General features: G+C 62.5%; 93 protein-coding genes, 4 tRNA genes and 1 riboswitch (1 of these 98 cut by a window edge). Of the genes, 37 read left to right on the top strand and 60 right to left on the bottom strand.

Features of this window, described 5'->3' with window-relative positions; all coding sequences use genetic code 11:
• Window positions 1–193: 193 nt before the first annotated feature.
• The 9 genes from sucD to sdhC all read right to left on the bottom strand — a co-directional run bounded on the left by sucD (window position 194) and on the right by sdhC (window position 11617).
• A complete protein-coding gene (sucD, locus tag ACL9RJ_RS28720) occupies window positions 194–1075 on the bottom strand; it encodes a succinate--CoA ligase subunit alpha (RefSeq protein ID WP_017127973.1) in 882 nt (293 codons plus the stop codon).
• Window positions 1075–2241 (bottom strand): ADP-forming succinate--CoA ligase subunit beta, encoded by a 1167-nt coding sequence (gene sucC, locus ACL9RJ_RS28715; protein ID WP_017127972.1) that lies wholly within the window; start codon window positions 2239–2241, stop codon window positions 1075–1077. The genes sucD and sucC overlap by 1 nt, the downstream gene beginning before the upstream one ends.
• Window positions 2242–2438: 197 nt before the next feature.
• Window positions 2439–3875: a dihydrolipoyl dehydrogenase gene (lpdA, locus tag ACL9RJ_RS28710; protein WP_177085265.1), complete on the bottom strand. Its 1437-nt coding sequence runs from the start codon at window positions 3873–3875 to the stop codon at window positions 2439–2441.
• Between the two features lie 113 nt (window positions 3876–3988).
• Complete coding sequence (odhB, locus tag ACL9RJ_RS28705; RefSeq protein WP_017127970.1) at window positions 3989–5212, bottom strand: 2-oxoglutarate dehydrogenase complex dihydrolipoyllysine-residue succinyltransferase; 1224 nt, start codon at window positions 5210–5212, stop codon at window positions 3989–3991.
• A gap of 41 nt (window positions 5213–5253) precedes the next feature.
• A complete protein-coding gene (locus tag ACL9RJ_RS28700; protein WP_042936142.1) occupies window positions 5254–8085 on the bottom strand; it encodes a 2-oxoglutarate dehydrogenase E1 component in 2832 nt (943 codons plus the stop codon).
• Between the two features lie 291 nt (window positions 8086–8376).
• Entirely contained in the window at window positions 8377–9081 is a 705-nt protein-coding gene (locus tag ACL9RJ_RS28695; protein ID WP_177057648.1) for a succinate dehydrogenase iron-sulfur subunit, read from the bottom strand.
• An 11-nt stretch (window positions 9082–9092) separates the two neighbouring features.
• On the bottom strand, window positions 9093–10865 hold the full coding sequence (gene sdhA, locus ACL9RJ_RS28690) for a succinate dehydrogenase flavoprotein subunit (protein ID WP_017127967.1): 1773 nt from the start codon (window positions 10863–10865) through the stop codon (window positions 9093–9095).
• Window positions 10866–10868: 3 nt separating this feature from the next.
• Window positions 10869–11237 carry a succinate dehydrogenase, hydrophobic membrane anchor protein gene (gene sdhD / locus ACL9RJ_RS28685; protein WP_017127966.1) on the bottom strand — a complete coding sequence of 123 codons (369 nt, stop codon included), beginning with the start codon at window positions 11235–11237 and terminating at the stop codon, window positions 10869–10871.
• Complete coding sequence (sdhC, locus tag ACL9RJ_RS28680; protein ID WP_177057650.1) at window positions 11231–11617, bottom strand: succinate dehydrogenase, cytochrome b556 subunit; 387 nt, start codon at window positions 11615–11617, stop codon at window positions 11231–11233. Before sdhC ends, sdhD begins: the two co-directional genes overlap by 7 nt.
• Before the next feature lie 353 nt (window positions 11618–11970).
• Between sdhC and gltA the strand changes: the two genes are divergently transcribed.
• The gene (gene gltA, locus ACL9RJ_RS28675) at window positions 11971–13260 is read left to right on the top strand and encodes a citrate synthase (protein WP_017127964.1); all 1290 of its coding nucleotides are present in this window, start codon (window positions 11971–11973) and stop codon (window positions 13258–13260) included.
• A 414-nt stretch (window positions 13261–13674) separates the two neighbouring features.
• Here gltA and ACL9RJ_RS28670 read toward each other — a convergent pair whose 3' ends face one another.
• The 3 genes from ACL9RJ_RS28670 to ACL9RJ_RS28660 all read right to left on the bottom strand — a co-directional run bounded on the left by ACL9RJ_RS28670 (window position 13675) and on the right by ACL9RJ_RS28660 (window position 16707).
• The gene (locus ACL9RJ_RS28670) at window positions 13675–15333 is read right to left on the bottom strand and encodes a cation acetate symporter (RefSeq protein WP_042936106.1); all 1659 of its coding nucleotides are present in this window, start codon (window positions 15331–15333) and stop codon (window positions 13675–13677) included.
• A complete protein-coding gene (locus tag ACL9RJ_RS28665) occupies window positions 15330–15641 on the bottom strand; it encodes a DUF485 domain-containing protein (RefSeq protein WP_017127829.1) in 312 nt (103 codons plus the stop codon). The genes ACL9RJ_RS28670 and ACL9RJ_RS28665 overlap by 4 nt, the downstream gene beginning before the upstream one ends.
• Before the next feature lie 214 nt (window positions 15642–15855).
• Window positions 15856–16707, bottom strand: a complete 852-nt coding sequence (locus ACL9RJ_RS28660; protein ID WP_042936103.1) for a glycine betaine ABC transporter substrate-binding protein — start codon at window positions 16705–16707, stop codon at window positions 15856–15858.
• A 331-nt stretch (window positions 16708–17038) separates the two neighbouring features.
• Between ACL9RJ_RS28660 and ACL9RJ_RS28655 the strand changes: the two genes are divergently transcribed.
• Window positions 17039–18589, top strand: a complete 1551-nt coding sequence (locus tag ACL9RJ_RS28655; RefSeq protein ID WP_177085271.1) for a glycosyl hydrolase family 17 protein — start codon at window positions 17039–17041, stop codon at window positions 18587–18589.
• Window positions 18590–18711: 122 nt separating this feature from the next.
• On the opposite strand, the gene ACL9RJ_RS28650 is transcribed toward ACL9RJ_RS28655, so the two are convergent.
• On the bottom strand, window positions 18712–19071 hold the full coding sequence (locus ACL9RJ_RS28650) for a hypothetical protein (protein ID WP_017127826.1): 360 nt from the start codon (window positions 19069–19071) through the stop codon (window positions 18712–18714).
• A 237-nt stretch (window positions 19072–19308) separates the two neighbouring features.
• Here ACL9RJ_RS28650 and ACL9RJ_RS28645 point away from each other — a divergent pair, with 237 nt between their 5' ends.
• From ACL9RJ_RS28645 to ACL9RJ_RS28635, 3 genes are all read left to right on the top strand, one after another.
• On the top strand, window positions 19309–20607 hold the full coding sequence (locus ACL9RJ_RS28645) for a serine protein kinase PrkA (protein WP_017127825.1): 1299 nt from the start codon (window positions 19309–19311) through the stop codon (window positions 20605–20607).
• Window positions 20600–21388, top strand: coding sequence for an MlaA family lipoprotein (locus tag ACL9RJ_RS28640; RefSeq protein WP_177085273.1), 789 nt, complete (start codon window positions 20600–20602; stop codon window positions 21386–21388). The genes ACL9RJ_RS28645 and ACL9RJ_RS28640 overlap by 8 nt, the downstream gene beginning before the upstream one ends.
• A 124-nt stretch (window positions 21389–21512) precedes the next feature.
• Window positions 21513–22316 (top strand): Cof-type HAD-IIB family hydrolase, encoded by an 804-nt coding sequence (locus ACL9RJ_RS28635; protein WP_017127823.1) that lies wholly within the window; start codon window positions 21513–21515, stop codon window positions 22314–22316.
• A 67-nt stretch (window positions 22317–22383) separates the two neighbouring features.
• Here the strand turns inward: ACL9RJ_RS28635 and ACL9RJ_RS28630 are convergent, their stop codons facing one another.
• Together ACL9RJ_RS28630 and ACL9RJ_RS28625 are read right to left on the bottom strand one after the other, a co-directional pair.
• Window positions 22384–23568: a patatin-like phospholipase family protein gene (locus ACL9RJ_RS28630; RefSeq protein WP_042936100.1), complete on the bottom strand. Its 1185-nt coding sequence runs from the start codon at window positions 23566–23568 to the stop codon at window positions 22384–22386.
• An 86-nt stretch (window positions 23569–23654) separates the two neighbouring features.
• Window positions 23655–24590 (bottom strand): lipid A biosynthesis lauroyl acyltransferase, encoded by a 936-nt coding sequence (locus tag ACL9RJ_RS28625; RefSeq protein ID WP_177085275.1) that lies wholly within the window; start codon window positions 24588–24590, stop codon window positions 23655–23657.
• Between the two features lie 120 nt (window positions 24591–24710).
• Here ACL9RJ_RS28625 and minC point away from each other — a divergent pair, with 120 nt between their 5' ends.
• The 7 genes from minC (at window position 24711) to ACL9RJ_RS28590 (ending at window position 31677) form a co-directional block, all read left to right on the top strand.
• Window positions 24711–25448, top strand: coding sequence for a septum site-determining protein MinC (gene minC / locus ACL9RJ_RS28620; RefSeq protein WP_042936251.1), 738 nt, complete (start codon window positions 24711–24713; stop codon window positions 25446–25448).
• Window positions 25449–25651: 203 nt separating this feature from the next.
• Window positions 25652–26464: a septum site-determining protein MinD gene (gene minD / locus ACL9RJ_RS28615; RefSeq protein WP_017127819.1), complete on the top strand. Its 813-nt coding sequence runs from the start codon at window positions 25652–25654 to the stop codon at window positions 26462–26464.
• A 3-nt stretch (window positions 26465–26467) separates the two neighbouring features.
• Window positions 26468–26722, top strand: a complete 255-nt coding sequence (gene minE, locus ACL9RJ_RS28610; RefSeq protein WP_007898843.1) for a cell division topological specificity factor MinE — start codon at window positions 26468–26470, stop codon at window positions 26720–26722.
• A gap of 188 nt (window positions 26723–26910) precedes the next feature.
• Window positions 26911–27546 (top strand): RluA family pseudouridine synthase, encoded by a 636-nt coding sequence (locus tag ACL9RJ_RS28605; protein WP_017127818.1) that lies wholly within the window; start codon window positions 26911–26913, stop codon window positions 27544–27546.
• Between the two features lie 181 nt (window positions 27547–27727).
• On the top strand, window positions 27728–29017 hold the full coding sequence (locus tag ACL9RJ_RS28600) for a M18 family aminopeptidase (RefSeq protein ID WP_017127817.1): 1290 nt from the start codon (window positions 27728–27730) through the stop codon (window positions 29015–29017).
• A gap of 242 nt (window positions 29018–29259) precedes the next feature.
• Complete coding sequence (locus ACL9RJ_RS28595; RefSeq protein ID WP_017127816.1) at window positions 29260–29442, top strand: hypothetical protein; 183 nt, start codon at window positions 29260–29262, stop codon at window positions 29440–29442.
• Window positions 29443–29505: 63 nt separating this feature from the next.
• The gene (locus ACL9RJ_RS28590) at window positions 29506–31677 is read left to right on the top strand and encodes a mechanosensitive ion channel family protein (RefSeq protein WP_042936097.1); all 2172 of its coding nucleotides are present in this window, start codon (window positions 29506–29508) and stop codon (window positions 31675–31677) included.
• 136 nt (window positions 31678–31813) lie between these two features.
• Here the strand turns inward: ACL9RJ_RS28590 and ACL9RJ_RS28585 are convergent, their stop codons facing one another.
• Window positions 31814–32527: a UTRA domain-containing protein gene (locus tag ACL9RJ_RS28585; protein WP_017127814.1), complete on the bottom strand. Its 714-nt coding sequence runs from the start codon at window positions 32525–32527 to the stop codon at window positions 31814–31816.
• Between the two features lie 391 nt (window positions 32528–32918).
• On the opposite strand from ACL9RJ_RS28585, the gene ACL9RJ_RS28580 reads away from it, so the two are divergent.
• The 6 genes from ACL9RJ_RS28580 to ACL9RJ_RS28555 all read left to right on the top strand — a co-directional run bounded on the left by ACL9RJ_RS28580 (window position 32919) and on the right by ACL9RJ_RS28555 (window position 38294).
• Entirely contained in the window at window positions 32919–33986 is a 1068-nt protein-coding gene (locus ACL9RJ_RS28580) for an ABC transporter substrate-binding protein (protein ID WP_017127813.1), read from the top strand.
• 168 nt (window positions 33987–34154) lie between these two features.
• Window positions 34155–34961 (top strand): alkaline phosphatase family protein, encoded by an 807-nt coding sequence (locus tag ACL9RJ_RS28575; protein WP_212810667.1) that lies wholly within the window; start codon window positions 34155–34157, stop codon window positions 34959–34961.
• Window positions 34958–35803, top strand: a complete 846-nt coding sequence (locus ACL9RJ_RS28570) for an ABC transporter permease (RefSeq protein ID WP_017127811.1) — start codon at window positions 34958–34960, stop codon at window positions 35801–35803. Before ACL9RJ_RS28575 ends, ACL9RJ_RS28570 begins: the two co-directional genes overlap by 4 nt.
• Window positions 35790–36605, top strand: a complete 816-nt coding sequence (locus tag ACL9RJ_RS28565) for an ABC transporter permease (protein WP_177085280.1) — start codon at window positions 35790–35792, stop codon at window positions 36603–36605. Before ACL9RJ_RS28570 ends, ACL9RJ_RS28565 begins: the two co-directional genes overlap by 14 nt.
• Entirely contained in the window at window positions 36602–37591 is a 990-nt protein-coding gene (locus ACL9RJ_RS28560) for an ABC transporter ATP-binding protein (RefSeq protein ID WP_017127809.1), read from the top strand. The genes ACL9RJ_RS28565 and ACL9RJ_RS28560 overlap by 4 nt, the downstream gene beginning before the upstream one ends.
• 49 nt (window positions 37592–37640) lie before the next feature.
• The gene (locus ACL9RJ_RS28555) at window positions 37641–38294 is read left to right on the top strand and encodes an HAD family hydrolase (RefSeq protein WP_017127808.1); all 654 of its coding nucleotides are present in this window, start codon (window positions 37641–37643) and stop codon (window positions 38292–38294) included.
• Window positions 38295–38472: 178 nt separating this feature from the next.
• On the opposite strand, the gene ACL9RJ_RS28550 is transcribed toward ACL9RJ_RS28555, so the two are convergent.
• Window positions 38473–39435: a zinc-binding dehydrogenase gene (locus ACL9RJ_RS28550; protein ID WP_177085282.1), complete on the bottom strand. Its 963-nt coding sequence runs from the start codon at window positions 39433–39435 to the stop codon at window positions 38473–38475.
• A 182-nt stretch (window positions 39436–39617) separates the two neighbouring features.
• Here ACL9RJ_RS28550 and ACL9RJ_RS28545 point away from each other — a divergent pair, with 182 nt between their 5' ends.
• On the top strand, window positions 39618–41702 hold the full coding sequence (locus tag ACL9RJ_RS28545; protein ID WP_177064220.1) for a carboxy terminal-processing peptidase: 2085 nt from the start codon (window positions 39618–39620) through the stop codon (window positions 41700–41702).
• A 134-nt stretch (window positions 41703–41836) separates the two neighbouring features.
• On the top strand, window positions 41837–43669 hold the full coding sequence (locus tag ACL9RJ_RS28540) for a bifunctional diguanylate cyclase/phosphodiesterase (RefSeq protein WP_422765875.1): 1833 nt from the start codon (window positions 41837–41839) through the stop codon (window positions 43667–43669).
• An 18-nt stretch (window positions 43670–43687) separates the two neighbouring features.
• On the opposite strand, the gene ACL9RJ_RS28535 is transcribed toward ACL9RJ_RS28540, so the two are convergent.
• From ACL9RJ_RS28535 to ACL9RJ_RS28520, 4 genes are all read right to left on the bottom strand, one after another.
• Window positions 43688–44059: a hypothetical protein gene (locus tag ACL9RJ_RS28535; RefSeq protein WP_040065236.1), complete on the bottom strand. Its 372-nt coding sequence runs from the start codon at window positions 44057–44059 to the stop codon at window positions 43688–43690.
• Window positions 44056–44397: a helix-turn-helix domain-containing protein gene (locus ACL9RJ_RS28530; RefSeq protein WP_178990566.1), complete on the bottom strand. Its 342-nt coding sequence runs from the start codon at window positions 44395–44397 to the stop codon at window positions 44056–44058. Before ACL9RJ_RS28530 ends, ACL9RJ_RS28535 begins: the two co-directional genes overlap by 4 nt.
• A gap of 113 nt (window positions 44398–44510) precedes the next feature.
• Window positions 44511–44966 carry a YkvA family protein gene (locus tag ACL9RJ_RS28525; RefSeq protein WP_017127803.1) on the bottom strand — a complete coding sequence of 152 codons (456 nt, stop codon included), beginning with the start codon at window positions 44964–44966 and terminating at the stop codon, window positions 44511–44513.
• Window positions 44967–45263: 297 nt separating this feature from the next.
• Window positions 45264–45980, bottom strand: coding sequence for an FKBP-type peptidyl-prolyl cis-trans isomerase (locus ACL9RJ_RS28520; protein WP_017127802.1), 717 nt, complete (start codon window positions 45978–45980; stop codon window positions 45264–45266).
• Between the two features lie 268 nt (window positions 45981–46248).
• On the opposite strand from ACL9RJ_RS28520, the gene ACL9RJ_RS28515 reads away from it, so the two are divergent.
• Window positions 46249–48057: a di-heme-cytochrome C peroxidase gene (locus ACL9RJ_RS28515; protein WP_212810666.1), complete on the top strand. Its 1809-nt coding sequence runs from the start codon at window positions 46249–46251 to the stop codon at window positions 48055–48057.
• A 37-nt stretch (window positions 48058–48094) separates the two neighbouring features.
• The gene (locus tag ACL9RJ_RS28510) at window positions 48095–49231 is read left to right on the top strand and encodes a catalase family protein (protein WP_422765874.1); all 1137 of its coding nucleotides are present in this window, start codon (window positions 48095–48097) and stop codon (window positions 49229–49231) included.
• Between the two features lie 248 nt (window positions 49232–49479).
• Here the strand turns inward: ACL9RJ_RS28510 and ACL9RJ_RS28505 are convergent.
• From ACL9RJ_RS28505 to ACL9RJ_RS28490, 4 genes are all read right to left on the bottom strand, one after another.
• Window positions 49480–49556, bottom strand: a tRNA-Asp gene (locus tag ACL9RJ_RS28505).
• A gap of 19 nt (window positions 49557–49575) precedes the next feature.
• Window positions 49576–49651, bottom strand: a tRNA-Val gene (locus tag ACL9RJ_RS28500).
• Window positions 49652–49817: 166 nt separating this feature from the next.
• Window positions 49818–49894 (bottom strand) — tRNA-Asp (locus ACL9RJ_RS28495).
• 19 nt (window positions 49895–49913) lie between these two features.
• Window positions 49914–49989: transfer RNA gene (locus ACL9RJ_RS28490), tRNA-Val, on the bottom strand.
• A gap of 160 nt (window positions 49990–50149) precedes the next feature.
• Here ACL9RJ_RS28490 and rdgC point away from each other — a divergent pair.
• From rdgC to sugE, 3 genes are all read left to right on the top strand, one after another.
• Window positions 50150–51070: a recombination-associated protein RdgC gene (rdgC, locus tag ACL9RJ_RS28485; protein ID WP_017127797.1), complete on the top strand. Its 921-nt coding sequence runs from the start codon at window positions 50150–50152 to the stop codon at window positions 51068–51070.
• 261 nt (window positions 51071–51331) lie between these two features.
• Window positions 51332–52297, top strand: a complete 966-nt coding sequence (locus tag ACL9RJ_RS28480) for a bile acid:sodium symporter family protein (protein WP_017127796.1) — start codon at window positions 51332–51334, stop codon at window positions 52295–52297.
• A gap of 117 nt (window positions 52298–52414) precedes the next feature.
• A complete protein-coding gene (gene sugE / locus ACL9RJ_RS28475; protein ID WP_017127795.1) occupies window positions 52415–52732 on the top strand; it encodes a quaternary ammonium compound efflux SMR transporter SugE in 318 nt (105 codons plus the stop codon).
• A 152-nt stretch (window positions 52733–52884) separates the two neighbouring features.
• On the opposite strand, the gene ACL9RJ_RS28470 is transcribed toward sugE, so the two are convergent.
• The 4 genes from ACL9RJ_RS28470 to ACL9RJ_RS28455 all read right to left on the bottom strand — a co-directional run bounded on the left by ACL9RJ_RS28470 (window position 52885) and on the right by ACL9RJ_RS28455 (window position 57047).
• Window positions 52885–54762: an MFS transporter gene (locus tag ACL9RJ_RS28470; RefSeq protein WP_103032790.1), complete on the bottom strand. Its 1878-nt coding sequence runs from the start codon at window positions 54760–54762 to the stop codon at window positions 52885–52887.
• Window positions 54763–54852: 90 nt separating this feature from the next.
• Window positions 54853–56007, bottom strand: coding sequence for a TDT family transporter (locus ACL9RJ_RS28465; protein ID WP_017127794.1), 1155 nt, complete (start codon window positions 56005–56007; stop codon window positions 54853–54855).
• 105 nt (window positions 56008–56112) lie between these two features.
• Window positions 56113–56424: a cupin gene (locus ACL9RJ_RS28460; RefSeq protein WP_017127793.1), complete on the bottom strand. Its 312-nt coding sequence runs from the start codon at window positions 56422–56424 to the stop codon at window positions 56113–56115.
• A complete protein-coding gene (locus ACL9RJ_RS28455; protein ID WP_422765873.1) occupies window positions 56421–57047 on the bottom strand; it encodes a cysteine hydrolase family protein in 627 nt (208 codons plus the stop codon). Before ACL9RJ_RS28455 ends, ACL9RJ_RS28460 begins: the two co-directional genes overlap by 4 nt.
• 125 nt (window positions 57048–57172) lie before the next feature.
• Here ACL9RJ_RS28455 and ACL9RJ_RS28450 point away from each other — a divergent pair, with 125 nt between their 5' ends.
• The gene (locus ACL9RJ_RS28450) at window positions 57173–58129 is read left to right on the top strand and encodes a GlxA family transcriptional regulator (protein WP_017127791.1); all 957 of its coding nucleotides are present in this window, start codon (window positions 57173–57175) and stop codon (window positions 58127–58129) included.
• On the opposite strand, the gene ACL9RJ_RS28445 is transcribed toward ACL9RJ_RS28450, so the two are convergent.
• Together ACL9RJ_RS28445 and ACL9RJ_RS28440 are read right to left on the bottom strand one after the other, a co-directional pair.
• Window positions 58102–58857, bottom strand: coding sequence for a hypothetical protein (locus ACL9RJ_RS28445; protein ID WP_017127790.1), 756 nt, complete (start codon window positions 58855–58857; stop codon window positions 58102–58104). The genes ACL9RJ_RS28450 and ACL9RJ_RS28445 overlap by 28 nt on opposite strands.
• A 107-nt stretch (window positions 58858–58964) precedes the next feature.
• Window positions 58965–60161, bottom strand: a complete 1197-nt coding sequence (locus ACL9RJ_RS28440) for an MFS transporter (RefSeq protein ID WP_103032789.1) — start codon at window positions 60159–60161, stop codon at window positions 58965–58967.
• Between the two features lie 91 nt (window positions 60162–60252).
• On the opposite strand from ACL9RJ_RS28440, the gene ACL9RJ_RS28435 reads away from it, so the two are divergent.
• Both ACL9RJ_RS28435 and ACL9RJ_RS28430 read left to right on the top strand, forming a co-directional pair.
• On the top strand, window positions 60253–60801 hold the full coding sequence (locus tag ACL9RJ_RS28435) for a TetR/AcrR family transcriptional regulator (RefSeq protein WP_017127789.1): 549 nt from the start codon (window positions 60253–60255) through the stop codon (window positions 60799–60801).
• 122 nt (window positions 60802–60923) lie between these two features.
• Window positions 60924–64394, top strand: coding sequence for a hybrid sensor histidine kinase/response regulator (locus tag ACL9RJ_RS28430; protein WP_017127788.1), 3471 nt, complete (start codon window positions 60924–60926; stop codon window positions 64392–64394).
• A 400-nt stretch (window positions 64395–64794) separates the two neighbouring features.
• On the opposite strand, the gene rmuC is transcribed toward ACL9RJ_RS28430, so the two are convergent.
• Both rmuC and ACL9RJ_RS28420 read right to left on the bottom strand, forming a co-directional pair.
• Window positions 64795–66159 (bottom strand): DNA recombination protein RmuC, encoded by a 1365-nt coding sequence (gene rmuC, locus ACL9RJ_RS28425; RefSeq protein WP_167331655.1) that lies wholly within the window; start codon window positions 66157–66159, stop codon window positions 64795–64797.
• 192 nt (window positions 66160–66351) lie between these two features.
• Entirely contained in the window at window positions 66352–66675 is a 324-nt protein-coding gene (locus ACL9RJ_RS28420) for a hypothetical protein (RefSeq protein ID WP_042936079.1), read from the bottom strand.
• Window positions 66676–67603: 928 nt separating this feature from the next.
• On the opposite strand from ACL9RJ_RS28420, the gene ACL9RJ_RS28415 reads away from it, so the two are divergent.
• From ACL9RJ_RS28415 to ACL9RJ_RS28405, 3 genes are all read left to right on the top strand, one after another.
• Complete coding sequence (locus tag ACL9RJ_RS28415; RefSeq protein WP_003204606.1) at window positions 67604–67828, top strand: hypothetical protein; 225 nt, start codon at window positions 67604–67606, stop codon at window positions 67826–67828.
• A gap of 267 nt (window positions 67829–68095) precedes the next feature.
• Window positions 68096–68578, top strand: a complete 483-nt coding sequence (locus ACL9RJ_RS28410; RefSeq protein ID WP_017127784.1) for a hypothetical protein — start codon at window positions 68096–68098, stop codon at window positions 68576–68578.
• Between the two features lie 145 nt (window positions 68579–68723).
• Window positions 68724–70004 (top strand): OmpP1/FadL family transporter, encoded by a 1281-nt coding sequence (locus ACL9RJ_RS28405; protein WP_042936076.1) that lies wholly within the window; start codon window positions 68724–68726, stop codon window positions 70002–70004.
• Window positions 70005–70082: 78 nt separating this feature from the next.
• Here the strand turns inward: ACL9RJ_RS28405 and ACL9RJ_RS28400 are convergent, their stop codons facing one another.
• The 14 genes from ACL9RJ_RS28400 to cobO are packed head-to-tail and all read right to left on the bottom strand — an operon-like array spanning window position 70083 to window position 81415.
• Complete coding sequence (locus ACL9RJ_RS28400; protein WP_017127782.1) at window positions 70083–70634, bottom strand: glutathione peroxidase; 552 nt, start codon at window positions 70632–70634, stop codon at window positions 70083–70085.
• Window positions 70635–70688: 54 nt separating this feature from the next.
• Window positions 70689–70811, bottom strand: coding sequence for a hypothetical protein (locus ACL9RJ_RS28395; RefSeq protein WP_017127781.1), 123 nt, complete (start codon window positions 70809–70811; stop codon window positions 70689–70691).
• The gene (locus tag ACL9RJ_RS28390; protein WP_042936075.1) at window positions 70808–72016 is read right to left on the bottom strand and encodes an MFS transporter; all 1209 of its coding nucleotides are present in this window, start codon (window positions 72014–72016) and stop codon (window positions 70808–70810) included. Before ACL9RJ_RS28390 ends, ACL9RJ_RS28395 begins: the two co-directional genes overlap by 4 nt.
• Window positions 72017–72068: 52 nt before the next feature.
• Window positions 72069–72482 carry a MarR family winged helix-turn-helix transcriptional regulator gene (locus tag ACL9RJ_RS28385; protein ID WP_017127779.1) on the bottom strand — a complete coding sequence of 138 codons (414 nt, stop codon included), beginning with the start codon at window positions 72480–72482 and terminating at the stop codon, window positions 72069–72071.
• A 59-nt stretch (window positions 72483–72541) separates the two neighbouring features.
• Window positions 72542–73273 carry an adenosylcobinamide-GDP ribazoletransferase gene (locus ACL9RJ_RS28380; protein WP_042936248.1) on the bottom strand — a complete coding sequence of 244 codons (732 nt, stop codon included), beginning with the start codon at window positions 73271–73273 and terminating at the stop codon, window positions 72542–72544.
• 2 nt (window positions 73274–73275) lie between these two features.
• Complete coding sequence (cobC, locus tag ACL9RJ_RS28375; protein WP_017127777.1) at window positions 73276–73854, bottom strand: alpha-ribazole phosphatase family protein; 579 nt, start codon at window positions 73852–73854, stop codon at window positions 73276–73278.
• Window positions 73851–74906 carry a nicotinate-nucleotide--dimethylbenzimidazole phosphoribosyltransferase gene (cobT, locus tag ACL9RJ_RS28370; protein WP_017127776.1) on the bottom strand — a complete coding sequence of 352 codons (1056 nt, stop codon included), beginning with the start codon at window positions 74904–74906 and terminating at the stop codon, window positions 73851–73853. Before cobT ends, cobC begins: the two co-directional genes overlap by 4 nt.
• Entirely contained in the window at window positions 74903–75424 is a 522-nt protein-coding gene (gene cobU / locus ACL9RJ_RS28365; RefSeq protein WP_017127775.1) for a bifunctional adenosylcobinamide kinase/adenosylcobinamide-phosphate guanylyltransferase, read from the bottom strand. Before cobU ends, cobT begins: the two co-directional genes overlap by 4 nt.
• Before the next feature lie 15 nt (window positions 75425–75439).
• Window positions 75440–76894: a cobyric acid synthase gene (locus tag ACL9RJ_RS28360; protein WP_017127774.1), complete on the bottom strand. Its 1455-nt coding sequence runs from the start codon at window positions 76892–76894 to the stop codon at window positions 75440–75442.
• The gene (gene cobD / locus ACL9RJ_RS28355; RefSeq protein ID WP_042936072.1) at window positions 76891–77883 is read right to left on the bottom strand and encodes a threonine-phosphate decarboxylase CobD; all 993 of its coding nucleotides are present in this window, start codon (window positions 77881–77883) and stop codon (window positions 76891–76893) included. The genes ACL9RJ_RS28360 and cobD overlap by 4 nt, the downstream gene beginning before the upstream one ends.
• Entirely contained in the window at window positions 77876–78784 is a 909-nt protein-coding gene (gene cbiB / locus ACL9RJ_RS28350; protein ID WP_017127772.1) for an adenosylcobinamide-phosphate synthase CbiB, read from the bottom strand. Before cbiB ends, cobD begins: the two co-directional genes overlap by 8 nt.
• Window positions 78781–79431 carry a 5,6-dimethylbenzimidazole synthase gene (gene bluB / locus ACL9RJ_RS28345; protein ID WP_042936071.1) on the bottom strand — a complete coding sequence of 217 codons (651 nt, stop codon included), beginning with the start codon at window positions 79429–79431 and terminating at the stop codon, window positions 78781–78783. Before bluB ends, cbiB begins: the two co-directional genes overlap by 4 nt.
• Window positions 79428–80807 (bottom strand): cobyrinate a,c-diamide synthase, encoded by a 1380-nt coding sequence (locus tag ACL9RJ_RS28340; RefSeq protein WP_017127770.1) that lies wholly within the window; start codon window positions 80805–80807, stop codon window positions 79428–79430. The genes bluB and ACL9RJ_RS28340 overlap by 4 nt, the downstream gene beginning before the upstream one ends.
• Window positions 80804–81415, bottom strand: coding sequence for a cob(I)yrinic acid a,c-diamide adenosyltransferase (gene cobO / locus ACL9RJ_RS28335; protein ID WP_017127769.1), 612 nt, complete (start codon window positions 81413–81415; stop codon window positions 80804–80806). The genes ACL9RJ_RS28340 and cobO overlap by 4 nt, the downstream gene beginning before the upstream one ends.
• A gap of 83 nt (window positions 81416–81498) precedes the next feature.
• A riboswitch (cobalamin riboswitch) is annotated at window positions 81499–81718 on the bottom strand.
• 157 nt (window positions 81719–81875) lie between these two features.
• Between cobO and ACL9RJ_RS28330 the strand changes: the two genes are divergently transcribed.
• Complete coding sequence (locus ACL9RJ_RS28330; RefSeq protein ID WP_017127768.1) at window positions 81876–82454, top strand: hypothetical protein; 579 nt, start codon at window positions 81876–81878, stop codon at window positions 82452–82454.
• Window positions 82455–82527: 73 nt separating this feature from the next.
• Entirely contained in the window at window positions 82528–83841 is a 1314-nt protein-coding gene (locus tag ACL9RJ_RS28325; RefSeq protein ID WP_017127767.1) for a PQQ-dependent sugar dehydrogenase, read from the top strand.
• A 67-nt stretch (window positions 83842–83908) separates the two neighbouring features.
• On the opposite strand, the gene ACL9RJ_RS28320 is transcribed toward ACL9RJ_RS28325, so the two are convergent.
• From ACL9RJ_RS28320 to ACL9RJ_RS28290, 7 genes are all read right to left on the bottom strand, one after another.
• Complete coding sequence (locus ACL9RJ_RS28320; protein WP_017127766.1) at window positions 83909–84559, bottom strand: hypothetical protein; 651 nt, start codon at window positions 84557–84559, stop codon at window positions 83909–83911.
• A 69-nt stretch (window positions 84560–84628) separates the two neighbouring features.
• Window positions 84629–85291, bottom strand: coding sequence for a class I SAM-dependent methyltransferase (locus ACL9RJ_RS28315; RefSeq protein ID WP_017127765.1), 663 nt, complete (start codon window positions 85289–85291; stop codon window positions 84629–84631).
• A 182-nt stretch (window positions 85292–85473) separates the two neighbouring features.
• Window positions 85474–86010: a C40 family peptidase gene (locus ACL9RJ_RS28310; protein WP_017127764.1), complete on the bottom strand. Its 537-nt coding sequence runs from the start codon at window positions 86008–86010 to the stop codon at window positions 85474–85476.
• A gap of 231 nt (window positions 86011–86241) precedes the next feature.
• Window positions 86242–86877 carry a C40 family peptidase gene (locus tag ACL9RJ_RS28305; RefSeq protein WP_017127763.1) on the bottom strand — a complete coding sequence of 212 codons (636 nt, stop codon included), beginning with the start codon at window positions 86875–86877 and terminating at the stop codon, window positions 86242–86244.
• Window positions 86878–87108: 231 nt separating this feature from the next.
• The gene (gene hda, locus ACL9RJ_RS28300; RefSeq protein WP_017127762.1) at window positions 87109–87813 is read right to left on the bottom strand and encodes a DnaA regulatory inactivator Hda; all 705 of its coding nucleotides are present in this window, start codon (window positions 87811–87813) and stop codon (window positions 87109–87111) included.
• Window positions 87814–88066: 253 nt separating this feature from the next.
• A complete protein-coding gene (locus tag ACL9RJ_RS28295; RefSeq protein WP_017127761.1) occupies window positions 88067–89140 on the bottom strand; it encodes an AI-2E family transporter in 1074 nt (357 codons plus the stop codon).
• Between the two features lie 37 nt (window positions 89141–89177).
• On the bottom strand, window positions 89178–90230 hold the full coding sequence (locus ACL9RJ_RS28290; RefSeq protein WP_103032633.1) for a DUF2066 domain-containing protein: 1053 nt from the start codon (window positions 90228–90230) through the stop codon (window positions 89178–89180).
• Between the two features lie 375 nt (window positions 90231–90605).
• On the opposite strand from ACL9RJ_RS28290, the gene purM reads away from it, so the two are divergent.
• The 3 genes from purM to ACL9RJ_RS28275 are packed head-to-tail and all read left to right on the top strand — an operon-like array spanning window position 90606 to window position 93048.
• Window positions 90606–91664: a phosphoribosylformylglycinamidine cyclo-ligase gene (gene purM, locus ACL9RJ_RS28285; RefSeq protein WP_017127759.1), complete on the top strand. Its 1059-nt coding sequence runs from the start codon at window positions 90606–90608 to the stop codon at window positions 91662–91664.
• Between the two features lie 11 nt (window positions 91665–91675).
• Window positions 91676–92326, top strand: a complete 651-nt coding sequence (purN, locus tag ACL9RJ_RS28280) for a phosphoribosylglycinamide formyltransferase (protein WP_167331654.1) — start codon at window positions 91676–91678, stop codon at window positions 92324–92326.
• 8 nt (window positions 92327–92334) lie between these two features.
• Window positions 92335–93048, top strand: a complete 714-nt coding sequence (locus ACL9RJ_RS28275; protein ID WP_017127757.1) for a DUF3108 domain-containing protein — start codon at window positions 92335–92337, stop codon at window positions 93046–93048.
• 67 nt (window positions 93049–93115) lie between these two features.
• On the opposite strand, the gene ACL9RJ_RS28270 is transcribed toward ACL9RJ_RS28275, so the two are convergent.
• The gene (locus ACL9RJ_RS28270; protein ID WP_245223054.1) at window positions 93116–93919 is read right to left on the bottom strand and encodes a hypothetical protein; all 804 of its coding nucleotides are present in this window, start codon (window positions 93917–93919) and stop codon (window positions 93116–93118) included.
• 119 nt (window positions 93920–94038) lie between these two features.
• Complete coding sequence (locus tag ACL9RJ_RS28265; RefSeq protein ID WP_017127754.1) at window positions 94039–94485, bottom strand: hypothetical protein; 447 nt, start codon at window positions 94483–94485, stop codon at window positions 94039–94041.
• Window positions 94486–95099: 614 nt separating this feature from the next.
• Between ACL9RJ_RS28265 and ACL9RJ_RS28260 the strand changes: the two genes are divergently transcribed.
• Entirely contained in the window at window positions 95100–95288 is a 189-nt protein-coding gene (locus tag ACL9RJ_RS28260) for a hypothetical protein (RefSeq protein WP_017127753.1), read from the top strand.
• Between the two features lie 108 nt (window positions 95289–95396).
• Here ACL9RJ_RS28260 and ACL9RJ_RS28255 read toward each other — a convergent pair whose 3' ends face one another.
• The 4 genes from ACL9RJ_RS28255 to rlmD form a co-directional block, all read right to left on the bottom strand.
• Window positions 95397–95942, bottom strand: coding sequence for a DUF2058 domain-containing protein (locus ACL9RJ_RS28255; protein ID WP_017127752.1), 546 nt, complete (start codon window positions 95940–95942; stop codon window positions 95397–95399).
• Window positions 95943–95968: 26 nt separating this feature from the next.
• Window positions 95969–96802 (bottom strand): nucleoside triphosphate pyrophosphohydrolase, encoded by an 834-nt coding sequence (gene mazG / locus ACL9RJ_RS28250; protein WP_177118247.1) that lies wholly within the window; start codon window positions 96800–96802, stop codon window positions 95969–95971.
• Between the two features lie 225 nt (window positions 96803–97027).
• Window positions 97028–99271 (bottom strand): GTP diphosphokinase, encoded by a 2244-nt coding sequence (gene relA, locus ACL9RJ_RS28245; RefSeq protein ID WP_017127750.1) that lies wholly within the window; start codon window positions 99269–99271, stop codon window positions 97028–97030.
• Between the two features lie 119 nt (window positions 99272–99390).
• On the bottom strand, window positions 99391–100293 hold the 3' portion of the coding sequence (gene rlmD, locus ACL9RJ_RS28240) for a 23S rRNA (uracil(1939)-C(5))-methyltransferase RlmD (protein WP_177118248.1). Its footprint extends 450 nt past the window's final position; the window shows 903 of its 1353 coding nt (coding positions 451–1353); its start codon lies beyond the right edge, outside the window; it ends in the stop codon at window positions 99391–99393.

Here is a 100293-nt window from a genome sequence, read left to right as displayed (position 1 = left end):
CTGACTGTGGGATCTGACTGTGGGATCTGACTGTGGGATCTGACTGTGGGATCTGACTGTGGGATCTGACTGTGGGAGCGGGCTTGCCCGCGAAGAGGCCAGCACAAACGACACAGGCCTTTCCCCTACCCACAAAGCACAAAGGCCACCCGAAGGTGGCCTTTGCTGGTGGAGCGTCAGCTAAGCGCGAGGCTTACTTGACAGCCCAACCGGTCAGCTCGGCCAGGGCCTTGCCGATGTCTGCCAGCGAACGCACGGTTTTCACGCCTGCGTCTTGCAGAGCAGCGAACTTCTCGTCTGCAGTGCCTTTGCCGCCAGAGATGATTGCGCCAGCATGGCCCATGCGCTTGCCCGGAGGAGCAGTCACACCAGCGATGTAGGAAACAACCGGCTTGGTCACGTGAGCCTTGATGTAGGCAGCCGCTTCTTCTTCAGCCGAACCGCCGATCTCGCCGATCATGACGATCGCTTCGGTCTTCGGGTCTTCCTGGAACAGCTTCAGGATGTCGATGAAGTTCGAACCCGGGATCGGGTCACCGCCGATGCCGACGCAGGTCGACTGACCGAAACCGGCGTCAGTGGTCTGCTTCACAGCTTCGTAGGTCAGGGTGCCGGAACGGGAAACGATACCGACCTTGCCTGGCAAGTGAATGTGACCTGGCATGATGCCGATCTTGCATTCGCCTGGAGTGATCACGCCTGGGCAGTTAGGGCCGATCAGGATCACGCCCAGTTCGTCGCACTTGACCTTGGCGTCCAGCATGTCCAGGGTAGGAATGCCTTCGGTGATGCAGACGATCAGCTTGATGCCGCCGAATGCCGCTTCCAGGATCGAGTCCTTGCAGAAAGGAGCCGGAACGTAGATCACGCTGGCGGTGGCGCCAGTGGCTGCTACAGCGTCTTTCACGGTGTTGAACACTGGCAGACCCAGGTGCTCGGTGCCGCCTTTGCCCGGTGTTACGCCACCGACCATCTTGGTGCCGTATTCGATGGCTTGCTGGGTGTGGAAACTACCTTGCGAACCGGTAATACCCTGGCAGATAACTTTGGTGTCTTTATTGATCAGGACGCTCATTATTTGCCCTCCGCAGCTTTGACAACTTGTTGAGCAGCGTCGGTCAGGCTGGTAGCAGCGATGATGTTCAAGCCGCTTTCTGCCAGTACTTTAGCGCCCAGTTCAGCGTTGTTGCCTTCAAGGCGCACAACAACCGGGATTTTCACGCCGACTTCTTTCACTGCACCGATGATGCCTTCGGCAATCATGTCGCAACGAACGATGCCGCCGAAGATGTTGACCAGTACTGCAGCGACGTTGGTGTCGGACAGGATGATCTTGAACGCTTCGGTTACGCGTTCCTTGGTAGCACCACCGCCCACGTCGAGGAAGTTGGCTGGTTTGCCGCCATGCAGGTTGACGATGTCCATGGTACCCATGGCCAGGCCGGCACCGTTGACCATGCAGCCGATGTTGCCTTCCAGGGCCACGTAGTTCAGTTCGAACTTGGCAGCGTGCGCTTCGCGCGGATCGTCCTGGGACGGATCGTGGAAGGTTTTCAGCTTAGGCTGACGGTACATGGCGTTGGCGTCGATGTTGATCTTGGCATCGAGGCAATGCAGATCGCCGTCGGCCTTGATCACCAGCGGGTTCACTTCCAGCAGTGCCAGGTCGTGATCCTTGAACAGCTTGGCCAGGCCAACGAAGATCTTGGCGAACTGGGCAACCTGCTTGCCTTCCAGACCCAGCTGGAATGCCAGCTCGCGACCCTGGAATGGCTGAGCGCCAACCAGTGGATCGATAGTGGCCTTGAGGATTTTCTCAGGGGTGTCGTGAGCGATTTTCTCGATGTCCACGCCACCTTCGGTGGAAGCCATGAACACGATGCGACGGCTCGAACGGTCAACGACAGCGCCCAGGTACAGCTCTTTAGCGATATCAGTGCACGATTCAACCAGGATCTTGGTGACAGGCTGGCCATTGGCGTCAGTCTGATAGGTCACCAGACGCTTGCCCAGCCACTGCTGTGCGAAGGCCTTAGCGTCTTCTTTGCTGCGAACCAGCTTGACGCCGCCCGCTTTACCGCGACCACCGGCGTGAACCTGGGCTTTTACAACCCACTCGGAACCACCGATCTTGTCGCAAGCTTCTGCTGCTTCTTCCGGGGTGTCTACCGCGTAGCCTTTGGATACTGGCAGGCCGTATTCAGCGAACAGCTGCTTACCCTGATACTCGTGAAGATTCATGCTTTTTACCGTCTTCGTTAGGTACTGCGCGTTCGGTGCTGCACTGATTGCAGTGCCGCACCACCTGTGACTGCTGCTTGCGTCGTTATCCGGTCGCCCGGCGAAACAACGCAAGACTGCGTCCAGCGGATGTTCCGCGGTGAGTCTTGCGCGCAAGGCTCACGACGGGCGATCCGCCGTGGTTTCTTATTATTCGCTTAGCGTTTTTTCTTGTTGGCAATGTGGATGGCGCCGCCATTCACTGCCAATGCCGCTTCGTGCAACGCTTCGGACAGGGTCGGATGGGAGAAGACCATCATGCCCAGGTCTTCGGCGCTGGTGCCGAATTCCATACCGATTGCGCCTTGCTGTACCAGCTCGGCCGCGCTTGGGCCAATCACGTGGACGCCCAGGACGCGGTCGGTCTTGGCATCAGCGATGACCTTGACGAAACCACCGGTATCGTTGGCTGCCATGGCACGGCCACTGGCGGCAAACGGGAAGGTGCCGACGTTAACTTCAACGCCTTCAGCTTTCAAGGCCTGTTCGGTTTTACCGACCCACGCGATTTCCGGGTGGGTGTAGATAACCGACGGGATCAGGTCGTAGTTCATCTGGGCCTTGTGGCCCTTGATGCGCTCGACAACCATGATGCCTTCTTCCGAAGCCTTGTGAGCCAGCATCATGCCGCGAACCACGTCACCGATGGCGTAGACGCCTGGAACGGTGGTCGCGCAGTGATCGTCGACGTGGATGAAGCCACGCTCGTCGAGGGTCACGCCGCTGTCGGCAGCCAGCAGGTCGGTGGTCACCGGACGACGACCAACGGCTACGATCAGCTTGTCGAAAGTGATGGTCTGTTCGCCATCCTTGTCGGTATAGGTCACGACCACTTCTTCGCCGTTGACCTTGGAGCCGGTCACGCGAGCGCCCAGCTTGATGTCCAGACCTTGTTTGGTCAGGGTTTTCAGCGCTTCCTTGGACACCGCGGTGTCAGCGGCCAGCAGGAACGTGTCCAGGGCTTCCAGGACAGTCACCTGAGCGCCCAGGCGGGACCAGACGGAACCCAGTTCCAGGCCGATCACGCCGGCACCGATCACGCCAAGGCGCTTCGGTACGGCTTGGAATTCCAGGGCGCCGGTCGAATCGACGATCACCTTCTGGTCAACCGGAGCAGGCGGGATGTCGATCGGACGCGAACCTGGAGCCAGGATCACGTTCTCGGCTTCGATGACCTGGACAACGCCATCCGGACCGGTCACTTCGACTTTCTTGCCGGCCAGCAGCTTGCCGTGGCCTTCGATCGAAGTCACGCCGTTGGCCTTGAACAGGGTGGCAACACCGCTGGTCAGACCCTTGACGATGTTGGCCTTGCGACCGACCATCGCCGGGACGTCCATCTTCACGTCACCGGTGGTGATACCGTGGATGGCGAAGGCATCCTTGGCTTCATGGTACTTCCAGGAGCTGTCCAGCAGCGCCTTGGAGGGAATGCAGCCCACGTTCAGGCAAGTACCGCCGAGAGCCAGCTTGCCCTCTTTGTCCTGGTACTTCTCGATGCAGGCAGTCTTGAGGCCAAGTTGCGCGGCCTTGATGGCGGCTACATAGCCGCCAGGACCCGCGCCGATCACTACCACGTCGAATTTCTGAGTCATGTGTCATTCCTTATCGAATCAAACCGGACGGCCGCTTTTGGCGACCGTCGTGGGACGAAGCTGGTCATTTACACGGCGGGCAAGGCGCCAGGCGCCCTGCCCTTTGGGCAAAATCAGATATCCAGCAGCAAACGAGCCGGGTCTTCCAGCAGGTTCTTGATGGTAACCAGGAAGGTCACAGCTTCTTTACCGTCGATCAAACGGTGATCGTAGGACAGAGCCAGGTACATCATCGGACGGATCACGACCTGACCGTTGATTGCCATCGGACGCTGGATGATGTTGTGCATACCCAGGATCGCCGCTTGTGGCGGGTTGACGATCGGGGTCGACATCATCGAGCCGAATGTACCACCGTTGGTGATGGTGAACGTACCGCCGGTCATTTCGTCGATGGACAGCTTGCCGTCACGGGCCTTCTTGCCGAAGGTGGCGATGCCGCCTTCGATTTCGGCCAGGCTCATCAGTTCGGCGTTACGCAGTACCGGTACCACCAGGCCACGGTCGCTGGAAACGGCGACACCGACGTCGGCGTAGCCGTGGTAGACGATGTCCGCGCCGTCGATCGAGGCGTTGACAGCCGGGAAGCGCTTCAGCGCCTCGGTGGCCGCTTTCACGAAGAACGACATGAAGCCCAGGCGTACGCCGTTGTGGGACTTCTCGAACAGGTCCTTGTACTTCGAACGCAGGGCCATGACTTCGGTCATGTCGACTTCGTTGAAGGTGGTCAGCATCGCCATGTTCGACTGGGCTTCGACCAGACGCTTGGCCACGGTGGCACGTACGCGGGTCATCGGTACACGCTTCTCGGTGCGGTCGCCGGCGGCGAACACAGGAGCAGCGGCAGCCGGGGCGGCAGCCTTGGCCGGAGCAGCAGCCGGAGCGGCTTTCTTCGCGGCGACGGCAGCGACCACGTCTTCCTTGGTCACACGACCACCCTTGCCGGTGCCGGCAACGGAAGCGATGTTGATGCCGTTTTCTTCAGCCAGCTTGCGCGCGGCCGGAGCAGCAACCGGATCGTCTTCACCACCGGCGGCAGCCGGGGCAGCAGCTTGGGCGGCGGCGGCAGGCGCGGCAGCAGGAGCAGCGGCGGCAGCACCGCCCTCTTCGATGGAGCCCAGTACCTGTGCGGAAAGAACGGTGTCGCCTTCGTTGGCAACGATAGCGCCCAGAACGCCGTCGGCTTCAGCCAGGACTTCCAGTACCACCTTGTCGGTCTCGATGTCGACGATCAGGTCGTCGCGCTTGACCGCATCGCCCGGCTGCTTGTGCCAGGTGGCAACGGTGCCATCGGCAACCGATTCCGGAAATTGGGGGGCTTTGATCTCGATAGCCATTATCTGTGGTTCCTTAAATTCGGTTTCAGGTGCGCGAGGCGTTAAACAGTAAAGGCATCTTGCAACAGTTTTTCCTGCTGCTCGGCGTGCATCGATGCATAACCACAAGCAGGAGCAGCAGAAGCGTCACGACCGGCGTACTCGAGTGCGAGCGACTTGTCGTGGCCGCTGATGATGCGACGCATGTGATGCTGGCTGCTGTACCAGGCACCCTGGTTCATCGGCTCTTCCTGACACCAAACGATATGTTTGAGGTTCTTGTACGGAGCCAGGACTTCGATCAGGTCGTCCTCAGGGAATGGGTACAACTGCTCGATACGCACGATGGCGATATCGTCACGCTCTTCGGCACGGCGTTTTTCCAGCAGGTCGTAGTAGACCTTGCCGCTGCACAGAACCAGGCGCTGGACCTTTTTCGGATCCTGGGCGTCGATTTCCGGGATAACGGTCTGGAACGAGCCTTCGGCCAGATCTTCCAGCGTGGAGATCGCCAGCTTGTGACGCAGCAGCGACTTCGGTGTCAGCACGATCAGCGGCTTGCGCAGCGGACGGATGACCTGACGACGCAGCAGGTGGTAGATCTGAGCCGGGGTGGTCGGCACGCAAACCTGGACGTTGTGCTCGGCGCACAGTTGCAGGTAGCGCTCCAGACGGGCCGAGGAGTGCTCCGGACCCTGACCTTCATAACCGTGCGGCAGCAGCATGGTCAGGCCGCACAGACGACCCCACTTGTGCTCGCCACTGGTGATGAACTGGTCGACAACCACCTGGGCACCGTTGGCGAAGTCGCCGAACTGGGCTTCCCAGATAACCAGGGCATTCGGCGTGGTGGTCGAGTAACCGTACTCGAACGCCAGGACCGCTTCTTCCGACAGGAACGAGTCGTACAGGTCGAAGCGTGGCTGACCCTCGTACAGGTTCTGCAGCGGAATGTAGGTGCCCGCGTCCTTCTGGTTGTGCAGCACGGCATGACGGTGCGAGAACGTACCACGGCCGATGTCCTGGCCGGTCATGCGGATCGGGTGACCTTCGAACGCCAGGGTCGCGTACGCCATGGTTTCGGCGTAACCCCAGTTGATCGGCAAGCCGCCGGCCTGCATTTTCTGACGATCTTCGTAGATCTTCGCGACCTGGCGCTGGACCACGAAGCCTTCCGGAATTTCCAGCAGCTTGGCGGACAGTTCCTGCAGGGTCTTCAGATCGAAGCGGGTATCGTGACGTGCAGTCCACGCGTGACCCAGGTAAGGGCGCCAGTCGACGAACAACTCCTTGTTCGGTTCCTTGACCAGGCTCTTGACCACGTGCAGACCGTTGTCCAGGGCGTTGCGGTATTCGTCGACCTTCGCCTGCACGCGCGCGTCATCCAGCACCTTGGCCTGAACCAGGCGCTCGGCGTACAGCTCACGGGTGGTGCGCTGCTTGGTGATCTGCTGGTACATCAGCGGCTGGGTGCCACTTGGCTCGTCAGCCTCGTTGTGACCACGACGACGGTAGCAGACCAGGTCGATCACCACGTCGCGCTTGTACTGCATGCGGTAGTCGACAGCCAGCTGGGTCACGAACAGCACGGCTTCCGGATCATCGCCATTCACATGGAGGATCGGCGCCTGGATCATCTTCGCGACGTCGGTGGCGTACTCGGTGGAACGCGAGTCCAGCGGGTTGCTGATGGTGAAACCGACCTGGTTGTTGATCACGATGTGGATCGTGCCGCCCGTCTTGAAGCCGCGGGTCTGCGACATCTGGAAGGTTTCCATGACCACGCCCTGACCTGCGAACGCAGCGTCACCGTGGAGGGAAATCGGCAGAACCTTGTCACCGGTCGCATCGTTGCGACGGTCCTGGCGGGCACGAACCGAACCCTCGACCACCGGGGAAACGATTTCCAGGTGGGACGGGTTGAACGCCATGGCCAGGTGAACTTCGCCACCGGTGGTCATCACGTTGGACGAGAAGCCCTGGTGGTACTTGACGTCACCGGAACCCAGCTCGACCTTCTTCTTGCCTTCGAACTCGTCGAACAACTCGCGCGGGTTCTTGCCGAAGGTGTTGACCAGCACGTTGAGACGGCCGCGGTGGGCCATGCCGATAACGATTTCCTTGGTGCCGTAGGAGCCGGAACGCTGGATCATCTCGTCCAGCATCGGAATCAGGCTCTCGCCACCTTCCAGGCCGAAACGCTTGGTGCCCGGGTATTTGGTACCCAGGTATTTTTCCAGGCCTTCCGCGGCGGTGACGCGCTCGAGCAGGTGGCTCTTGATATCGGCGGAGAAGGTTGGACGGCCGCGCACGCTTTCCAGGCGCTGCTGGAACCAGTGGCGCTGCTCGGAATCGACGATGTGCGTGAACTCGGCGCCGATGGTGCGGCAATATGTCTGCTGCAACGCTTCGTGAATTTCGCGTAGGCTCGCTTCCTCTTTGCCGATGAACAGGTCGCCGGCACGGAAGGTCGTATCAAGATCGGCATTGGTCAAGCCGTAATGATTGATCGACAGGTCTGCAGGTGCAGGACGCTGCCACAGTCCCAGCGGGTCAAGCTGGGCTGCCTGGTGGCCACGCATCCGATAGGCCTGGATCAATCGCAGCACTTCAACCTGCTTCTTCTCGTGCTCACTGCTCACGCTGCCGGCAGATACCGGTTGGGCGCGGCGCTGGTTCTTTGCCAGCAACACGAAATGCTCGCGGATTGTCGAGTGCGATACATCGGTGGCAGCGTTGCCGTCAGCGGGCAACGTCTGAAATTTGGTGCGCCATTCTTCTGGCACAGCGTTAGGGTCGTGCAGGTAGAGCTCATAAAGCTCTTCCACATAGGCAGCGTTACCACCTGAAAGATAGCCGCTGTTCCACATGCGCTGCATCACGCTTTCTTGCATGCTTGGTCACCCTCGGTTAGGGGACACCACCGGCGAAAACACCGAGCAAGCTTGCAAAAGTCCGAATGCCGCGACCTGAACAAGCCACCTAGGATCACGCTGATAGTCCGGGTACCAGCCCGGATGCCCCTGCTGGTCTCATTTCTTCAAAATAAGAGCCACAGCTTTGTGAGCCGTCGCTCAGGTTAAAACCACGGCGCGGGTTGAAGCCTGCGCCGCAGCTCTCTACGGGTACAGCGATGCCACTCTTTACAACACCGGTTCTACAACAGCCGGGTTACAGCAGCTGAGTCACACGCCGCTCTGCAGCAGCATGTTACGGATGTGACCGATGGCCTTAGTCGGGTTCAGGCCTTTCGGACATACGTTGACGCAGTTCATGATCCCGCGGCAGCGGAAGACGCTGAACGGGTCATCCAGCGAAGCCAGGCGCTCGGTCGTCTTGGTGTCGCGGCTGTCTGCCAGGAAGCGGTAGGCTTGCAGCAGGGCGGCCGGGCCCAGGAACTTGTCCGGGTTCCACCAGAAGGACGGGCAGGACGTCGAGCAGCAAGCGCACAGGATGCACTCGTACAGGCCGTCGAGCTTTTCACGCTCTTCAGGGGACTGCAGACGCTCGATGGCCGGAGCCGGCGTGTCGTTCTGCAGGAATGGCTTAACCTTCTCGTATTGCTTGTAGAAGATGCTCATATCGACGACCAGGTCACGGATAACCGGCAAACCAGGCAGAGGACGAACAACCAGCTTGTTACCCTTGACCACGGCGGACAGCGGCGTGATGCACGCCAGGCCGTTCTTGCCGTTGATGTTCATGCCGTCGGAACCGCAAACGCCTTCACGGCAGGAGCGACGATAGGAGAACCCTTCGTCCTGCTCCTTGATCAGCGCCAGCACGTCCAGCACCATCAGGTCCTTGCCACCGGTATCGACCTGGAAAACCTGGGTTTTCGGGGCTGAGTCGGTGTCAGGGTTGTAACGATAAACTTCGACTTGCAACATGGCGGTCACCCTTAATAAGTCCGGACTTTAGGTTCGAAAGTCGGAACGGTCTTCGGCGAGAAGTTCACGGCTCGCTTGGTGACGCGCTTGTCACCCGGGAAGTACAGGGTGTGGCACAGCCAGTTTTCGTCGTCACGATCTTCGAAGTCTTCACGGGCATGGGCGCCGCGGGACTCTTTGCGCACTTCGGCGGCGATAGCGGTTGCTTCGGCCACTTCCAGCAGGTTTTGCAGTTCCAGCGCTTCGATACGGGCAGTGTTGAACGCCTGCGACTTATCGTTGATCTTCACGTTGGCGATACGCTTGCGCAGATCGGCCAGTTGCGCGATACCCTTCTGCATGTATTCGCCAGTACGGAATACACCGAAGTAGTTCTGCATGCAGCTTTGCAGCTCGCGACGCAGGGTTGCCACGTCTTCGCCATCGGTACGCTCGTTCAGGGCGGACAGACGCGCCAGGGCAGCTTCGATGTCAGCGTCGGTGGCGTCATCGTATTCGATGCCGTCGGTCAGGGCTTTTTCCAGGTGCAGGCCGGCCGCACGGCCGAAGACCACCAGGTCGAGCAGCGAGTTGCCGCCCAGGCGGTTGGCGCCGTGAACCGATACGCAAGCCACTTCACCTACCGCGAACAGGCCAGGAATGATCTGGTCCACGCCTTCGGCGTTCTGGGTGATGGCCTGGCCATGAATGTTGGTGGCAACGCCGCCCATCATATAGTGGCAGGTCGGTACGACCGGAACCGGGGCAACAACCGGGTCGACGTGCGCGAAAGTCTTCGACAGTTCGCAGATGCCTGGCAGACGGCTGTGCAGCACTTCCTCGCCCAGGTGGTCGAGCTTGAGCATCACGTGGTCGCCATTCGGACCGCAACCGTTGCCAGCGATGATTTCCTTCACCATCGAACGGGCAACCACGTCGCGACCAGCCAGGTCCTTCGCGTTCGGAGCATAACGCTCCATGAAACGCTCGCCGTGCTTGTTGATCAGGTAACCACCTTCACCACGGCAACCTTCGGTCACCAAGACGCCGGCGCCGGCGATGCCGGTCGGGTGGAACTGCCACATTTCGATGTCTTGTACCGGTACGCCGGCACGCAGGGCCATGCCGACGCCATCACCGGTGTTGATCAGGGCGTTGGTGGTCGAAGCGTAGATGCGCCCCGCACCGCCGGTGGCCAATACGGTGGCTTTCGAGCGGATGTAGGAGGTTTCACCGGTTTCGATGCAGATGGCGATCACACCGACGAACGCACCGTCCTGATTCTTCACCAGGTCAACGGCGTAGTACTCGTTCAGGAAGGTGGTGCCGGCTTTCAGGTTGCCCTGGTAGAGGGTGTGCAGCAGCGCGTGACCGGTACGGTCAGAGGCTGCGCAGGTACGTGCCGCCTGGCCGCCCTTGCCGAAGTCCTTGGACTGGCCGCCGAACGGACGCTGGTAGATGCGGCCGGATTCGGTACGGGAGAACGGCAGGCCCATGTGGTCCAGTTCGAACACCGCAGCCGGGCCTTCCTGACACATGTACTCGATAGCGTCCTGGTCACCGATGTAGTCGGAACCCTTGACGGTATCGTACATGTGCCAGCGCCAGTCGTCGTTCGGGTCGGCCGAAGCGATGGCGCAGGTGATGCCACCCTGGGCGGACACGGTGTGCGAACGGGTCGGGAACACCTTGGTGATCACGGCCGTCTTGTGACCGCCCTGAGCCAGCTGCAGGGCGGCACGCATACCCGCGCCGCCGCCGCCGATGATGATGGCGTCGAAAGAAATCGTTGGAATGTTAGCCATGAATCAGATACCCCAGAGAATCTGCACACCCCAGACGAAGTACGCGAACATCGCAACGCCGCATACCACCTGGAAAAGGAAACGCACTACAGTCGCGGACTTGCCGAACGCCATCGGCGTCAGGTAGTCGGTCGCGATGGTCCACATGCCGACCCAGGCGTGAGCGCCCAGGGCCACCAGGGCCAGCAGACTGAAGATGCGCATCCAGCCGTGAGAGAACAGCTCATGCCACTGGGCATAGCCCAGGCCTGGGTTCGCAATGATGTATCCGATCAGGAACAGGAAGTAAGCCGCGAGAACGACCGCCGACACGCGCTGTGCCATCCAGTCATAGAGGCCCGAACGCGAGAGGTTCGTGACGTTAGTTACCATATCCAGACTCCTGCCAGAACGATTACCACCACGGAAACGGCGATAACGATTTTCGAGCCCAGCTTGCCGCCTTCCAGCGTCTCACCGATGCCCATGTCCATGATCAGATGGCGCACGCCGGCAACCAGGTGATACAGCAAGGCGGACAGGATGCCCCAAATCACTAGCTTGGCTAGCGGACTGGTCAGACACGCTTTCACCTGACCGAAGCCTTCCTCGGAGCTCAGCGACTTGTCCAATGCGTAGAGCATGATGGCCAGGCTGACAAAGAGGATGACACCGGAGATACGGTGAAGAATGGACGTGTAAGCAGTGACTGGGAGTTTGATGGTCCTTAGGTCTAGGTTTACAGGTCGTTGGCTTTTCACGGCTTTTTTCACACTGAAGAGCCCCTAACAATCAGGGCAAAGTTGTTGGGCAAGTGCACTGGTCAGGTACCCACCACCCAGGGAGTGACGACCCCCAATGAAAACAGGCCCAAAAGCCCCTGGCGGTCGGACGCCGAGTATAGACAGTTAGGCTACTAATGACAACGCAAAGGACTACCCCTAATGGTGCATTGCGTTAGTGGGATAAAAGGCGTAAATAGCCGTCAATTTCGAGGAAAAATGGCGCTCAAAGCCCTCTGGCGCATGACTTTTGGCAAATTGACTTTCGAATTTATCTCACTATAGTGGTGCGGGCCCTGCGTGGGGGGCCTGTCTGATGATTTCAAGCATAAATAGGAGGCCACATGGCTGACAAAAAAGCGCAGTTGATCATCGAGGGCGCAGCCCCCGTCGAGCTGCCCATTTTAACCGGCACCGTTGGTCCCGATGTAATCGACGTGCGGGGCCTGACGGCCACGGGCCGGTTCACGTTCGACCCTGGCTTCATGTCGACTGCATCCTGCGAGTCGAAAATCACCTATATCGACGGCGATAACGGCATTTTGCTGCATCGCGGCTACCCGATCGAGCAACTTGCCGAGAAATCGGACTACCTGGAAACCTGCTACCTGCTGCTCAACGGCGAACTGCCGACCGCAGAGCAGAAAGCCAAGTTCGTCAGCACCGTGAAGAACCACACCATGGTGCACGAGCAGTTGAAGACCTTCTTCAACGGCTTCCGTCGCGACGCCCACCCGATGGCCGTCATGTGCGGCGTGGTCGGCGCCCTGTCGGCCTTCTACCACGACTCCCTGGACATCAATAACCCCCAGCACCGCGAAATTTCCGCGGTCCGCCTGGTGGCCAAGATGCCGACCCTGGCAGCGATGGTTTACAAGTACTCCATGGGTCAACCCATGATGTACCCGCGCAACGACCTGTCGTACGCGGAAAACTTCCTGCACATGATGTTCAACACCCCGTGCGAGATCAAACCGATCAGCCCGGTGCTTGCCAAGGCCATGGACCGGATCTTCATCCTCCATGCCGACCACGAGCAGAACGCATCGACCTCCACCGTTCGTCTGGCGGGCTCCTCGGGTGCCAACCCGTTCGCCTGTATCGCCGCCGGTATCGCCGCACTGTGGGGCCCTGCCCACGGCGGTGCGAACGAAGCGGTACTGACCATGCTCGATGAAATCGGCGATGTCTCGAACATCGACAAGTTCATCGCCAAGGCCAAGGACAAGAACGATCCGTTCAAGCTGATGGGCTTCGGTCACCGGGTCTACAAGAACCGCGACCCACGCGCCACCGTGATGAAGCAGACCTGCGACGAAGTCCTCAAGGAACTGGGCATCAACAACGATCCTCAGCTGGAACTGGCCATGCGCCTCGAAGAGATCGCCCTGACCGATCCGTACTTCATCGAGCGCTCGCTGTACCCGAACGTCGACTTCTACTCGGGGATCATCCTCAAGGCGATCGGCATTCCAACCAGCATGTTCACCGTGATCTTCGCCCTGGCGCGGACCGTCGGCTGGATCTCCCACTGGAAGGAAATGCTCTCCAGCCCGTACAAGATCGGCCGTCCACGCCAGCTGTACACCGGCTACGAGTCGCGTGACATCACCAAGCTGGAAGACCGCAAGTAAGGTCTGCCTCACGGTAGCTCCTTGACTGCACCCGACAGGGCCTCCATCTGGAGGCCCTGTTCGTTTCTGCCCGCGGACACTCCTGGCGCCCGCACTGCCGCCTTCGCGGACAAGCCCGCTCCCACAAGGTGTGCCACCGCCCCGTGGGAGCAGGGCTTGCCCGCGATGAACGGTAACGCGGCCTACCTGATCCACCACGGCGCTCCCATCGCCAGCAAGCCGGCTCCTACAGGCTCGTGTCGTACGCCGGCTTGTGGTCGACACCCAACCGTGGGAGCGGGCTTGCCCGCGAAGAGGCCCTGACAGGCAGCACGAGACTCAAGGCCGCCACCTGCGCCCCCCATAAAAAAGCCCCGGTCTCTCGACCAGGGCTTTTCGTTTCGGCACAACTTATATAGGGAAGCCGGTACTCCCTCAGTGGGAAACCGCCCCACTCGCCCCCAGACCGGTCTGCGAACGCACGAACTGCGGGAAGAACAGCGCCCGCTCGTTCTCGGCTGCAGCCGACTTGTCGGTGATGGAGAAGAACCAGATCCCGACAAACGCAATGATCATCGAGAACAGCGCCGGGTACTCATACGGGAAGATAGCCTTCTCGTGATGCATGATCTGCACCCATATGGTCGGGCCGAGGATCATCAGGCCCACCGCGCTGACCAGGCCCATCCAGCCGCCGATCATGGCGCCACGGGTGGTCAGCTTCTTCCAGTACATGGAGAGCAGCAGCACCGGGAAGTTGCAACTGGCGGCAATGGAGAACGCCAGGCCGACCATGAACGCGATGTTCTGGCTTTCGAAGAGAATGCCCAGGCCGATCGCCAGCACGCCAAGGGCAATGGTGGTGATCTTCGACACCCGGATCTCATCCTTCTCGTTGGCCTTGCCCTTCTTGATCACGCTGGCATACAGGTCATGGGACACCGCCGAAGCGCCGGCCAGGGTCAGACCCGCCACTACCGCGAGGATGGTCGCGAACGCCACCGCCGAGATGAAGCCGAGGAAGACGCTGCCACCCACCGCGTTGGCCAGGTGTACCGCCGCCATGTTGTTACCACCCAGCAAGGCACCCGCGGCATCCTTGAACGCCGGATTGGTGCTGACCAGCAGGATCGCGCCAAAGCCGATGATAAAGGTCAGGATGTAGAAGTAGCCGATGAAACCGGTGGCATACAGCACGCTCTTGCGCGCTTCCTTGGCGTCGCTCACGGTGAAGAAGCGCATCAGGATATGCGGCAGGCCGGCGGTGCCGAACATCAGCGCCAGGCCGAGGGAGAACGCCGAGATCGGATCTTTCACCAGGCCGCCCGGGCTCATGATCGCCTCACCCTTGGGGTGAACCTTGATCGCTTCGGAGAACAGCGTGTTGAAGTCGAAGTTGACGTGCTTCATCACCATCAGCGCCATGAACGAGGCACCCGACAGCAGCAGCACCGCCTTGATGATCTGTACCCAGGTGGTGGCCAGCATGCCGCCGAACAACACATAGAGGCACATCAGGATGCCTACCAGGATCACCGCCACATAGTAGTCGAGGCCGAACAGCAGCTGGATCAGCTTGCCGGCACCGACCATCTGCGCGATCAGGTAGAACGCCACCACCACCAGCGAACCGCAGGCCGACAGCGAACGGATCTGGGTTTGCCCGAGGCGGTAGGACGCCACGTCGGCAAAGGTGTACTTGCCCAGGTTGCGCAGGCGCTCGGCGATCAGGAACAGGATGATCGGCCAGCCCACCAGGAAGCCGATGGAGTAGATCAGGCCATCGTAGCCGGAGGTGAACACCAGCGCGGAAATCCCCAGGAAGGACGCCGCCGACATGTAGTCGCCGGCAATCGCCAGGCCGTTCTGGAAACCGGTGATCTTGCCGCCCGCCGCATAATAGTCGGCAGCCGACTTGTTGCGCTTGGAGGCCCAGTAGGTGATGCACAGGGTGGCACCGACAAACGCGATGAACATCACGATCGCCGAGACGTTGAGGGGTTGCTTGTGCACTTCGCCGGCCAACGCATCGGCGGCCCACAGGGTGGGAGCGAAGGCCATGACGCCCAAGGCTGCTAGAAGACGCCGGATCATTGCTGAGCCTCCTTGAGAATCGCATTGTTCAGGTCGTCGAATTCGCCATTGGCGCGACGCACGTAGATTGCCGTGAGAATAAAGGCCGAAACAATCAGCCCGACACCAATCGGTATCCCCCAGGTAACGGAAGACGTGGGACTGAGCTTGGCACCCAACACCTGTGGCCCGTACGCAATCAGAAGAATGAAGCCCGAATACAACCCAAGCATGATCGCCGAAAGAATCCAGGCGAATCGTTCCCTTTTTCTGACCAGCTCCTTGAAACGCGGGCTGTTCTGAATCGAGAGGTAAATGCTGTCGTTCATTGTTTTTATCCTCGCAGCACAGATGAGATGAAACATTTTTCACTTTAGGCGGCTGTGGAAGCGAAACCAGACGACCTTAGTATTAGAACGACACTAGTCCAGATTCGGGGCGACGGCAGGCTGCGAGGCAAATCTTCAACAAACGGAAACACGAAGGCCGCCGGGCAGGACTGCCGGGCGGCCTTCGATACAGCGGTCTAGAGCCTTCGGGGTATTATTTGGTCCACTCGGCGACGCGGTCGGGGTGCTTGGCAACCCAGTCCTTGGCCGCCACTTCAGGCTTGGCACCGTCCTGGATCGCCAGCATGACTTCGCCGATTTCGTCTTTCGAGGCCCACTGGAATTTTTTCAGGAAAGCCGCCACTTCCGGCGCTTTCTTGTCCAGGCCCTTGCTGCCGATGCTGTTCACGGTTTCAGCCGCGCCGTACACGCCCTTCGGATCGTCGAGGAAACGCAGTTTCCACTTGGCGAACATCCAGTGCGGTACCCAGCCGGTCACGGCGATGGATTCGTTCTTCTCTTCGGCACGGGTCAGTTCGGCGATCATCGCCGCGCCCGAGCTGGCTTGCAGCTTGTAGGCGTCGAGGCCGTAGTCCTTGATGGCCTGGTCGGTCTTGAGCATCACACCCGAGCCGGCATCGATACCGACGATCTTGTTCTTGAAGGTCGTATCGTCCTTGAGGTCGGCGATGGATTTGGCCTTGACGTACTCCGGCACGATCAGCCCGATCTTGGCGTCCTTGAAGTTGGGGCCGTAGTCGACCACCTTGTCCTTGTTCTTGGCCCAGTACTCGCCATGGGTGACCGGCAGCCAGGCAGACAGCATCGCATCGAGCTTGCCGGTGGCGACGCCCTGCCACATGATCCCGGTGGCGACAGCCTGCAACTTCACGTCGTAACCCAACTTCTGCTTGATCACTTCAGCCGCCACGTTGGTGGTGGCAACGCTATCGGACCAGCCATCGACGTAACCAATGGTCACGGTCTTGGCATCGGCACTGGCCAGGTTGGAGCTGACCGCAAGCACCAGAGCGGCACCTGCGCCTAAGAGTCGTCGCATCTTCATCGTTACTTCCCCGAAAGTGCTGCGCCCGACGGCTGTCGAGCGGCATCAACGTATAGTTATGGTGCACGGCGCCCCCTTCACGCCTCACGGCCAAACCCGTTCGATCATCAGCGGAGTACTGACGCCCTGATCATCAACCCGACCCGTCAATCGACCTGCTCTGGCAGCGACCTCAAGGCAGCGAGAAACGACATCAGAACGCCAGCAATCAACGCTTCGGAAAAGTCCCACATTTATTGCGCCCGAACTTTGCATGACAAAATACTGCACAGGCCCAAGGCCCGGGTAATTCCGGGTAATATGCGCGGCTTTGTTCCCAGACGGCCTGACCATGCCCGCCACCGCCCGCTTCCCGCTCCTGCCCTATCTGTTCGCCTGCCTGCTGGGCATTTTCGCCCTCTGTGGTTTCTGGTACGGCCTCGGCCAGCCGGTGATCCTGCCGGATGCCGCGACCCCGACGCACAAGCTGCAATGCGCGTCCTACACACCGTTCGACAAGGATCAATCGCCCTTCGACCAGCCGTTCAAGCCGCGCCCGGAGCGCATGGATGCCGACCTGGCCCTGCTGGCGACCCGCTTCGAGTGCATTCGCACCTACTCCATGACCGGCCTGGAGGCCCTGCCGGAGCTGGCGCGCAAGCACGGCCTGAAGCTGATGATCGGCGCCTGGGTCAACAGCAACCCGGTGGACACGGAAAAGGAAGTCGATGCCCTGATCGCCTCGGCCAACGCCAACGCCGACGTGGTCACCGCGGTGATCGTCGGCAACGAAGCCCTGCTGCGCAAGGAAGTCACGGCGCCACAGCTGGTCAGGCTGATCCACAAGGTCAAGGCGCATGTGAAACAGCCGGTGACCTATGCCGACGTCTGGGAATTCTGGCTCAGCCACCCGGACGTCGCGCCGGCGGTGGACTTCCTGACCATTCACCTGCTGCCCTACTGGGAAGACGATCCGGCGGGAATCGACGCGGCCATCGATCATGTGGCGCAGATTCGCCAGACCTTCGGCAACCGCTTCGCGCCCAAGGATATCCTGATCGGTGAAACCGGCTGGCCGAGCGAAGGGCGCCAGCGCGAAACCGCGCTGCCGAGCCGGGTCAACGAAGCCCGTTTCATTCGCGGCTTTGTCACCCTGGCCGAACAGAACGGTTGGCACTACAACCTGATCGAAGCCTTCGACCAGCCCTGGAAGCGCGGCAGCGAAGGTGCGGTCGGCGGCTACTGGGGACTGTTCGACGCCGACCGCCAGGACAAGGGCATCCTCGCCGGGCCGGTATCGAACCTGCCGTACTGGCCGCAGTGGCTGGTGTTTGGTGGCCTGGTCCTGCTCGGCACCCTGCTCATCGGTGGGCGCGTGCGCAGTACCCGGGCCGCCCTGGTCCTGCCGCTGCTCGGCGCACTGGCCGCCTGTTCCATCGGCGCCTGGGGTGAATTGGTGCGGGTGACCAGCCGCTTTGCCAGCGAATGGATCTGGGCAGCCTTGCTGCTGGGCCTGAACCTGCTGGTGCTGAGCCACGCCACCCTGGCCCTGGGCAGCCGGGCCGGCTGGCGCGCGGGCGCCTTCGAATGGCTGGAGCGACGTGCCGGCTGGCTGCTGGCGAGCGCCGGGTTCGCCGGCGCGGTAATGATGCTGGAACTGGTCCTGGACCCGCGCTATCGCAGCTTCCCGAGTGCGGCGCTGCTGTTGCCGGCGCTGGCCTTCCTGGTTCGCCCGGTCCGCGCCCCGCGCGGGGAAACCGCCCTACTGGCCTTTATCATCGGCGCCGGGATCGCCCCGCAACTGTATCGCGAAGGCCTGGAAAACCCGCAGGCCTGGGGCTGGGCGGCGGTCAGCGTACTGATGGTCGCCGCGCTATGGCGCAGCCTGCGCGTACGCCCCTGATCCGCGGGAGCCTGGTCCGTGGGAGCCGGCTTACTGGCGATTGCGATGTCGCAGTCAACTACCTTGTTGCCTGACACACCACAATCGCCAGCAGGCCGCCCCCTACAGGTCGAGACCTGCGCTCAGGCCGACCTGACCAGGCGCAACCCGCCAATCACCACCGCAAATACCGCCAGGCTGGTGTTGTACAACGCCAGCGCCGGAAAACCGACCAGCAGTGCCAGCACCGCCAGCACCCGACCGGCACGCCCCGGCACCAGGAACGCCAGCACCGCCGCGCCCAGGGCAGCCCAGCCCAGCACCTTGAAATGAATCAGCCAGCCCAGGTTCGAACGCGCCTGGCACTCCCAGCGCAGCGCCTCATCGACGCAGATACCGACCCACTGCCCGTCCTCCATCAACCCGTAGCGCACGCCGTAACTGGCAGCCAGCCACAGGGGCAGGACGATAAACAGCAGGATCAGCGGCAGACGGCGGGACATGAACAACTCCGATAGGCGAAAACGGCGCCCAGCATAATCGCCAAGACGGCGCATGCAAGCGTAAACAACGCCTGGCTGGTCAGCAAAATGAGGCAAAGTGTATCGTCTGTAGGCTATGGTCTGAATGAATACACGCCGATTGCATTATTTATGCAATGGGACATGGCACTTCGGCACTAGCGTAGTGGTCATAGCCTGCGACCCCCATTCAGCATTCTCCTTTAAAGGGATGTAGTCATGCTCCGTTCTCTGCGCCTCGCTGCTTTCATCGGCGGCCTCATTTTGAGTGCGTCCGCGCTGGCGGTCGATGTCGACGCCGCCAGCTATGGCTATCCGTTGACCAACCCGTTCGAAGCGACCATCGCCACGACCCCGCCGGAACTGCGCCCGCAACTGCCCAGCAACGAGGACATCGACCAGTCCGACTACCAGTTGAAACTGCGACCGGAACGCGAGTTCACCCTCCCGGACAACTTCTGGGCGGTCAAGAAGCTCACCTACCGCATCGCCCGGCAGGACCACGCCGCGCCGCTGATCTTCCTGATCGCCGGCACCGGCGCACGCTATGACAGCAGCATCAACGAGTACCTGAAAAAGCTCTATTACAAGGCCGGCTACCACGTCGTCCAGCTGTCGTCGCCCACCAGCTTCGACTTCATGAGCGCCGCCTCGCGCTTCGCCACGCCCGGGGTGAGCAAGGAAGACGCCGAAGACATGTACCGGGTGATGCAGGCGGTACGGGCGCAGAACCCGAAACTGCCGGTGACCGACTTCTACCTCACCGGCTACAGCCTCGGCGCCCTGGATGCGGCCTTTGTCAGCAAGCTGGACGAGACCCGCCGCAGCTTCAACTTCAAGAAAGTCCTGCTGCTCAATCCGCCGGTCAACCTCTATACCTCGATCACCAACCTCGACAAGCTGGTCCAGACCGAGGTCAAGGGCATCAACAACACCACGACTTTCTATGAACTGGTCCTGGCCAAGCTGACCCGCTACTTCCAGCAGAAAGGCTATATCGACCTCAACGACGCCCTGCTCTACGACTTCCAGCAGTCCAGGCAGCACCTGACCAACGAACAGATGGCCATGCTGATCGGCACGTCCTTCCGGTTCTCGGCCGCGGACATCGCCTTTACCTCGGACCTGATCAACCGCCGCGGCCTGATCACCCCGCCCAAGTACCCGATCACCGAGGGCACCAGCCTGACGCCCATGCTCAAGCGTGCCCTGCAATGCGACTTCGACTGCTACCTGACCGAACAGGTGATTCCGATGTGGCGCGCCCGTACCGACGGCGGCAGCTTGCTGCAACTGGTGGACCAGGTCAGCCTCTATGCCCTCAAGGACTACCTGCATGACAGCCCGAAAATCGCCGTCATGCACAACGCCGACGACGTCATCCTCGGTCCGGGCGACCTGGGCTTCCTGCGCAGCACCTTTGGCGACCGCCTGACCGTCTACCCTCACGGCGGCCACTGCGGCAACCTCAATTACCGCGTCAACGCAGACGCCATGCTGGAGTTTTTCCGTGGCTAAACATCTGATGCTTATCGCTGCCCTGCTCTGCGCAGGCTACGCCCAGGCGGACAACAGCAAGGCCCACGACACCGTGGCACCCGACCCGGATGGCTTCACCGAGCCGTTGAAGAAACTCAAGTTCAACCCGGGCCTGGACCAGCGCGAATTCGAACGCTCGACGCTCAACGCGCTGAACGTCTACGACCCGCTGGAGTCCTGGAACCGCCGCGTCTACCACTTCAACTACCGCTTCGACGAGTGGGTGTTCCTGCCGGTGGTCGACGGTTACCGCTATGTCACGCCGACCTTCCTGCGCGAAGGGGTGAGCAATTTCTTCGGCAACCTGGGGGATATTTCCAACCTGCTCAACAGCCTGTTCCAGCTCAAGGGCAAGCGCTCGCTGGAAACCACCGGGCGGCTGCTGCTCAACACCACCATCGGCGTCGCCGGCCTGTGGGATCCGGCGACGAAGATGGGCCTGCCGCGCCAGAGCGAAGACTTCGGCCAGACCCTGGGCTTCTATGGCGTGCCGGGCGGTGCCTACCTGGTGCTGCCGTTCTTCGGCCCGTCGAACCTGCGTGATACCGGCGGCCTGGTCTTCGACTTCACCGCCGAATCCCAGATCAACTTCCTCAACGTCGCCGAGGTCAGCGAAAACCATCCGGAAATCTACGCCCTGCGGGCCATCGACAAGCGCTACACCACCAGTTTCCGCTACGGCCAGCTGAACTCGCCGTTCGAATACGAGAAGGTGCGCTACGTGTATACCGAGGCGCGCAAGCTGCAGATCGCCGAGTAATCGCCCCGCCCCGGACAGCGGCCCGCTCCGTCCGGGGCGGGTCGCTGTCAACCGAACGACACAATTGATCTCTACCGTCCTGCCGGGCAGACTCCTGCTACTCCCCACGGTCAAGGACACCACCATGTACAGCCTCATCGCCTCCGATCTGGACGGAACCCTGCTGCTTGCGGACGACCGCATCGGCGAGTTTTCCCGGTCGGTCCTGACCCGGCTCGTCGAATCCGGCAGGCACGTGGTGATCGCCACCGGTCGCAGCCAACCCGACGTCGAGTCGATCCTGCGCGACTACTCGCTGCCGGTGCACCTGATCACTTCCAACGGCGCCCGCATCACCAGCGCCTGCAAGAACCTGACGGCCAGCGAGCACCTGGCGGAACCCGTGGTCCGGGCATTGCTCGACGCGACCAGGGCCGACCCGGACCTGGTGATCAACGCCTACTGCGACTCGCGCTGGATCACCAACGCCGACAGCCAGTTGCTCGAGGACTTCAACCATAACGATGACTTCCAGCCCACGGTCCTGGCTGTCGATGCGTTTCCGGTCGAGGCGATCGAGAAAGTGTTTTTTATCCACAGGAACAAGGACCACGACGCGCTGGTGCTGCTCGACGGACGACTCAAGGCCCTGGTGGGCGACGCGGTGCACAGCACCTTTTCGGCGCCCTGGTGCCTGGAAATGATGGCCAGCACCGTGTCCAAGGGCAACGCCCTGAAAAAGCTCGCCGAATTCCTCGATGTGCCCATGAGCCAATGCATCGCCTTCGGCGACGGCATGAACGATGTCGAGATGCTCACGATGGCCGGCAAGGGCCTGATCATGGGCACCGCCCATCACAAGGTGATGCAGGCCCTGCCGGAACACGAAACCATCGGTGCCTGCACCGAGGAGTCGGTCGCCCGCTACCTGTCGGAGCACCTGCTGTAGAAGCCGGCTTGCCGGCGATGAGGCCCTTGCAGTGATCTTGTGGACGCTATCGCCGGCAAGCCAGCGCCTACAGTGCGGAAGCTGTCTGTAACATCACCGAAGCCTGGGGCAGGCCGAGGAAGCGACACAGCTCGTCCCGCTTGGCCATCGCATCGCGGCGGCCGAGTTCGATCAACTCGCTGCAGTAACCGGCCTCGAACAACAGGTAGCTGAGCACGCCGGCACCACTGGTCTTGGTGGCGCCCGGCCCGCGCAGGAACAGGCGCAACGCCGGCGGCAGCTCATGGCGATGGCGCGCGGCGATCTCATCGATCGGCTGGCTCGGCGCGATCACCAGCACGTCCACCGGTGCCAGGCCCAGGCTGCGCGGTTGCGGCGGCAGCAACTGACTGAACTGGTTCAGTCGCTGCAACAACTCGATGTCGCTTTCCAGGCTGTCAATAAAGGTGCTGTTGAGCATATGCCCGCCGATCTGCGCCAGGCTCGGCTGCTGCCCGCCATAGATGCGTTCGGTGGTGGCCTGGGTATCGACCCCGCGCGGGTTGCCGCTGACCCCGACCACCAGCACACGGCTGGCCCCCAGGTGCAGTGCCGGACTGATCGGCGCCGACTGCCGCACGGCGCCGTCGCCGAAATACTCCTGGTCGAGCTTGACCGGTGCGAACAGCAATGGAATGGCCGAGCTGGCCAGCAGATGATCGACGGTCAACTGGGTCGGCAGGCCGATGCGGCGATGGCGCAACCAGGAGTCGATGGTGCCCTTGCCCTGGTAGAAGGTCACCGCCTGGCCCGACTCATAACCAAAGGCGGTCACCGCGACGGCACGCAATTGCTGGTGCTCGATGGCCTGCTCGATGCCCGGCAGATGGATCTTTTCGTTGAGCAGATCGCGCAGTGGCGAGCTGTTGAGCAGGGCCACCGGCACTTGCGCACCGAGGCCGAGCAGGCTGTGGCCGACAAAACGGGTCGCCTGGTGGATCACCCCTGGCCAGTCGCTGCGCAATACCCGGTGACTGCGAAAGTTCTGCCAGAAGGCGGTCAGGCGCTCGATGGCGGCAGTGAAGTTCATCGCCCCGCTGGCGAGGCTGACCGCATTGATCGCCCCCGCCGACGTGCCGACGATCACCGGAAACGGGTTGGCCGCCCCGGCCGGCAACAGCTCGGCAATCGCCGCCAGCACTCCCACCTGATACGCGGCTCGTGCGCCCCCACCCGAGAGAATCAGGCCGGTAACCGGTTCAGCTGGACTCATCGCGACACTCCGTCAATCAGGTAGCTCGTCATCATGAGCTACCTGATACACCAGGGCCTTCCCTTGCAGCAAGGGCAGGCGACGGTTTAGCGGCGTTTTTTATCGTAGAGCCTGGGCTCTCCCGGCGGCCGGCTCTTGAAGCGGCGATGGGTCCACAGGTACTGCTCGGGGCATTCGCGCAACGACACTTCGACCCAGCGGTTGATGCGCAGGCAATCGGCCTCTTCGGAGTCGGCGGGGAAATCCGCCAGCGGCGGATGGATCACCAGCCGATAGCCGCTGCCATCGGCCAGGCGCTCCTGGGTAAATGGCACCACCAGCGCCTTGCCCAGGCGGGCAAACTTGCTGGTCGCGGTGACGGTCGCCGCCTGGATGCCGAACAGTGGTACGAAGATGCTCTGCTTGATGCCATAGTCCTGGTCGGGGGCGTACCAGATCGCCCGGCCGGAGCGCAGCAACTTGAGCATGCCGCGCACGTCGTCGCGCTCGACGGCCAGGGAGTCGAGGTTGTGCCGCTCACGCCCACGGCGCTGGATAAAATCGAACAGCGCGTTCTTGTGCTCGCGATACATGCCGTCGATGGTGTGTTGCTGGCCGAGCAGGGCCGCACCGATCTCCAGGGTGGTGAAATGCAGGGCCATGAGGATTACGCCCTTGCCCTCGAGCTGGGCCTGCTTCAGATGCTCGATTCCCTCGATATGGGCCAGGCGCGCCAGGCGCGGCTTGGCCCACCACCAGCTCATGGCCATTTCGAAGAAGGCGATACCGGTGGAGGCGAAGTTCTCCTTGAGCAGACGGCTGCGCTCGGCGGCGGACTTCTCCGGAAAACACAGCTCGAGGTTGCGCGCGGCGATCCGCCGGCGCTCACCGGCCACCCGATACATCAACGCCCCCAGCACACGGCCGATCCACAGCAGCGCGCCATAAGGCAACTGGACAATCAACCACAACAGCCCCAGCCCCAACCAGAGCAACCAGTAGCGCGGGTGAAAAAAAGCGGCTCGAAAACGCGGGCGATCCATTAATGATTCCGGACAAACACAGGGCCGCGCATTCTACAACGGTTCGACCCGGCTTGCGGGGCGCGGGCGTTCTCGTTATAAGTCTCGGCACTTTTAGTGACAAGCCGCGTTATGCCGACCATGAGCCAAACCGAACCGCTAGACCAGGATCCCGTGTTCCAGCTGAAGGGCAGCATGCTCGCCATCACGGTGCTGGAACTGTCGCAGAACAACCTCGATGTCCTCGACCGCCAACTGGCTGCCAAGGTTGCCCAGGCCCCCAACTTCTTCAGCAACACCCCGCTGGTCCTGGCGCTGGACAAGCTACCCGCCGACCAGGGCGCCATCGACCTGCCCGGCCTGATGCGCGTCTGCCGGCAACACGGCCTGCGGACCCTGGCGATCCGCGCCAACCGCATCGAAGACATTGCCGCCGCCATTGCCATCGACCTGCCCGTCCTGCCGCCGTCCGGTGCCCGCGAACGTCCGGTCGATCCGACGGAAGGCGAAGTGAAGAAAAAACCGGAAAAACCGCCGGAGCCGACCATCAAGCCGACGAAAATCATCACCACCCCGGTACGCGGCGGCCAGCAGGTCTACGCCCAGGGCGGCGACCTGGTGGTGGTGTCTTCCGTCAGCCCCGGCGCGGAACTTCTGGCCGATGGCAACATCCATGTTTACGGGCCGATGCGTGGTCGTGCCCTGGCCGGCGTCAAGGGCGACACCAAGGCGCGGATTTTCTGCCAGCAGTTGAGTGCCGAACTGATCTCGATTGCCGGCCAGTACAAGGTTTCCGAGGATTTGCGTCGCGATCCGCTATGGGGGTCGGGCGTTCAGATCAGCTTGTCCGGCGACGTGTTGAACATCATCCGTCTTTAACGGATACTTGCCGCCATTTCCAAAACGTCGCCTTCTCGTAGCGAAAACAGCTTCAACGACGTAAGAAAACACGAAATGTAAACATTTACCCCCGGTACTTTGAACATTTCGTCGTCTCCCAGTTGAAGCTGCACGACTACAGTTGTTTTTCAGTGACGTTCTTCAGGGACTGGAAAGTCCTTTTTCCTTAGGGGTGAAACACCTTGGCCAAGATTCTCGTGGTTACATCCGGCAAGGGTGGTGTGGGTAAGACCACCACCAGCGCCGCCATCGGTACCGGCCTCGCGCTGCGCGGCCACAAGACAGTGATCGTCGACTTCGACGTCGGCCTGCGTAACCTCGACCTCATCATGGGCTGCGAACGCCGCGTGGTGTATGACTTCGTCAACGTCGTCAACGGCGAAGCCAACCTGCAGCAAGCCCTGATCAAGGACAAGCGCCTGGAGAACCTGTACGTGCTGGCGGCCAGCCAGACCCGTGACAAGGACGCGCTGACCAAGGAAGGCGTGGAAAAAGTCCTGATGGAACTCAAGGAAACCTTCGAGTTCGTGGTCTGCGACTCCCCGGCCGGTATCGAGACCGGTGCCCACCTGGCGATGTACTTCGCCGACGAAGCGATTGTCGTGACCAACCCGGAAGTCTCTTCGGTACGTGACTCCGACCGCATGCTCGGCCTGCTGGCCAGCAAGTCGCGTCGTGCCGAGAAAGGCGAAGAGCCGATCAAGGAACACCTGCTGCTGACCCGCTACAACCCGGAGCGCGTGAGCAAGGGCGAAATGCTCGGCGTCGAAGACGTCAAGGAAATCCTGGCAGTGACCCTGCTGGGCGTGATCCCGGAATCCCAGGCGGTGCTCAAGGCCTCCAACCAGGGCGTACCGGTGATCCTCGACGACCAGAGCGATGCTGGCCAGGCCTACAGCGACGCGGTTGACCGTCTGCTGGGCAAGACCGTCGAGCATCGTTTCCTCGATGCACAGAAGAAGGGATTCTTCGAGCGCCTGTTTGGAGGCAACTAAGCAATGAACCTTTTTGACTTCTTTCGTGCCAGCAAAAAAGTAAGCACCGCGTCGGTCGCGAAAGAGCGTCTGCAGATCATCGTGGCGCACGAACGCGGCCAACGCAGTACCCCGGATTACCTGCCCGCCCTGCAAAAGGAGTTGGTGGAAGTGATCCGCAAGTACGTCAATATCGGGTCCGATGACGTGCACGTTGCCCTGGAAAACCAGGGCAGCTGCTCGATCCTGGAACTCAATATCACCCTGCCTGATCGTTGATCGATCCGGTCGGAGCCACGGCGGCTCGGTGATATTCACCCTTAACTGTCGTGGGAGCCGGCTTGCTGGCGATAGAATCAACTCGGTTTATCAGGTAAACCGCGTCGATGCGATCGCCAGCAAGCCGGCTCCTACGGTCGGGTGAATATCATCGGGCCGCCGTTGGCGTTTGTTACGAGACTGTTTTAATGCCGCTGTCCAATATCCGCATCATCCACCAGGACGCCGCCGTACTGGTGGTGGACAAACCGACCCTGCTGCTCTCCGTCCCGGGCCGGGCCGATGACAACAAGGACTGCCTGATCACCCGCCTGCAGGAAAACGGCTACCCCGAAGCCCGTATCGTGCACCGGCTGGACTGGGAAACCTCGGGCATCATCCTGCTGGCCCGCGATGCCGATAGCCACCGCGAACTGTCGCGGCAGTTCCATGACCGCGAAACCGAAAAGGCCTACACCGCGCTGTGCTGGGGCCAGCCGGAACTGGACAGCGGCAGCATCGACCTGCCTTTGCGCTACGACCCGCCGACCAAGCCCCGCCATGTGGTCGACCACGAGTTCGGCAAGCACGCGCTGACCTTCTGGAAAGTGCTGGAACGCCAGGGTGACTGGTGCCGTGTCGAGTTGACTCCGATCACCGGACGCTCGCACCAGTTGCGCGTGCACATGCTCTCCATCGGCCATCCGCTGCTCGGTGACGGCCTGTACGCCCATCCGCAGGCACTGGCGGCCTGGCCGCGGCTGTGCCTGCACGCGAGCATGCTGAGCTTCACCCACCCGCAGAGTGGCGAACGCCTGCGCTTCGAGTGCCCCGCCCCCTTCTGATATCGCGCCAACGCTACCAGGACAAACCGGCTTCGCTTTCGCCACTGCCAAGCTCCCCGCAGGAGCCGGCCTGCCGGCGATAGAGCCCGTGAGAACGGCACAAACCTCAAGGCCGCCATCGCCGGCAAGCCGGCTCCCACAAGATACGGTAAACTTCCGGCACTGCTGTCTGGAGCTACTTATGCGCGAAGAGTTGAACCAAGGCCTGATCGACTTCCTCAAGGCCTCCCCCACCCCCTTTCATGCCACTGCCAGCCTGGTCCAGCGCCTGGAAGCGGCGGGTTACCAGCGTCTCGACGAACGCGAGACCTGGAACACCGAAGCCAACGGTCGCTACTACGTCACCCGGAACGACTCCTCCATCGTCGCCATCAAGCTCGGCCGCGCTTCGCCACTGCTCGATGGCATTCGCATGGTCGGCGCCCACACCGACAGCCCGTGCCTGCGCGTCAAGCCGCAACCCGAACTGCAGCGCCAGGGCTTCTGGCAACTGGGCGTCGAAGTCTATGGCGGTGCCCTGCTCGCCCCCTGGTTCGACCGCGACCTGTCCCTGGCCGGCCGTGTCACCTTCCGCCGCGACGGCAAGGTCGAAAGCCAGTTGATCGACTTCAAGGCCCCCATCGCGACCATTCCCAACCTGGCGATTCACCTCAACCGTGAAGCCAACCAGGGCTGGGCGATCAATGCGCAGAACGAACTGCCGCCGATCCTCGCGCAGTTCGCCGGTGACGAGCGGGTGGATTTCCGCGCCGTGCTCACCGAGCAACTGGCCCGCGAACATGGCCTCAACGCCGATGTGGTGCTCGACTACGAGCTGAGTTTCTACGACACCCAGGCCGCCGCCGTGATCGGCCTCAACGGCGACTTCATCGCCGGCGCCCGCCTGGACAACCTGCTGTCCTGCTACGCCGGCCTGCAAGCATTGCTCACCGCCGACACCGAGGAAACCTGCGTCCTGGTCTGCAACGACCATGAGGAAGTCGGTTCCTGTTCCGCCTGCGGCGCCGACGGCCCGATGCTCGAACAGACCCTGCGCCGCCTGCTGCCCGAAGGCGACGAGTTCGTCCGGACGATCCAGAAATCCCTGCTGGTCTCGGCCGACAATGCCCATGGCGTACACCCGAACTACGCCGACAAGCACGACGCCAACCATGGCCCGAAACTCAACGCCGGCCCGGTGATCAAGGTCAACAGCAACCAGCGCTACGCCACCAACAGCGAAACCGCCGGCTTCTTCCGCCACCTGTGCATGGCCGAAGAAGTCCCGGTGCAGAGCTTCGTGGTCCGCAGCGACATGGGTTGCGGCTCGACCATCGGCCCGATCACCGCCAGCCACCTGGGCGTGCGCACGGTGGATATCGGCCTGCCGACCTTCGCCATGCACTCGATCCGCGAACTGGCGGGCAGCCATGACCTGGCGCACCTGGTCAAGGTCCTCAGCGCCTTCTTCGCCAGCCGCGAACTGCCGTAGTCCCTGACGCAACACCGCACCTGTGGAAGCGGGCTTGCCCGCGAAGCTTTTGTTGATCGTTCCCACGCCCTGCGTGGGAATGCAGCCCGTGACGCTCCACGTCACAAGAGCCTCCAGCGAGACATTCAAAAAGCCCGCCCCTACACAAACCCGATCAGGGTGTGCAATCACCGATACACATCAATACACATCCCGCCAAAGCGACCTAGACTCAAGGTATCCCCCTCGACAAGGCCGTCGCGATGATCAGCCCACTTGCGTTTCACTCGATGCTTATCCCGATCCTGGCAGGCATGTTGATGCTGGCCGTCGGCTTCAACTTCCGTGAGCGCAATGCCGGTCCCGTGCTGATCTGGCTGGGCATGCTGTGCATCCTCGGCACCGTGGTCTACAAGATCCTCGCCAAACTGGCTGAAGCTGAATAAATGCGCGACGCCTGAGGCTGGCGTACACTCGGTCGATCCGTATCCCGTATGGTTGACTGCCTAGTGTTCGCCCGTCTTTTCGCTCTGCCCGCCTGCCTGTTCATCTGCCTGCTGACGCTGATGCCGTTGGCCCCCGCCCAGGCGGTCGGCCTGCCCAGCCTGTTGAACAGCGCCGACAAAAACCAGCCGCAACCGACCGAGCCCCTGGCCCAGTCGCTGGACGAAGTGATCAAGAACCTGGAAAACGACCAGCAGCGCAGCAAGCTGCTGAGCGATCTGAAAAAGCTCCGGGACAGCACCAAGAAGGCCCAGCCGGTCACCGAGGAAGGCGTGCTCGGCCTGATCGGCAGCACCCTGTCCAACCTCGAGAAACAATTCACCGGCACTGACAGTCCGCTCAATCGCTGGTCACAGGAGTTCGACCTGGCCCAGGAGGAAATGCTCGCGCTGATGCTTCCGGCCAGCGAATGGCTGCCGATCATCTTCGCCTTCGCACTGATCCTGCTGCTGTGGAGCTTCCTCGCCTGGACCATGATCTGGCTCAGCCACCGGGTCCGCCTGCGCTTCGGCCTGACCGAGGAACTGCCCCAGCATCCGCGCACGGTCGACCTGCTGCGCTTTGCCCTGCGCAAGCTCGGTCCCTGGATGATCGCCCTGCTGATTACCGTGTACATGGGCTACGCCCTGCCCTCGTCCCTGGGCAAGGACCTGGCGATGGTGCTGGCCTATGCACTGGTGGTCGGCACCTGTTTCTCGGCGATCTGCGTGATCGCCTTCTCCGTGCTCGACGGACCGCACCGCCACCAGGCCCTGCACATCCTGCGGCACCGGGCTTTCCGGCCGCTGTGGCTGATCGGCAGTTTCGCCGCGTTCGGCGAGGCCCTCGGCGACCCGCGCCTGGTCGCCAGCCTCGGCAGCCACCTGGCGCACACCGCCGCGACTTTCGCCAATGTCATGGCGGCGCTGTCCACCGGACTGTTCATCCTGCGGTTCCGCCGGCCCATCGCCCACCTGATCCGCAACCAGCCGCTGTCCCGGCGCCTGACCCGGCGCGCCCTCAGCGATACCATCGAGATCCTCGGCACCTTCTGGTTCGTCCCCGCCCTCATCCTGGTGGCGATCTCGCTGTTCGCCACCTTCGTCTCCGCCGGCGATACCAGCACCGCCCTGCGCCAGTCGCTGATCTGCACCGTGCTGGTGGTGCTGTGCATGGTGATCAACGGCCTGGTCCGACGCCATGCCCTCAAGCCGCAACGCGGACACAAGCGCCACGCGCTGTATTCCGAGCGGTTGAAGAGTTTCTGCTACACCCTGGTGCACCTGTTTGTCTGGCTGGTCTTTATCGAACTGGGCCTGCGGGTCTGGGGCATGTCGCTGATCCGCTTTACCGAAGGCGAAGGCCACGAGGTCAGCGTCAGGCTGTTCAGCCTGGGTGGCACGCTGATTTTCGCCTGGCTGGTGTGGATTCTCAGCGACACCGCCGTGCATCACGCCCTGACCCGCTCGCGCAAGGGCCTGGCCAATGCCCGGGCGCAGACCATGATGCCGCTGATCCGCAACGTGCTGTTCGTGGCGATCTTCATCATCGCGTTGATCGTCGCCCTGGCGAACATGGGCATGAACGTCACGCCACTGCTGGCCGGTGCCGGCGTGATCGGCCTGGCGATCGGTTTTGGTGCGCAGTCACTGGTGGCGGACCTGATCACCGGGTTGTTCATCATCATCGAGGACTCCCTGGCCATCGACGACTACGTGGATGTCGGCGGCCACCTCGGCACCGTCGAAGGCCTGACCATCCGCACCGTGCGGCTGCGGGACATCGACGGCATCGTGCATACCATCCCGTTCAGCGAGATCAAGAGCATCAAGAACTACTCGCGGGAGTTCGGCTATGCGATCTTCCGGGTGGCAATCCCCTACAACATGCCGATTGACGATGCGATCAAGCTGATGCGCGATGTCGGCCAGAAGATGCGCACCGACCCGCTGCAGCGGCGCAATATCTGGTCGCCGCTGGAGATCCAGGGCGTCGAGAGCTTCGAGTCCGGCAGCGCGATCCTGCGCGCCCGGTTCAAGACCGCGCCGATCAAGCAGTGGGAAGTCTCACGGGCGTTCAACCTGTCGTTGAAACGCACCATGGACGAGGCCGGGCTGGACCTGGCGACCCCGCGCCTGAGCGTGCAGGTGGTCACCGCCGGCGGCGGCCCGGAAACGGAATCCACGCCAAAATCTTGAACACACCACTGAATTGCAGGAGCCGGCTTGCTGGCGATGCGATCTGATTGCCACATCGCTGCCGCCTGGAAAGCCGCTATCGCCAGCAAGCCGGCCCCCACAAAATCCGCGTCGCCTGCCAATCCAGGAGTGACCGCTAAACCACATCCACGCCGACATGAATCGCATCATGCCGCCAGAACTCCAGGTCACAGTCGATCAGCCGTTCATGCTGGTCGTAGTTGACCCGGGCAATCCGCAGGCCCGGACTGCCCACCGATACCCGCAACGCGGCGGCCGCCTCGACCTGCAATGAGGTCGGCACGATTTCGAAGCGCACCCGCCCGTAATGCAGGTCGTAGTGGCGGGCATACAGCTCGGTTATCGACTGGTTCAGGTCGAACTCCAGGATGCCCGGGAAGTACTGCGGGTTGAGGTAGTGCTCGACATACAGCACCAGCCGCTCATCGATCCGCCGCGCCCGGCAGATCTGGATCACGCTGGACAAGGCCGGCAACTGCAACCAGTCACACACCGCCGCCGAAGCCGGTTGCAGGCGCGCGCAAATCACCTGGGTGGACGGCACCCGCCCCTGGGCACTGACCATCGCGTGAAAGTGGCTACGCTGCATAAGGTTGTAGGCCAGCCGTGGCGGCGAGATGAACCAGCCGCGACGCTCCTCCCGATAGATCAGCCCCTGGGCCTCCAGTTGCAGCAAGGCCTCGCGCACGGTGATCCGGGTGGTGCTGAACAGCTCGCTGAGCTTGCGCTCGGCCGGCAGCTTGCTTCCCGGTGGCAACAGCCCGTGTTCGATCTGCTCATGGAGCGCCTGACCGATGGCTGTCACCGCTTTTGGTGCCTCTTCGCGCATCAACGTTACCTATCTGGACTAGTCCAGCACTGTTTGAGGGCAGAACCGCACAGGATCGCGGTCCCCAGTTGTAGCGCTCAGCCTAGGCAATGCATATGACTGATATGTGACAAAGCGACGAAACGGTGCACGTGGACGGCCGTTCCAGAACATCAATTCGCATAAATATCAGCTAGTTACAAATGGTCTACGCTTAATTCGACGGTCATGAGCACTACGGGCAAAAAACCTTGCAGGACTGATGCCGACATCAAAGTGTCATCCTGCTGGCTTAAATTGGCTCAGGTATTGCTGACCTAGACCAAACGATGCACTGCACCACGTTATAAAAACCGTCATAGAAACTGTTGATAAAAAATCTCTGCGTTGAAAACGCCCAAAGGAGCTTCGGATGAAACAGCTTTTCCTGGCATCACTGTTAGGCTCGACCATTGCCCTGTGCACCTCCGCCATGGCCGCTGACACCGATTTGCAAACACTTGAAAACGCCGCCAAGAAAGAAGGCGCCGTGAACAGCGTCGGCATGCCCGATGACTGGGCGAACTGGGCTGGCACCTGGAAAGACCTGAGCGACAAGTACGGCCTCAAGCACATCGACACCGACATGAGCTCGGCCCAGGAAATCGCCAAGTTCGATGCGGAGAAAGACAACGCCAGCGCCGATATCGGCGACGTCGGCGCGGCCTTCGGTCCGATCGCGGTGAAAAAGGGCGTCGCCCAGCCGTACAAGCCAAGCACCTGGGCCCAGGTCCCGGATTGGGCCAAGGACAAGGACGGCAACTGGGCACTGGCCTACACAGGTACCATCGCCTTCATCGTCAACAAGAAGCTGCTGCACGGTTCCGAAGCACCGAAAAGCTGGGCTGACCTCAAGACCGGCAAGTACAAGGTTTCCATCGGTGACGTGAGCACCGCCGCCCAGGCCGCCAACGGCGTACTGGCCGCTGCCCTGGCCAACGGTGGCGACGAGAAGAACCTGCAACCGGCCCTGCTGATGTTTGCCGATATCGCCAAGCAGGGTCGCCTGTCGCTCGCCAACCCGACCATCGCCACCATGGAAAAAGGCGAAGTCGAAGTCGGCGTGGTCTGGGACTTCAACGGCCTGAGCTACAAGGCCAAGATGGCCAACCCGGATGACTACGTCGTGCTGATCCCATCGGACGGTTCGGTGATTTCCGGCTACACCACCATCATCAACAAGTACGCCAAGCACCCGAACGCCGCCAAGCTGACCCGCGAATACATCTTCAGCGATGCGGGCCAGATCAACCTGGCGCGCGGCAATGCCCGTCCGATCCGTGCCGAGCACCTGACCCTGCCGGCAGACGTGAAAGCCAAGCTGCTGCCTAACGAGCAGTACAAGAAAGTCACGCCGATCAAAGACGCCGATGCCTGGGAGAAGACTTCCAAGGCGCTGCCGCAGAAGTGGAACGAAGAAGTCATCATCAACATGCAATAACCCGACAGCCTTGGCCCGGGGCTCGTCCCCGGGTCAACGCGATCATTGCAGGAGCCGGCTTGCCGGCGATAAGGACCGAGAGAACAATATTAGTCTCAAGGCCCTCGTCGCCGGCAGGCCGGCTCCCACATCAGATTCTGTTCGTTCCCCAACATGGAGGCCCGGCTTATGCAGCACAACGTCATCCTGGTCGTGCTCGATGGCCTGAACTACGAGGTCGCCCGGCATGCCATGGGCCATCTCCAGGCTTACGCAGGCGCAGGACGCGCGGCGCTGTACAAACTGGAATGCGAGTTGCCCTCGCTCTCAAGACCGCTCTACGAATGCATTCTCACCGGTGTGGCCCCGATCCGGAGCGGCATCGTGCACAACCACGTCTCGCGCCTGTCCAACCAGCGCAGCGTGTTCCATTACGCCCGCGACGCCGGTCTGAGCACCGCCGCGGCGGCCTATCACTGGGTCAGCGAACTGTACAACCGCTCGCCCTTCGTCGCGGCCCGTGACCGTCATACCCGCGATGAAAGCCTGCCGATCCAGCACGGGCATTTCTATTGGGTCGATCACTACCCCGACTCCCATCTGTTCGCCGATGCCGAAAGCCTGCGCCTGCAACACGCGCCGAACTTCCTGCTGGTGCACCCGATGAATATCGACGACGCCGGCCACAAGCATGGCCTCGATACCGCGCAATACCGCAACAGCGCGCGTGCAGCCGACATTATCCTGGCCGACTACCTGCAAGGCTGGCTCGACGCCGGCTACCAGGTACTGGTGACCGCCGACCACGGCATGAACAACGACCGCTCGCACAACGGCCTGCTGGCCGAGGAACGGGAAGTGCCGCTGTTCGTCCTCGGCGATGCCTTCAGTTTCGATCCCGACGCCACGCCCCAACAGACGCAACTGTGCGGCACGATCTGCGAGCTGCTGGGCGTCCCCCATGACAAACCTGTATGCCGGGAGCTGCTGAAGTGAATTCACTCACCCGTGGCAAATGGCTCGCCGTGCTCTGCCTGGTGCCCTTTGCCCTGTTCTTCATCGTGTTCGAGATCGCGCCGCTGGTGTGGGTGCTGATCAACAGCCTGCAATCGGAAGACGATGGCTGGGGCCTGGCCAACTTCAGCAAGATCTTCAGTTCGAAGTTCTACCTGCAGGCGATCCAGTACAGCCTGGAGATCAGCTTCTGGTCGAGCGTGTTCGGCATGATCATCGCGGTGCTCGGTGCCTACTCGCTACGCCGGGTCGACTCGCGCCTGCGGGATTTCGTCAATGCCTTCGCCAACATGACCAGCAACTTCGCCGGCGTGCCCCTGGCCTTCGCGTTCATCATCCTGCTGGGCTTCAACGGCACCATCACCATCATGCTGAAGCAGGCGGGGATCATCCAGGACTTCAACCTGTACTCGAAGACCGGCCTGATCATCCTCTACACCTACTTCCAGATTCCCCTGGGCGTGCTGCTGCTCTACCCGGCCTTCGACGCCCTGCGCGAAGACTGGCGCGAGTCCGCCGCGCTGCTCGGTGCCGAAGGCTGGCAGTTCTGGCGCCATATCGGCCTGCCGGTGCTGACCCCGGCGCTGCTGGGGACCTTCGTGATCCTGCTGGCCAACGCCCTCGGCGCCTACGCCACGGTCTATGCCCTGACCACCGGCAACTTCAACGTGTTGCCGATCCGTATCGCCGCCATGGTCTCCGGCGACATCAGCCTCGACCCGAACATGGCCAGTGCCCTGGCCGTAGTGCTGGTGGGCCTGATGACCTTCGTGACCGTGATCCACCAGTGGCTGTTGAAGAGGAGCTACCATGTCGCGCGCTGAACCCGGCTCCGCCGCCCTGTACCACCGCCTGGTGGTCTACCTGTTGTTCCTGATCCTGTTGCTGCCCCTGGCCGGCACCCTGGTCTATTCGATTGCCAGCAGTTGGTCGGCGACCGTCCTGCCCAGCGGTTTCACCTTCAAGTGGTACCTGCAACTGTGGAGCGACCCACGCTTCCTCAATGCCTTCGGCCAGTCGCTGATCGTCTGCGTCGGCTCGCTGGTGTTGTCGGTGGTGCTGATCCTGCCGCTGCTGTTCGTGGTGCACTACCACTTCCCGCGGCTCGACGCGCTGATGAACATCCTGATCCTGCTGCCCTTCGCGGTGCCGCCGGTGGTGTCCTCGGTGGGACTGTTGCAACTGTACGGCTCCGGGCCGTTCGCCATGGTCGGTACGCCGTGGATCCTGATCGGCTGCTACTTCACCGTGGCCTTGCCTTTCATGTACCGGGCCATCACCAACAACCTGCAGGCGATCAACCTGCGCGACCTGATGGACGCCGCCCACCTGCTCGGCGCCAGCACCTGGCAGGCGGCGTTCCTGGTGGTCCTGCCCAACCTGCGCAAGGGCCTGATGGTCGCGTTGCTGCTGTCGTTCTCCTTCCTGTTCGGCGAGTTCGTGTTCGCCAACATCCTGGTGGGCACCCGCTATGAAACCCTGCAGGTGTACCTGAACAACATGCGCAACAGCAGCGGTCACTTCACCAGCGCCCTGGTGATCTCCTACTTCCTCTTTGTTTTGGTACTCACCTGGGTCGCCAATCGCCTGAGCTCTTCACCAAAAGAGAAGGACAAAAGCCAATGAGCTTCATCAGTGTCCAGAGCCTGAAAAAAACCTACGCCGGCACCACGGTGTTCAGCGACATCAACTGCGAAATCGCCAAGGGCGAGTTCGTCACCCTGCTCGGCCCGTCCGGTTGCGGCAAGTCCACGCTGCTGCGCTGCATCGCCGGCCTGACCCCGGTGGACAGCGGCAAGATCCTCCTCGACGGCCAGGACATCGTGCCCCTCAGCCCGCAGAAGCGTGCGATCGGCATGGTGTTCCAGAGCTACGCGCTGTTCCCCAACATGACCGTGGAACAGAACGTAGCCTTCGGCCTGAAAATGCAGAAGGTCAATGCCGACGACAGCCACAAGCGCGTGATGGAAGCCCTCAAGCTGGTGGAACTGCACGACTTCGCCGCGCGCTACCCGCACCAGCTGTCCGGCGGCCAATGCCAGCGCGTGGCCCTGGCCCGTTCGCTGGTCACCCGCCCGCGCCTGCTGCTGCTCGACGAGCCGCTGTCGGCCCTCGATGCGCGGATTCGCAAGCACTTGCGCGAACAGATCCGGGCAATCCAGCGCGAGCTGGGCCTGACCACCATCTTCGTCACCCATGATCAGGAAGAAGCCCTGACCATGAGTGACCGGATCTTCCTGATGAACCAGGGCAAGATCGTCCAGAGCGGCGACGCCGAATCGCTCTACACCGCCCCGGTGGATGTGTTTGCCGCCGGTTTTATCGGCAACTACAACCTGCTCGAGGCCGACGCCGCCAGCCGCCTGCTGCAGCGTCCGATCAACGGTCGTATCGCCATCCGCCCGGAAGCCATCGAACTGAGTACCGACGGCGAGCTGGATGCGCTGATCCGCAGCCACAGCCTGCTGGGCAACGTCATCCGCTATCGGGTCGAGGCGCGGGGCGTGGAACTGGTGGTGGATGTGCTCAACCGTTCGGCCGCCGATCTGCACCCCGATGGTCGACGCCTGGCGTTGTCCATCGATCCGACGGCCCTGTGTGAGGTAGCCTGATGTCTTTGACGCGTTTGAAGAGTGTTCCCTTGACGAGAGAATCCCGCTGATGGCCCTGGCAATTTTTGATCTGGATGAAACCCTGATCCACGGTGACTGCGCGACGCTCTGGAGCGAGCAGATGGGTCGCCTGGGCTGGGTCGATCCGGAGTCGTTCATGCGCCGCAACAACGAACTGATGGCCGCCTACAGCAAGGGCGAGCTGGCCATGGAAGACTTCATGCTGTTCAGCCTGGAGCCCATGGCCGGACGCACCCCGGAAGAGGTCGAGCACCTGGTCGAACCCTGGGTCGAGGATGTGATCGAGCCGCTGATCTACAGCGATGCCTGCAAGGCGATTGCCGCCCATCGGGCGGCGGGTGACCGGATCCTGGTGATTTCCGCCTCCGGCACCCACCTGGTGAAACCGATTGCCGAACGCCTGGGCATCGACGAAGTGCTGGGCATCGAGCTGGAGGTCATGCACGGCGTCTACAGCGGGCATACCGTCGGCACCCTGACCTACCGCGAAGGCAAGATCACCCGTCTGCTGGAATGGCTGGATGCCGAAGAGGAAAACCTCGAGGACGCGAGCTTCTATTCCGACTCACGCAACGACTTGCCGTTGCTGCTGAAGGTCGACCATCCCCATGCGGTCAACCCGGACCCGGTGCTGCGCGAGCAGGCGGAAAAGGCCGGGTGGCCTGTCCATCACTGGAAATAGCCGGCCCTTATCGAAGCCGGCTTCTGTGAAAGCCGGCCTCTGTAGGAACTGGCATCTGTAGGAACCGGCTTCCGTGGGAGCGGGCTTCTGTGGGAGCGGGCTTGCCCGCGAAGAGGCCCGTGAGACCGCCAAAGACCTCACAGGCAAGCCCACTGCCACACAGGCGCCGCCCCTGCATTCACACCAGCGTTTCGTCGATCACCAGCACCAGCTTGCCCGCCACCTGGTTGCCGGCCAGCTCGGTGAACGCCACTTCGGCATCGCGGATCGGGAACACCTTGGCCAACTGCGGACTGAGGCGTTTCTCGGCGAACAGCGGCCAGACGTGCTGATGCAGGTCACTGAGCAGATCCGCCTTGAATTGCGCGTCGCGACTGCGCAAGGTCGACCCCAGCAACTGGATGCGCTTGGCCAGGATCTTCGCCAGGTCCAGCCGGGTTTCCCGCCCGCCCATCAGGCCGATCAGCAGCCACCGCCCGTCAGCTGACAAAAGTTTCACGTTCAGCTCGGCGTAGTTCGCCCCCACCGGATCGAGGATCACATCAAAGGGCGCGAAGTCGCTCAACCCTTCGATATCGTCGCTGCGGATCGCCCCGCCCTGGGCGCCCAGCGCCTCGCAATAGGCCAGCCGATCCGCCGAACCGACGCTTACCCAGCAGGGATTGCCGAACGCCTTGCACAGCTGGATGGCGGCCGAACCAACGCCACTGGCACCGGCATGCAACAGCACTTTTTCACCCGGCTTGAGTCCGGCCAACTGGAACAGATTCAGCCACGCCGTGGCGTAGACCTCAGGCAACGCGGCCGCCTCGACCAGGCTCAGGCCCTCCGGCACCGGCAGCACATGACGCCCGTCGACCACCACTTCCTCGGCCATGCCGCCGCCGGCCAGCAGCGCACAGACACGGTCGCCGACCTGCCAGGCAGATCCCGGGCCCACTTCACTGATCACCCCGGAGCACTCCAGGCCCAGCACCTCGCTGGCCCCCGGCGGTGGCGGATAGAGCCCGGCCTTCTGCAACAGATCGGCGCGATTGAGTCCCGCAGCCGCCACGCGAATCCGTACCTGTCCGACATCACAGGCCGGACTTGGCTCCTCAACCCACTCCACTTGACCTTCAACGCCTTGCAATGCTTTCACAGTGCCTCCATAGTGAGTCTGGACTGAGCCCGGAGCTGTAGCACCGGGCTTTTTGCATTATGCGACCGGTCCGAGGGTCGTACGAAAACCTGCCAATGCAGTTTTGGTACGCAGTCCCGCGGAACCGGCGACTTTAAAGACGGCCTAATATGCGTGATCAATTGTCCCCGCGTCGACTCAGCATGAAGCATTTGTTCCCCAGCACCGCTCTTGCCCTTTTCATTGGCCTTGGCGTTTCCACGTTCTCGGCCAATACGTTCGCAGCCAATAGCTGGGACAACCTTCAGCCCGACCGTGACGAGGTGATTGCCAGCCTGAACGTCGTCGAGTTGCTCAAGCGTCATCACTACAGCAAGCCGCCGCTCGACGACGCGCGCTCGGTGATCATCTACGACAGTTACCTCAAGTTGCTCGATCCGTCGCGCAGCTACTTCCTCGCCAGCGACATCAGCGAATTCGACAAATGGAAAACCCAGTTTGACGACTTCCTCAAGAGCGGCGACCTGAATGCCGGCTTCACCATCTACAAGCGCTACCTGGACCGGGTCAAGGCCCGCCTGGACTTCGCCCTCGCCGAGTTGAACAAGGGCGTGGACAAAATGGACTTCACCACCAAGGAGACCTTGCTGATCGATCGCAAGGACGCTCCATGGCTCAAGAGCACCGCCGAGCTCGACGACCTGTGGCGCAAGCGCGTCAAGGACGAAGTGCTGCGCCTGAAGATCGCCGGCAAGGATCCCAAGGCGATCCAGGAACTGCTGGTCAAGCGCTACAAGAACCAGCTGGCGCGCCTGGACCAGACCCGGGCCGAAGATATCTTCCAGGCCTACATCAATACCTTTGCGATGTCCTACGACCCGCACACCAACTATCTGTCACCGGATAGCGCGGAAAACTTCGACATCAACATGAGCCTGTCCCTCGAGGGGATCGGCGCCGTGCTGCAAAGCGACAACGACCAGGTCAAGGTCGTGCGCCTGGTGCCGTCGGGCCCGGCGGACAAGACCAAACAGGTCGCCCCGGCCGACAAGATCATCGGTGTCGCCCAGGGCGACAAGGAAATGGTCGACGTGGTCGGCTGGCGCCTGGACGAAGTGGTCAAGCTGATCCGTGGTCCGAAAGGCTCCGTGGTCCGCCTGGAAGTGATTCCGGCGAGCAACGCGCCGAACGACCAGACCAGCAAGATCGTCTCCATCACCCGTGAATCGGTGAAACTGGAGGATCAGGCCGCGAACAAGTCGATCCTGCACCTCAAGCAGGATGGCAAGGACTACAAGCTCGGCGTCATCGACATCCCGGCGTTCTACCTGGACTTCAAGGCCTTCCGTGCCGGCGATCCGGACTACAAGAGCACCACCCGCGACGTCAAGAAGCTGCTGGGCGAATTGCAGAAGGAAGGCGTCGACGGCGTGGTCATCGACCTGCGCAACAACGGCGGCGGTTCCCTGCAGGAAGCCACCGAGCTGACCAGCCTGTTTATCGACAAGGGCCCGACCGTACTGGTGCGTAACGCCGACGGCAAGGTCGATGTGCTCGAGGACGAAAACCCCGGCGCCTTCTACAAGGGCCCGATGGCGTTGCTGGTCAACCGCCTGTCCGCCTCGGCCTCGGAGATTTTCGCCGGCGCCATGCAGGACTATCACCGGGCGCTGATCATCGGTGGCCAGACCTTCGGCAAAGGCACCGTGCAGACCATCCAGCCGCTGAACCATGGTGAACTGAAGCTGACCCTGGCCAAGTTCTACCGGGTTTCCGGGCAGAGCACCCAGCACCAGGGCGTGCTGCCCGACGTGGATTTCCCGTCGATCATCGACACCAAGGAAATCGGCGAGAGCGCACTGCCGGAAGCCATGCCATGGGACACCATTCGCCCGTCGATCAAGCCGGCGGTGGATCCGTTCAAGCCGTTCCTGGCGCAGCTCAAGTCTGACCACGATGCCCGCGCGTCGAAGGATGCCGAGTTCATCTTCATTCGCGACAAGCTGGCCCTGGCCGAGAAGCTGATGAAGGAAAAGACCGTGAGCCTGAACGAGGCCGACCGTCGCGCCCAGCGCGCCGATATCGATGCCAAGCAACTGGCCATGGAAAACGCCCGCCGCAAGGCCAAGGGCGAAGACGCTCTCAAGGAACTGAAGAAAGAGGACGAAGACGCCCTGCCGCCTGATCCAGACAAGAAAACCAAGCCGGAAGACGACGCCTACCTGAGCGAAACCGGGCGGATCCTCCTGGATTACCTGCGCCTGAATACCGCGGTGGCCAAGCACTGACAGATAATGGCAATTTAATGTGATCGCTCTTCGGAGCGTCATCAAACAGTCATCATTCTGTCGTGAAATAAGGACTGGATGCGGCTCTTGGATCAAGAGTCTCTTCCGGTCCTTTTTTATTATCAGAGACTGCCATGACCATGACCGAACAGCTGAAGGCCTTGAGTTCAATCCTGGCTCAGAGTGGTCTGCACAGTCTGTTCCAGCCGATCATTTCGCTCTCCGAGAGGCGTATCGTCGGTTATGAAGCCCTCAGTCGCGGGCCCTCCAACAGCCCCCTGCACTCGCCGATCAGCCTGTTCGCCGTGGCCCGCCAGGCCGGACGCCTGAGCGAACTGGAAATGGCCTGCCGGCTGAGCGCCTGCCGCCGCTTCAGCGAGCAAAAACTGCCGGGCAAGCTGTTCCTCAACGTTTCCCCAGAATCCCTGCTGGAGCCGACCCACCAACCGGGCCGGACCCTTACGCTGCTTCAGGACTTCGGCATCGACCCCAGCAACGTGGTCATCGAACTCACCGAACAAACCCCTACCGACGACTTCCAGTTGCTGCAGAACGCGCTGCACCACTACCGCGCCATGGGCTTCTCGATCGCCCTGGATGACCTGGGCGCCGGTTATTCCAGCCTGCGCCTGTGGTCGGAGCTGCGCCCGGACTACGTGAAGATCGACCGGCACTTTATCGACGGCATCCACCAGGACGGCCTCAAGCGCGAATTCGTCGGCTCCATCCTGCAGATCGCCAAGGCCTCGCGGGCCCAGGTGATCGCCGAAGGCATCGAATTGCCGGAAGAACTGGCAGTGCTCACCGAGATGGGGGTCGACCTGGTCCAGGGCTACCTGCTCTGCCGGCCCCAGGAACAGCCACCGCAGGACGCCCGCAGCCTGCTGCCGAAACTGGAAAACACCTCGATTGCACTGAGCGAGGAAGCCAGTGACCTCAGCGCACTGCTGATCGAACAGCCGGCAGTGACCCAGGGCACCCCCACGGCAACCGTGCTGGAAGCTTTCCGCCGCCAGGCCAACCTCAACTCCCTGGCGGTGCTGGACGAGCAGGAACGGCCCTGTGGCATCGTCCACCGGCACTCGCTGTCGGATGCCCTGCTCAAGCCATTCGCCACCGACCTGTTCGCCCGCAAGCCCATCAGCCGGCTGATGAGCGATGACTTCCTCGCGGTGGAGCTGAGCCAGTCGCTGCAGCAGGTCAGCCGGCTGCTGACCAGCCGCGCCCGGCAACGCATAGAGGAAGACTTCATCATCACCCTCAATGGCTGCTATCTGGGCCTGGGACGGGTGATCGACGTGCTCAAACTGATCACCGAACTGAAGATCCAGCAGGCCCGCTACGCCAACCCGCTGACCCTGCTGCCCGGCAACGTGCCGATCCAGCAGTGCCTGACGCGCCTGTTGCAGCAACAGCGCGAGTCGCTGATCTGCTACGTGGATATCGACAGTTTCAAGCCCTTCAACGATATCTACGGCTACGGCCGGGGCGACGAGGTGTTGCTGTGCCTGGCGCAATGCCTGAACGATCGTGTCGATCCGAGCCGGGATTTCGTCGGCCATATCGGCGGCGACGACTTCCTGCTGGTGCTGGGCTCGGAGGACTGGCGCAAGCGCCTGAATCAGTTGCTGGAAGACTTCCAGCACCAGTGCCGGCGTTTCTACCGCGCCGAGCACCTGGAGGCGGGCTGCTTCATCGCCTCGAACCGCCAGGGCCAGCGCCAGGAGTTTCCGCTGCTGTCGCTGTCCATCGGGGTGGTGCACCTGCAACCGCAGTCATGCGGCCTGCTGGATGCCAGCCAGTTGGCGGAACTCGCCTCCCAGGCCAAGCACCACGCCAAGAACGTCCCTGGCTACAGCATCCATGTGATCGATAGCCGGGAACTGGTCACCGCGGCATCGCAGAGCAGCCTGCCGAGCGATGAGCCACCCGCCGACAGCGCCACGCCGGCCTGGGCCCGCCCCTAGCGGCCGGCGTGGCCCGCCTCAGGCCTCCGCGGACTCGGGATAATCGTACTCGAACACCCGCACCACTTCCGAAGCATGCCAGGACGCCGCCGCCACGCCATCGGACGGGCCGGAGAAACGCCCCAGGCGCTCGACACACTCGAAGAAGCCGGTACGCGGCAGGCGACTGGCGCCCTGGCTGATCACCAGTGAACTGCGCAGCGGCTGTTCGGCCTTGGCATCGAGGGCCGCCAGATGCTCCAGGGCCGCCGTCAGGGTCTGCATCGCCGGGCTCGGCAACTGCAGGCGCTCGAGCAGCGCGCGATAGGTCAGCAAGTGGCGCTGGCGGCGGGCCTGATCGAGTTCACCGAGCAAACCATCCCAATGCTGGCGACTGATCCGCACGCTCACGATGCGTCCCTCCAGCCGGCCACACCCAGTTCCCAGGCGAGGCTGCGGCGAATCGCGGCATCCGGCTGGCGCTCACCGCTTTCGATCAGGCCCAGGTACGACGGGCTGATGCCGACGGTCCGGGCCAGGCTTTCAATGGCCAGCCCCTTGGCTTCGCGCAGGCTGCGCAACTGATCGAACGCCGGCAATGCCGGGTCCGTCGCGACAGGCGTATCGGAGGGTTTGGGAGAGGGTTGTTGGCTGCGCAAACCGGCAGCTTCAAGCAAGGCCTGGTACTGAGCCCAGGGGAGAACCGCATACTCCGGTTCGCCGTCACGTGTAATTATTTGAAGATCCATTACCACACCCCGTAGGACGATTACACATAGCGAGTCAGCGCTTTCCCTGTAGCTTAATATTAACAGCCGCCAAGGTCGCTAGTGTGCTTGTTCTTCGTACAACAGGATTTGGATCAATTTTTTTCGTCGTGCTCGAGCTGCAACTGCTCCGGCGTGTCCGGCAGGCGCTCGACGACCTGCAATTGCGCGGGTACCTGACGCTCGCGCCAGGCCCTGAAGGCATTCAATTCCTGGTCCAGGGTATTCATCACCCAGGCCAGCACCGCGATATCGTCGAGCATGCCGAATACCGGGATGAAGTCCGGAATCGCGTCGATCGGGCTGAGGAAATACATCAGGCCCGCCACCACGATGATCATCGACTTGTAGCTGATCTCCCGGTACTCGCCCCGCCAGTACGCCAGGCACAGCACCTGCAGCAGTTTCAGGTCTTCCTTGAGCTTGCCCAACCGTCCACCTTGCCGGGCACTCTTGCTCGCCACCGCGAACAACAGCGTCGGCAAACGACCACGAACCAGCAAGCGTTGGGCCAATGGCAGGAAGCGCGCGAAATTCCAGGGTGCTTTCATCATCACTCCAGCAGGCAGACGCACAAGGTTATCCACACAAATTGTGGATAACCTTGTGAACAGAGCCATTTTTTACAGCTGAGAGCCCCGTCATACAAGGCCCCGGCTCAGATCGGGCGTTTTTTACTCACTAAAAAAAACCCATAATTTCATTGACTTGACGCCAGTCTACGACTAGGTCGATTAGCTCAATGTTAAGACTACGCTGACCAGTCTGCGTTCGATTTCTTACAGCTTATCAAGACGCAGAAACGACAACGCCCCGTCAGACGGGGCGTTGTCACAAGCACGACCAGATTACTTGGCGGCTTCGTCAGCCTTGGCCGGATCCTTGATCGCCAACAGCTCCAGATCGAACACCAGCACCGAGTTGGCCGGGATTGCCGGGCTCGGGCTCTGTGCGCCGTAAGCCAGGTCTGCCGGGATGTACAGCTTGTACTTCTCGCCAACGTGCATCAGTTGCAGGCCTTCGACCCAACCCGGAATCACGCCGCTCACCGGCAGGTCGATCGGGCTGCCGCGATCCACGGAGCTGTCGAAGGTGGTGCCGTTGGTCAGCTTGCCGGTGTAGTGAACAGTCACTACGTCGGTAGGCTTGGGCTGAGGACCGTCGGCTTTCTTGACGACTTCATACTGCAGGCCGGAAGCGGTGGTCACGACACCAGGCTTCTTGCCGTTTTCCTCGAGGAATTTCTTGCCGGCGGCTGCCGATTCTTCGCTCAGCTTGGCCATGCGCTCTTCGGCACGTTTCTGCAGGGCGGCAAAGGCTTCGACCAGTTCGTCGTCTTTCAGCTTCTGCTCTTTCTTGCCGATGGCATCTTCGATGCCCTGGGCAACAGCCTTGGAATCCAGATCATCCATGCCTTCCTGAGCCAGGCTCTTGCCCATGTTCAGGCCGATACCATAGGAAGCTTTTTGCGCCGGGGTTTTCAGCTCTACGCTGGAATGCGAGTCGCAGCCCGCAAGTACCAGGCTTACCAGGGCAACCGCCGCCGCCAACCGATGCTGTTTCATGCTATTTCCTTGTTCATGCGCCTAAAGGGCAATCGAGTAAAGCCGCGAGCTTATCAGGCGGCCACGACCAATGGCTACGGGGATGAGAGGGGTAAAGCGCCAATAAGTTCAGTCATTTCGGGCATTTTACAAAGCCCTGACGTTCAGTTTACGTACCGGTCCGACACCATCCCCCGACAGGGGGCCAGCATAGACGGCCATCACGGCCACTTGCTGCCTGACAACGGCTCAGGCATAAGAGCATGACAACTCGACAAGGATCGTTATCTTGCGCATATTTTACCGTGTGTTACTGGCTCTGATACTCCTGCTTGGTCTAGGCCTCGCGGTGATTCTGTACTACATCGCCAATCCGAAATTGCCGACATACGTGCCGGCGGAACAGGTCCGCTACCTGGAGCAGTGGAGCCCCGCCGACCGCCAGACCTTCTACTACACCCCCCAGGGCACCCAGGTGAAAGGCCTGCGGTATGAATGGTTCACCGCCCTGGAACTGCCTTTCTCCGAGCAACGCTTCGCGGCCCCGGAATACCTGGCGCGTTTCGGTTTCCTGGTGGACCCCGGGCAACAGGCCTCGCCGGACAATCCCGGCAACCTGCCAGTAGGCTTCACCCGTCACCAGAACCCCGGCAGCGACGCCCGCTACCTGGATATCACCTGCGCCGCCTGCCATACCGGCGAACTGCGCTATAAAGGACAGGCCCTACGGATCGACGGCGGCTCGGCCCAGCATGTGCTGCCCTCGAGCGTGCCGACGGTACGCGGTGGCAGCTTTGGCCAGGCGCTGGTCGCCAGCCTCGCCGCCACCTATTACAACCCCTGGAAGTTCAAGCGTTTCGCCCGGCAGGTCCTCGGTGACGAATACGAAGCCCGCCACGACGAGCTGCGCGCCGCCGTCAAACAGTCCCTGGACACCTTCCTCCACGTCGCCTGGAACGATACCCATCGCGGCCTGTATCCGACCCTGGAAGGCCCCGGCCGCACGGATGCCTTCGGCCGGATCGCCAACGCCAGCTTCGGCGATGCCATCTCCGAGAAGAACTACCGGGTCGCCAATGCCCCCGTGGACTACCCGCAACTGTGGGATATCTGGACCTTCGACTGGGTCCAGTGGACCGCATCGGCCCAGCAACCCATGGCGCGCAATATCGGCGAGGCCCTGGGCGTCGGCGCCACCCTGAACTTCTTCGATGACAACGGCCAGCCGCTGCAGGGCGACGCTCGCTACCCCTCCAGCGTGCGGGTGCGCGACCTGCACAAGATCGAGGAAACCCTGCAACGCCTGAAGCCGCCGACCTGGCCCGAGGACCTGTTCGGCAAGGTCGACCTGGCCCGTGCCGCCCAGGGTCGCGCGCTGTTCGCCGAGAACTGCGCCGGCTGCCACGTGCCGGCGACCAACGAGGAAAACGGCCGGCCGGTGCAGCACCTGAAAGCGATTCCGCTCGCGGCGATCGGTACCGATCCCAACACCGCCAGCAATATCGCCGACCAGCGCTACGACCTCAGCGCCTTGCAGTGGGACCCGGCGGAGCTGGCAAGACTGCCGGTGGAACTGCACCCCAAGCCGGACCAGCCGCTGGACATGACGCAACTGTCGGTCGCCAAGGGCCTGGCCTATGTCACCGCCTTCGTCGAAGAACGCGCCTACCGCGACGCCAAGGTCACCCCCGCCGAGCGCGCGCAACTGGACGGTTTCGGCCTGCCCATCGGCGTCCTCGAACAGCGCGCCTACAAGGCACGCCCCCTGGCCGGGGTCTGGGCCACGCCGCCTTATCTGCACAACGGCTCGGTACCCAGCCTGTATCAGCTGCTGTCCCCCCAGGACGAGCGCGCCACCACCTTCTACAGAGGCACCTTCGAATACGATCCGCGCCACCTGGGCTATCGCCAGAAAGCCTTCGAGAACGGCTTCCTGTTCGATACCCGGATCAGTGGCAACCACAACAGCGGCCACGAATTCCGTGCCGGCAAGCGTGGCAACGGGGTCATCGGCCGCCTGCTGCAACCGGAAGAGCGCTGGGCCCTGCTCGAATACCTGAAAGTGTTGGGCGGACCGCTGGAGCAGCAACTGCCATGAGCCTGCAATCCCACGATCACGTCAAAAGGATGACCCCATGTTGAAGCGACTCTGGCTGCGCCTCGGCGCCTTTCTCGGCAAGAGCCTGCTGGTCCTGATCGGCCTCGGCCTGCTCGGCTGGGGGTTGTCGACCGGCTGGTATGCCTGGCGCCACAGCGGGCCGGTCTCGGCGGAGGAACAGGTGCCGCCCGGTGAGTCGGCCATGACCCAGGACATCATCCAGACCGCCGTGCGCATCGTCGACCAGCACCGCGAGGGCACGCGCTTTCTGCGTGACGCCCATGCCAAGGCCCACGGCTGCGTGAAGGCCGAAGTCCGGGTACTCGATGGCCTGGGCGGCGATCTGCGCCAGGGTGTGTTCGCCGAGCCGGGCAAGACCTGGCAGGCCTTGATCCGCCTGTCCAATGGCAACGCCTACCCGCAGTTCGACAGTATCCGCGATGCCCGCGGCATGGCGATCAAGCTGATGGATGTCCCCGGCAAGCAGTTGCTGGCGGGGCAGCAGGGTCGTCACGAGCAGGATTTCGTGATGTTCAGCCACCCGAACTTTTTCGTCAGCGACGTTGCCGAGTACCAGCAGAACATCGGGGCCCAGGCCGATGGCAAGAAGGTCCTGGCGTTTTTCCCGAGCTGGAACCCCACCGGCTGGCAGATCCGCCATCTGTTCATTGCCCTGGCAACCCTGGCGCCGGCACCGAAAAGCCCGACCCGGACGACCTACTTCTCCGTATCGCCGTACAAGTTCGGCAGCGCCAACGCCAAGTTCCGGGTAGCGCCCGATCCACAGAGCTGCCCGGAATACGAATTGCCGAAGCAGAACGAGGACCTGCCGAACTTCCTGCGCAGCGCCCTGGTCCAGCAGTTATCCACAGACCGCGTGCCGGCCTGCTTCGTCCTGCAGATCCAGCGCCAGAACGCCAACAAGTACATGCCGATCGAAGACACCAGCATCGAATGGAAGGAAAGTGACGCGCCATACGAGACCGTGGCGAGCGTGCGCATCCCGGCTCAGGACTTCGATACGCTGGAACAGAACATCGCCTGTGACAACCAGTCGTTCAACCCCTGGCACGGCCTGGAGGCCCATCGACCGATTGGCGGGATCAACCGCTTGCGCAAGGCGGTATACGACGCGGTCAGCGATTACCGGCATAGCCGCAACGCCGAGCAATAGCGCCGTCCTTTATCCTTGTGGCGCCTGCGCGGGCGCCATCGCCGGCAAGCCGGCTCCCACAATAGCCCGTGCTGAACACTGGATTGGCGTGCGACAAAAATCTTGTGGGAGCCGGCTTGCTGGCGATCGCGATATGAGCCTCACCGCCGCAATCACTGAACGGCGCCAGAAGAGACGGACGAAAAAAAGCCCGCACAAGGCGGGCTTTCCGTGATGTCCTGGCGTTCAGTGGTCCAGGACATCGAATATGGCGCAGCGGACGGGACTCGAACCCGCGACCCCCGGCGTGACAGGCCGGTATTCTAACCGACTGAACTACCGCTGCGCGTAACACTGATATCGAATGGTGGGTGATGACGGGATCGAACCGCCGACCCTCTGCTTGTAAGGCAGATGCTCTCCCGGCTGAGCTAATCACCCTTCGCTTTCGGTGTGGGTGCATTATGCCACAAAAAATCCATAACGCACTGATTTAAATAATCTTTTTTTAAATCCAGGATTTTTTGCAAACAGCAGACAGCAAAAAGCCCGCACAAGGCGGGCTTTCCGTGATGTCCTGGCGTTCAGTGGTCCAGAACATCGAATATGGCGCAGCGGACGGGACTCGAACCCGCGACCCCCGGCGTGACAGGCCGGTATTCTAACCGACTGAACTACCGCTGCGCGTAACACTGTTGACGAATGGTGGGTGATGACGGGATCGAACCGCCGACCCTCTGCTTGTAAGGCAGATGCTCTCCCGGCTGAGCTAATCACCCTTCGCTTTCGGTGTGGCGCGCATTCTACGGAGCACTCCACACTCTGGCAAGCACTTTCTTTAATATTTTTCTCAGGCCTTCCAAAGACTTAGCAGAGGGTTGGCCTATCGGGCCACGAAGAGAATAATGCCCTCCTTTGTATAAAGGAGAGATTCACCCCATGTGGTTCAAAAACCTGCTTATCTATCGCCTGACCCAAGATCTGCCTTTTGATGCCGAGGCGTTGGAAACCGCACTGGCGACCAAACCGGCCCGCCCCTGTGCAAGCCAGGAGTTGACCACCTATGGCTTCGTCGCTCCGTTCGGCAAGGGTGAAGACGCCCCGCTGGTCCACGTCAGCGGCGACTTCCTGCTGGTCGCGGCGCGCAAGGAAGAGCGCATCCTGCCCGGCAGCGTGGTGCGTGACGCGCTGAAGGAAAAGGTCGAGGAGATCGAGGCCGAGCAAATGCGCAAGGTCTACAAGAAGGAACGCGATCAACTCAAGGATGAAATCATCCAGGCGTTCCTGCCCCGTGCCTTTATCCGTCGCTCGGCGACCTTTGCCGCGATCGCGCCGAAACAGGGCCTGATCCTGGTCAACTCGGCCAGCCCGAAACGCGCCGAAGACCTGCTGTCGACCCTGCGTGAAGTACTCGGCACCCTGCCGGTTCGTCCGCTGACCGTGAAGACCGCGCCGACCGCGGTGATGACCGACTGGGTCAAGACCCTGAAAGCCGCCGAGCACTTCTTTGTCCTCGACGAGTGCGAACTGCGCGACACCCAGGAAGATGGCGGCATCGTCCGCTGCAAGCGCCAGGACCTGACCGGCGAGGAAATCCAGCTGCACCTGAGCACCGGCAAGATGGTCACCCAGCTGGCATTGGCCTGGCAGGACAAGCTGTCCTTCGTGCTCGATGACAAGATGGTGGTCAAGCGCCTGAAGTTCGAAGACCTGCTGCAGGACCAGGCGGAACAGGACGGTGGCGAAGAAGCCCTGGGCCAGCTGGACGCCAGCTTCACCCTGATGATGCTGACCTTCGGCGAGTTCCTGCCGGAACTGTTCGACGCCCTGGGTGGCGAGGAAATGCCGCAGGGCATCTGATGCCGGACGCGGGCCCTGTGCAGGAGCCGACTTGCCGGCGATAGCGTCCGCCTCATCGCTGGTAAGCCAGCTACAAGGGCCATGTCGGGCACGGAACGGGCGTACGACATCCATTCCCTGTGGGAGCCGGCTTGCTGGCGATAGCGTCCGCACAGCCACCACAAGGCTCAAGGGCCTCATCGCTGCGAGGCGGCGTCCCGACAAGCCGGCTCCTGCAAGGGGCCGGGTCAAGATGACGAACTCAAATAACAAGGAAATCCCATGCGCGCACTGGCCGCACTCAGCCGTTTTGTCGGTAACACCTTCGCCTACTGGGTGCTGATTTTCGCCGTGCTGGCGTTTCTGCAACCTGCCTGGTTCATCAGCCTGAAAGTCGCCATCGTGCCCCTGCTCGGCCTGGTGATGTTCGGCATGGGCCTGACCCTCAAACTCGAAGACTTCGCCGAAGTCGCCCGCCATCCCTGGCGCGTGGCCCTTGGTGTGGTCGCCCATTTCATTATCATGCCGGGCGTCGCCTGGCTGCTCTGCCGAGCCTTCCAGCTGCCGGCGGAAATCGCCGTCGGAGTGATCCTGGTCGGTTGCTGCCCGAGCGGCACTTCGTCCAATGTGATGACCTGGCTGGCCCGTGGCGACCTGGCGCTGTCGGTGGCGATTGCTGCGGTCACCACCCTGCTCGCCCCGTTGCTGACCCCGGCGCTGATCTGGCTGCTGGCTTCGGCCTGGTTGCCGGTGTCGTTCATGGAGCTGTTCTGGTCAATCCTGCAAGTGGTGCTGCTGCCCATCGTGCTCGGCGTGGTTGCCCAACGCCTGCTGGGGGAACGGGTACGCCATGCGGTGGAAGTCCTGCCGCTGATCTCGGTGGTGAGCATCGTGATCATCGTCACCGCGGTGGTCGCCGCCAGCCAGGCGAAGATCGCCGAGTCGGGACTGCTGATCATGGCCGTGGTCATGCTGCATAACAGCTTCGGTTATCTGCTCGGCTATTTCACCGGCCGCCTGTTCAAGCTGCCGCTGGCCCAGCGCAAGTCGCTGGCCCTGGAAGTCGGCATGCAGAACTCCGGGCTGGGCGCCGCCCTGGCCAGCGCGCACTTCTCGCCATTGGCGGCGGTGCCCAGCGCGCTGTTCAGTGTCTGGCACAATATTTCCGGGGCCCTGCTCTCGACCTGGTTCCGCCGGATGAGTGACAGGCAGGACCGCGAACTGGCCGCCCAGGGCACGGCCGACTGAGTGACAGCTTGATCCCCAGGTTGAGAATGGGCAATATAGTGCGCAACGCAGGGACGACCTTGCGGCTCGATCGAGTTATCAATCTGGGGACGACCCCGTCAATCGATGGAGGTCATCATGTCCTGGATCATTCTGTTTTTCGCCGGTCTGTTTGAAGTCGGTTGGGCCGTCGGCCTGAAATACACCGATGGCTTCAGCCGCCCGCTGCCCACCGCCCTGACCGTTGCCGCCATGGCCATCAGCCTCGGCCTGCTGGGCCTTGCCATGAAGGAATTGCCGCTGGGGACCGCCTACGCGATCTGGACCGGTGTCGGCGCGGTGGGCACGGTGATCGCCGGCATCATCCTGTTCGGCGAGTCCATGGCCCTGTTCCGGCTGGCGAGCGTGGCGCTGATCATTGCCGGGCTGATCGGCCTGAAGGTCTCGGCGGCCTGACAGTGTCCCTTGTGGGAGCTGGCTTGCCGGCGATGAGGCCAACAAGCCGATCGGACGCCATCGCCGGCAAGCCGGCTCCTACAAGGGCTGTGTTCAATCGTAAGGAATGAGGAAGCCTGCGAGGCCGCTAAAAGCTTCCCTCCCGCACACGCTTAACGACGCGCCATCCCCCGCAACTGCAACACCTGCTCACGCAACCGCGCCGGCACTGCCTCCTCGGCCGCCACCGTCGGCCCGGCCACCAGGGTCACCCGTGACCAGAGGCGACGGAACAGGCCCTTCTGCGGATCGCGGCTGAAGAAGCTGCCCCACAAGCCTTGCAGCGCCAGGGGAATCACCGGCACCGGGGTTTCCTCCAGCACGCGGGTCATGCCGCCCTTGAACTCGCTGATCTCGCCATCGGTGGTCAACTTGCCCTCGGGAAAAATGCACACCAGCTCGCCGTCCTTCAGGTACTCGGCAATCTTGCGGAACGCACGCTCGTAGATCTCCAGGTCTTCACCGCGCCCGGCAATCGGAATCGCCCCGGCAGTGCGGAAGATGAAGTTGAGCACCGGCAAGCGGTAGATCTTGTAATACATCACGAAGCGGATCGGCCGACGTACCGCCCCGCCGATCAGCAGCGCATCGACGAACGATACGTGGTTGCACACCAGCAACGCCGGCCCCTCATCGGGGATCAGCTCAAGGTTCCTGTGTTCGACCCGGTACATGGAATGGCTGAGGAGCCAGATCATGAAACGCATGCTGAACTCGGGGACGATCTTGAAGATGTAGGCGTTGACCGCGATGTTCATCAGCGACACCACCAGGAACAACTCCGGGATCGACAGCTTCGCCACGCTCAGCAGCAGAATCGAGACGATTGCCGAGACCACCATGAACAACGCATTGAGAATATTGTTCGCGGCGATCACCCGGGCCCGCTCGTTCTCGGCGGTGCGCGACTGGATCAAAGCGTACAGCGGCACGATATAGAAGCCGCCGAACACCCCCAGCCCGAGGATATCGAGCAACACCCACCAGGCCTGGTGGTAGCCCAGCACATTCAGCCAGTCATTGGCCTGGATGTTCTGCGGCAAGTTGCCCGAATGCCACCACAACAGCAGGCCGAACAGTGTCAGGCCGAAGGAGCCGAACGGCACCAGGCCGATTTCCACCTTGCGTCCGGACAGGCGCTCGCAAAGCATCGAACCCACCGCGATGCCCACCGAGAAGACGGTAAGAATCAGGGTCACCACGGTTTCATCGCCGTACATCCATTCCTTGGCGTAGGCGGGAATCTGCGTCAGGTAGATCGCCCCGACAAACCAGAACCACGAGTTGCCGACAATCGAGCGCGAAACCGCCGGCGTCTGTCCCAGGCCCAGGCGCAACGTGGCCCAGGACTGGCTGAAGATATTCCAGTTCAACCGCAACTGTGGGCTGGACGCCGCCGCCCGGGGAATGCCGCGGCTGGCGAAATAGCCCAAGACCGCCACGCCGATGATGGCGGCGGAGACAACCGGTGCGTAATGACTGGAGGACATCATGATCCCAGCACCGATGGTCCCGGCCAGGATCGCCAGGAAGGTACCCATTTCCACCAGGCCGTTGCCGCCCACCAGTTCCTCTTCGCGCAGGGCCTGGGGCAGGATCGAATATTTCACCGGGCCGAACAGCGCCGAATGGGTGCCCATGGCGAACAACGCCACCAGCATCAGGGACAGGTGGTCGAACAGGAAGCCGGTGGCCCCGACCGCCATGATGGCGATTTCCCCCAGCTTGATCAGCCGGATCAGCGCGTCCTTGGCGAACTTCTCGCCAAACTGCCCGGCCAGGGCCGAAAACAGGAAGAACGGCAGGATGAACAGCAGGGCGCAGAGGTTGACCCAGATACCGCGATCACCGTCGATGCTCAACTTGTAGAGGATGGCGAGGATCAACGACTGCTTGAAGATATTGTCGTTGAACGCTCCGAGCGACTGGGTCACGAAGAACGGCAGGAAGCGCCGCGTACGCAGTAGGCTGAACTGTGAGGGGTGACTCATCTTCCATGGTCCTGAGTGGCGCCGAGAGCGGCTTTCTTGTTGGAATGCGGATCACCGCTCCAGGCCACAACCTTACCTAATCCTGAAGATTTATTTCGCGATTCCTGCAAGGCAGGGCGAAACAAACAGCTCGCCTTTATACGCGCCCCGCAGCGTACGACTGCCGACGATCAGCCACAAGACCGCCAGCAAGGCCACCAGCACCAGGCCAAAGCCGCTGAAAAAGCCCAGGTGCAGGGTACTGCCCAGTTTCAGGGTCGCCAGGGAGTAGACGCCCAGGGGGAAAGTGAAGCCCCACCAGCCGAGGTTGAAGGGAATGCCGCGACGCAGGTAACGCAGGGTGATCAGCACCGCCATCAGCATCCACCACAGGCCGAAGCCCCAGAGGATGATGCCGGCGACCAGGCCCAGGCCACTGGCGATCTCGCCGATCCCCGCCAACCCATTGGCGGCGAAGATCGCCGGCGAGTCCGTCCCCAACACCAGCATGCCGAGCGCCCCGGTACCGATCGGCCCCAGCGCCAGCCAGCTCGAAGCCGCCATGTTTTCATGGGGCAACTTGTGCAAGGCCATGCGCAGCAGCAGGATCACCAGGATGCTGAACGCCACAGGCACCGAGAACGCCCAGAGCACATAGCTGGTGATCAGCACATTGAACTGCATGTGCGCATCCAGCAGGTGCGGCGCCAGCAGGCCACCACTGGCCGCCGCCACTTCCGCGGCCACCACCGGCAACAGCCAGACCGCGGTCATCTGGTCGATGCTGTGCTGCTGGCGGGTGAACATCATGAAGGGAATCAGCACGCCGCAGGCCAGGGACATCGCCACATCGATCCACCACAGCACCTCGGCGACCTGCACCGCACCGTCGCCCCAGCGCGCCACGCCAAACAGCAGGAAGCCATTGATGATGGTCGCCAGCCCCATGGGAATGGTGCCGAAGAACATCGAGACCGTGGAATGACCGAAAATCCGCCGGGCCTCGTCGAAAAACAATACCCAGCGTGCGCCGTAGAGCAGGCTGAACACGGCGAACAGCAGGATATTGAACAACCACAAGCCTTCGGCGAAGGCCCGCTGGCCCGGGACTTCAACCGGCAACTGGGCCAGGGCCAGCGCCAGGACACCGGTGCCCATGGTGGCGGCGAACCAGTTCGGGGTGAACTGGCGGATGGCTTCCCGGGGGTGCTGCAAATGGCTCAAGGGCCGCAGTCCGGGTTTGATGCTGTTGGGGCACGTTTGCATGGCTGACTCCTGTCCTCGGGTGAGGTTGCAGTCATCATAGAACCGTATCGAATATCCATATAACGGGTAATTTCTCTATCTGTTATCTATTTTACAGATATAAATCTATACACTACCTTCGGTTTCGATCACCAGCACCCGCGCCTCTCCCTGGGGTTCGGCCAGGTGCTCGCAACCGATGGCAGCGTAAAAAATATCACCGACTTCCAGCATCACGGCCTGCTCGACGCCGTCCCGGCGATAACGCATGCGCACCTGGCCGTCGAGCACCACAAAGACCTCCTGCCCGTCATTGACGTGCCAGACATATGGCTGGTCAGTCCAGTGCAATCGGGTACTGATGCCGTTCATGCTGGCGATATCCAGCGCGGCCCAGGGCCGGCTGCCGGTAAAGTCACGGCTCCGAATGAGGCTCATGAACGTTGCACCGCCTGTTGATTGGAGGCCGGGATCGAAGAGCGGGACAAGGCTACGCCGTCACTCACGGCAGACTGCCATTGCGCCGTGCTGACCACCGCGGCAAAACGCGTATGGAACACCACGCTGAACACCCGGTGGATCTCCTCGGCGCTGGCCTGCCCGGCTTCGTTGGCATAGGGCAGCGAACCGGTGGCATCACTGAGGAACTCGACCGCCAGGCCACGATGGGTGGCTTCGAAAATCGTCGAGGCATCGCAATTGTGGGTCATGTAGCCGACCACGCTCAACGTATCGATCTCGCGCTGCGCCAGCCACTGGCCGAGGTCGGTGTCGGCAAAGGCACTGGGCAGTGTCTTGTGGATCAGATGATCGCGGGCACGCGAGCCGACCACCGGATGCAACGCCCAACCCGGCGAACCGATGGCAAACAGCGGCGATCCCGCCGGACTGTCGTTCTGCACGACAACCACCGGAATACCCGCGGCATGCGCGGCATCGATGGCCTTGCCGATATTGGCCAGCGATTCCTCGACCGGCGGGTACTCGATCAGCAGGTTGCCGCTGACGTATTCGTTCTGCACATCGATCACGATCAGGGCACGAAGGGGGGCGCGGGACATGGTTCAACTCCTCGGTAAACAGGCTTGAGCACGCATGATTGCCTGCCGCCCGAAAATCCATAAGTGGCCCGAAAGACAATATTCGATAAAATCAGGCCAAACCCAGCAACAGCGAGCGCGCCACGATGACCACGATCCATATCGCCGTGATCGCCTTCAACGGCATCAGCCCCTTTCATCTGTCAGTGCCAACCCTGGTGTTCGCCGAACAGCGCGAAGGCATCGACATGCCGCGCTTTGCCCTGAAGGTCTGCGGTTTCGAACCCGGCCCGCTCGCTACCTGCGCCGGCTTCGATATCCAGACCCACCATGAACTGGAGATCCTCGACCAGGCCGATGTGATCATCATGCCGTCCTGGCGGGACACCGCGGAGCGGCCACCCGAGTCGCTGCTGCACGCCTTGCGCCAGGCGCACGACAAGGGCACCCGGATCGTCGGCCTGTGCCTGGGCGCCTTTGTGCTGGCCGAGGCCGGGCTGCTGGACGGCCGCAAGGCCACCACCCACTGGAACTGGGCGGCGGACTTCGCCCGTCGATATCCGCAGGTGCTGCTGGATGCCGATGTGCTGTATGCCGAGTCCGACCACCTGCTGACCTCGGCCGGCACCGCTGCCGGCCTGGACTGCTGCCTGTACCTGATGCAGCAGTTGTGTGGCGCCGAAGTCGCGCACAAGGTCGCCCGGCGACTGGTGGTCGCACCCCATCGCTCGGGCGGGCAGGCACAGTTCATCGAGCGGCCGATTCCCCTCGCCGGCGAGCAGGATCGCATGGGGCAACTGCTGCAATGGCTCGGGCAGAATTTCACCCGTAGCCATTCCCTTGATGAACTGGCCGACCGTGTGGCAATGAGTCGCCGATCATTTACCCGGCACTTCCGGCAACTGACCGGCACCACCGTCGGCCAGTGGCTGCTGGGACAACGCCTGAGCCATGCCCAACGCCTGCTGGAAAGCAGCCCCCACAGCATAGAAACCATTGCCCAGGAAGCCGGATTCGGCACGGCGCTGTCGTTGCGCCAGCACTTCAACGCCTCGCTGCAGATTTCTCCATCGGCTTATCGGGCCCAGTTCATCGGGCGCTGAACCGACGGCACACACACCTCGGGCTCGGGCTCGTCCCGCCGGGCATCCCGTTGAAACTCCCTGCGCAGCCAGGCGGCATCCAGCACCGGCTCCAGGCCCGGTGCCGGTCGCTTGATTTCGTCGCCACGCAGCAGATCATTGCGCAGAATCGCAAAGCGCGCCCTGCTGATATGTCCGCCGGAACCGTAGAAGCCGGCCCGACCCAGCCTGGCGGCGACACCGGTTTCCCCGCCGAACCAGCCGGCACCGATACCCAGACGAGCCATGACAAAGTCCCGGTCCCTGAGGATCGATGCACAGACCTCCACCAGCGCGATAAAGCCCTGGACCGCCATGTCCATGGCTTCCAGGCCGTGCAGGACAGCGATACGCCGGCCAATGCAACGCCAGCCTTTCCTCACCAGCAGGCTGTCGATGACTTCATGGGCATGCACCACCCGTCGCCGCGCGTCACGCTCGCGCAGCAGGGCTTCCTTGAGGGCGTACAACGCAAAGGCCAGAGGCGCGGCCCCCTGGGGACGCATCGAGTCCGAAGGCAGGACATGCCGCAGTTGTCGATGAAGAGCGAACAGGACGCCGGAACTCAACAGCAGGTCGGCCTGGCGCGCCAAGGGTTGCGCGGCGACCTCGAGGGCCAGGGCAAAGGCCTCGGGCAGGTCCGCGATGGCGAGTTGTTGTACAAGAGCAGCAGGGTTCAGGGGGGATGCCGGGGATGTGCGGGCGGGCATGATCGACCTAGGAAAATCGGATGTGGGATCCGTACCAGACTGACCTGCCCCCCTCCCCGCAGCTTTCAATTAGCGCTCGCCGGCCGGCCCGCCGTCTGCCCGGGCCCTCAGGCGGGGCAGGTCTTTGCCGGGCGCTGCAGCCGCAACGCCAACAGCGCGGCCACCGACAGCACGATCAAGATCCCGCCGTAGCCCTGGGTCGTGGCGATCAGGCCGAAGGTGCGGCTCAGGCTCCCGGCCAGAAACGCCGGCAGGCAGAAGGCCAGGTAACTCAGCACATAGAACGCCGACATCAGGCCCGCCCGTTCATGGGGCAATGCCAGGGGTACCACGCTGCGCAAGGCGCCAAGGAAACCGGCACCGAAACCGCTGCCCGCCACCAGCGTGCCGACAAAGAACAGCGCCAGGCTCGCCTCGTGCACAGCCATCAGGATCAGGCTGACCCCCACCGCCAGCAAGCCGGCCCCCAGTTGCAGGACCTTGTCCGCCGGACGCTCGCGCAAGCTGAAAATGGCCGCCGCCCCGCTCAAGGTGAGGATCGCCACCAGGCCACCGCCGATCAGGTTCGAGGTCGAGCCCGTTGCGGCGCGTACCAATGACGGCGCCAGCGAAGAGTAGAAGCCACCCACCGCCCAGACCGCGATATCCACCGGCAACGACAACCACAGCGCCCGCCGGGCCTGTGGCGGGACATGCAAGGTCGGGCGCAACGACGCCAGCGCCCCCGGCTGCGCGCTGACACTTTCCGGCAGGCGCCAGACATACAGGGCCTGGAGCACCAGCAACGCCAGGAGCAACTCGTACACCAACTGCGTGGGCCGTGGACAGAACTCGGCCAGCACGCTGGCGCCGAAGGCCCCGCAGGCCATGCCCAGCAACGGCGCCAGGCTGTTGACCAACGGCCCCTTGCGATTGTCGCGATCCAGCAGGGCCGCACTCAGTACGCTGGTGGCCATCCCGGTGGCGAAGCCTTGCAGGATGCGGGCGGCAATCAGCAACGATATGCTGTCGGCGCCGATGAACAAGCCCATGGCGACGATTTCCAGCAGCAGCGCGCCGAAGATCACCGGCTTGCGTCCCAGGTGATCCGACAACGAACCGACCGTCAGCAAGGCTGCCAGCAGGCTCAGGGCATAGACGCCGAAGATCAGGGTCAGGGTCGCGGCGGAAAATGCCATCGTCTCCTGGTACAGGTGGTACAACGGCGTCGGCGCACTGGATGCCGCGAGAAAGGTCAGCAAGGTGATCGACAGGAACACCAGGCCGGAACGGCTTGAAACGGGCATTTCGGCACGGCTGGACATAAGCGCTCTCCACAAAAGCTAATGTTTTGCTTTTGCGCAGTGTGCTACCGACTTTCGCTTAAAGCAAATTCTTTGTGTTAAGGTTTTATCCATGGCAATCAAAGAAAGTATCCGCCCCGGTGGCCGCAGTGCCCGGGTGCAGGAATCGATTCATGCGGCGGTCCGTGCGCTCCTTGAAGAGCAGGACCGCTCGACCCTCACCGTCCCGCAAATCGCCGCGCGGGCCGGTGTCACGCCGTCGACCATCTACCGGCGATGGGGCGATCTCTCGGAGTTGCTGGCGGACGTGGCCCTCGCGCGCCTGCAACCGGATCGCGAACCGCTCGACACCGGCAGCCTGCCGGGCGACCTGCGCGCCTGGGCCGAGCAGTACCTGGATGAGATCAGCTCGGAGCCGGGACGCAACCTGATGCGCGACGTCCAGAACAGCGCCTCCAGGCCTTGTTATTGCGTGGAGATCCTCGGCGGGCAATTGCAGATCATCCTCGATCGCTACCGCCAGGCCGTCGTACCGCTGCCCAGCGTCGATCACCTGATCAACCTGATCGTCGCCCCGACGGTGTTCCGCGTCCTGTTCTCCAGCGCACCGTTGAGTGTCGAGGAGTTGCACCAGCAGATCGACATCGCCCTGCGCGGCTGAACCATCGACTGCGACACCCGGCCACGCTCGACCTTGGTCGACACTGACGCCGCCCGGCCATCGTGCGAGACTGTAGCGCCAGGGCCGGACTGCCCTCGGGATATCTTTTGCCGGGAGTTTCCATGTCGCTGTCCAGCGGGCTGATCGCCGCCGTCGCCCTGGCCTATATGGCCATCATGTTCGCCATCGCCTTCTACGGCGACCGCCGCAGCGCGCCCCTGCCGCCGCGGGTGCGCGCCTGGGTCTACAGCCTGTCACTGGCGGTCTACTGCACCAGCTGGACCTTCTTCGGCGCGGTCGGCCAGGCCGCCGACCAGCTCTGGGCATTCCTGCCGATCTACCTGGGCCCGGTGCTGTTGCTGGTGTTCGCGCCCTGGGTCCTGCAGAAGATGGTGCTGATCAGCAAACAGGAAAACATCACCTCGATCGCCGACTTCATCGCCGCCCGCTACGGCAAGTCGCAATCCCTGGCGGTGGTGGTCGCGCTGATCTGCCTGGTCGGGGTACTGCCCTATATTGCCTTGCAGCTCAAGGGCATCGTGCTCGGGGTCAACCTGCTGATCGGCGCCGGGGCCGACGCCATGGGCGTGCGGGCCCAGGACACGGCGCTGATCGTCTCCCTGGTGCTGGCGCTGTTCACCATCGTCTTCGGTACCCGCAACCTCGACGCCACCGAGCACCACCGCGGCATGGTGCTGGCGATTGCCTTCGAGTCCCTGGTCAAGCTGTTCGCCTTTCTCGCGGTGGGTGCCTTTGTCACCTACGGCCTCTACGACGGCTTCGACGATCTGTTCGACCAGGCCAGGACCTCGGAACTGCTGGCCGAGTACTGGAAGGAAACGGTCAACTGGCCCTCCATGGTGGTGCAGACCGGTGTAGCGATGATGGCGATCATCTGCCTGCCACGACAATTCCACGTCACAGTGGTGGAAAACATCGAGCCCCAGGACCTGCGACTGGCCAAATGGGTGTTCCCCGCCTACCTGATCCTCGCGGCCCTGTTCGTGGTGCCGATTGCCCTCGCCGGGCGGATGATGCTGCCCGCCGAGGTCCTGCGCGACTCTTACGTCATCAGCCTGCCACTGGCCCAGGCGCATCCGGCACTGGCCGTGCTGGCCTTTATCGGCGGCGCCTCGGCGGCCACCGGGATGGTGATCGTCGCCAGCGTCGCCTTGTCGACCATGGTTTCCAACGACATGCTGCTGCCCTGGCTGCTGCGCCGGACCAATTCCGAGCGGCCATTCGAAGTGTTCCGCCACTGGATGCTGTCGGTGCGTCGCATCAGCATCGTGGTGATCCTGCTGCTGGCCTATGTCAGCTATCGCCTGCTCGGCTCCACCGCCAGCCTGGCGACCATCGGCCAGATCGCCTTTGCCGCCGTGACCCAGCTGGCCCCGGCGATGCTCGGGGCGCTGTACTGGAAACAGGCCAACCGCCGCGGCGTGTTTGCCGGTATCGCCGCAGGCACCTTCCTCTGGTTCTATACCCTGATCCTGCCGATCGCCGCCCATAGCCTGGGCTGGTCGCTCAGCAGTTTCCCCGGCCTGGCCTGGCTGCACGGCAACCCGCTGAACCTGCCCATCACGCCCCTTACCCAGGGCGTGGTGCTGTCGCTGGCCGGTAACTTCACCCTGTTCGCCTGGGTCTCGGTACTGTCGCGGACCCGCGTCTCGGAGCACTGGCAGGCTGGGCGTTTCATCGGCCAGGAAATCAACGCCCGCCCCAGCGCCCGCTCGATGCTGGCGGTACAGATCGAAGACCTGCTGACCCTCGCCGCGCGGTTTGTCGGCGACGAGCGCGCGCGCCAGAGCTTTATCCGTTTCGCCTATCGACAGGGCAAGGGCTTCAACCCGAACCAGAACGCCGACAGCGACTGGATCGCCCACACCGAGCGCCTGCTGGCCGGTGTCCTCGGCGCATCCTCGACCCGGGCGGTGGTGAAAGCCGCCATCGAAGGCCGGGAAATGCAACTGGAGGACGTGGTCCGGATCGCCGACGAAGCCTCCGAGGTGCTGCAGTTCAATCGCGCCCTGCTGCAGGGCGCCATCGAGAACATCACCCAGGGCATCAGCGTGGTCGATCAGTCACTGAAACTGGTGGCCTGGAACCGTCGCTACCTGGAGCTGTTCAACTATCCCGACGGCCTGATCAGCGTCGGCCGGCCGATTGCCGACATCATCCGCTACAACGCCGAGCGCGGCCTCTGCGGCCCCGGCGAGGCCGAGGTCCACGTCGCCCGGCGCCTGCACTGGATGCGCCAGGGCCGGGCGCACACGTCCGAACGACTGTTCCCCAATGGCCGGGTGATCGAATTGATCGGCAACCCGATGCCGGGCGGCGGTTTTGTCATGAGCTTCACCGACATCACCGCGTTCCGCGAGGCCGAGCAGGCCCTCACCGAAGCCAATGAAGGCCTGGAGCAACGGGTCGCCGAGCGTACCCATGAACTGTCGCAACTCAACGTCGCGCTGACCGAGGCCAAGGGCACCGCCGAATCGGCCAACCAGTCCAAGACCCGCTTTCTCGCGGCGGTCAGTCACGACCTGATGCAACCCCTGAACGCCGCGCGACTGTTTTCCGCGGCACTCTCCCATCAGGAAGACGGCCTGTCCGGCGAGGCCCAGCAACTGGTGCAGCACCTGGACAGTTCACTGCGCTCGGCCGAAGACCTGATCAGCGACCTGCTGGATATCTCGCGCCTGGAAAACGGCAAGATCACCCGGGACGCGAAACCCTTTGCCCTCAACGAACTGTTCGACACCCTGGGCGCGGAGTTCAAGGCCCTGGCCCAGGAACAGGGCCTGAAATTCCGCGTGCGGGGCAGCCGCCTGCAGATCCACAGCGATATCAAGCTGCTGCGGCGGATCCTGCAGAACTTCCTCACCAATGCCTTCCGCTACGCCAGGGGACCGGTGCTGCTGGGTGTGCGGCGGCGCGGCGAACAACTGCTGCTGGAGGTGTGGGATCGCGGTCCGGGCATTCCCGAAGACAAGCGCCAGGTGATTTTTGAGGAATTCAAGCGCCTCGACAGCCATCAGACCCGCGCCGAGAAGGGCCTGGGACTCGGACTGGCGATTGCCGACGGCTTGTGTCGGGTGCTCGGGCACCAGTTGCAGGTACGCTCCTGGCCGGGACGGGGCAGCGTCTTCAGCGTCAGCGTGCCCCTGGCCCGTGGCCGCGTGGCGACAGCCAACAAGGCGGCGCCCCACAACGGCCACGTCATGAGCGGGGCGCAGGTGCTGTGTGTCGACAACGAAGACAGCATCCTGATCGGCATGCACAGCCTGCTGACCCGTTGGGGCTGCCAGGTCTGGACCGCGCGCAATCGTCAGGAATGCACGGCACTGCTGGAACAGGGTATTCGCCCGCAATTGGCGCTGGTGGACTATCACCTCGATGACGGCGAGACCGGCACCGGATTGATGGCCTGGCTGCGCACGCGATTGAACGAACCGCTGCCCGGCGTCGTGATCAGCGCCGACGGTCGCCCGGAGACGGTGGCCCAGGTACACGGGGCCGGGCTCGACTACCTGGCCAAACCGGTGAAGCCGGCGGCGCTACGGGCCTTGCTGAGCCGGCATCTGCCGCTTTGAAAGCTTCACCGACGCTATCGCTGGCAAGCCAGCTCCTACAGGGTTCCAGGCTGGACAACAGTCCGTGGTGAACCCCCATCCTGTGGGAGCGGGCTGGCCCGCGAAAGCGGCGGCGCGGCTGGCATCGTTATCGCTGGCAAGCCAGCTCCTACAAGGTCCCTGGCTGGACGATAGTTCGTGGTGAGCCCCCAGCCTGTGGGAGCGGGCTGGCCCGCGAAAGCGGCGGTACGGCTGGCCTCGTCATCGCTGGCAAGCCAGTTCCTACAGGGTTCCAGGCTGGGCGATAGTTCGTGGTGAGCCTCCATCCTGTGGGAGCGGGCTTGCCCGCGAAAGCGGCGGCGCGGCTGGCATCGTCATCGCTGGCAAGCCAGCTCCCCAGAATCGTGCCCGCGCTGGCGACCTACTCCGGTAATTGCAATGCACCTTCCTCATCGGTCATGGCCCGCTCCAGCAGGTCCGCCGGCAGGCTCTTGCTGGCGCGGGCGCCAAGCAGTTTCAGCTGTTCGCTGCGGCTGATCAGGTTGCCGCGCCCTTCCGTCAGCTTGTTGCGGGCCGCGGCGTAAGCCTTGTCCAGTTGCTGGAGACGACCGCCGATCTCATCCAGATCCTGGATAAACAGCACGAACTTGTCATACAGCCAGCCGGCCCGCTCGGCGATTTCCCGGGCATTCTGGCTCTGGCGCTCCTGCTTCCACAGGCTGTCGATAACCCGCAAGGTGGCGAGCAGCGTGGTCGGACTGACAATCACGATATTACGATCGAAAGCCTCCTGGAACAGGTTCGGTTCCGCCTGCAGGGCTGCCGAGAAGGCCGCCTCGATCGGCACGAACAGCAGCACGAAATCGAGGCTGTGCAGGCCCTCCAGGCGCTTGTAGTCCTTGCCGGCCAGACCTTTGACATGATTGCGCAGCGACAGCACATGCTGCTTGAGCGCCGCCTGACCGATCACCTCGTCGTCCGCGCCGACGTACTGCTGATAGGCGGTCAGGCTGACCTTGGAGTCCACCACCACCTGCTTGTCGCCCGGCAACAGGATCAGCACATCCGGCTGGAAACGCTCGCCATCGGGCCCCTTCAGGCTGACCTGGGTCTGGTACTCGCGCCCCTTCTCCAGTCCCGCATGTTCCAGGACCCGTTCGAGAATCAGCTCACCCCAGTTACCCTGGGTCTTCTGGCCCTTGAGCGCGCGGGTCAGGTTGGTCGCTTCATCGCTCAGGCGCAGGTTCAGTTGCTGCAGGCGCTCCAGCTCCTTGCCCAGGGAGAAGCGCTCGCGAGCCTCGGCCTGGTAGCTTTCCTCGACCCGTTTTTCGAAAGACTGAATGCGCTCCTTCAGCGGGTCGAGCAATTGCCCGAGACGCTCCTGGCTGTTTTGGGCGAACCGCGCCTCGCGCTCGTCGAAGATCTTTCCGGCCAGTTCGGCAAACTGCGCGCGCAGCTCGTCCCGCGAACCTTGCAGGTCGTCCAGGCGTTGTTGATGGCTGTCCTGCTGTTCACGCAGTTCGGCACTCAGCGAGGCGGCCTGGGCGTCCAGGCGACGCAATTCGGCTTCCTTGTTGCTGCGCTCGAGATTCCAGGCATGGGCCGCATCACGGGCATTGTCGCGTTCGATCTGCAACAACTCGACTTCCCGTCGTGTTGCCGCCAGCTCCGCCTGCCTCGCGGCATTGGCCTGGCCCAGGTCACTGACCTCGTCGCGACAGGCATCCAGCTGCGCATTGAGACCGTCCTGGGCCAGCTGCGCGGTGCTCAGGCGCTCGTCCAGCAAGGCCAGTTCCGCCTGCGCCGCACTGCCACGGCGCTGCAACTGCCAGACGAATGCCAGCAACGGCAGCGCCGCCCCCGCCACACCCAGCAACAGACTGGTCAGATCCAACGCCATAAGCACTCCCGTTAGCCGCCGACACCAGGGCCGGACTCAAAGGGTCAAGGGTAGCGAACCCACTCCGCCAGGGACAGCTCAGTCTTCGCGCAGGTCCAGTTCGCGCCGTGCCACCGGGTCACCGGCGCGCGCGGCCTGGCGCAGCAACTCATGGCCGATACGCTGGTCCCGGGCACTCCCGCAATCACGGCACATCAGTTGCCCCAATCGGCGCTGGGCCAGCACCACACCCTCGCGAGCCGGCTGTTTCAGCAAGCGCCCGGCGAAGTGCTTGACGCTGGGGTTGTGACCCAGGCTCGGGCTGTCCAGCAACCAGAGCGCGACACGCAGGGAAAAACGCTTCGGTTCGGTTGAAATAGTATTGGAGGAAGATAGGGTTGGTGAGCTTGAGCGAAACTTCATATCTGACAGTAGGGTAGATCGCAGGGCGCGCCACTCTACTCTTTTTTCCGCTCAGGTAAAGTCGAAAAAACGTCATATGCCCGTGCTAGAGCAAGCGCTTGGGACAATCCACAGAAGCTGTGGATAACTCAGTGGACAACCACTCTTTAATCCCCGCAAACCCCCATGGAATGGGGCTCGCAGTCAAACTGTCGATTTTTTCACCAATAAAAAAATACGATATTTTTCATTGACTTGTATTTCCGATACAGGCATTCGAGGGCCTGAACCGGAAGATGACAACGAGGTGACAAGGCGGGCCAATAATGTGCACAAGTCATACTTTGACGGTTATATCGACGCACCTTTTTTGCACAAGCGGGCAAAATCGGGCGCGGCACCGCGGCAAACGTCTCGACAAGCGGTCGAGGCAGGGGCTAGAGCCCCGTTGCCCTGCCCTCTGCGCGGGGCCCGAGTTTTTTCATCATCCCCCTTCCATTCCCCGACTCGATGCGATAGCATCCGCACCGTTAGTACCAAGCTGAAAGTCAATTCTGGTCGAACACGTCCCCCCGGCAAGCGTCCTGCAAAGGAATCAGCGGCTGAAAAAAGGGGCCGACCACCTCGATGGTTTCCAGGTAAAACTTGCGACAACACAGCCTTTGAATCGAAAGCAAAGGGTGTTGCCAGGTGTTATTACTCTGACCGAACCAACCTGCAAATTGATCAGGATCTTCACCCCGGGCCCAGAACCTTTGCCCCTGTTGTGATTGCCTGCCCTCCTAAGTACCTACCTGCCAGCCCAAGCGCCACTTATTTCAAGCGCTGCAAACTGGCTGCTTTGTTCCAGTCAGGTTCTTCGTCCGACCAATGGTGGTTCGGCGTTACTGGAACGTTTTAACGTTGCGCGGTTCAGATACCGTGTCATTTGTAGGAACACCTAATAACTATGTCCACTCAAATCCATGCTCAGGATGCCATTCGCACCCTAACCAATGCCTTTGCACCGATGAACTGCCTGATCATGGCCGCTCGCAAAGGTTGCTTCAGCTTCACCCTGGTCAACGAACACGGCATCGCCCGTCACAGCGAACGCCTGTATCCGGATCAGTATTCCAGCGCCGAGCCGCTGCAGGCCGTGATCGAACGCACCCGTCAGGCACTGGTTGCCTGAAGTTCGAACCCGCCGCACTCCAGAAGCCCTGCCCATGAAGCAGGGCTTTTTATTGCCTGAAGTTTCGCGATTTTGCTCGCCGTCCTAATCACGAATAAATATATAAGCTCCGGCTGCACGTTTTAAATATTTTAAAAACAGTCCTTTACAGCAAAGATATGACACTACACTTCAACTCAAGCGGTCTGAGCCGCTTCCGGCAGACCTGATCGATCCACCGCTGCCAAGCGCCAGGTCTCGCCGGCCAATAATAAGTTTGAGGGTGTTATGGGTATTGCCGCGAGGGAACTGCGCCTTTATGTGATTCGCCCGACCTTGCAGTACCTGGGCCGTCACAGCCAGACCGCAGAAGCATTGCTGCTGGGCATCGCCGCCAGCCAATCGGACCTGGGCTCGGCCCTGCACAACCGTCGCGGCCACGGCCTGTACCGCATCGGTGAAAACCGTCATGCCGCACTCTGGGACCACTACCTGGCCCTCGACCCCGAACTCGCCAGCCTGGTTCGCGGCCTCGCCAGCCAACATGCCTTCCTCAGCAGCCCCCACCTCGAACTCACCGTGAACCTGCGTTACGCCACGGCCATTGCCTGGCTGTTGATCGAGGAGCAACAACTGCGCCTTCCTGCCGCCGACGACCTGCTCGGCATGGCGCGAATCTGGCGACAGATCTTCCAGCCACAGGGACGTTTGCGCGACTTCACCCGCGCCTGGAAAAATTGTGACTCATCGGTCAGTTTTGTCGCCTGTTAATCGTCCTCCTTCGATATCGGCAAAATACTACCGATTTTGGTCGGATTGTCCTACAAAACCGCTCTATCTCCTGCGATACAGCCTATAGCGCCGAAGCGAAAATGTTGGTAATTTCCGCCTCGGTGATCACCACGGAGTTCTAATAATGAAAAAAGTAATGCTCAAGACCACACTCAGCCTCGCCGTTACCCTGGCATCCACCCAGCTTTTCGCGAGTGGCTTTGCCCTCAACGAGCAGAGCATCAGCGGGATGGGTACTGGTTTTGCGGGTCGATCCTCTTCTGCCGATGATGCAAGCACTGTCTATGGCAACCCTGCCGGTATGTCCCGCCTGAAGGGCCAGCAAGTCACTGTCGGTGTTGCCTCCATCGACGCCAAGACCGATATCAAGAACGCCGGCGGCCGCTCTCGCGGTAGCAACGACGGCGACATGGTTCCGTTCACGTCGGTTCCAATGGGTTTCTACACCAACCAGATCAACGATCAATGGAGCGCCGGTGTCGGCATCTATGCCCCGTTCGGTCTGGTGACCGACTATGAAGGCGGCTTCCAGGGTCGCGGGTTCGGCAGCAAGAGCGAAGTCAAGGTTGTCACCGTGCAGCCGACGATCAGCTATGCCTTCAACGACAAGGTATCGATCGGCTTCGGTCCGACCATCAACCGCATCTCTGGCGAACTGCAGTCGGATCTGACCCTCAACCCGGCATTTGGCGATACCAATGTCAGAATCAAGGGCGATGACACCGCGCTGGGTTTCAACGCCGGTATCCTGGTTCAGGCGACCGACAGCACACGCGTAGGCCTGACCTATCACTCGAAAGTGAAGTACAAGCTCGACGGCCATACTGATATCACGGCGGGTGCCGGTACTCCTGGCGCCCTGCTGCAAAGCGCCCGCTATGACGCCTCGCTGAAAATCGAGACGCCTGAATCCTATGACCTGTCGGTCACCCAGGACATCAACGATGCCTGGAAAGTCTACGCGGGTACTACCTGGACCCGCTGGAGCCGCCTGAAGGACATCACCGTCAACAACCAAGGTGTCACGGCGTCCTCCCCGGTCGGCTTGGCTCCTACCCTGTTCGGCACCATCAGCGAACCGCAGAACTGGCACGACACCTGGGCCTATGCACTGGGTACTTCGTACCAGTTGAACAAGCAGTGGGTAGTGCGTACCGGTCTGACTTTCGACCAGGCACCTACCAACAACACTGATCGTTCGCCGCGCATTCCTACCGGCGACCGTACCATCATCAGTGCTGGCCTGGGTTACGCCATCAACGACAACCTGACTATCGACGCAGCCATTTCCTACCTCAAGGAAGAAGAAGTCAGCGTCAACAAAAGCAACACACTGGCAAGCTACAGCGCCGACTACAAAAACAGCGCATGGGGCTACGGCCTGGGCGCGACCTACAAGTTCTGATCCCCCGCAAGCCTGAACGGCTGATCGGTTGAACAGAAAAAACCCCGCACTCGCGGGGTTTTTTATTGGCCGGTTGTCTCACGGCTTCGACGCAATGGCCTTTTCCACCGCCTCGATCAGTTCCGGGTTATCCGGCTTGGTCAGGCTGGAAAAATGCGCGATCACCTTGCCCTGGCGATCCACCACGTACTTGTAGAAATTCCACTTCGGCGCCCCAGCCTGTTCGGCCAGCACCTTGAACAGATGTGTCGCATCACTGCCCCGGACCGCCTGCGGCTCGGTCATGGTGAAGGTGACGCCGTAGTTCACATAACAGACCTTGGCCGTCTCGGCACCGTCCTTGGACTCCTGCTTGAAGTCATCCGACGGCACACCGATCAACTCCAGGCCCTGCCCCTTGTAGCGCTGATACAGCGCTTCCAGGCCCTTGAACTGCGGGGCGAAACCGCAGAAGCTCGCCGTGTTGACGATCACCAGCGGTTTGCCGGCAAACTTCTGGCACAAGTCGATGGACTCCTTGGCCCGCAGCTTCGGCAATTGCCCCTGCAGCAACTCGGGGCAATCGGCCGCCAGTGCCACTCCCGACACCGCCATCAACATCGCAGGTACCACCAGCCAGCGCATCGCCATATCCAGCGTCCTTGAAAAAGATCAGGTTTCGACGTTACTCGTCCCTGCGTGCACCTAGCAAGCACCCATGCCCAGTTGCATCAAGGCCAGGCCACCCTGATGCCAGCCCCACCAGGCCAACGCCAGCAGCAACGCCACGGCTGCCAGGGTCAGCAGCCGCGGCCATAAGGTATTCATGCCACCCCCAACTGCGTCTGCAGGCGTGCCACGGGCCGCTCACGCACCGGCCAGTTCAAGGCTGCCGCCAACAGGCTGAGGAGAATCGCCACCTGCCAGATCAAGTCATAGCTGCCCATCTGGTCATACACCACGCCACCCAGCCAACCGCCGAGGAAGGAACCGATCTGGTGGAACAGGAAAACGATCCCACCCAGCATGGACAGATTGCGCACCCCGAACAGGGTCGCCACGGTGCCATTGGTCAGGGGCACCGTCGACAGCCAGAGGAAGCCCATGGCCATGCCGAACAGATAGGCACTGGTCTGCGTCACCGGCAGCCAGAGGAACAGCCCGATCACCACGGCCCGGGCCAGGTACAAAGCCGTCAACAGGCGCGGCTTGGACATGCGTCCGCCCAGCCAGCCGGCGGTGTAGGTGCCGAAGATATTGAACAAGCCGATCAACGCCAGCACGGTGGTGCCGACACTGGCCGGCAGATGCTGGTCCACCAGGTAGGCCGGCAGATGCACGCCGATAAACACCACCTGGAAGCCGCAGACGAAGAAGCCGAATGCCAGGAGCCAGAACCCGGAGTGGGAGCAGGCCTCGCGCAGCGCCTCGCCCAGGGTCTGCTCACCGGCCAGTACCGGCAGCGGCTTGTCCTTGAGCATCGCCACCAGCGGCACGATCAGCGCCACCAGCAGGCCCAGCACCAGCAAGGCGGTCGACCAACCCAGCCAGCCAATCAGCCCCAGGGTACCCGGCAACATCGCGAACTGCCCGAACGAGCCGGCGGCGCTGGCGATCCCCATTGCCATGCTGCGCTGCTCCGGCGCGACAGCACGTCCTACCACGCCGAGAATCACCGAGAAGGAGGTGCCCGAGAGGCCGATCCCGATCAACAGGCCGGCACTCAGGGACAGGCTCAGGGCCGAATCGGAAAGCCCCATGAAGACCAGGCCGACGGCATACAGCAGGCCACCGACCAGTACCACTTTCGCCGCGCCGAAACGGTCGGCCAGGGCGCCGGTGAAGGGTTGTGCCAGGCCCCAGATCAGGTTCTGCAAGGCGATGGCAAAGGCAAAGACTTCCCGCCCCCAACCGAACTGCGCGCTCATCGGTGGCAGGAACAGGCCGAAGCCATGGCGCACTCCCAGCGACAAGGCGAGAATCAACGCGCCCCCGAGAAGAATCCAGCCACTGGTACGCCAGAGCGATGTCATTATTGTTCTCCAATAGCGGGTATATACCCACTTTTATTCAAATTAAAGGCGATTACTCGCCACACGCCAGTTCATCCAGCAACGCCAGCAGGGCGGCGCGCTTTTCATCTCCCAACCGCTCGGCCAGGCGCAACTGCGCCGCCTCCCAGGCCGGAAACGCCGCCTCCAGCCGTTCGGCTCCGGCAGCGGTCAGGCACACCAGGCGATTGCGCTGGTCGGCCCCCTCGCTCAACTTCACCAGGCCCTCGCCTTCGAGGACCCGCAGATTACGCCCCAGGGTGCTGCGATCCAGGCCCATGGCTTCAGCCAGGCTGGAAATGCTCGGCTTGTCCAGGCGTTGCAGATTACACAGCAGAGAATACTGCGCGACGTTGATCCCGAAGCCATCGAGAGCGCCGTCATAATGTCTGCTGACGCCACGTGCGGCGCGACGCAGGCTGATGCATAAACAGTCGGTGGACAACATGATAGGTGTATATACCCGCGAAACACGTGTAACCAGTTTATCGATAAAACGGCAGAGTGTCAGATCAACGCCAACCCCACCAGTACCGCCATTTCCAGCAACTCCAGCAAGGCCCCTGCCGTATCACCGGTGGTGCCCCCCAGGCGCCGCATCATCAACCGCCGCAACCAGAAGAAACACCCCACCGCCAACAGCACGGCAAACGCCCCCTTGAGGCCCGCGAGGACCAGGCAACCCAGGATGCTCGCCAGCAACACATGACGCCCGGTGCGCCGTGGCAGATGATCGGCCAGTGCCTGGCCCAGGCCGCCGGCGCGGACGTAAGGCGTCACCAGGAACAAGCCAAGCAGGGCACCGCGCCCGATCAGTGGGGCCAGGATCAGGGCCACCGTCTGCTGCTGTTCGATCAGGGCCAGCAAGGCACAGAACTTCAACAGCAACACCAGGACCAGGGTCACCACCGCGATCGGTCCGCTGCGCGGGTCCTTCATGATCAGCAGGGTCCGTTCGCGATCGCCGAAGCCGCCCAACCAGGCGTCGGCACTGTCGGCCAGGCCATCGAGGTGCAGGCCGCCGCTGAACAACACCCACACCGTCAGCAACAACGCACCGTGCAAGAACAGCGGTGCCCCGCCCAGCAATCCGTCGACGCCATACAGCAGTGCCCCCAGCAGCAACCCAACCAGCGGATACCACAGCAGCGACCGCCCCAGCTCCTCGGGTTGCGGCATGCCCGGCAGGCGAATCGGCAGGCTGCTGAGAAACTGCAGGGCAATCCACAAGGGCAACAGGTTCACCGTCCTTCCCTCAGCACGCCATCGGCCGGCACCCGCAAGGTGAACAAGGCACCATGGGCGACCTCGACCTGCAGCAGTTGTTCGCGCGGCAGGCCCCGCGCCCGGGCCAGCAGCAACTTCATGACACCACCATGACTGACCAGCAACACCCGCTGGCCGGCATAGCGCTGTTGCAAACGCCCGACCGCTCCCAGCACGCGCTCGGAAAACCGTGACACCGGCTCCCCCTCGGGTGGGGTAAAGCCATATGGGTCGGACCAGAATCGCCCCAGGGCATCGGCGTCCGTCTCCATCAACGCCGCCGCGCTCTGTCCTTCCCAGGCACCGAAATGCAGCTCCTGCAGATCTTTTTCCAGTTCGACCGGCAAACCCAGTCGCCCCCCCAGCTCTTCGGCAAACCGCGCACAACGCTGCAAGGGCGAGCTGACCAGCCGATCCCAGGGCCCCTGCCCCAGCACCGCGCTGCGCATCTGCGCCCAACCCTTGTCGGTCAGCGCGTCATCCAGACTGCCGCGCAAGCCGCCACCCAGCTCGGTCTCGCCATGGCGCAGCAGATCCAGATGCAGGGCCGTCATGCCGGACGGTCCGCCACGGCCGCTTCGGCAAAGGTCGCCATCTGTCCGTGCAGGTCGCAGGCCAGGCGCAGCAATGGCACCGCCAGCGCCGCGCCGCTGCCTTCGCCCAGGCGCAGGCCCAGTTCCAGCAGCGGTTCGGCCAGCAGGCTTTCCAGCACATGCCGATGCCCCAGCTCCGCGCCACGGTGGCCGAAAATCAGCCAGTCCCGGCAGCCGGGGTTCAAGCGCACCGCCACCATCGCCGCCACGGTACAGATAAAACCGTCGACCAATACCGCCATACCTTCCTGGGCACAGGCCAGGTAAGCCCCGGCCAGCGCCGCGATCTCGAAACCGCCGAGGCGGAACAGGGCCTGCAGCGGATCGCTGGTGTGTCCGGCATGCAATGCCAGGGCCCGTTCAATGACCTGCGCCTTGTGACTGACACCCGCCGGGTCCAGGCCGGTGCCCGGGCCGGCGAGCAGATTGGCCGGGCAGCCGAGCAAGGCACAGGCCACGGCGCTGGCGGCGGCGGTATTGCCGATGCCCATCTCGCCACCGATAAACAATTCGCTCCCGGCCGCGACGGCGCGGCGCACACTGTCACGTCCGGCTTCCAGCGCCAGTCGGCCCTGGGCCTCGGTCATTGCCGGCCCCTGGACAAAGTTCGCCGTGCCCGCGCCGATCTGCAGGTGACGCACACCCGGCAGGTTGAGCATCGGCGTCACGGTACCGAGGTCATTCACATCCAACTGCGCACCCAGTTGCCGCGCCAGGACGCTGATCGCCGCGCCGCCGCCGACAAAGTTGGCAAGCATCTGCCCGGTGACTTCCTGGGGATAGGCCGATACCCCCTCGGCCACCACGCCATGGTCACCGGCGAAAATCGCGATCCACAGATGATCGACCCGCGGCTTGAGCCGCCCCTGCAGGCCGGCCAGTTGGACCGCCACCTGCTCCAGCAGGCCCAGGGAGCCGGCGGGCTTGGTCAACTGTTGCTGGCGCTCGAACGCCGCCTCCCGGGCTTGCAGATCGATTGTCTTGCACGGATTCAGCCACCACGATTCACTCATAACGCAGGTCCTTTCAAAGTCAGGGGCAGGCCGGCCACGGTCAGTACGACACGCTGGCAGCGCTCGGCCAGGGCTTGATGCAGCCAACCGGCTTCATCGACATAACGGCGAGTCAATTCGCCCAGCGGCACGACACCGAGTCCGGTCTCGTTGCTGACAAAAATGATTTCCCCCGGCAGCTCGGCCAGGCAGTCCAGCAGGGCATCACGCTCGGCCTGCAGGCGGGCCTGATCCTCCAGCATCAACAGGTTGGTCAGCCACAGGGTCAGGCAGTCCACCAGCAGGCAGGCGTCTGTCGCGGCGTTGTCGCGCAGGACCCGCACCAGTTGCAACGGTTCCTCGATCAGCCGCCAATGGGCCGGCCGACGCTGACGGTGCAAGGCGATCCGCTCGCTCAGTTCGCCGTCCAGTGGCTGGCTGGTGGCGATGTAGGTCACCGGCAAGCGGCTCTCGTCGGCCAGGCGCTCGGCCAGACGGCTTTTACCGGAACGTGCGCCCCCCAGAATCAGTTGCTGCATATTCAATAGACCCGCTTAGCCAAGACCGCACAGCTCGCGCAGGCGATCGGTGTCCAGATGCCGCTCGACCAGATCGGCCAGGCGCTCGATATCCCGTTCGCGCAGGGCGTGGTAGTCCACCTCCTGCACCGCCTCCAGGCCCGCCCAGCGCAACAGCGCGGCACAGGATCGGGGCGACTCGAACAGGCCATGCAGATACGTGCCGAGGATCTGCCCGTCGGCACTCTGGGCGCCATCGTGGCGCCCGTCATCCAGTCGTACCGCCGGGCGCTCCAGCGCCGCGCCAGTGGTCACGCCGGCGTGAATCTCGTAGCCGCTGACCTCGGCGTTCTCCAGCAAGAGGTGCCCGCGTACATTGCGCAGTTGCTTCTCCTGCTCGAGCTCGGTGCTGAAGGCCAGCAGGCCCAGGCCGGCGCTGGACCCCGCCGGACCTTCCAGGCCCAACGGATCGTGCACCTGCTCGCCGAGCATCTGCAGCCCGCCGCAGATACCCAGCACCTTGCCGCCGTAGCGCAAATGCCGGTTGATCGCGGCCTCCCAGCCGTTGCCGCGCAGGTAGGCGAGGTCGCTGCGCACGCTCTTCGAGCCGGGCAGGATGATCAGGTCCGCCGCCGGAATCGCCTGGCCGGGCCCGACAAACTGCAGGTCGACCTGCGGATGCAGGCGCAGCGGATCGAAATCGGTATGGTTGCTGATGCGCGGCAGGACCGGCACCACCACCTTCAGGACCTTTTCGACCTTGTCGGCCTGGCGTCGGTCAAGGCCGTCCTCGGCTTCCAGGTGCAGGTCCATGACATAGGGCAGCACGCCGATCACCGGCTTGCCGGTGCGCGCTTCCAGCCAGTCGAGTCCCGGCTGCAGCAAGGCGATATCGCCGCGAAAGCGATTGATGATGAAACCCTTGACCCGCGCCTGCTCACTGGCCGACAGCAGCTCCAGGGTGCCCACCAGATGGGCGAACACGCCGCCGCGGTTGATATCGGCGATCAGCAGCACCGGGCAGTCCACTGCCTCGGCAAACCCCATGTTGGCGATATCGCCGGCGCGCAGGTTGATCTCCGCCGGCGAACCCGCGCCCTCGACCATCACCACCGGGTATCCGGCACTCAGGCGTTGATGGGAGGCCAGCACCGCCTGCATGGCAATGGCCTTGTAGTCGTGGTAGGCGACGGCGTTCATGGTGGTCACTGCGCGCCCATGGATGATCACCTGGGCACCGGTATCGCTGTTGGGCTTGAGCAGCACCGGATTCATATCGGTGTGCGGCTGCAGGCCACAGGCCTGGGCCTGGACCGCCTGCGCCCGGCCGATCTCGCCACCGTCGGCGGTCACCGCGCTGTTGAGGGCCATGTTCTGCGGCTTGAACGGCACCACCCGCACGCCCTGGCGGGTCAGCCAGCGGCACAGGGCTGTCACCAGGGTGCTCTTGCCGGCATCGGACGTGGTGCCCTGGACCATCAGGGTGCTCATGGGTGTTCCTCGGTATAGGCCTTGAACGCCAGTTCCAGCCGCTGCCAATCGGCCTCGTCGACCGGCAGGCCAAAGCGCAGGCTGCTGTTCTGGGTGAACAGCCGCAGCAGGATCCCGCGCCGGGCCATGAATTCATGCAGGTGCTCGGCCCGCGACGTGATAAACCACTGGAACAGCGCACAGCCGCCCTGGGGCGCAAACCCGTACCGGCCCAACAGGGCAACCAGGCGCTGGCTCGCCTGTTCCGTGCGCAGCCGCTGGCGGGCATGGCCGGCATCGTCGGCAAGACAAGCCTGCCCCAGCACCCTGGTCGGCCCGGCCACCGACCAGGGGCCGACCTGCTCGGCCAGCAACTTGAGCAACTTGCGCTCGGCCAGGACAAAACCCAGGCGAACACCGGCCAGGCCGAAAAACTTGCCGAACGAGCGCAACACGATCAACCCGACGTTGTGGGTATGCGCCGCCAGGCTCAGTTGCGGCGTGTTGTCCATGAAGGCCTCGTCCACCACCAGCCAGCCGCCGCGCTGGGCCAGCCGGCCATGCCACTCCAGCAACTGCTCCGGCGGCAGGCTCAGGCCCGTGGGGTTGTTCGGATTGACCACCACCAGGACATCGAGGCTGTCGATAAAGAAATCGACTTCATGCTCCAGCACTTCGCGCACGATATAGCCGTTGCGGCGCCAGGCCTCGGCGTGTTCGGCGTAGCACGGCGACAGCACCCCGACCTTGCCCACCCGGCGCAGCCGCGGCAGCAGCTGGATGGCCGCCTGGGAACCGGGCACCGGCAGCACCAGCGGCGCACCGTAGTAGGCGCAGGCGGCCTGCTCCAGGCCGTCGTCGGTTTCCGGCAGGCGGGCCCAGGCGCGCTCGGGAATCGGCGGGATCGGCCAGGGCCACGGCGCGATGCCACTGGACAGATCCAGCCAATCGGCCTCGGCAATGCCGTACTGCTCCACCGCCTTGCGCAACCGCCCGCCGTGCTCAAGCATAAAACTCAGCTCCCAGACAGAGAATCAGCAACCACAACCACACGCCACGCTGCACCAACTGCCAGCCGCGATCGATCGCATCGGCATCGGCGGCCGGACCTTCGCCCAGTTGCGGGCGCTGGTGCAGCTCGCCGTGATAGATCGCCGCACCGCCCAATTCGACCCCCAGGGCACCGGCCCCGGCAGCCATCACCGGCCCGGCATTCGGACTGTCCCAGGTCGGGCCCTGGTCGCGCCAGCATTTCAGCGCCAGCCGGGTCTTGCCCAGCAATGCATAGGTCAGTGCCACCAGTCGGGCGGGAATATAGTTGAGCAGGTCGTCGATCTTCGCCGCCGCCCAGCCGAACCGCTCGAAGCGCTCGTTACGATAGCCCCACATGGCATCGAGGGTGTTGCTCAGGCGGTACAGCACCACACCGGGCACACCGGCGACGGCAAACCAGAACAGTGCGGCGAAGACCGCATCGCTGCCGTTCTCCAGCACCGACTCGGTTGCCGCGCGGGCCACGGCGGTCTCATCCAGCTCAGAGGTCTGGCGACTGACCAGGTAGCCCACGCGCTCGCGGGCCAACTCCAGATTGCCGCCACGCAGCGCCTGGGCCACAGGGGCCACGTGCTCGCCCAGGCTGCGCATGCCGAGGGCACAATAGAGAAACAGGATTTCAATCACCCAGCCGATATAAGGCGCCCAGGACAAGGCCGTGGCCAACAGTGTCAGCGGCACCACGGCCAGCACCCAGGCGGTCACGCCATGGCTGCGCCAGCCGCGGCCACCGGCGTTGAAACGTTGCTCGATGCGATCGGCGATTCGGCCGAACGCCACCAGCGGATGCCAGCGTTTGGGCTCGCCCAGCAGCGCATCCAGCGCAACCCCGGCGACACTCAACAACGCCACACTCATTGACTCACTCCCCAATAATTTTCGTACAACAATTCACTCAAGGGGCGCTGTTGCGCCCAGCCTTCCAGCACCAGCATCGGCGCCGGATAGAATTCCTTGACCGGCCCCAGGCACAACACCGCCAGCGGCTTGGCCCCCGCCGGTAAACCTAGCAGTTCCGCCAGCGCCTGCGGCTCGAACAGCGATACCCAGCCCATGCCCAGGCCTTCCGCGCGCGAGGCCAGCCAGAGGTTCTGGATCGCGCAGGACAGGGACGCCATGTCCATCTCCGGCAAGGTCCGGCGTCCGAAGATATGCCGTTCGCGATCGTCCATCAGCGCTGCCACCAACACTTCGGCGCAGTCGTTGATCCCCTCGACCTTCAACTTCATGAATTCATCGGAGCGCTCGCCCAGGGCTTCGGCGGTGCGGATCCGTTCCTCTTCGACCAGTTGCCGGATCCGCCCACGCAGTTCGCGGTCGCTGATCCGGATAAACCGCCATGGCTGCATCAAGCCGACACTCGGTGCCTGGTGCGCGGCTTCCAGCAGGCGCGCCAGGAGTTGCGGGGGCACCGTGCCACCGACGAAGTGGCGCATGTCACGGCGCTCGGCGATGGCGCGGTAGATTGCATTTCGCTCTTCAATAGAGAATGTGTTGTCTGTCATGGCCTGTTCGCGGCGGTCCGGCGATCCGGCAAACCCGCTCCCATTGGAAGAGCGCCGGCCTTGGCAGAATTGATCGCGGCATCAGGTGCCAGCAACGCGGCAACCGCCCCTGGATTGGACGGGAAGTAGAAGTGCACGTAGGAGGCGGTCATGCGTCCCTCGCGATACACCGCTTCCGCGCCGCGCCCGCCATTGGGGCTCAAACCGCGGGCAATCGGTGCCCGTTCGGTGGTGGTCAGCGAATGGTGATAGGTATGTCCGCGCAGCAAGCCTTCCGGCAACTCCACCGCCTGCAGGGCCAGGGCCGCCAGGCGTTTCTGCATCACCGCCTCCCCCGCCAGCAGGCCCAGCAACTCGGCGCGTTGACCGTCGACATCGATCAGCGCATCGAGCAGGTAGAGCATCCCGCCGCACTCGGCGAGCAAGGGCTTGCCCGCGGCATGGTGCTCGCGGATCGCCGTGAGCATGCCGCGGTTGCCGGCCAGGGCCAGGTGATGCAATTCCGGGTAGCCACCCGGCAGGTAAAGACTGTCGGCGTCCGGCAAGCCGGTATCGTGAATCGGCGAGAAGAAGCGCAACTCGGCGCCCATCGCCCGCAGCAGGTCGAGGTTGGCGCCGTAGATGAATGCAAAGGCTTCGTCATGGGCGACCGCAATCCGCACGCCAGCCAACAGCGGCTCGGCAGCAACCGGTGTCGGTGCGGCGAATTCGACCGGAGGCGGCAGCGCGACTTCGCAACTGCCCCCCAGGGCCTCGGCCGCGGCGTCGAGGCGCCGGTCGAGGTCGTTCAATTCGCTGGCCTGGACCAACCCGAGGTGGCGGCTCGGCAGCTCGATCCCGGTCTCCCGGGAGAGCGCACCGTACCAGCGCAGGCCTTCGGTCAGGCTGCCTTCGAGCAGTTGCGCATGGCGCAGGGTGCCCACGCGATTGGCCAGCACCCCGGCAAACGGCAGGTCCGGTTGATAACGCGCGAGGCCCAGGGCCAGGGCCCCAAAGGTCTGCGCCATGGCCGTGCCGTCGATCACCGCCAGCACCGGCACGCCGAAATGCCGCGCCAGATCGGCGCTGGACGGCGTCCCGTCGAACAGGCCCATGACCCCTTCGATCAGGATCAGATCGGCTTCACCCGCCGCCTCCCACAACAGGCGACGACTTTCCTCGGCGCCGACCATCCACAGGTCCAGCTGATACACCGGCGCGCCACTGGCCCGCTCATGAATCATCGGATCGAGAAAGTCCGGGCCACACTTGAACACCCGGACCTTGCGCCCCTGGTTGCGGTGCAGGCGCGCCAGGGCCGCCGTCACCGTGGTCTTGCCCTGGCCGGAAGCCGGCGCGGCGATCAGCACCGCCGGGCAATGACGCGGCTGACTCATAATTCGATGCCTTTCTGCGCCTTGATCCCGGCCTGGAACGCGTGCTTGAGCAGGCCCATTTCGGTCACGGTGTCCGCCAGGTCGATCATTTCCTGCCTGGCGCCGCGGCCGGTCACCAGCACGTGCTGCATCGGCGGCCGGGACTGCAGGTCGCTCAGTACCTGGTCGAGATCCAGGTAACCGTGCTTGAGGGCGATATTCAGCTCATCGAGCACCACCAGGCCGATATCCGGATTGCCGAGCATTTCCCGGGACACGGCCCAGGCGGCTTCGGCGGCCGCGATATCACGCTGGCGATCCTGGGTTTCCCAGGTGAACCCCTCGCCCATCACATGGAACCGCACCTGCTCGGGGAAACGCCGGAAGAACAGCTCTTCACCGGTGCTGTTGCGGCCCTTGATAAATTGCACCACGCCACACTGCATGCCGTGGCCCATGGCCCGGGCGAGCATGCCGAAGGCGGAACTGCTCTTGCCCTTGCCATTGCCGGTCAGGACCAGCAGCAACCCGCATTCGTTGGGGGCACTGGCGATACGTTCGTCGATCACCGCCTTTTTGCGCAGCATGCGCGCCAGGTGACGTTCGTCGCGATCGGGGGATTCGTTCATGGCAGCTCTCCGTTGGGGCTGGATAAGGCAAACGGGGGGCAGGAAAAAGCACAGCCGAGGCAGTCCGGCATCGCCCGCCGTGATGCCGTGGGATGGATCAGGCCGGTCTCCGGACTCATGAGCTGCGCAAGCGCGGGACTGCGCGCCTTCCCATGCCGCGGCACAGTGGCGAAAAGCGCAGTCTTGACTCATTTACCGTTGCGGGGGCAGCGCCGGAATCGCGCCTGTCGAAAGGGCTCACCGGCTTCCCTGTTTCACCCTGTCGACGGATCGCCACAGAGCACCTGAAACAAGCCGCGAAGGTTAGAGGGTTGGGGGTGGAGCGTCAATTAAAGCCGAGGAGTGCCCCGTTGATCGAAAGACGACACGGATCAATAAACCGGCGCCAGAATTTGTGCCACACTGCAAGAAGTGATATCAAATAGCCATAACCCAACCAACAATAACAAGGGTGAGCAACATGCAAGGCTTGACGATCAGCAACCCGAAACTGGAATTCCTGCGCCCGGCCCTGGAACGCTGGTTTGATTGCATCGACCGCTACAACCAGGTGCTCGGTGACGGCCAGGCGCCCTACTGGTTCAACGAGCGCGCCAACCTGGGACTGCTGTCGGCCGCTGCCTGGGCGGCGGAGATGGTGACTCTGGAGCATTTCCAGACAAAAAAACAGGCCGAGGAAGACGACCGCAACGGGCGCTGCGACCTGCACATCGCCACGTCGGAGGCTTCGGTGTATATCCGCGCCAACCAGCGCTGGCCGCGGTTCAACAACCTGAATCTGATGCCGGCACTGCTCGACGCGGTCGGCGATGCCAGGAAGGTCAGCCATCCCCATCACCTCAAGCTCGGCTGCCTGTTCGTCTCGCCATTCAAGCCCCAGCAGAGCCCGAGCCCGGAAGACCTGCAGGACATGGTCGACGACCTGCAAAAAGCCAACAGTTGCGCCGTCGCCTGGTACTTCCCCTACCCCTACCGCAAGCTGCACAACGAAGCCGGCCACTACCATCCCGGCATCGCCCTGCTGTTCAAGGAGGCCTGAGCAAAAGGATTGAACCTGCGCCGACTACGCTTCTCTACTTCTAGACCAGCGTAAGCCTCGACGGAGATTCAGCATGTTCCAGCAGAAACACGCCCTGATCATTCTGCTCGCCAGCGGATTGGCTGCTTGCGGCGAAAGCTCTACCCTGTCGGTGTCCGATGGCACCGGTCCCTCGCCCAAGCTCCCGGAACCGAACAAGACCCTCTTTCCCACGGTCAATATCGCACCCGCCATCGGCTGGCCCCAGGGCACCAGGCCGGTGGCCGCTCCCGGCACCCAGGTAGGTGCCTTCGCCGAGGGCCTGGATCATCCACGCTGGTTGTATGTCCTGCCCAACGGCGATGTGCTGGTGGCCGAGACCAACTCGCCCCCCAAGCCCGATGACAGCCAGGGGATCAAGGGCTGGATCACCGGCAAGGTGATGGGCAAGGCCGGGGCCGGAGTGCCCAGCGCGAATCGCATCACCCTGCTGCGCGACAGCAATCACGACGGGGTCGCAGAAACCCGCACGACCTTTATCGAGCGACTCAACTCGCCCTTCGGCATGACGCTGGTGGGCAATGACCTGTATGTCGCCGACACCGATGCCTTGCTGCGCTTCCACTACGAGCCCGGCGCAACCACGATCAAGGAACAACCGGAAAAGGTCATCGACTTGCCTGGCGGCACCCTCAATCACCACTGGACCAAGAATGTCATCGCCAGCCAGGACGGGAAAAAGCTCTACGTCACCGTCGGTTCCAACAGCAATGTCGGCGAAAACGGCCTGGACAAGGAAGAAGGTCGCGCCGCGATCTGGGAAGTCGATCCGGCCACCCACAGCCACCGGATCTTCGCCTCCGGCCTGCGCAATCCCAACGGCCTGGCCTGGGAGCCACAGAGCGGCAAACTGTGGACCGCGGTGAACGAGCGGGACGAGATCGGCAGCGATCTGGTGCCGGACTACATCACCTCGGTGAAGGACGGCGGGTTCTATGGCTGGCCCTACAGCTACTATGGCCAGCACGTGGATGTGCGGGTATCGCCTTCGGACCCGGCGATGATCGCCAAGGCCATCGCCCCGGATTACGCCGTCGGGCCGCATACGGCGTCCCTGGGACTGACCTTTGCCGAAGGCAGCAGACTCCCGGCGCCGTTCACCCAGGGTGCCTTTATCGGCCAGCACGGCTCCTGGAACCGCAAGCCCCACAGCGGCTACAAGGTGATCTTCGTACCTTTTGCCGCTGGCAAGCCCAATGGGCAGCCCGTGGATGTGCTGACAGGCTTTCTCGACAAGGATGAAAACGCCATGGGCCGCCCGGTCGGGGTCGTGATCGACCAACAAGGCGGCTTGCTGGTGGCGGACGATGTCGGCAACAAGATCTGGCGGGTGTCCGCCAGCAAATGAGCCATCGCCACCCAACCTCAGGGGCGGGAACGACCGGGGAATACTTGCCCTGGACTGCGGCGGGAGGTCAGACCACCTCGTGGATGCCTCCCGTCCTGATGCCCTTGTTCCATAGCTGGCTGGTCAGCCAGCCGTCCTTCGCGCCCCTCGACCTCGGGTCTGCCGCCACCGCCCCCAGGTCGATGATGCCGCCGAAGTTGGCCTTGTCGAGGAAATAGGTGGCGCCCAGCATGCGAGGCCCCTTCTGGTCCTCGTTCACATAATCGATGGCACTGCTCATGTAATGGTGGGCGGCATTTTTCAGCGAGCTCGAGTTGTTCATGAGCCCGTTGAGCTGCTCCATCTCTTCATGGCTGAGCGAACCGTGGGTATCGAGGACCCGCAACAGGCCATCCGCCCCGACCGTAAAACCGAAGGACTTGCCTGCCAGGTTCTCGCCCAGCGAGCTCTTGAAGTCATTGAACACCGAGCGCAGGCCGATAGTGGCCGCGCCCAGTTGTTCCTGCGCCTGCAAGAACGCCTCGGAGTGGGTATTGAGCTGCGCCAGCCGTGTATCGACATTGGCTTTGATCCGCGCCTGGGTCTCGGCCTCTTCCGCAGCCGTAGGCGCCACGTGCGCAATCGTGACGGACTGGCCCGGCACGTCAGCGGGGGTGAGGGGTTTCGCAGCCAACGAGGGCAGAGAAGCGAACGAGCTGCCCGGGATACTGATACCCATGAGTCACATCCATGTTGTCGGGTGGTACTCCTTGTAACGGCAACGATACAAATAACTTGAACGTGGGGCCTATCGCTTGCGACACAGGGTCAGGCCATCGCCTACGGGCAACAACGACAGATCTACTCGCGAGTCGTCCTTCAAGGCCAGGTTCAATGCCTGGATAGCCCGGGTGTCCTCGCTTTGCGCATCCACCTCCAGCACCCGGCCACTCCACAGGGTGTTGTCGAAAATCGCCAGGCCGCCGCTGCGCAACAGGCGCAAGGCGCTCTCCAGATAACGCGGATAGTTCGCCTTGTCGGCGTCGATGAACATGAGGTCGAAGGTCTCGCCCAGCCCTTGCCGCTCCAGTTCGGCCAGGGTATCGAGCGCCGGTGCCAGGCGCAGCTCGATCCGCCCGGACACACCCGCTTCCTGCCAGTAGCGCAAAGCCGTGGCATTGTAGTCGCCGGGAATGTCGCAGCAGAGCAACGAGCCGCCCTCCGGCAGCGCCGACGCCATGCACAGGGCGCTGTAGCCCGTAAAGGTGCCGACCTCGAGCAGGCGCCGGGCGCCGGTCAGCCTGACCAGCAAGGCGAGGAACTGGCCCTGCTCGGGAGCCACCTGCCAGCGCGCCATGGGCAAGGCCTGGGTTTCATCGCGCAGGCGCTTGAGCAGCGGCGTCTCGCGCAGGGAAACGTCCAGCAGGTAGCCGTAGAGGGCATCGTCGAGCTTGAGGGTGCGAGCGGTCATGACAACCTCACAGAATCAGCGACCAGAGGCCTGTACGGCCAGTTCGTCAGTTCACATTCGGATGCCGGAAGTTCCTGGCCAAGGCGCTGTGACGAGTCATAGCCGCCATGGCCAGGAACAGCAACGCGGGACAGGGGCTTATGGCGCCGAAGTTGACCAGCAGAGCTGGCCGTACAGGGCCATTAGGGATTGCGCGCCAGGTGTTCGGCCGGCAGCACGCGCTTGGCATTCAGGTAAGCCCGCTGCCAGTAGGCCTTGGACAGGCTGTCCAGCTTGACGGTGCCGCCGGTGGCGGGCGCATGGACAAAACGACCTTCGCCGACATAGATCCCCGCGTGGCTGACCTGGGAGCCGCCATTGGTCGCGAAAAAGATCAGGTCGCCGGTCTGCAGGGCATTCTGCGGCACATTCGGCGCACGCATCACGATCATCTCACGGGTCGAGCGTGGCAGGTTGATACCCGCCATGTCACGGTACACATAGCTGATCAGGCCGCTGCAATCGAAACCCGAATCCGGCGTATTGCCGCCCCAGCGATAAGGCGTGCCGACCAGACCCAATGCCCGGAACAGGACGTCTTCGGCCTCCGGTGACGAAGGTTGCGGGGACGCGAAGACCACCGGACGGGCCACCGGCGCGGGCGGCGGCGGCGCATGGCTGGCACAGGCACCGAGCAACGCGGTGAGGGCGATAAGGGCGATACGGGCCGAGGTCGACATGTGCAGAAATCCTGACTGAATGCGGCTTGCTCTGCCGTGGCGTAAAGAAATCAAAACCGCGCAAGCAGGCTTGCGCGGTCAGACACTCAACAATATGTCAGGATTCTAGCGGCTATGGGCCAAACTTCAAGTATCACTTTAACTTCGGACATTTTTTGTACAGTCCTGCCAACCCTGCTGATTGGCATTTGGCCATCAGCGATGGCCGATGGCACTGAAACGTCCGAACGATTACTTGTTGCTGGCCGTGACCGTGGTAGGAGCCATTGCCAGGGCGCGCTTGGCTTCAATGAAGGTCTTGCTCCAGTAGCTGTCGCCCAGGCTATCGACCCGGACGCCACCGCTGCGGCGGCTGCTGGAATGGATGAACTGGTCATCGCCCAGGTAGATCCCGGCGTGACTGACACGACCGCGACGACCATTGGTGGCGAAGAACAACAGGTCACCCGGCTTGAGCTTGTTGCGAGCAACCAGAGGCGCCTTCACGTTGATCATCTCACGGGTGGAACGCGGCAGATCCAGGCCCGCTTCCTCACGGAACAGATAACCGATGAAGCCGCTGCAGTCAAAACCGGAACTCTCGTTGGTACCGCCGAAACGGTAGCGGGTGCCGATCAGGGACATGCCGCGCTCGAGAATGCTGTCGGCCAGGACTGGCAACTGATAAGGCTTGCTGTCGGCGAACTCGGCGAGCTCTTTCTCGGTGGCCAGCTCATCGTCCAGTACGGCCGAGGATTTGACGCCAGAAACCGAAGCAACCTTGACTGAATTTTCTACCTGCTGTTGCGAAACCGGCGTATGTGCCGCGCAACCAAAAAGCAGGGTAACAAGTGCGAGAGGCACGAGGGGTGCGAAGCGATTTAGCATGGGCACGACCGTGGCTGAATTGTTAGAAGGCGTGACTATGCCCTCTATCACCCTCATTTGCAAATTTTATGGGACAAGATGTGACTCGCTCACATCCTGAAAACATCTAAGGACTTAATACCCGAACGGATCGCGCGCGCCAGAAAAATGCTTTTGGCGTGGGTTTCGTGGCGTCTGGAATTTGGCGAAAAATCGCTTGCAGCCCGCAATATTAGGGGCTTTACCTGTCGTTTACCAGCCCAGGGTTTCTTTCAGGAAGGGAATGGTCAGCTTGCGCTGAGCCTGCAAAGAGGCCTGGTCGAGACGCTCGAGCAGTTCGAACAGCGCACTCATGCTGCGGGTACCACGGGTCAGGATGAAATGTCCTACCTCGTCGGTCAGGTGCAGGCCGCGTCTTGAAGCACGCAGTTGCAAAGCACGCAGTTTATCTTCGTCGGAGAGGGGACGCATCTGGAAGATCAGGGCTAGGGTCAGGCGCGATTTCAGGTCCGCCAGCTTCACCGGCAATTCACGCGGCGAGGTCGACGCGGCAATCAGCAGGCGCCGACCGCTGTCGCGCAGGCGGTTGAACAGGTGGAACAGCGCCTCTTCCCAGTCCGCTCGCCCGGCGACCACTTGCAGGTCATCCAGGCAGACCAGTTCGTATTGCTCGAGGTTATCCAGCAACTCGACGCCGCGATCCATCAACTCGGCCAGCGGCAGGTAGACCGCCGGCTCGCCCAACTGCTCGAAACGCAGGCACGCCGCCTGCAACAGGTGGGTACGCCCCACGCCGTCCTTGCCCCAGAGATAAATCAGGCTTTCGGTCCATCCGGCGTCGGCTTCGCATAGCCGCTCGACATAGCCGAGTGCAGCGGCATTGGCGCCTGGATAGTAGTTGATGAAGGTAGCGTCATCACGCAGACGCACACCTAGGGGCAGCTGAATCGGTTTCATGCTGACTGAACAGTTCTAGGGAACCGTTAGTGGCCTCTGTGTAAAGTTTGCAAAGTTTATACCCGTGACGCCGGGCGCACAATGCAACAGACCACAAGCAAAATCAAAGGTTTGCGTTGACCGATGGGATTAGCGGGATAACCGCGTGGTCAAAAATGACACAAATCACCACGGGAGCGCGGCTTGCCTGCAATGGCCCGACAGGGCCATTGAACGCTTCGCGGGCAAGCCCGGCTCCTACAGGGGAACCGCGTCAGAGGTCAGGATCTTCCTGCCCGCCGTACATATCCGACTCCTTGTACAGGTCATGGACATGTCGCACCAGCACCATGATCACCGCCGCCACGGGCAACGCCAGCAGCACACCGGTAAAGCCGAACAGCTCGCCCCCGGCGAGGATGGCGAAAATCACCGCGACCGGATGCAGGCCGATACGATCGCCCACCAGCAACGGCGTCAGCACCATGCCCTCCAGGGCCTGGCCGATCATGAACACCGCGACGATGCCGATCATTGGATACAGGTCGCCGCCGAACTGGAACAGGCCGGCAATGATCGCCGCACCAATCCCGATGACGAATCCCATGTACGGCACAATGGCCGCCAGGCCGGCGAGCAGGCCGATCAACAACCCCAGTTCCAGGCCGACCAGCATCAATCCGCCGGCGTAGATCACCCCGAGTGCCAGCATCACCAGCAACTGGCCGCGCACGAAAGCGCCGAGCACGCCATGACATTCATCGGCCAAAGCGACGATATGCCCCTCCTGCTGACGCGGCAGCAAGCTGCGGATCTTGGCCATCATCAGGTCCCAGTCCCGCAGCAGGTAGAAGCTCACCACCGGGATCAGCACCAGGTTGGCCAGCCAGCCCATCAACGCCAGGCTCGATGCCGTCGCCTGGGACAGGACCACGCCGACGATATCGGTGGTCTGGCCCATGTGCTCGCTGATGGCGGCCTTGACCTTGTCGAACTTCCAGAAACCGTCCGCCAGGCCGAACTTGTGCTGCGCCCAGGGCATGGCCGTGTGCTGCAGCCAGTCGAGCATCTGTGGCGCCAGCTCATAGAGCCGGAACAGCTGCTTGGCCAGCATCGGCACCAGCACCAGCAACAGGGTCATCAGGATCAGGCTGAACAGGGCGAAGACCGCCACCACGCCCCAGGTCCGCGACAGGCCGAACTTCTCCAGCCGGTCGACCACGGGATCGAACATGTAGGCCAGCAGGATGCCCACCAGAAATGGCGACAATATCGGGTGCAGCAAGTACACAAGCACGCACAGCAGGATCGCCGCGCCAAGCCAAATCCATCGACGGGTGTCGGTCATGGACGATTCCAGCCTTATATATAGAAGGAAAGATGAACTACCAGCGGAAACGCAACTGCGGTGTCGGTGCCGGCGGCACCGCGGGAGTCGCGGGAGTCGCCGCGGGATCGCTGACCGCCGCAGGCGCCGGCGCTTCGCCTGGCGGAACCTCCAGCAACTTCGCCAACCCCAGTTGTGCCCGTAGCTGCTCCGCGCTGCCGCTGACCTGATAGACGATCCGGTCGCCATCCACGCTCAGCGGCCGACCGCCAAAAGGTTCGAGCAGATGCCCCAGCGCCGCATAGCGCTCCAGGTTCATGCCCTGCACTTCCAGCAACTGCTCCGTCGCCGTGCCGGGCTTGGCGGCAAAGCGCGGAGCCAGGCGCTCGCTCACCGCCAGCAGCACGGCATCGGCCAGGGCCGCGGTGTCCGCGCCCTGGGCCGTGCCCTGCTCTTTCTGGTCGCCCAGCCAGAGGCGCCATTTCGCCTCCCACTGCGTGCCATTCTGATGGGCGTGCACGGCGAGCAGGGCGTCGGCGCCATAACGCTCGGACGCCGCATGCAATGGCGAGGAATCGGAGCCTTCGAGGTTCTTGGCGGTCGCGACGATCTGTTCATCCAGGTCGGCCAGGGGCAAGCGCAGTGGCAGGCCACGATGCTGCGCGGCACGGCGCAGCGGTTCGGCGGCCGACTGCCCATCGCCCACCAGGCTCGAACCCTCGGTGGAATCGCTCAGCCACCAGCCGAGAATCGACGGTCGATTGCTGCCCCACAGGGCCAGCCCGGCACCACGCAAGGCGCGATCGGTACTCACCGGATCGAAATCCACCTGCAGGCTCTGCGGCGGCCCAGCGTCGTAGCCGTACTGGCTGATGATCTGCTGCGGATCCTTGCGCACCTCGGCCAGCCCCGGGCTCTGCGCCGCCTTGGGATCGCCGGTGAGGCGCAGCACCAGGGTTTCCAGCGCGCGCTGGGTAGCCTGGTTACGCTCATCGGGGGTCTGGCTGCTGACCGGCTCGCGGACCTGATACAAGCCGTTCAGGGTTTCGGCATGAATCGCCAGGCTCAGCAGGGAAAGACAACCGACACTCAGTAATTTGAACAAACGCATGGAAAATTCCCGACAGGCAGAAAACGGCGTGAAAGACCGAATGAATACAAAGGGACAGGCGTGTGACCACAGCGCAGTGCCATCATTCATACCGGCATTGAAAGTTTTTCCGCCGTCATAAAGACAGCGATTGATAAAGCTATACCTTATACAGCCGTGCCCGATGCGGCCAGCGCCACCGTTCAGGGATTTTTTAACGGATATCGCCCTGCCCGTCGGCCCGAGGATGGCCGCTGCTGCTCAAGCCTGATAAAATCGCGCGCCTTCGCAGACCGGCAATGACCGGACACCCGGAAAGAACGACTTGTGCCGTTCCTTCCCGTGGTCCCGTCGCTCCCGGTCGATACCCCTGAATCCCCCCTAAAGGCCTGGATCATGAGCAAGCAACCCTCCCTGAGCTACAAGGACGCCGGTGTAGACATCGACGCCGGTGAAGCATTGGTCGAACGCATCAAGAGCGTGGCCAAGCGCACTGCGCGCCCGGAAGTCATGGGCGGCCTGGGCGGTTTTGGCGCCCTCTGCGAGATCCCGGCCGGTTACAAGCAGCCGGTCCTGGTCTCCGGCACCGACGGTGTCGGCACCAAGCTGCGCCTGGCTCTGAACCTGAACAAGCACGACAGCATCGGCATCGACCTGGTCGCCATGTGCGTGAATGACCTGGTGGTCTGCGGCGCCGAGCCGCTGTTCTTCCTCGACTACTACGCCACCGGCAAGCTCAACGTCGATACCGCCGCCCAGGTGGTCACCGGCATCGGCGCCGGTTGCGAACTGTCCGGCTGCTCCCTGGTCGGCGGCGAAACCGCTGAAATGCCGGGCATGTACGAAGGCGAAGACTACGACCTGGCCGGCTTCTGCGTCGGCGTCGTGGAAAAAGCCGAGATCATCGACGGCTCGAAAGTCGCCACCGGGGACGCCCTGCTCGCCCTGCCATCGTCCGGCCCGCACTCAAACGGCTACTCGCTGATCCGCAAGATCATCGAAGTCTCCGGTGCCGACATCGAAAACACCCAGCTCGACGGCAAGCCGCTGGCCGACCTGCTGATGGCGCCAACCCGGATCTACGTCAAGCCATTGCTCAAGCTGATCAAGGACACCGGCGCGGTCAAGGCCATGGCCCACATCACCGGCGGCGGCCTGCTGGACAACATCCCGCGCGTCCTGCCAAAAGGCGCCCAGGCCGTGGTCGACGTGGCCAGCTGGCAGCGTCCGGCGGTCTTCGACTGGCTGCAGGAAAAAGGCAACGTCGACGAAACCGAAATGCACCGCGTGCTGAACTGCGGCGTCGGCATGGTCATCTGCGTCGCCCAGGAACACGTTGAAACCGCCCTGAAGGTCCTGCGTGAAGCCGGCGAACAGCCATGGGTCATCGGCCAGATCGCCACTGCCGCCGAAGGCGCTGCTCAGGTCGAGCTGAAGAACCTCAAGGCTCACTGATGTCCGAGCCGATAACCTCGACCTGTAACGTCGTGGTGTTGCTGTCGGGCACCGGCAGCAACTTGCAGGCCCTGATCGATGACGTACGGACCGGGGGCAACCCGGCCCGCATCGCCGCGGTGATCTCCAACCGCGCCGATGCCTACGGCCTGCAACGCGCCAGGGATGCGGGTATCGACACCCGCTCCCTGGATCACAAGGCCTTCGAAGGCCGCGAAGCCTTCGATGCCGCCCTGATCGAACTGATCGACGCCTTCAACCCGCAACTGGTGGTCCTGGCAGGCTTCATGCGCATCCTCAGCGCGGATTTCGTCCGGCACTACCAGGGACGCCTGCTCAATATCCACCCCTCGCTCCTGCCCAAGTACAAAGGCCTGCACACCCATCAGCGGGCGCTGGACGCCGGCGATGCCGAACACGGCTGCAGCGTGCACTTCGTCACCGAGGAACTCGACGGCGGCCCTCTGGTCGTACAGGCTGTGGTTACGGTAGAGTCTGATGATTCGGCGCAGAGTCTGGCGCAACGGGTTCATACCCAGGAACACAGGATTTACCCGCTGGCGGTACGCTGGTTCGCCGAAGGGCGCTTGAGCCTTGGCGACCGGGGTGCTTTATTGGACGGTCAATTACTCGCGGCCAGCGGCCATTCGATTCGAACCTAGGAGATTTTATGCGTCGCGCCCTGCTCTTCGCTCTTACTCTGCTTGCCTTGCCGGTTGTGCAGGCGGCGGATCTTCAGCCTTTCTCCGCCAGTTACACCGCCGACTGGAAACAGCTCCCCATGAGCGGTTCGGCCGAACGTAGCCTGACGAAAAACGACAATGGCAGCTGGACCCTGAATTTCAAGGCTTCCATGATGATCGCCAGCCTGACCGAGGAAAGCACCCTGCGCCTCGAGAAGGACAAGCTGCTGCCACAGACCTACACCTTCGAACGTGGTGGGCTGGGCAAGGCCAAGAAGATCAATCTGGACTTCGACTGGGCGACCAACAAGGTCACCGGCTTCGAAGGCAAGGATTCGGTCAACCTGCCCCTCGAAAGCGGCATGCTCGACAAGTCGACCTATCAGCTGGCCCTGCAGCGTGATGTCGCCGCTGGCAAGAAAAGCATGAGCTACCGGGTGGCCGAAGGCACCGATACCGACACCTACGACTTCCGCGTGATCGGCCCGGAAAAGGTCCAGACCAAGGCCGGCACGATCGACGCGATCAAGGTCGAGCGCGTCCGCGACCCGACACAGAGCAAGCGCATCACGCAAATGTGGTTCGCCAAGGACTGGGGCTACATCCTGGTTGCCCTGCGCCAGGTCGAAACCGACGGCAAGGAGTACAACATCATGCTCCAGGACGGTACCGTCGACGGCAAGGCTGTCAAAGGCAGCTGATACCCTCCACGGCAACAAAAAAGCCCCGCCTGATGCGGGGCTTTTTCATGGGCGATGCCACATCGGCTCAGACAGCGGCACCCGATCCACTTTCATCGAAAGTCTGCTTGTCGAGACCCAGGACCTTGTCCATCACATCCTGCGCACTGCCCTGGCCTTCGGCGGTGTGGGTCTTGTAGTTGAAGTCGAGGGCTATCCAGGCCTGCAACTTCGCCTCGTAGCTGTTCGGGTACTGGGCCTGCTCGATCGCGGGCAGGTCCTTGTAATGCTCCAGCGCCGCGGTGAAGAACTTGCTCAGCTTGCCCGTTCCGTCGTACTCGGCGATCGAACTGGCCACGACTTTCTGCCGCCAGGCATATTCCTGGTCCGATGATTCGCTCCAGGCCGCCCGCCGCTCGTTTGCGGTGAAATTGCCGCTATCGTCGTAGATGATCAACGAAAGCTGGTCTTTCGACATACCGGCGAAGGGGTTCTTCCCGCTGCCATTGACAAAATCCGTGGCATTGCGGGCACGTGCCAGCAAGTTAGGATCCTGGGTATCGGGAACCTCGGCATCATTGGCCGCCTTATTGGCAAAATAACCATCGCCGGAAATCTTGCCCAACAGCTCGTTGGCCTTGGCCCCCAGCTCCTTCCTGCTCAGGCTCGCATCCCGCGCCGCCGCACGCGCGGCGCTTTCGCTCAACTGACGGGAGAGCGAGGAAATGCTGCTGGTGTCTTTCGCAGGCTCGGCTGCGGGACTTGGCGCCGTGGAGCCGGCCTTGGCGAGCGGCTCGCCCGGAGTCGCGGCCACGCCGGAAACCTGCGCGCCGGATACTGAATTCGAATTGATTGAACCTACCAAGATGACGTCCTCCCTGTTAGTGGCCACTCCCGAATCCCTGGCCCATCAATCGTTATCGGCAACCGCCGGGGAAACTGTAAGGTCCCACGATGAACGGCAGGACCACGAACCTCGCACGGCATGACCCTGCGAGGCCCGTCATGGCCTTACTTCATCGTGAATTCAACCGTCCACGAATAGGTCGAGATGTTGGTCGAGGTCACTTTCGCGGTACAGACCGCGCCGCCACTCGGAGTCGCGGTGTTGTTCCACTTGGGAATGATCGAGCCCAACGGGCCCAGGGTCCCTACGTAGGTCGCCAGGAAGGTGCAGGTCTTGCCGCCCATGGTGTAACGCAGGTTGGCGTAGTTGGCATTGGGCGAAATATTGCTTTGCACGGTATAGGTATCGGCCCCGCCCGCACGGACCGTCGCCACGGGCTTTGGCACCGCGTTGACGTTGGTGCTGGCTTCGTTACTGGTGATGATCGTGTACGCCGCATCGGTCGTGCCCAGGTTCTTGAAGGTGACCGCTACCGGAGGACCGGCAAAGGCCGATCCGGCGGTCAGCGTGGCCAGGGCCAGTACCGAAATAACAGACTTGAACATCTTCATGCTTTTGCTCCTTTTGGTTTGATTTCCTGTCCACGGCTTTTCCGGTCGAGCGGAAAGAACCTGTCTCCTGGCACAACCAGGCCGACGGCAAAAGTTCGAAAGCATGGAAAACACAGAACCCGAGGCACGACTTTCCCCACGAATCAGGTCAGGCCTGTCGTCTGGCGGGAAGAGAGATCGGGAGAGCGCCGCAGGGGCAGCAGGACGCTGTCGAGCGAGCGCAGGTATTGACTGTGGCTTCCATGCCGAACTTCTTTTATCCATGGTTCCAGCCACCTGGCTGGAAATCCGAGGCGAGGTATTTACCACAGAACGTCGGAAAGTGGAAAGCGCCCTGACGGATCGCCGACTGCTTTCGTGCGCTCACCGCCGGCTGGGCGAATCACCGTCAGGCATCGCTCTAATCCGCGCTTTGCATCCCATCGAACATGAAACTTTTGTCAGGAAACTCCGCAGAAATCGCCTCATCCCCAACGAATCCGGGCCTTTGTCGATTACTGCAGTTTTTGCAACGGTGAATTTCTTCTGCGAACGATTTACGTAGGAGGCTAATGAATCATATAAAAGAGGCCTGCGACGCGTTGCCGCAGTTCAACAGAGACTGGAGCTTGCAGATGACCGTAAAAGTGACCGAACGCGATGATGCACATATGTCCCATGAAGGCGTAGCCAATGGCATTCGAATCTGGGATGTACACCAACAGGACCTGCTGGTAGGCATGTTTCACAACGAGGCCGATGCTCATAATTACAAGAACGAGCTGGAAACCCTCGAGATGAAACGCCAGGCACAAAGCTCCTGAAGTCTTGAGCACCCTGGGCGCCCCCGGCCCACGCAGCCGGCGATGACCCACAAGCACAAACCCCGCCTTTCGAGCGGGGTTTGTCGTTTCAGGGGTGCCGCCAGGGGCTTACCACATCAGATCGTCAGGGATCTGGTAGGCCGCGTATGGATCGTCCTCGTCCGGCACCTGGCTCTCGGTGAGGATATTGAGCTGGACGATCCGCTCGGGAGCCCGCTCCTGGATCTTCAGCGCCGCTTCACGGGGAATCACTTCATAACCGCCGCCGTGGTGCACGATCGCCAGGGAGCCATTGCTGAGCTTGTTGCGCATCAGCGTGTTGACCGACAAGCGCTTGACCTTCTTGTCGTCGACGAAGTTGTAGTAGTCCTCGGTGGTCAGCTTGGGCAGGCGCGAGGTTTCGATCAATTGCTTGACCTGGGCCGCCCGCGCCTTGGCCTCGGCTTTCTCCTGCTGCTGGCGGTTCAGTTCCTGGTCGCGCTTGACCTTCTCGGCCTGCGCTTCCTGGGCCAGGCGGGCCTGGGTGTCGTCAACCTCGGCCTGGCCTTTATGGACCAACCGTTGCTGTTTCTGTTTGTCTTTGCTGACCTGCTTGGCCTGCTTTTGATTGACCAGACCTGCTTTGAGCAACTGGTCGCGAAGGGAAAGGCTCATGGTGCTTACTCACTTGGGTCAACGACTCAGCCGCAGCTGGGTGCATTCTTTTCCTGACGTTTGGCTTCGCCCCACAAGGCGTCCAACTCTTCGAGGGTGCAATCTTCCATGGGACGGTGGGTGTCGCGCAATGCCTGTTCGACAAATCGGAAGCGCCTGTCGAATTTGCCGTTGGCGCCACGCAGGGCATTTTCCGGGTCGACCTGGAGGTGACGGGCCAGGTTGACCACACTGAACAACAGGTCGCCGATCTCATCGGCGATGGCCGCCGGGTCGTTGTCGACCATGGCCTCGAGCACCTCATCCAGCTCCTCGCGGACCTTGTCCACCACCGGCAGGGCGGCCGGCCAGTCAAAGCCGACCTGGGCCGCGCGCTTCTGCAACTTGGCCGCCCGGGACAAGGCCGGCAGGGCCGCGGGGACATCGTCGAGCAGGGACAACTGCTCGGGCGCGCGGTGGTTTTCCGCACGCTCCTCGGCCTTGATCTGCTCCCAGCGCAGCTTGACCTGTTCTTCGCTGAGGCGCGGCAGGTCGACGGGGGCATAGAGATCGCCGGTGGGGAAAACATGGGGGTGTCGGCGAATCAGCTTGCGGGTGATGCTGTCGACCACGCCATCAAATTCGAAGCGCCCTTCTTCACGGGCCAGCTGGCTGTAGTAGACCACCTGGAAAAGCAGGTCGCCCAGTTCGCCCTGCAGGTGCTCGAAGTCGCCGCGCTCGATGGCATCGGCCACCTCGTAGGCTTCCTCCAGCGTGTAGGGAACAATCGTCGCGTAGCTTTGCTTGATATCCCACGGGCAGCCGTATTGCGGGTCGCGCAAGCGGGCCATCAGGTGAAGCAGGTCTTGGAGGCTGTACATCGGTTGTCCCGTTCGTTTCTGTCACACGCTGGAAACAGCGCAAACCTTGTAGGGGCCGTGCCGGGCGGCGCTCCGCTTGTCAGCTCATGTCGACTTCAAGGGCCTCTTCGGGGGCAAGCCCCCTCCCACAAAGCCCGGTGGGAGCGGGCTTGCCCGCGAAGCTCTTGGCGACCTCAAGGCCCCCTTCGGCCTCCCACACACAAGCCCACTACACCCCCGCCATCATCAAGGGGTGCGATTGCGTCGGGTCTCGATGATATTCGGCAACTGGGAAATCCGCCCCAGCAACCGCCCCAACGCGTCCAGCCCCGGAATCTCGATGGTCAGGGACATCAACGCGGTGTTGTCCTCCTTGTTCGAGCGGGTGTTGACCGCCAGCACGTTGATGCGCTCGTTGAGCAGCACCTGGGACACGTCACGCAGCAGACCGGAACGGTCGTAGGCACGGATCACGATATCCACCGGATAGGTCGACACCGGCACCGGCCCCCAGCTGACCTGGATGATCCGCTCCGGCTCGCGCCCGCTCAGTTGCAGCACCGAGGCACAGTCCTGGCGGTGGATGCTCACACCACGGCCCTGGGTGATATAGCCGACGATGGCATCCCCCGGCAGCGGCTGGCAGCAGCCGGCCATCTGGGTCATCAGGTTGCCGACGCCCTGGATCTGGATATCGCCGCGCTTGCCGGGCTTGTAGCCGGTGGCCTTGCGCGGGATCAGTTCCAGTTGTTCGTTGCCGCGCTCCGGCTCGACCAGTTGCTGGGCCTGGTTGACCAGTTGCGCCAGACGCAGGTCGCCGGCACCGAGGGCGGCGAACATATCCTCGGCGGTTTTCATGTTGGCCTTGTCGGCCAGCTTGTCGAAGTCCACCTGCGGCAGGCCAAGACGGGTCAGCTCGCGTTCGAGCAGGGTCTTGCCGGCGGCGACGTTCTGGTCACGGGCCTGCAGCTTGAACCAGTGGACGATCTTCGCCCGCGCCCGGGAGGTGGTGACATACCCCAGGTTCGAGTTCAGCCAGTCACGGCTCGGCGTGCCGTGCTTGCTGGTGATGATCTCCACCTGCTCGCCGGTCTGCAGGCTGTAGTTGAGCGGGACGATCCGCCCGTTGATCTTCGCGCCACGGCAGTTGTGACCGATCTCGGTGTGCACCCGATAGGCGAAGTCCAGCGGCGTCGCGCCCTTGGGCAAGTCGATGGCATGGCCGTCCGGGGTGAAGATATAGACCCGGTCCGGCTCGATATCGACCCGCAACTGCTCCGCCAGGCCACCGATATCGCCCAGCTCCTCGTGCCATTCCAGCACCTGGCGCAACCAGGAGATTTTCTCTTCGTAGTGATTGGAACCGGACTTGACGTCGGTGCCCTTGTACTTCCAGTGCGCGCAAACCCCCAGCTCGGCCTCTTCGTGCATGGCGTGGGTGCGGATCTGCACTTCCAGCACCTTGCCTTCCGGACCGATCACCGCCGTGTGCAACGAGCGGTAGCCGTTCTCCTTGGGGTTGGCGATGTAGTCGTCGAACTCTTTCGGGATATGCCGCCACAGGGTGTGGACGATCCCCAGCGCGGTGTAGCAGTCGCGCATTTCCGGCACCAGCACACGCACGGCGCGCACATCGTAGATCTGGCTGAACTCCAGGCCCTTGCGCTGCATTTTGCGCCAGATCGAATAGATGTGCTTGGCCCGGCCGCTGATATCGGCCTTGACCCCGGTGGCCAGCAGTTCATTTTCCAGCTGGCTCATCACGTCGCTGATGAAACGCTCGCGATCCAGTCGCCGCTCATGCAGCAACTTGGCGATCTGCTTGTACTGGTCGGGCTCCAGGTAGCGGAAGGACAGGTCCTCCAGCTCCCACTTGATATGACCGATACCCAGGCGATGGGCCAGCGGCGCGTAGATGTCGAACACCTCGCGGGCCACCCGGTTGCGCTTCTCGTCGTCGGCGTTCTTGACCGCACGAATGGCACAGGTGCGCTCGGCCAGCTTGATCAGCGCGACACGCACGTCGTCGACCATCGCCACCAGCATCTTGCGCAGGTTTTCCACCTGCACCTGGGTGCCGAGGACCTGGGACTGGCGCGGACTGAGGCTGGCGCTGATCGCGGCCATGCGCAGCACGCCGTCGATCAGCTTGGCCACCACCGGGCCGAATTTCTGACTGACCGCCGGCAGGGCGATCTGCCCTTCGCGCACGCCACGGTACAGCACGGCCGCGACCAGGGAGTCCTGGTCGAGCTTGAGGTCGGCGAGGATCTCGGCGATCTCCAGGCCGGTGCTGAAACTGGAACCGCCTTCGGGCCACAGGTTCTGGGCCGCGTTGGTCTGTTGTTCGGCAAGCCGTGCGTATTCGCAGGCTTCCTTCAAGGCTTCACGATCCAGCGCCAGGTCGACGCTGACCGTATGATCGAGCCATGCCTCGAGATTGATACTGCCGTCAGTGTTGATCGGCTGGTGTGCTCTCACCTGTACCATCTTGCTTACCTTCCCTACGACGCAGATTCATGCGTCAAAATCGCTGGCCGTTCATCGCCCCCGCATTCCGGCAAGGCTGGTCGGAATAAGGAGGCGGCCAGTCGGACTAGACGAGCATCCTAGCTCGCTTCAAATAACGCCATGGCCTCGACATGCGCGGTCTGCGGAAACATATCGAGGATCCCGGCACGTTTTAACCGGTAGCCCTGCTTGATCAATTCGACCGTGTCGCGCGCCAGGGTTGCCGGGTTGCACGACACATACACCAACCGTTCGGCACCCAATGCGGCGAGCTTGCCCACCACCTCGAAAGCACCGTCACGTGGTGGGTCCAAGAGTACCGCAGAAAAGCCTGCTTTGGCCCAGCCGGCATCGCTCAGGGGCTGGGATAAATCGGCCTGAAAAAAAGCCACGTTATGCAGATTGTTGCTAGCGGCATTGGCCGCGGCCCGCTCGACCATGGTCTGCACGCCCTCCACCGCCACCACTTCGCGGACCTGACGGGCCAGCGGCAAGGCAAAGTTGCCCAGCCCGCAGAACAGGTCAAGCACCCGCTCGCCAGCCGTCGGTTGCAGCCAGTCGAGCGCCTGGGCCACCATCGCTTCATTGACCCCGGCATTGACCTGGACAAAATCCCCCGGCCGATACGCCAGTTCCAAGTCCCACGCTTCCAGGCGGTAGCCCAGGGACTGCGTCGGATCGACCGGCTGCGGACCGTCCTCGCCATGCAGCCAGAGCTGGGCGCCATGCTCTGCGCAAAAGCCTTGCAGGACCTGCAGGTCATCGGCCGACAACGGCGACATATGCCGCAACAACACCGCCAGCGCCGAACCGCTGAACAACTCGACATGCCCCAGAGCCTGGGGTTTGCCCAGGCGCCGGAGCATTGCCGGCAAGCCGCTCATGATCGGCTGCAAGGCCTGTACCAGCACCGGGCAATCGTCGATACCGACGATGTCCTGGCTGGAGGCCGCACGGAAACCCACCTCGAGTTTTTTCGCCTTGGCATCCCAGCGCACCGC

Origin of the sequence: Pseudomonas sp. Mn2068 (genome assembly GCF_049319725.1) — a bacterium.
GTDB classification, from domain to species: Bacteria; Pseudomonadota; Gammaproteobacteria; order Pseudomonadales; family Pseudomonadaceae; genus Aquipseudomonas; species Aquipseudomonas gingeri.
This window is presented reverse-complemented; position numbering and strand designations above follow the sequence as displayed.

Coding starts and splice junctions, on each gene's coding strand:
- sucD (WP_017127973.1), bottom strand. CDS start 1,075: ATGAGCGTCCTGATCAATAAAGACACCAAAGTTATCTGCCAGGGTATT.
- sucC (WP_017127972.1), bottom strand. CDS start 2,241: ATGAATCTTCACGAGTATCAGGGTAAGCAGCTGTTCGCTGAATACGGC.
- lpdA (WP_177085265.1), bottom strand. CDS start 3,875: ATGACTCAGAAATTCGACGTGGTAGTGATCGGCGCGGGTCCTGGCGGC.
- odhB (WP_017127970.1), bottom strand. CDS start 5,212: ATGGCTATCGAGATCAAAGCCCCCCAATTTCCGGAATCGGTTGCCGAT.
- ACL9RJ_RS28700 (WP_042936142.1), bottom strand. CDS start 8,085: ATGCAAGAAAGCGTGATGCAGCGCATGTGGAACAGCGGCTATCTTTCA.
- ACL9RJ_RS28695 (WP_177057648.1), bottom strand. CDS start 9,081: ATGTTGCAAGTCGAAGTTTATCGTTACAACCCTGACACCGACTCAGCC.
- sdhA (WP_017127967.1), bottom strand. CDS start 10,865: ATGGCTAACATTCCAACGATTTCTTTCGACGCCATCATCATCGGCGGC.
- sdhD (WP_017127966.1), bottom strand. CDS start 11,237: ATGGTAACTAACGTCACGAACCTCTCGCGTTCGGGCCTCTATGACTGG.
- gltA (WP_017127964.1), top strand. CDS start 11,971: ATGGCTGACAAAAAAGCGCAGTTGATCATCGAGGGCGCAGCCCCCGTC.
- ACL9RJ_RS28670 (WP_042936106.1), bottom strand. CDS start 15,333: ATGATCCGGCGTCTTCTAGCAGCCTTGGGCGTCATGGCCTTCGCTCCC.
- ACL9RJ_RS28665 (WP_017127829.1), bottom strand. CDS start 15,641: ATGAACGACAGCATTTACCTCTCGATTCAGAACAGCCCGCGTTTCAAG.
- ACL9RJ_RS28660 (WP_042936103.1), bottom strand. CDS start 16,707: ATGAAGATGCGACGACTCTTAGGCGCAGGTGCCGCTCTGGTGCTTGCG.
- ACL9RJ_RS28655 (WP_177085271.1), top strand. CDS start 17,039: ATGCCCGCCACCGCCCGCTTCCCGCTCCTGCCCTATCTGTTCGCCTGC.
- ACL9RJ_RS28650 (WP_017127826.1), bottom strand. CDS start 19,071: ATGTCCCGCCGTCTGCCGCTGATCCTGCTGTTTATCGTCCTGCCCCTG.
- ACL9RJ_RS28645 (WP_017127825.1), top strand. CDS start 19,309: ATGCTCCGTTCTCTGCGCCTCGCTGCTTTCATCGGCGGCCTCATTTTG.
- ACL9RJ_RS28635 (WP_017127823.1), top strand. CDS start 21,513: ATGTACAGCCTCATCGCCTCCGATCTGGACGGAACCCTGCTGCTTGCG.
- ACL9RJ_RS28630 (WP_042936100.1), bottom strand. CDS start 23,568: ATGAGTCCAGCTGAACCGGTTACCGGCCTGATTCTCTCGGGTGGGGGC.
- ACL9RJ_RS28625 (WP_177085275.1), bottom strand. CDS start 24,590: ATGGATCGCCCGCGTTTTCGAGCCGCTTTTTTTCACCCGCGCTACTGG.
- minC (WP_042936251.1), top strand. CDS start 24,711: ATGAGCCAAACCGAACCGCTAGACCAGGATCCCGTGTTCCAGCTGAAG.
- minE (WP_007898843.1), top strand. CDS start 26,468: ATGAACCTTTTTGACTTCTTTCGTGCCAGCAAAAAAGTAAGCACCGCG.
- ACL9RJ_RS28605 (WP_017127818.1), top strand. CDS start 26,911: ATGCCGCTGTCCAATATCCGCATCATCCACCAGGACGCCGCCGTACTG.
- ACL9RJ_RS28600 (WP_017127817.1), top strand. CDS start 27,728: ATGCGCGAAGAGTTGAACCAAGGCCTGATCGACTTCCTCAAGGCCTCC.
- ACL9RJ_RS28595 (WP_017127816.1), top strand. CDS start 29,260: ATGATCAGCCCACTTGCGTTTCACTCGATGCTTATCCCGATCCTGGCA.
- ACL9RJ_RS28585 (WP_017127814.1), bottom strand. CDS start 32,527: ATGCGCGAAGAGGCACCAAAAGCGGTGACAGCCATCGGTCAGGCGCTC.
- ACL9RJ_RS28580 (WP_017127813.1), top strand. CDS start 32,919: ATGAAACAGCTTTTCCTGGCATCACTGTTAGGCTCGACCATTGCCCTG.
- ACL9RJ_RS28575 (WP_212810667.1), top strand. CDS start 34,155: ATGCAGCACAACGTCATCCTGGTCGTGCTCGATGGCCTGAACTACGAG.
- ACL9RJ_RS28565 (WP_177085280.1), top strand. CDS start 35,790: ATGTCGCGCGCTGAACCCGGCTCCGCCGCCCTGTACCACCGCCTGGTG.
- ACL9RJ_RS28560 (WP_017127809.1), top strand. CDS start 36,602: ATGAGCTTCATCAGTGTCCAGAGCCTGAAAAAAACCTACGCCGGCACC.
- ACL9RJ_RS28555 (WP_017127808.1), top strand. CDS start 37,641: ATGGCCCTGGCAATTTTTGATCTGGATGAAACCCTGATCCACGGTGAC.
- ACL9RJ_RS28545 (WP_177064220.1), top strand. CDS start 39,618: ATGAAGCATTTGTTCCCCAGCACCGCTCTTGCCCTTTTCATTGGCCTT.
- ACL9RJ_RS28540 (WP_422765875.1), top strand. CDS start 41,837: ATGACCATGACCGAACAGCTGAAGGCCTTGAGTTCAATCCTGGCTCAG.
- ACL9RJ_RS28530 (WP_178990566.1), bottom strand. CDS start 44,397: ATGGATCTTCAAATAATTACACGTGACGGCGAACCGGAGTATGCGGTT.
- ACL9RJ_RS28525 (WP_017127803.1), bottom strand. CDS start 44,966: ATGAAAGCACCCTGGAATTTCGCGCGCTTCCTGCCATTGGCCCAACGC.
- ACL9RJ_RS28520 (WP_017127802.1), bottom strand. CDS start 45,980: ATGAAACAGCATCGGTTGGCGGCGGCGGTTGCCCTGGTAAGCCTGGTA.
- ACL9RJ_RS28510 (WP_422765874.1), top strand. CDS start 48,095: ATGTTGAAGCGACTCTGGCTGCGCCTCGGCGCCTTTCTCGGCAAGAGC.
- rdgC (WP_017127797.1), top strand. CDS start 50,150: ATGTGGTTCAAAAACCTGCTTATCTATCGCCTGACCCAAGATCTGCCT.
- ACL9RJ_RS28480 (WP_017127796.1), top strand. CDS start 51,332: ATGCGCGCACTGGCCGCACTCAGCCGTTTTGTCGGTAACACCTTCGCC.
- sugE (WP_017127795.1), top strand. CDS start 52,415: ATGTCCTGGATCATTCTGTTTTTCGCCGGTCTGTTTGAAGTCGGTTGG.
- ACL9RJ_RS28470 (WP_103032790.1), bottom strand. CDS start 54,762: ATGAGTCACCCCTCACAGTTCAGCCTACTGCGTACGCGGCGCTTCCTG.
- ACL9RJ_RS28465 (WP_017127794.1), bottom strand. CDS start 56,007: ATGCAAACGTGCCCCAACAGCATCAAACCCGGACTGCGGCCCTTGAGC.
- ACL9RJ_RS28460 (WP_017127793.1), bottom strand. CDS start 56,424: ATGAGCCTCATTCGGAGCCGTGACTTTACCGGCAGCCGGCCCTGGGCC.
- ACL9RJ_RS28455 (WP_422765873.1), bottom strand. CDS start 57,047: ATGTCCCGCGCCCCCCTTCGTGCCCTGATCGTGATCGATGTGCAGAAC.
- ACL9RJ_RS28450 (WP_017127791.1), top strand. CDS start 57,173: ATGACCACGATCCATATCGCCGTGATCGCCTTCAACGGCATCAGCCCC.
- ACL9RJ_RS28445 (WP_017127790.1), bottom strand. CDS start 58,857: ATGCCCGCCCGCACATCCCCGGCATCCCCCCTGAACCCTGCTGCTCTT.
- ACL9RJ_RS28440 (WP_103032789.1), bottom strand. CDS start 60,161: ATGTCCAGCCGTGCCGAAATGCCCGTTTCAAGCCGTTCCGGCCTGGTG.
- ACL9RJ_RS28435 (WP_017127789.1), top strand. CDS start 60,253: ATGGCAATCAAAGAAAGTATCCGCCCCGGTGGCCGCAGTGCCCGGGTG.
- ACL9RJ_RS28430 (WP_017127788.1), top strand. CDS start 60,924: ATGTCGCTGTCCAGCGGGCTGATCGCCGCCGTCGCCCTGGCCTATATG.
- ACL9RJ_RS28420 (WP_042936079.1), bottom strand. CDS start 66,675: ATGAAGTTTCGCTCAAGCTCACCAACCCTATCTTCCTCCAATACTATT.
- ACL9RJ_RS28415 (WP_003204606.1), top strand. CDS start 67,604: ATGTCCACTCAAATCCATGCTCAGGATGCCATTCGCACCCTAACCAAT.
- ACL9RJ_RS28410 (WP_017127784.1), top strand. CDS start 68,096: ATGGGTATTGCCGCGAGGGAACTGCGCCTTTATGTGATTCGCCCGACC.
- ACL9RJ_RS28405 (WP_042936076.1), top strand. CDS start 68,724: ATGAAAAAAGTAATGCTCAAGACCACACTCAGCCTCGCCGTTACCCTG.
- ACL9RJ_RS28400 (WP_017127782.1), bottom strand. CDS start 70,634: ATGGCGATGCGCTGGCTGGTGGTACCTGCGATGTTGATGGCGGTGTCG.
- ACL9RJ_RS28395 (WP_017127781.1), bottom strand. CDS start 70,811: ATGAATACCTTATGGCCGCGGCTGCTGACCCTGGCAGCCGTGGCGTTG.
- ACL9RJ_RS28390 (WP_042936075.1), bottom strand. CDS start 72,016: ATGACATCGCTCTGGCGTACCAGTGGCTGGATTCTTCTCGGGGGCGCG.
- ACL9RJ_RS28385 (WP_017127779.1), bottom strand. CDS start 72,482: ATGTTGTCCACCGACTGTTTATGCATCAGCCTGCGTCGCGCCGCACGT.
- cobC (WP_017127777.1), bottom strand. CDS start 73,854: ATGACGGCCCTGCATCTGGATCTGCTGCGCCATGGCGAGACCGAGCTG.
- cobT (WP_017127776.1), bottom strand. CDS start 74,906: ATGAGTGAATCGTGGTGGCTGAATCCGTGCAAGACAATCGATCTGCAA.
- cobU (WP_017127775.1), bottom strand. CDS start 75,424: ATGCAGCAACTGATTCTGGGGGGCGCACGTTCCGGTAAAAGCCGTCTG.
- ACL9RJ_RS28360 (WP_017127774.1), bottom strand. CDS start 76,894: ATGAGCACCCTGATGGTCCAGGGCACCACGTCCGATGCCGGCAAGAGC.
- cobD (WP_042936072.1), bottom strand. CDS start 77,883: ATGCTTGAGCACGGCGGGCGGTTGCGCAAGGCGGTGGAGCAGTACGGC.
- cbiB (WP_017127772.1), bottom strand. CDS start 78,784: ATGAGTGTGGCGTTGTTGAGTGTCGCCGGGGTTGCGCTGGATGCGCTG.
- bluB (WP_042936071.1), bottom strand. CDS start 79,431: ATGACAGACAACACATTCTCTATTGAAGAGCGAAATGCAATCTACCGC.
- ACL9RJ_RS28340 (WP_017127770.1), bottom strand. CDS start 80,807: ATGAGTCAGCCGCGTCATTGCCCGGCGGTGCTGATCGCCGCGCCGGCT.
- cobO (WP_017127769.1), bottom strand. CDS start 81,415: ATGAACGAATCCCCCGATCGCGACGAACGTCACCTGGCGCGCATGCTG.
- ACL9RJ_RS28330 (WP_017127768.1), top strand. CDS start 81,876: ATGCAAGGCTTGACGATCAGCAACCCGAAACTGGAATTCCTGCGCCCG.
- ACL9RJ_RS28325 (WP_017127767.1), top strand. CDS start 82,528: ATGTTCCAGCAGAAACACGCCCTGATCATTCTGCTCGCCAGCGGATTG.
- ACL9RJ_RS28320 (WP_017127766.1), bottom strand. CDS start 84,559: ATGGGTATCAGTATCCCGGGCAGCTCGTTCGCTTCTCTGCCCTCGTTG.
- ACL9RJ_RS28315 (WP_017127765.1), bottom strand. CDS start 85,291: ATGACCGCTCGCACCCTCAAGCTCGACGATGCCCTCTACGGCTACCTG.
- ACL9RJ_RS28310 (WP_017127764.1), bottom strand. CDS start 86,010: ATGTCGACCTCGGCCCGTATCGCCCTTATCGCCCTCACCGCGTTGCTC.
- ACL9RJ_RS28305 (WP_017127763.1), bottom strand. CDS start 86,877: ATGCTAAATCGCTTCGCACCCCTCGTGCCTCTCGCACTTGTTACCCTG.
- hda (WP_017127762.1), bottom strand. CDS start 87,813: ATGAAACCGATTCAGCTGCCCCTAGGTGTGCGTCTGCGTGATGACGCT.
- ACL9RJ_RS28295 (WP_017127761.1), bottom strand. CDS start 89,140: ATGACCGACACCCGTCGATGGATTTGGCTTGGCGCGGCGATCCTGCTG.
- ACL9RJ_RS28290 (WP_103032633.1), bottom strand. CDS start 90,230: ATGCGTTTGTTCAAATTACTGAGTGTCGGTTGTCTTTCCCTGCTGAGC.
- purM (WP_017127759.1), top strand. CDS start 90,606: ATGAGCAAGCAACCCTCCCTGAGCTACAAGGACGCCGGTGTAGACATC.
- ACL9RJ_RS28275 (WP_017127757.1), top strand. CDS start 92,335: ATGCGTCGCGCCCTGCTCTTCGCTCTTACTCTGCTTGCCTTGCCGGTT.
- ACL9RJ_RS28265 (WP_017127754.1), bottom strand. CDS start 94,485: ATGAAGATGTTCAAGTCTGTTATTTCGGTACTGGCCCTGGCCACGCTG.
- ACL9RJ_RS28260 (WP_017127753.1), top strand. CDS start 95,100: ATGACCGTAAAAGTGACCGAACGCGATGATGCACATATGTCCCATGAA.
- ACL9RJ_RS28255 (WP_017127752.1), bottom strand. CDS start 95,942: ATGAGCCTTTCCCTTCGCGACCAGTTGCTCAAAGCAGGTCTGGTCAAT.
- mazG (WP_177118247.1), bottom strand. CDS start 96,802: ATGTACAGCCTCCAAGACCTGCTTCACCTGATGGCCCGCTTGCGCGAC.
- relA (WP_017127750.1), bottom strand. CDS start 99,271: ATGGTACAGGTGAGAGCACACCAGCCGATCAACACTGACGGCAGTATC.